Below are 115,343 nucleotides of genomic sequence, written 5' to 3' on the forward strand. Positions count from 1 at the left end.
TCAAGATTTTGATGTTTGGTCAACACTTTTTTTCAAAAAAATTAAAAGAAGTTTTCAATCTGTTTTCATTCTTTTCAATTATTTCGTTTTTAAACTTTTTAAATCCTAATTGTCTATCAAAACAGTTTAATTCCTTATTAAAAATCGAACAATTTGAATCATATTTTTGAAATAGTTCGATTAACTTTTTTACGTACAACATAAAAAAAGAAAGAATCTGTTCGATTATCGACAGATTCTTTCTTTTTTGTTTAAAACATTGGGACACCTTCAATATGATATTTTGACCAAATCGTTTTTAATTCTGCAGGTGCTACCCATGTATAGTCTTTATCCATTTCATTTTTAAGTGCTTGTTCATCCATCTCGAAGACAAACAGCGGAACATTTTCTTTATTGATATGCGCGTTAGTTAATTCTACTAAGCTAATTGAAGTAACGTCCAATTGAACCTCTTCTTTGAACCATTGTAGCATACTAGCTAAACCCGTCATCTCATCAGAAACTTTTGCCATCGCAAACTCAATCGCTTCACCTATTGGATGCATCAAAAATTTTTTACTACCATCGTTTAAGTTCAGTATGATTGTTCCAGCGACTTTTTTGTTAGACACGACATCCACCTCAATTAATTTTTAGATTCACTAACAAAAGAAATTGTAACACACTTTCTGAAAAAATACAGAATTATTTTTCAAGCAATTTATCCATGGCTTCATCAATCCATTCTGGAAGTTCTTTGTCTAAGGTTGCAAAGCCAATTTTTTTATTCTTATCCGTAAAATATTTTTTGCGTCGATGGTTCACTGAATGAACTTTGTCTTCAAGGGTCCGTAAAGATAAGCTAATCTTTTGAGAATATTCATCAACATCAATAACTTGAACGGTTACTTTTTGTCCAACGGTTAAGAGTCCATGGATATTTTTAGTAAAGCCAGCTTGTACTTCCGAAACATGAATCAGTCCTTGTGTTTCTTCGTCTAAAGAAACAAATGCGCCATATGGTTGAAGTCCGGTAATTGTGCCAGAAAGTACCATACCAATTTTGTACTTCATCAAATTTCCTCTTTTCATACGATAAATTTCTTTTTCCGTTTCTACTCATTTAAAATAATAGCATTTTTTCAACGTTTGTGCATTATTTCTTCCCTAGTTGTTAAAACAATTGTTTCATCTTTTAAGCAAAATCTACTATACTATAGGAAGTAAGACTTTATATAGAAGAAAAGGAGTTATCTTATGTTTAATTTTAATGAAACCATTGATCGTCGTCACACGAATTGTGTTAAATGGGACACCGTTGAAACGAGTTACCACGAAAAAGATTTACTACCTTTATGGGTTGCTGATATGGATTTCAAAGTACATCAGCCTATTCTTGATGCCTTGTCACAAGTTATTGAACAAGGCATTCTAGGATATGCAATTGCACCTAATGAACTGTATCAAGCAATTCAAGATTGGCAACGGCAACACCATCAATTAATTGTTGAAAAAGAAGAAATTTTGTTTAATAGTGGCGTGGTTCCCAGTTTGGCCACAGCCGTTCAAGCGTATACAGTACCTGCGGATTCTGTCATGATTTGTGATCCAGTCTACCCCCCTTTTGCAGATGTGGTAAAACAAAATGAGCGTAGACTTGTGCGCCATTCTTTACTAGAAGTTAACGGACATTATGAAGTTGATTTGGTTAAAATGGAACAACAGATAATCGAAGAAAAGGTGAAACTGTTACTTTTTTGTAATCCCCATAATCCTGGTGGGCGTGTTTGGACAAAAGAAGAATTGCTAGCAATTGGCCGTTTATGCCAAAAACACCAAGTAACTGTGGTTAGCGATGAAATTCATCAGGATTTGATTTTCAAACCGCATACCTTCACTTCCTTCACTGTCGCTGATGAAGCATTTAAGGAATTCACAGTTACCTTAACCGCGGCAACGAAAACCTTTAATTTAGCGGGTATTAAAAATTCAATGCTGTTCATTCCTAATGAAAAACTACGGCAATCTTTCGTATCTTTACAAGACAAAAATCATCAAGGCGGTATCAATACTTTTGGCTACGTTGGAACGGCAGCTGCCTATCAAACAGGGGAGGAATGGCTAACGGCGTTACTGGATTATTTAAAAGAAAATATTGATTTTGCCCTTTCCTTTTTCCGTGAAGAGCTGCCTAGCGTTCGTGTAATGGAGCCTGAAGGAACCTATCTTTTATGGTTAGACTTTAGTTCTTATTCGCTAACGGATCGGGAACTTCGCGATACCTTAATTCATAAGGGGAAAGTGGTTCTAAATCCAGGAATTAGTTTTGGTCCCCAAGGTTCTCAACACATGCGTTTAAACTTAGCTTGTTCAAAAGAAACTCTCGAAGAAGGCCTTTTACGTATCAAAAAAGCCTTTAATTAAAAACAGCTGTCCTAGTTTTTAGGACAGCTGTTTTTAATTCTTTCTTTTGCGTTTAGCTAAATAAACTCTGACGAACCAGATACCTGAAAATAGAAGTAAAATTTCTCCAATTATTATTGTATAAAATCCTGGTTCATGAACGATTCCTTGCTGATCTACATACGTAAAAAACGTTCCTATAAATGGGAGTATCACTGCAAACAAAGCCAAGGCCATTGGATATCTGTATTTTTCTAACAAATTTGCTTCCTCTCCTTCTATTCTTTAACTCAGTATCCTATAAAGACTTCATTAAAAGAAGAGATTTGGATGCTTTTAAAAAAAAGTTAGTCGTTTTAAGAAAAAAATAAAGAGTACCAACGAATTTGTCCCTCGTTGGTACTCTCTTTTTCAATTGGTTAAACTTATTCACCAATGATTTCAACTGTGTCCATCACGACGTCAAATGTTGGACGGTCTTGGGCATCCCGTTGGACTCCACCAATTTCATCCACTACATCCATACCATCCACAACATGACCAAAAACAGTATGACGGAAGTCTAACCAAGGTGTTCCGCCTTGTTTGTAAGCTTCAATAATTTCTTCTGGAAAACCAGCGTCTTCTAACTGACTCATCATTTGAGCTGGAACATTTTGATTAGTAACAACAAAGAATTGGCTACCATTTGTGTTAGGACCAGCATTTGCCATTGACAATGCGCCACGCAAATTGAAAACATCCCGAGAAAATTCATCCTCAAATGCTTCTCCATAAATACTTTCGCCGCCCATTCCTGTTCCGGTTGGGTCACCGCCTTGAATCATAAAATCAGGAATCACACGATGGAAAATAACGCCATCATAGTAGCCCTTTTTCGCTAATTCAACAAAATTTTTAACCGTTTTAGGCGCTTGTTCTGGGAATAATTGAACAGTGATGTCGCCTCGGTTTGTTTTAATGACCGCTTTTGGGCCTTTAGCATTTTCTAAATCTAATTGTGGAAATTGTGACATGAGAATGTCCTCCTAGATAATTATTTTATAGTTCCATCATATCGAAAAATGCTGAAAATTGCTATGATCTTTTTCCAATGATTAAAGAATGCTTTGATTCGTTAGCCAAACTTGCTTTTTTCGAAAAGCCGTGCTATTTTGTGAAGTGTTCGCAAAACGATCAATAGTTGTCTCAACCCTAAATGAATTAGGAGGAATTTTCAAATGTCTGATGAAAAAGATATTTATGATTTAACGATTATCGGCGGCGGTCCTGTTGGATTATTTGCCGCTTTTTATGCGGGAATTCGTAAAGCGAAAACGAAAATCATTGATAGCCTGCCGCAATTAGGTGGTCAGCTAACAATGCTGTATCCCGAAAAATATATTTATGATATTCCTGGATTCCCTGCTATTAAAGCCGGTGAGTTAATTGCCAATTTGGAAAAACAGATGCAGCCATTTCAGCACGATGTTTGTTTGGAAGAAGAGGTCACACACCTTGCACAGGAAGCAGATGGACTTCTGCGCTTAGACACAACTAAAGGCACACATTATTCTAAAACGGTTATCTTTGCGATTGGTAACGGTGCTTTCCAACCTCGACGTTTAGCTATCGAAAATGTTGAAGCCTTTGAAGGTGAGTCAATCCATTATTATGTGACTGACATGAAAAAATTCGCTGGCAAAAAAGTTGCGATAGCTGGTGGCGGCGATTCTGCAATTGATTGGGCTTTAATGCTAGAAAACGTTGCAGAAGAAGTATCTATTATCCATCGTCGCCCACAATTTCGCGGCCACGAACATAGCGTGGAACAACTGGAAAAATCTAGTGTTTCTATCAGAACTCCTTATATCATTAGTGATATTTTAAAGGAAAATGAAACGTTCACAGGCATCCAATTAACGGAGACAAAAGGTGACCAAACATTGGATCTCCCTCTGGATGATTTAATTATCAATTATGGCTTCACTTCTTCTTTAACACACCTCAAAGAATGGGGATTAGACGTTTCTAGAAATGCTATTAATGTTCATTCCGATATGTCAACTAACATTCCTGGTGTATACGCTGTAGGGGATATCTGTTCCTATGAGGGAAAAGTGAAATTAATCGCTACAGGCTTTGGTGAGGCACCTACTGCCGTAAATAATGCTTTACATTACTTACGGCCCGATGCTCGACGTCAACCAGTTCATAGTACAAGTTTATTTGAAAACGGTGTACCTAAATAAGGTTAGCGCTGGACTTTAGCAGTTTTTAAGCCAAGGACAAAAATCTAAAACGGATTTTTGTCCTTGGCTTTCTGCTTTACTGAAAAGCCTTTCTTTTTCTCTTTTAAATTTATTTTTGATACAATAAAAAGTGCTAGGAGGAAGAAAGATGAACCAACCAATTATTTATTTAAATGAAGTATTCAACGAAGAACAACTGGAACAAGTGAAAGCTGTGGCACCCAATTATCTAGTTAAAACATCTACCGATCATTTATCCTCTGCTGAAGAAGAGGCAATCGAAATTATGTTAGGCTGGCATAAAGAAATTGGTCCGCGTTTATTAGCCTCTGAGACTAGTCACCTAAAATGGATTCAGCTCATTTCTGCTGGTGCTGATTATATGGATTTTGATAAATTAAGAGAAAAAGGCATTCTGTTGTCTAATGGTAGCGGAATCCATAGTGTTTCTATCTCAGAACATGTTTTAGGCGTTTTATTAGCACATACCCGCGGACTGCAAGAAAGTATCCAACAACAAATGCAACACACATGGAATCAAACAGCCCCTTCCTATCAACAACTTTCTGGGCAAAAAATGTTAATCGTAGGCACTGGACAAATCGGACAACAATTAGCTAAATTTGCTAAAGGTTTAAATCTTCAAGTTTATGGCGTGAATACCTCTGGACATGTGACGGAAGGCTTCATTGAATGCTATTCACAGAAGAATATGAGTAAAATTATCCATGAAATGTCCATTGTTGTGAACATTCTTCCTTTGACTGAAACAACAAAACATTTATACAATCAGGCACTTTTTGAAAAAATGGCTCCTGAAACAATTTTCGTAAATGTTGGTCGCGGCGCCTCAGTAGCAACGAACGATTTGATAACTGCCTTAAACAATAAAACCATTGCTTTTGCTGCCTTAGATGTCTTTGAAGAAGAACCTCTTCCCGAAGATAGCCCTTTATGGGAGATGCAGAATGTTTTATTAACACCTCATATTTCTGGCATGACACCGAAGTTCAAATCAAAATTACTGGCGATTTTTATTCCAAACTTAAATCAATTTGTGACGGATCAGACCCTCGTCAAAAACCAAGTTTCCTTAAAAAAAGGCTATTAACTCAAAAAAGGCCTTCAACCATCTTTCAAGTAATTGCATGGTTGAAGGCTTTTTTTGCTATTTTTTACCAGATAACCTTGAAGTTATCATTTGTCGACGCTTGAATGATTGGATGTTTTTTCAAATATTCTGCAATCAGTTCCGTCATATCAATTTGAATTTCTCGAATAATTTTTTCAGGTTGGAACATTTGATAGTTTCCGCCACCGACTGCTCGGTATTGATTTGTCACGATTTCCAAAACATCTTCTGCTTGCACTGCTTTGCCATGATAATTAAGTTTCGTCACTCTTTCACCAAACGGTCGTCTTAAATCAAGCGTATACTCAATGCCTTCATACATATCATAATTATAGTATTGTGGTTTTGGATCGACATATTTCGGGTTAAAAATTGGTTGGCCTTTTTCTAACACAAAATAAGTAGCGCTTTGTTCTAACGCTTCACGGAGGTCTTGTCCAGTGACACGCAATACAGCCAAGGTATTTGGATAAATGTAGTTGGTAATGATATCGCGCATCGTAATTTGATTATTAAACCCTTTGCCTTCATTGTTAAAAAGTGCAGTCCCTGAAATATCCGTTCCGCTTGAAGCCATTTGGACGTTATTAATAAATTCTATATATGGATGTTCTTTGAGGCGTACGGCATTCGGATTTTGAATCGTCATATCCCCTTCCACATTTCCCACTGGTTGGTCAAGCCACTCTTCTACCTCGTCATGTAACGCTGTTGTCAAAGCTAAAATTTCTGCATCTGGTTGTTCGTTCCCAACAGGATGAATAGCTGCATCACTTCCGATAACGCGATAGCCTTTAGCCATAGGTTCAATTTCTAAAGTAATTTCTCCAACGAAAGCTCCTCGAAAACCTGGTTGAATCACAGGTATTCCATTCAGTTTTGTAGCAATTTCTCGATGTTGGTGACCAGTGACTAAGGCATCAATCCCAGGAACTTTTTCCAATAAATCGTAGCCTTCATTTTCTCCTGTTAGTAATTCCGTGGGTTCCCCTGTTTCTAAATCTTTTTCAAAACCGCCATGGTAAGCGACAACAACTAGGTCCGCTTCTTCCCGCAGTTTTGGCACGTATTCTGCCGCTGTTTCAACGACACTTTTAAACGTTAAATCTTTGACTGTTGCCGGCTGTTCCCAATGAGGAATATATTGAGTCGTCACGCCAAGGATGGCTACTTTAACCCCTTGTTTTTCTATGATGACATACGGCTGACCGAAATAAGGTTGTCCATCTTTACCAAGAATATTGGCAGCTAAAACTGGCTGTTGATAACTGGCAATCGTTTCCTTTAAATAATCTAATCCGTAATTAAATTCGTGGTTACCTAAAATGCTAACATCATAATCCATTTGATTAATGATCTTAGTGATGGCTTCCACTGAATGTGTTTCTGCTTTTCTTACGTAATAACTAAGCGGCGAACCTTGAATAAAATCCCCATTTTCAATTTGAAAAACTGGTCCTTTGGCAGACGCACGTAACTTTTTCAGCATGGTTGCTGCTTTCGCGGTTCCAAAAGGCAAATCCATCTTTTTTTCACTATAACTTGTTGGCATAATATACCCATGCATATCACTTGTTGCTAAAATTTTTATTTGCATTTTGTTTCTCTCCTTCTTCCGCCCAAAAGAACAGGAAGGTTAGAACACGAGCCATAACGACTCAGATCCCAACCTCCCACGTCTGTTTATTTATTGATTATTGGTTCCATGCTTGTTCAAATTGTGACGTTGCATCTTTCAATAATTTTTTCGTGTCTTTATTTGATGAAGCAAAAATACTTTCCATAATTGTCCGCATTTCATTATAGGCTGAATCAGCATTTTCTTCTACTGGGATAGCGAATAAATCTTTTACTGCGTTTTCAAGTTGTGCAGGTACTTTGGTTGTCTTAGAATTTTTGTACTCATCACTGTGTAAAACAGATTCTAGAATTGGCATATAACCTGTTTGTTGTGCCCAGTACAATTGTGAATCAGGCGTTGCTAAGAATTTCATGAATTCAAATGCCGCTGTCCGTTGTTCTGGCGTAGCACTATCGAACATATAAATATCTGTTCCTTGTTGTAAGTTGATTTTTTCAGGACGTGGTGCAACACCATATTCATAGCCACCAGCTTCAGCATCTTTTTGAACAAAACCAGCACCAGCAATACTACCGACAAACATCGCTACCTTTTTGTTTGCAAATGGGCCAGATAAATATTTATCTGAACCAGCTGTGCGGAAGTAACCTGCTTCGATACCGTCACGGTAATAGTCCACGACTTCTTGTGAATCTTTGCTTGTTAAATCTAAGTCTTTATTAAAATCAACGCCTTTGTTTTTCATTCCAATTGCGTAATAGTTATTTAACGAGTCAAAACCAGCACCAACGACTTCTTTGTTGGATTTTTCGTAAATTGTTTTAGAAGCTTCTTTTAATTCCTCTAATGTTTTCGGTACTTCAACACCATATTCTTTCAACAAATCAGCATTATAGAATAACATTTCTGTCGATTTATTAAATGGAATGCCGTATTGTTTGCCGTCGATTTTGGCGCCATCTAACAACACTTCACGAATTGGCTCTGCATCTTTCCAGCCGATTGTGTCATCATCCATATATGGTTTTAAGTCCACTAACATTTCATCTTGTGCAGCATTCCATAACCAGCCTGGGTACGCTTGCGTAATTGTTGGTAAATCTTTTGGTGAAGTTAAAGTCGAATTGATTTTGGCTTGTAAATCAGGGTAAGCAGATTGATTTTGTAATTCCACTTTAATTTTTGGATTTTCTTTCATGAAGTCTTTCGTTAATTTTGTTAACGCTTCTTCTTGAACCCCATTCATTGCATGCCAGAAAGTGATTGTCGTATCTTCCTTCACTTCTTTCACAATATCGTTTGATTCTTTGGCCCCATTACCGTTACCACAAGCCCCCAATGCGAAAATAGCTGCGGTTGCTAACACTGTTGTTGCTAGAGTTTTGAACTTCATTTTTTTCTCTCCCTTAAAAAAATTTATAAAACAATTTGCTCGCCACGTTCTGGCAATATTCTTTCACCATACGGGTTTTCCAGTTTTTCTGGTTTTAACGTATGGATTGGAACCAATACTTGAGGTTCAATCAATGCAATAATTTTATCCAGATCTTCTGGAATTGCATGTCCTGAACAAGCTAAACGGACAAAAGTAATGTCTTTATTAGCCAACAAATCTAAAAACACGCGATACTGTGGATCAAAGTCCCCTAACGGTTGTGCATCACTGTGAATGTATAAACTACCTTCTTGGAGGTTGTCAAACTGGTTCACAACTTGCCACAAATAGTCTGTTTTGTCCTTTAGTAACGTGTCATACGGGATTTCTAACGCTGGATTCAATTCTGGTATTTTACCAGATTCAGCATAATAATAACGAACTTCTATTCCAAATACTTCAAGTAACAACGCAGCCATATTTGCTTCTAAAACGACTGTACGTGGTGACTTTTCAATAATCTTAGCAAAACGTTCCACGTTTGCTGGATAACCATTAAAGGTAATTTGTCGATTCGGGTTTTCTAGTTCTAAACGAACCAAGTGCTGAACAAGATCTTCTTCACTGACAACCGCTATTTGGGCTGGATCTGGTTCACGTTCTGGGAAGCTAATGCTTACGCCTTCCATCATTAATAATTCAGTATGTTTGGCTTTTTCACAAAAAGCTAAAGTCTCTTCACGATTATGGCCATGTAAGCGCAAATCACCTGTGTATGTGATGAAATGGTCAGGCGTGCGAATCAGTAATGCCGAAGCACCGTACGCATCATGATCAACAGGTACGATTTCCACTGAAATTTCGCCAACTTTAATCACATCGTTTTTATTAAGACCAATCATTTCTCGGGTAAAATTCTTTTCTTCAAACGGTGATGGAATCAAAAAATCACCTTTGCGATTTAAACTATTTAGAATCATTTTCGTTTCTTTTAGTGTGTACAACGGAACAGCTGGGTCTAAATAGTTAATCATGCGTGAATGATCTAAATGGGCATGAGATAAGAAAACAGCGGTGTGTTGATACTCTTTGTCTTCTGCACCATGATATTCATAACCTAAACGTGGATCATATAAGTCTTTTAATTCTGGCACTAAACGATTATTAATTAAGGTTTCAATGTGATCATCGGGCAAATCTAATTCTGGTCGAAATTCTGTACCAAAATCAAAGAAGATGTGGGCATCTTTATACGCCACTTCAATCACGGTTCCTCCAATTGTTAAAATGCCACTGTGAAAAGTCACAGTTGTTTTAGCCTTTGATTCCATTTTTTGCAACTCCTCTGATAATTTCTTTTCTGAAAATCAAGTAAATAATTAAAATTGGAATAACCGTTAATGTTGCAGCAGCCATTTGTAAATGTACGTCACTACCGCTCTCTGTCGCAAAGGCCGATAGTCCATTATTCAATAAACGGTATTTTTTCTCGTTCGTCACCAACAATGGCCACAAGAAAGAATTCCAACTAGAAATAAATGTTAAAATCCCTACTGTTACTAACGCTGGTTTTGACATTGGTACTAAAATACGCCAAATATATTCTAAATCACTAGCACCATCAATCTTGGCAGCCTTGTAAAAAGTATCAGGAATACCTTTTAAATAACCGTTTAAATAGTAAATATAAAAAATACTAGTTAAAAATGGAATAATTAAGGCGCTGTAAGTATTTAACAAACCTAATTGCGCAATCGTTTGATAATTGGTAAAAATAATAGATTCATACGGAACCATTAATAACGAAATCATCAAAGCAATGACCACATTTTTAAAACGGAACTTCAAACTCGTTAACGCGAATGAAGCTAAAACGGCGGTGACTACCGTAGCAATCGTTGTAACGCCTGAAACAAAGACTGTGTTCAAGAAATACCGAAGAAAGGGTGCTTTTTGAAAGACCTCTGTGTAGTTTTGCCATTGTGGTTGTTTTGGAAACATGGTTGGCGGCATGCTGGTCGCTTCAGAATAACTCATTAAACCAGCTAAAATCATATAGACAAATGGAAATAACGTAATAACGGCTAAAATGCCTAAGAAAACAAATGCGATAATCGTTAAAACTTTTTTCATTGGCTTATTGCCCCACTTTCTTTAAGAGTTTATTTTGTAAGAAAGTGACCACTAAAATAATCACAAATAAAATCACTGTGGCGGCCATCGCAATTCCGGGACGCCCTGCAATGTGGAATTTGTCATAAATATAGTACACTGCGGTTGTGGCACTATTGGCAATCCCCGCACGACCACCGAATAAAGCATAAACTTGTGTATAAACTTTAAAGGCGCCAATTAAATTGACCGTTAATAAAAAGGCAATGGTCGGGACTAGCTGCGGAAACGTAATACGTCGGAAAATTTCGCCGTCTGAGGCACCAAACATTTTCGCTATTTTAAAGTGTTCTTCATCAATATTTCTCAAACCCGCCAACAAAATAATAATATTAAATGCTAAACTCGTCCAAACCCCAAAAATAATCAATGTTGGCATACTCATTTGAACATTATCTAGCCAGTTGACAGAAGGAATGCCGAAAAAACCTAAGACGTAATTGACAATTCCATAATCGCCATTAAAGAAGTAACGGAAGACAATCCCAATGGCAATCGTACTCGTTACATAAGGCATAAAGAAAATCGTTTCAAAGAAACTCTTATGTTTAACTTTTTCAAAGATAATCCAAGCAATTGCTAGGGAAATTATCAAGGCAATCGGTACCACAGCAAATGCATAGAGCGCTGTATTTTTTAACGCTTTATAGAAGATTGGATCATTCAATACACGTTGATAATTTTCTAAACCAGCGTAGCGTTGGTTAATTAAGGAACCTTTTTGGAAGCTCATCCACAAAGAACGAAACAGCGGATAAACGCTAAACAGTAAAATGATTCCTAATGATGGCAGAAGGAAGAGCCATGCTTTTGGTTGATTTTCTGGATTGTATTTTTTCATTAGTAAACCCGGTCTCCCGCTTCGTTAAAGATAAATACTTTTTTATATGAAAAATCAAAAGATAAAGTGTCTCCTTCTTCAATCGCTTCTTCTACACTTACAATTGATTTCACTTGTTCATTTCCTAATGTAAATCGTAAAATACGTTCTCGACCAATCAATTCCACTAAATCTGTCGTTGTGGTAAAGAGACCTGTTTCAGCTGGTACCACATCTTCTGGACGAGAAGCAAACGTATATTTCCCATCAGTCATTGGCATTTTAAAGCGTGCTTGCTCAAAACGCTCAAGCGGAATTTCAAAACTTTCATGGTACATTTTGCCGTCTTTCACTTCAACAGACAATAAATTAATAATTGGGTTACCTATGAACTGAGCAACAAATAAGTTATTTGGTTCTAAGTAAAGGTTTTGAGGTTCATCATTTTGTTGAATAACCCCTTCGTTTAATAAAATAATTTTATCACTGATTGATAGCGCTTCCTCTTGGTCGTGCGTTACAAAGATTGTTGTAATGCCTACTTCTTTCACCAAGCGGCGGATTTCTTCACGAATTTTCAAACGCAAACGTGCATCCAAGTTACTTAAAGGCTCATCTAATAATAAAACATCTGGTTTTTGAACTAACGCTCGGGTAATCGCAACACGCTGTTGTTGACCACCAGAAAGTGTGCCTGGCTTTTTATGGCTTAACTCTTCAATATTCGTTAGTTTCATATATTCTTCGGCAATAGCTTGTGCCTCTGCCTTGGGAACTTTCTTACTTCCTACTGTCAAAGGAAACATTACGTTTTCTAGAACAGTCATATGTGGATATAAGGCATAGTTTTGAAAAACGAACCCGATGTTCCGATCTTTTGGTGCTGTTTTGACAACCGATTGCTGTCGAAACTGAATATCTCCATCACTTGGATGTAATAAACCTGCAATTAAGTTTAAAATTGTGGATTTCCCACACCCACTTGGTCCTAACAAACAAACCAAGTCCCCTTGCTCAATCGTAAAATTGACCGATTTTAACGCTTCAAACCCATTATCGAATACTTTTTTCAAATCGATAACTTCTATCATGACCCAACCTCCAAAAAAACATTTAATAGCATACCTTTTGATTTTAACATTTATTTCTTGCAACCGCGAGAGCAAAGCTGTTTCATTAAGATAAAAATAGGTAAAGTTAATGTATTTTTTATGTAAAAAATGTTGTTTTTCTGAAAAGCCTATTTACACTTTTTTTAACGCATAACAAAAAAGCAGAGAATTTTTCTCTGCTTTTTTGGTTATTTTTTAGAATCTTTTTCTGATTCCTTTACAATATAAATTGGTCGTTTTTTCGTTTCTAAGAAAATTTTGCCAATATATTTGCCAATAATTCCTAAACATAATAGTTGCAAACCACCTACAAAAAGTACAATACAAACCATTGAAGGCCAGCCGCTTGTTGGATCACCATTAACTAATGTTCGAAAGATAATCACTAACATTGCTAGTGCAGAACCAATACACGAAAAGGCGCCAACGTATGAAGCAATATTCAATGGTGTCTCTGAAAAATTGACAATCCCGTCAATTGAATAACTTAATAGACTCCAGAAAGACCAAGAGGTTTCTCCAGCAATTCGTTCTCGATTTTTAAATTCAATATATTCTGTTTTAAAGCCGACCCAGCTAAAGATCCCTTTTGAAAAACGATTATACTCAGATAACTCTAAAATCGCATCGACCATTTGTCGGGTCATAACACGAAAGTCACGGGCACCATCCACCATTTCTGTCTCAGCAATTCGATTAATGAGTTTATAGAACATCCGAGCAAAAAAGCTACGAATGGGCGGTTCGCCGTCTCTTGTTATGCGTCGTGTGCCAACACAATCTAAATCTGTACTGGTTTCAATCATCTCAATCATTTGAGGTAATAACTCAGGCGGGTCTTGTAAATCAACGTCCATGACTGTCACTAAGTCACCTGTTGCTTCTTTTAAACCAGCGTATAAGCCTGCTTCTTTCCCAAAATTTCGTGAAAAAGAAAGATAACGGACCTTCTCTGGATGTTCGCGATAAAGCTGTCTTAAAACAGCTAACGTATTATCTTTTGAGCCATCATTCACAAATATATATTCTACTGAATGAGATAGTTGCTGGCTAATTTTTTCTACTTCTTCAAAAAACAGCGGAATCGCTGCTTCCTCATTATAACAAGGGACAACAATTGATAGCATTTTATTTCCTCCACACTTCAGTTAATTATCATTATACCATATGATAGCCTTATTAAATAACGATATCCAATTAAGAATAGCTTAATTAAATAGAAAGAACCTGAGAAAAAATCCAAAACGATTTTTTCTCAGGCTGACTAGCGGTTAAACGAAAGCAACAGAAATAGTCCTACGCACTACTTAAGCTTCTTCTGTTTAACACTAAAATTATTTTGTTAAATCTTCTTGGTTTGCTTCAAATTGATAACGCGGTTCATCATTCTTTTCATCATAATCAACAATCAAATCATACCCTTTAAAGAACCAATCATCTGTTTCTTCAATAAAATAGGTAATCCCATCTAGATTCTCTTTAATCATTGGCTCATCTGGCGCTTCTACAGACATCGCAATGGAAAAACCATCATGAACAGGTGTTTTTCCGTAAATTTTTCCGAAAAAACGAATGCCTGTCTCAGGCTGAACCCCGGTTTCTTCTTTAAACCATTGTTGGGCTTTCGGTGTCACTTCTAATTTCATTCTTTGTTCCTCCTTCACATCTCTGTCGCCATTTATTGTAGCACAGCGCAGTGCTTTTAGAGAATAAAGTGCTTAGCCATTCATTTTTTCATCTAATAAATCCACGTCTGCGGTATCACCGATAACTAATAAATTGTCGTTTTCTCGAACAATTTCAGAAGCATCTGGCGAAGCAATTACTTCTGTTTTCGAGCGGCGGATCGCTACCACAGTTAAACCAAATCGTTGACGGAAATTTAATTCTGCTAAGGTTTTATTGTAAAATTTAGGATTGGTGACCCGAACCTCAGCTAATGAAAATTCGCTAGATAATTCAATATAATCTAAAATATTGCGTGAAACAAGTTTGTGAGCAATTCGAATGCCCATATCCCGCTCTGGGTGAACGACCATGTCTGCCCCAATTTTATCTAAGACACGGGCATGATATTCATTGACTGCTTTGGCTAAGACATTGGGAACCCCCATCTCTTTAACCATTAGTGTCACTAAAATACTCGCTTGAATATCTTCACCAATCGCCACCACTACGTGATCAAAATTCCGAATTCCTAAAGAACGCAACGTCATTTCATCTTGGGCGTTAGCCACCACTGCATGCGTTGCAATGTTCATATATTCATTGACACGGTCTTCACTGCTGTCAATGGCCAAAACTTCTTGACCAGCTTCCACCAAAGTTTGGCATATGCTGCCGCCAAAACGTCCTAAACCAATAATTGCAAAATTTTGTTTCATTTCTTCTGACCGCTCCTGTCTGTTCGTTAAAATTAGTATAACAAATCCATAAATAAATTCCTAGAAGGATTTCCTAGAATTTATTTATGGATTTATCTGATATTTATTTGGCTAAACCATGTTGAAAAGCATAAATCGCCGCTTGGGTCCGATCATCCACATCTAGTTTTGCTAAAATGTTTGAAACATGTGTTTTAACTGTTTTCAAAGTGATAAAGAGTTCATCAGCTATTTCCTGATTACTTTTACCTTGTGCAATCAACATTAAAATTTCGTGTTCTCGGTTTGTCAAATCTTCGTGCAACACCGGCTCTTGTTTTTTTGTTAACCGTTCCATCATCTTATGCGTCACTTCAGGTTCCAACACACGCTCTCCGCGATAAGTCGCCCGAATTGCATCAGCAATCTCATGAGCTGTTGATGTTTTTAATAGGTAGCCTGCTGCACCAGCTTCAATCGCCGGATACACTTTTTCATCATCAATAAAACTCGTCACAATAATAATCTTGGCTTCTGGCCAATCTTTCAAGATCGCTTTTGTTGAATCAATGCCGTCCATTTCTTCCATTACCAAATCCATCAAAATAACATCTGGACGTAGTTCCAATGCTTTTTCATAGCCAATCTTACCGTTTTCTGCTTCGCCTACGACTTCTATATCCTCTTGAATAGATAAATATGATGAAACGCCTAAACGGACCATTTCATGGTCATCCACTAGCATTACTTTGATCACTTGCAGTTTCCTCCTTTATGACAGGAACTTTAATTTCAACGCTGGTTCCCTGCCCTTTAAAACTAATAATTTTAACTGTACCGCCCATGCCGACAACACGTTCTCGAATATTATTTAAGCCATAACTACCAGCTTTATTACTTTGTTCCTTCATATCAAAGCCGACACCATCATCAACAATACGCAATAACACGTTTTTATCGACTTGGTGTAAGTATACCTCTAATTCCTTTGCTTTGGCATGTCTTAAGGTATTTGAAAGTAACTCCTGCACAATTCGGAAAAGATGATCCTCAATGCTGCTATTTAAATGAACATCTTCAACATCCCAAATCAATTCAATTTTAATTTTTGTTTGTAGTTCTTTCAGTAATTGTTCAATACCTTTACGCAAACTTTTTCCTTCTAGACTGATAGGACGCAAGTGCAATAGTAACGCGCGCATTTCCGATTGGGAGGCATTAATGATTTCTGCCACCATGGCTAGTTGTTTGCGATATGGTTCAGGGGTTTCTGTTCGTTGTGCTTGTTCATTTAAGGCAGACAACATCATCATGGCTGCAAAAAGTTGTTGACTGACTGAATCATGCAACTCCCGCGCCAAACGATGCCGCTCGTTCTCTAAAATTTCTTCTTTTGTTTGCCCATCCATTAATTGCGGTCGACTGTTTAATAATTGCAATTCTTTAGACATCTCTAATAATTTATTTTTAATCGACCAAATATCTTGTTCGACTTCGGTTAGATAATGGTCTTGATTTTCACTGGTCGTTGGTTTGTTTAAGACTGGACTTTCATAATTACCATTGGCCAATAACCGAAGTTTTTCTTCAATCCGTCCATATTGCCCTTTTTGAACCAATGAAATCAGTAAAAAGGTCAATAAGCCTATTAGTAAGGATATGAGAACAATGTGCACAATTAGTGGTAAATAAAAGACTTTTCTCTGAAGAAGCTCTAATAGCCACCGGTTTTGTTTAATCGAATGAAAATATGAAAACAATGTAATTAAGATAACAATAAAGGTGCTAAGGGACGCATATAATGAAATCATGCGTCTTGAAATCCGATCGGTCATACACGGATCACCTCAACATCTCCTACTAAAGTGTTCGTCATAATTTTCAAACGACGAAGATTGGTATCGTAATCATTGCTGTAAATTTTTAATGATTCGTTTTTCAATTGATATTTTTCTTCTTCAAAACGTACCGTTCCGTAAAACGTTGAATGTTCTAACAAAATAGCTACACCTAACGGTACTAGAATTCGCGTGCGGCCAAAACCTTTACGAATAATAATAATATTGTCTTCTTTCGGTAGTAGCGTATTACCTAAATCAATAATGGTGTCCCCAGAGATTAAATCAATATTGATATCATCCCATTCATAGATATTGTTACCAATGCGTTCATTGGCAAACCAGCGGCGTTTAAATCGTTTGCCATTTTTAGGTTCTTTTGCCGCCGTCTCCACCATAATCATTTGTTTTTTACGCCAAGGTGCTCGCTCAGCTATATCCACGCCTGAAATCTCAAAGCCTTTTAAGCCGATAAAGAGTACGCCAAAAATCAACATAAACCAAACAGCTGTACTGTTCATTGCACCAATGACAATAAAAACAACGCCGAGGACGAATTGAAAGTTGTTAAAATGTGTTTTAGATGCTTTCCTGGAAACGTAGGCCACAAGTAAAACGCCAATTGTTAATAAAACAGCTAATCCAGGATTATGTACAATTTGCCATAACGCCAGAATAAAAAGTAATGCTTCTGCGACGATAAAAAAGCGCCAAGGGTTATTCATAGATTTGCCTCCTCCCTCTGTCATTTATTTTACTCGTTTATTTTATTTAATCATAGTGGTTTGCGCCTCAGGTTACCATAGGACTTTAGCCCTAAATGTCCTAGATTGCGAAAGGACAGGCCTTGGAAGCTGCCTGCCCTACTCAATTATTTAGTTTGCTTCAACTTTTGTAATTTTAACTGTCATGTCGCCACCAGGTGTTGCAATAATCACTTGGTCGCCTAATTGTTTACCAATTAAGGCTTGCGCAATCGGTGAATCGTTAGAAATTTTACCAGAAAATGGATCGGCTTCGGCACTTCCTACGATTGTGTATTCCTCTTCTTCTCCATCAGGCAATTCTTGGAAAGTAACTGTTTTACCGATGGAAACTTCGTCTTGGTCCACGCCATCATTATCGATGATTTCTGCAAAACGAATCATATTTTCTAACGTTGTAATACGTCCTTCAACGAAAGCTTGTTCATCTTTAGCTGATTCATACTCTGAGTTCTCTGAAAGATCCCCAAAGCTACGAGCGATTTTAATACGCTCTACGATTTCTTTACGTTTAATTGTTTTTAATTCTTCTAGCTCTTGTTCTAATTTTTCTTTTCCTTCAAGAGTCATTGGATATACTTTTTCTACCATGTTAATTCTCCTTTTTCGCTTAACGATACGTAGTTCTTGGTTGGTTATTGAAAAAAATTCCGCTTTCAATCCACAAAAGAGTACCACGCTTTTTCTAAATTGTAAATATAATTATTGAATTTTTGTGATTTTGCTAAATTTTATTTATATAAATTTCTAGTTGCTACGCTTTCCCTCTCTTAAACAGATTACTTTTTGAGTATCTAAAAGCTTGGTGAATCATACAAAATTGATTCACCAAGCTCTTTTATGTTTTCATTTTATTCACTACTTGAATTATTGACATACTGATCTACTAATACTTGATGTTCTTCATATGTTTTTGAGAAGTATACTTTTCCTGTAGAAATATCTGCTACAAAGTATAAATAGTCACTTGGTGTCGGATTCAAGACTGCTTTAATTGACTCCTCACTTGGGCTATCTAATGGTCCTGGTCCATAACCAGTATTTTTATACAAGTTATAAGACGAGTCCACTTCCAAGTCAGCATACGTTACAGTTTCTTTATGTTCTCCTAAAGCATACAAAATAGAAATATCTGATTGGATCGGCATATCGGCAGCCAAGCGGTTAAAGAATACTTGCGCAATTTGTTTGCGGTCTGCTTCTTTGACTCCTTCTTTTTCAACCAATGAAGCTAACGTTAAGACTTGCTGATTGGTTAAATTCTTTGCATGAATTGTCGGCGTATATTGTTCCATTACTGTGTTCATTTTAGCAATCATTTGTTCGACAAATTCAGGAAGTGTTGCTTTTTTGTAGTAATCATAAGTTGCCGGGAACAAATAGCCTTCTAAGCGATAACGAACACCTTCTGCAGTTGCAGCACTTTCAAGTAAATCAGGATACTTAGCCTTCATTTGATTGAAGAAGTCCTCGTTTTTCATTAATGCAATGAAATCTGCTTTCTTGAAATCCGTATTTTTTTCAATGGCTTCGCCAATTTTATCTATATCGTAGCCTTCAGGAATCGTTACTTTGCCATCTGCGATTTTAGTTGGTTCTGGCGTGCCTCCTTCTTTTAGCATTTCACCAATTTCATCGAGTGTCATGCTTGGAGACATTTGATAATAGCCCGCTTGAAAATCTGTTAAATTTTTAAATTTTACGTAGTAGTTAAAAACCATTCCGCTTTTAATGACGTTGCTTTCTTCTAAAACCGCAGCAATTTGCTTATTAGAAGATCCTTCTGGGATATGCACTTGAACAAGTTTCTTATTGTTCTTATCTAGTGGTTGTAGCCCAGCGTCTACATATTTATAAAAAGTAAACCCAAAGATTGCCATCATTAAAACCAATACAGAAACTACAATTAACACGATACGACCGACTAAACGATCTTCTTTTTTACGTGTTTGTTTTTTTGTATTTGTTGGCTTTTCGTCTGTTTCAATCGGGGTTGGCTCTTCGACTGTCTGTGTTGTCTTGTCTTTCCCACGTCTTCGAGCAGCTCTAGAACCTGCACGTGTTTGTGTTGTACGGCTCGCTGTTTCTTGTGATTCATCAGATGAAGGTTGGGGAGACCTATCATTTTTTTCAGAGGAATCAGGTTGATCGCCATCATTTCTACCTTTTAAAGACCCAGTTACTTGGTCTCTAAGCGAAGATTTGGGATCTTGGTTATTTTGGTTATCATTAGCCAAAACTAACCCTCCTTACTATTCTATCGTTTATGACTGAAACTATTATACATGAAACCTCTTTAAAATTAAATGTTTTTAATAAAAAGACCGTCATTCCCCGATAAAAAATTCATCATTGACAACGTTTAAAGCCTATGATGGCGCTTTTCTATTGAAACGATAATAAATCTTAAAATCCTCCTAAATTTATCGAAAATCCATTTTCTATTAAGAATTTTGTAGCAAAATATCACCTAAGTCTTTAGGCGATTGTACTAGGAATGTCGCTCCCGCCTCTTGTAATTCTGTTTCTTCACCAAATCCATACAAGACACCTATACTATCTAAGCCATTTTGTTGAGCACCAAGAATGTCATGATTACGATCACCAACCATGATAATCGCTTCTTTGGTTGGGTCTAATTGAGCTTCCGTTAATGCATACTGAATCACATCTGCTTTTTTAGAACGATGACCGTCCATACTCGCTCCATAGATGCCTGTAAAATAACGATCTAAATCAAAATGAGTAATAATCTTTTTAGCAAATTCTTCCGGCTTGGAAGTCGCAATGTATAACTTTGCTCCCGCTTCCTTTAACCTTGTTAACACTTCTGGAATCCCTGGATACACATGGTTTTCAAACATGCCTTTTCTCTGATAATACGCTCGATAATGACCCACGGCTTGTTGCGCTGCTTCAGCTGAAGGCGCCATGTACAAAAACGAATCATATAAAGGCGGCCCTATGAAAGAACGTAACGTCTCCTCGCTAGGAGCTGGCCAGCCTAATTGTTCTGTTGCGTATAAAATAGAACGCATAATGCCGCTACCAGAATCCGTAATTGTGCCATCTAAATCAAATAAAATCGTTTGATACATCTTCACTTCACTACTTTCTAGCATTTTTTGTCTAATTGATTCTTCAAAATAAGATACGCAAAAGAAGCACATTTTTCAGCGCTTCTCTGCCTTTTTATTTATTTTGCTGTAAACGTATCTGGTTTTTTATCTGATTGCTGCATTTCATAGGCAATGGCTTCAACGATTCGGCGGCTAGCTTGACCATCCCCATACGGATTTTGTGCATGCGCCATCGCGTGGTAAGCATCAGAATCAGTCAATAATGTTTTCGCCTCTTGATAGACTACATGTTCGTCTGTACCAACCAATTTCAATGTTCCTGCCGCTACGCCTTCTGGACGTTCCGTTGTATCTCGTAAAACTAAAACTGGCACACCTAAGGAAGGAGCTTCTTCTTGCACACCGCCAGAATCAGTTAAAATTAACGCACTTTTCGCTGCAAAATTTTGAAAATCTTTGACGTCTAATGGTTCAATTAAATGCACACGAGCTAATTCACCTAAGTGTTCCGCTACTATTTCACGGACTTTGGGATTTTTGTGCATAGGGAAAATGACTTCAATTTCTGGATGTTCCATTACAAGTCGACGAACAGCTTTAAACACATTTGCCATTGGCAGGCCTAAATTTTCACGACGATGCATTGTGATTAGTACAATGCGTTGGTCTGTAGGGATTTTTTCCAATAAATCATTTTGATAGTGGGCATCAACGGTGTACGCCATCGCGTCAATCGCTGTATTGCCAGTCACATAAATATGTTCTTCTGGATGATTTTCTTTGATTAAATTGTCCTTACTTTGAGTGGTTGGGGCAAAATAAATATCAGTTAACACGTCTACCAGTTGACGATTCATTTCTTCCGGAAACGGAGAATATTTTTGCCAGGTCCGCAATCCTGCTTCCACATGTCCCACTGGAATCTGTTGATAAAAAGCAGCCAATGCAGCCGCAAATGACGTGGTTGTATCGCCATGAACCAAGACAATATCCGGCTGTTCTGTCACAAGAACCTCAGTTAATAAATTCAAAACACGACTTGTAATATCTGTTAAGGTTTGCCCATCTTTCATGATATTTAAATCATGATTCGGTGTAATTTGAAAATCTTCTAACACTTGATCCAACATTTGTCGATGTTGCGCTGTTACAACTACTACAGAGTCAAATCCTTCACTTTGCTCTTCTAAAACTTTGATTAAGGGCGCCATTTTGATCGCTTCTGGCCGTGTTCCAAAAACCGTCATTACTTTAATTTTCTTCATCATTTTCCTCCTAATTCTATGTTAGTTTCGGGTATTTTTGTTGGCGAAATTCTTCTGCTCGTTGAATATAATGTAAGGCGTTCGTATGATTACTGGCTATTTCTGCTGCCGTTAACGGACGGATAACCTTCGCGGGTCGACCAAATGCTAAAACATTTGGCGGGATAATTTTGCCTTCTGTCACTAAAGAGCCCGCACCAATCAGGCTGTTTTCTCCAATAATAGCGTTATTTAGAATGGTTGAACCCATGCCAATCAAAGCACCATCACCGATTTCACAACCGTGTAACATGCATTGATGGCCCACCGTTACATACTTGCCTACAATTGTCGGGGCATCTTCATCAACATGAATAATCGTGCCATCTTGAATATTACTACCTTCACCAATGGTAATTGTGTTACTGTCACCTCTTAAGACCGACTGAAACCAAATATTACTATCCTTTGCTAGTTGTACGTTTCCATAGACATCTGCACTAGCAGCAATAAAATACTCTTTTTTCAAACTCTGTCACCTCTTTTCATTAAGTATAGACAAGAATTCCTCACTTTCATAGTAAAAAAGACAAGAAAAGAGCGTGGGACAAAAATCACTTTGGATTTTTGCTCCACGCTCAAAAACTGATAAGCGGCGGGAACAAAAGCAACTCCTTCGGAAATAAGCCGGAATTCTCCAAAAATTAAAGAACAATTTTCGGAAATTCCTTCTTATTTCTCGGAGTTAAACGCTTCTGTCCCGACCTCTTTTTATTCCTCATAGTCGCCTTCTTCAGCAAATTGACTATTGTATAGTTTTTCATAGAAGCCACCTTGTTCCAGCAACTCATGATGCGTACCTTTTTCAATGATTTCTCCTTGTTTCATAACAAGAATTAAATCAGCTTCACGAATAGTTGATAGACGGTGGGCAATAACGAAACTCGTTCGTCCTTCCATAACACGATCCATTGCTTTTTGAATTAAGGCTTCCAAGCGTGTATCGACTGAACTAGTCGCCTCATCTAAAATCAAAATTTTCGGATCAGAAATTACCGCTCGGGCAATGGTCAACAATTGTTTTTGACCAAGGGAAACGTTATCTCCCTCAGAATTGATTTCCATTTCATACCCGTCTGGCATTGTCCGAATGAAGTGATCCACATTGGCCGTTTTCGCTGCATCGACAACTTCATAATCCGTGGCATCTAACTTCCCAAAACGAATGTTATCTGCAATGGTACCTTTATACAACCAAGCATCTTGCAATACCATTCCAAATACAGATCGGACATCACTACGGTTCATTTTTTTCGTGTCAATACCATCAATTTTAATGGCGCCTTCTGTTACATCATAAAAACGCATCAGTAAGTTGATTAAGGTTGTTTTCCCAGCGCCAGTTGGTCCCACAATCGCAACCATTTGGCCCGCATCAACTTTAAAGTTCAAATTACGAATTAACGGTTTTTCTGGGTCATAACTAAAGCTGACATTTTCAAATTCAACAGAGCCTAAAATAGGTTCTGGCAAAGGAACATCTTGTTCGTTAAGTTCTTCTTCTGGTTCATCTAGGATTTCAAAAATCCGCATGGTCGAAGCTGAAGCGCTTTGTAAAGCTGCAGACAACTGCGTAATATTCCCCATTGGTTGGCTAATTTGCCAAATATATTGAATAAACGCTTGTAACTGCCCCACTACGATCACACCAGCAACCACATAGTAACTACCAAGGACAGCTACCCCGATATAGGTCCCATAAGCGGTCATTTGAACCAATGGCAACATTAATCCTGAGATAAAGGATGCTTTGAAGCCAAAACCATTTAAACGATGATTGACTTGTTTAAAGCCTTCAAGGGTTTCTTTTTCCCGACCATATAGTTTTAAGACACTGAACCCAGTCATATTTTCTTGAACATAACCATTTAAGTCTCCTAAAGAATTTTGCATTCCTTGGAAATATTTCTGGGAGATTTTAACAATTGTTCTGGAAATAATCAGAGACAACGGAATCATAATCACTGAAAAAATCGCCATCAGCGGATTGATTAAAAACATCATCACTACCGCCATCACAATACCTAAGACTGCCGAAACAATATTGATAAAACTTTGTTGCATCGCATTGCTGACAGCATCCACATCGTTCGTCACCCGTGACAAAATATTTCCTTGTTGGTTCTTATCAAAATAAGAAACTGGCAAACGATTGATTTTTTCTTCAATATCTCGACGTAAATCGCGCATGGATTGTTGAACGACATTCGTCATTAAAAATCCTGACAAAAATTGTGCCACACAATAACCTGTTCCCACAACTAAAATCCAAATTAAACATTGGATTACATAATCAAAGTTGATTGATTCACCGGCCGCAATATTACGGCTAATTTCTGTCGTTGGTAATCCAGTCAAATAAGGCAACGCTGCATTAAAGGCAACGGTTAATATTGTAAATAAAATAACTAAATAAAACGTCAGTCGGTACGGTTTAATATAGCGACCGATTCGTTTCATAGAAGAAAAGGCGTGTTTCATGCTAATTCCTCCTCTGACAATTGAGAAGCCGCAATATCATAGTAAATTGGACAAGTCTCAAGTAATTCACGATGTGTGCCAATTCCGACCACGTCGCCTTCGTTTAAAACAACAATGCGGTCCGCATGCATAATTGTTCCAACACGTTGTGCCACAATTAAAACAGTGGATTCTGTTGTTTCTTTTTTCAGACGCGCTCGTAAATTTGCATCTGTTTGATAATCTAACGCAGAAAAACTATCATCAAATATATAAATTTCCGGATTGCGAATAATCGCCCGTGCGATAGCTAAACGTTGTTTTTGACCACCAGAAAAGTTCGTGCCACCTTCTGAAAGAGGTTCATCATAGCCTTGCGGTTTTTGTGAAACAAATTCTGTTGCTTGAGCAATGTCAATTGCTCGTTCCATTTCTTCTAACGTCGCATCTTCCTTACCGTAGCGAAGATTATCAGCAATTGTACCAGTAAAAAGTAACGCTTTTTGTGGAATATAGCCAATCTTATTGCGTAATGCACTAAGTTTGTACTCTTTTACGTTCACTCCATCGATTAAAATTTCACCTTCTGATACATCATAAAACCGTGGAATCAATTGAATTAATGTTGATTTCCCACTACCTGTGCTCCCAATAAAGGCCACTGTTTCACCAGGTGACGCCTTAAAACTTACATTGCGGATGACTGGGCTTTCCGCATGTCCAGGATAGGCAAAGGTTACATTTTTAAACTCTAGATAGCCTTTAGTATCTGTTTCTGTTACGCCTTCTTCTTCACGAATAGCTGGTTCCATGTCTAAGGCTTCTTGAATCCGCGAAGCCGAAACCGCAGCCCGAGGATACATCATAAAGACACTGGCAAATAACATAAACGAGAACAGCGCATGGAAAATATATTCAATAAAAGCTATTAAATTCCCAACTTCTAAATCCCCGTGGCTGATTTGAACAGTCCCGCTCCAAATGATTAAGACCATCACAATATTAAATAAGAAAAAGAAGCCTGGTTGGGCTGCTGCCATTAAACGAAACAAACTTTTTGAACTTTTAGTGTAAGTTTCATTGACTTTATTAAAACGAGATTCTTCAAATTTTTCATTAACAAATGCGCGTATTACCCGCAATCCAGAAAGATTTTCTCTTAAAATCCCATTGATTCCATCTAAGTTCTTTTGTTGCTTTTTAGATAACGGTTCTGACAAACGAGCAATTCCGACAACTGCTAGCAGCAGAAAAGGCAAGGCACCTAAAACGTACATTCCTAACGACGGACTCGTTCGCATCACCATGTAAAGACTGGCAATAAACATCACTGGCGTCATAAAGCCAAGACGTAAAATATTTCCCATGAAGAGCATAATTTGGTATGCATCATTGGTAGTTCGCGTAATTAAGGAAGAAACCCCAATACTTTCATATTCACTGTGTGAGAAAGTTTGAATCTTTTCAAATAAATCATCACGAATATCACGAACAATGTTTGTTGTAATTCTGGCACCAAAGTACCCTAGCAAAATATTCATTGCGACGCCAATAATCGTAATTACAACCATCCAAATCCCTTGCTGATAAATATAGTCCATATCTCTAGGAATAATTCCTTTGTCAATCATTCGTGCTAAAATGGTCGGCAAGCCTAATTCAATCAAAATAAAACCAAACACACAAATAAAATCAGCAAAAAGTAATTTCTTATAACGCATTGTGTAACGCCACATTAACTTCAATTAATCATCTCCTTCTTATCTTACTTTAAATTTTCTAGTACTCCCACTGTATCAAAAAGAAATCGGTAATACAAGCTGTCTGGCTAGAAAAAACAGCCTTTCTCTTTCTATCCTTTCTCTTTTAGATTTTCTAAAAAATAGATAATTTTAATGATTTACTTATACGATTAAAATTGCTACTTCCTTTTGATTGTGCCATAATTGGGAAAAACTGAAAGGACCCTTTGAATGAAAAAATTATTCTTCATTTTTCTCGGTTCCTGTACGTTTGCTTTAGGCACGTTAGGAATCTTTTTGCCGCTTTTACCCACCACTGGTTTTTATTTATTAACGGCCTTTTTTTGGATGCGTAGTTCAGATAAACTTTATAACAAATTTTTAGCTTCTTCTTATTATCAAAAATATATCCAAGAAGCCTTCTTTGAGAAAAAAATTACTCGTAAAGGTAAATGGAAACTATTTATTTCCATGTTTCTTTTATTTGCCATTCCGTGTTTAATTGTCCGAAATACGTTGATGACTACGACTTTAGCGATTGTTTATTTAGCCCACGTGATTGGCTTAAGTTGGTATTGGCGTCCTAAAAAAAAGGCACTCGAACTTGATCAAGAATAAGGCGAAACAAGAAGTTTGTTTTTTTTAAAAGTCCAGTGAGTGTTTCTATACTTCCTTATCATTCTATGATAAAATAAGCTTAATTGTTGTTATTCACAACACACGGGACGGTTGAAAAAGAACACATAAAATCAAATACCCAGAATGAAGCAAAGTCGAGGCTTCATTTCATCATTAACAGATGTTTTTGATGAGCATTCTTTTTTAGGTGATCAGCACCTCGTTTTGTTGTGTTTAATTTTCTGTCTTAAAATGAAAAAACTATAAATTGCTACTATTAGTAGCTGAAGGAGAAATGAATCGATGATTTACAAAGTATACTATCAAGAAACAAAAATCAGAAACCCAAAAAGAGAAGACACAAAATCTCTTTACATGGAAGCCGATAGCGATGTAATCGTGCGCCAATTAGTTGAAGAAAATACCCCATACAATATTGAATACGTTCAATTATTAGACGAAAAACATCTTGCTTACGAGCAAGAACATGCAGACTTCACTCTAACGGAGTTTTAACATGAAAGTAAACATAAAAAATAACGAAACTGGCGTTTTTGCAATCGGTGGTTTAGGCGAAATTGGAAAAAACACATATGGGGTACAATTCCAAGATGAAATTATCATTATTGATGCTGGGATCAAATTCCCAGAAGATGATTTACTTGGGATTGACTACGTGATTCCAGATTATAGCTACATCGTTCAAAATTTGCATAAAGTCAAAGCACTCGTTATTACCCACGGTCATGAAGACCATATTGGTGGCGTTCCTTATCTTTTACGTCAAGCGAATATCCCAATCTATGCGGGACCACTAGCCTTGGCTTTAATTACCAACAAACTAGATGAACATGGTTTATTGCGAGAAGCGGAATTACACGAAATTAATGAAGATACGGTGATTCGTTTTAGAAAAACAGCGATTAGCTTTTTCCGGACGACTCACAGTATTCCTGATGCCTTGGGCGTTGTGGTTAAAACGCCTTCTGGTAACATTGTCGCAACAGGTGACTTTAAGTTTGACTTTACACCCGTTGGTGAGCCAGCCAACTTACACAGAATGGCAAAATTAGGTGAAGAAGGCGTCCTTTGTCTTCTTTCAGACAGTACCAATGCTGAAATACCCACCTTTACAAAATCCGAAAAAACAATTGGGACCTCTATTTTAAAAATCTTTGAAAAAATTGATGGTCGGATTATCTTTGCCAGTTTTGCTTCAAACATTTTCCGTTTACAACAAGCTGCTGATGCAGCCGTGAAAACCGGTCGCAAAATTGCTGTTTTTGGTCGTAGCATGGAAAATGCCATTGTCAATGGCGAACGCTTAGGCTACATCAAAGTGCCAAAAGGAACGTTTGTCGATGCGGCGGAACTGAATCAATTGCCAGCAAATGAAACAATGATTTTATGTACTGGCTCTCAAGGAGAACCTATGGCCGCGCTTAGTCGGATTGCTAACGGTACACATCGCCAAATTAGTATTCAACCAGGCGATACGGTTGTTTTCTCAAGTTCACCAATTCCTGGAAATACGACAAGCGTTAACCGTTTAATCAACTTATTATCTGAAGCCGGTGCAGAAGTTATCCACGGAAAAATCAATAATATCCATACTTCTGGTCACGGTGGACAAGAAGAGCAAAAATTAATGCTTCGCTTGATGAAGCCTAAATATTTCATGCCTGTTCATGGTGAATTTAGAATGTTAAAAATCCATGCTTCGCTCGCTCAAGATACAGGGGTTCCTGAAGAAAATTGCTTTATCATGGGCAACGGCGATGTCTTAGCTTTAACGGCTGATAGCGCACGCCCTGCTGGTCACTTCAATGCTAATGACGTGTACGTTGATGGAAATGGTGTCGGTGATATCGGGAATGTTGTTTTACGGGATCGTCGTATCTTATCTGAAGAAGGTTTAGTTTTAGCGGTAGCAACGGTTGATATTAAAAATAAAGAAATTATGGCTGGTCCAGACATTCTTTCCCGTGGTTTTGTCTACATGCGCGAGTCTGGTGATATGATTCATGAAGGCCAACGTCTTTTATTCAATGCTCTACGTGAAGCAATGAAAGATAAAAACTGTACCGAAGCAAAATTAGGCGAAGCCATGACGACCGCTTTACAGCCTTTCTTGTTTGAACAAACAGAACGTCATCCAATGATTCTGCCAATGATTATGACTGCCACAGTTAGTGATCAATAAAGCTCTCATTTAATAGAGAAGAAAAATGTTTGTTCATTTTTCTTCTCTATTTTTTCTAACAAAAAAACACCTAACATGCGTTAGGTGTTTTTGGATTATTTTTTATTAGTTTTTTTCTACGTTAACTGCTTGAGGGCCACGGTCTGAATCTTCAACATCAAAAGTCACTGCTTGACCTTCTTCTAAAGTTTTGAAACCATCACCTTGGATAGCTGAGAAGTGTACGAATACGTCGCTTCCGTCTTCGCGTGAGATAAACCCAAAACCTTTTTCTGCGTTAAACCATTTTACTGTTCCTTGTTCCATTCTTTTGTTCCTCCTCGTGCATTTGCACATAAATAGTCGTAACTTTGCTCGCTTCCAATAGAATATTTAAAAAAATTTAAAAAGTCTACATAATTCCAAACAAGATTACCCTTTCATTTTACACGTGATAAAATATTTTTGCAAGAATTGTCCTCATTCTGAAGCAAAAAAATTCTCTTCTCTCAAACTAATGTATCCGCTATCACCAACAATAATATGATCCAACAATTGAATCCCCATCATTTCGCCACATTCTTCCATTCGTTTGGTAAATTGAATATCTTGTGGAGACGGTGTCGGATTGCCAGATGGATGATTATGAGCTAATAGTATGCGAGCAGATGAATATTTAACCGCTTCCCGAAAAATTTCGCGTGGATGAGCAATACTAATAAACAAAACTATATACCTAAATTATTACATTTATACAAATCGATAGACAAAACGAACATACATTCGATATAATTACACTACTAGGAGGACGATATCATGAAAACTAATTATGTAGGAGTAGTTGAAAAAATTAGAATGTTAAGTATGTACCCAAAAATGCTAGTTCGATTCTCATTAGTAACACAGGACGAAACTATAAACTGTATCGTCTCTAAACACGAACTGGCAAATATGTTACTAATGCTACCAGAGCAATCTGAACTCGCTGTCTATGGTCATTTGAATAAACGAAATCAACTTGTCATTGAGAAAATGCTTGTAAGGAAATCTTTGATCAGTGCATAAAAAATAAGCCTCACTCTCATCTGGGAGCGAGGCTTTCGTTATGGACCATACAGGACTCGAACCTGTGACCGAACGGTTATGAGCCGTTTGCTCTAACCAACTGAGCTAATGGTCCTAAAAAGAGCCACCTTGAGGAAGGTGACTCAAGAGAAATTTAAATAAGTGTACTCTTATTTTACACTACCTATAAATATTTTACTATACTTTATTTAACGACTGGGAACATAGCTTCTAGACGATTATACCAAGGAGCGTTTTTGTTCCATTCTTTTTGGCTATAAAACGGAATTGCTTTTCCGTTGTTTTTTTTATATACATCTTCGATAACTTTCATCTCATCCGGATGATACACACGCCGGGTGTTTACACCGTTACAAAACATTACCGTCCAAGCATCTCCATTCCATTCTAGTTTACCTGTTTTTGAATTAATTGGTCTTTCGTATAAACAATACATACTCACTTCTCCACCTTTTATATTATTTTGGTCGTTATTACTTGAATTGCCGTTACCTTCGTTTGGATTGCCCATATATTTTTTTATTTGGCTAATAAAATAGTCTTTTACGGCATTTGTTTCTTTTCCATGCAATTCCCACGAACGGTGAGGACATGCCGTAGGAACGAATTCTTTGTGTAATCTTACAGTATCTCTATTAGGTTGCATACCCCAAAAATTCATATCTTCCGCTACTTGCTTAAATGTCATTTGTTCATTCGCTAAGAAATCAGTATCACTAGCACCCATTGATTGACATACTTCATAGCCAACATAGTTCAAATTACCATCTGGATTTGCTGTGTGCCATGCTGCATTGAATGTATCTTCTACACGTGCAATTGTATTTCGATCAATATAATAATGCGCAAAGCCATTCGCCAGTTGTGTAGGAGACATTACAGCTAAGGCATTGACATACTGTGCAGCGGTCGCGTAAATACTGCCGGCATCATTATGAATGACAACACCTTTTGGCGTCGCATTGGGACGTCTACCAGCAATACCACCACAAACTGATTGATTAATCACTTGTGCCATTTCCATCACTTCCTTTCCAATTATTACTACTTGTTTGTGTGTAAATGCCACTAGCTACGGCTCCAGAAACGACACCAGAGAGCGCCAATTGTTCCCAAGTTCCTATTTCTGGGTATACAAAAGACAAGACTACACCTAATAAAATCCCTACTACACAAGCTGTCAAAGGCAGCCAATCGGATGGAATTAGTTTAGGTTTTTTTATCACTTCCACCACAATAATTACTAATGAACTCATTCCTATTCCAACACCGAAAATTGTATTCATTACTTCATTCATTTAATCCTCTCCTTCATCATCAACAATAGGCAAGTCGCAAACTCTATTGTACATTTTCTCGCCTGTACCATTTCCGCCTAATCCACTATACGCATCCCACAAATACTGTAAATTATTTAATTCTTTCATAGTAATTCTAGGCGGATTACGACTTAAAATCGTTTCATAATTTGAGTAGATTCGATCATGCAAACTAGCGATATTTGCCTTTTGTCGTTTGGCTCCTTGCATCTGCAATTCGCTTATGTCTTTTTGTATTTCACCTTGTTGAGCAATTAAAGTATCAAGTTTTTCATCTCGTTCTTTTAATGCTTTATAATTTTTTCTGATTAGTTTGAATGAAGCTCCTACTAATCCTAGAATACTTACTCCTGTTAGTGCAGTAATAACTCCATTCAATTCGATAAAACTTCTTATTTTATCCACTAACTTCCCTTCTTTTCCTATAAATAAAAACCGTCTAGATTTTGCTAAACGGTTTTTTCAACTTATCAATAAATTTTATTTTGGAAATACATCTTGAGTTACCCACATTCCTGACACGTAAGAACTACCATTCCCTGATTTAACTTGTATTACATTATCTTGATCAATAAACGCTCGTGCATCAGCTGGTTGATTTGCATTACGAGAAAGAGATAGTGGGATAAATGCAGGATTATTTGCAGTTCTTTGAAATCCTTTTGGAACATTTATAGCCCATCTCGTTTCAGTCCCTGCTGGCCAAGTTTGACATGTGAAATTAATTGCAATGAATACTAAATTTCCCATTCTGTATATGCTACCATTGACACCCGTAATATTAATTTTGTCATTACGATCTTCATTAGTTACTGCACGCTCAATTGCACCTGTTAAAACTGGCAACCCCTGTAACTGCAATCCATCAGTAAAGTTTTTTACCCCAGCGATATCTTGATCCGCAGTTTGCGTGACTGCTTGCCCACTTATGGCATCTGCAACATTTTTAGGGCTCATATATTTAGTCGTTGATGTTCCAGCAGATGCTTCGCTATCAGTAGCAAATCCATAATTTTTAACGTTTCCTAAACCGACTTGATTTGCGGTCACGTTATGTGGATTGTCTTGACTTTCTGTATGCGCCTTTAATTGTTCCTCTTTTACAAAGCCACTTTTTGCTAATACATCTTGTACATTAATACTAATTTCTAATTGAATAGCTGAATAGTCAACATCCAGATTAGCAGTTGTCACTCCATTTGATGGATCTGTATAGCTAATTAGATAGATAAGACCCTCGCTAGTAATGAAATTTTTATCCGTTACTTGGACTGATAAATCTTTGTATTCACCAGCATTTTCTTGAATTTGAGTGGTCCATGAGTCCGTTGACTCAATATAAGTGGAAACTTTAATTGTTTTGTTGTTAGGTGAAGTGGCTTTAACACGTTCACTAATAGTAAAAGCCACAAAGCTATCTTTTAATAAAGCCACCGCTTCTTCTTTACTTAATCCTTCAAAATTTTGAGGAATTAATTTTTTTGCAGCTTCCAAAGCGTTAAACAAACCTAACTGTTGTGGGATAACACCATTTTGTGTTGAACCACTGCTTACACCAGAATCGTCACGACTTACTAATTTGTTGTAATCAGATTGAGAAATCTCATTCCATGTATCTTTTGGTTTTTTTAGTACTTTAGCTGTTACATCGGTAAAATATTGATTTGCATTTGTTGCCGTATTACCCGCTGTTTTTCCAGTGAAATCCATAGGTATTTTTACGTTTGTTGTTCCAGAAAGTAACGATACACCTTCAGATTTTGTCATGCGGTCATTAAAGTCAACCTGTAACCGAGTAGCTAACGTAGGTTGAGTGACTCCTTGCGTATCAGTTCGGGCTTGAACAATTTCTGGATTGCTGTCCCCTGCTTCACCTACAAGCTTGTCAAAATCGTTTCGTAACGCATCGAATTCTTGTTTATTGTTATTTGCTGTAGATACCGCTTGATTGGAAGTATTTATAGCAGTTTGAGAATTAGTTAAAGCTTGATTCGCTGTTTCATTCGCTTGATTTCCCGCTTGTTCTGCAATATTTACGGCTTCTTTTCCAGCATCATCTGCAATTTTTTTGGCGTCATTAATCCCTGTTGTTAATTGATCTTGATAGTCCTTTATTTTTTCTACAGAAGCATTTGATTGATCCAAGATAGCATTAATTTTAATTCGACCTTGATTCAGTGTGTCGGTTTCTTTAATTTGCTCGATAGCCATGTTTATCACTTCCTATTCTGCATTAATATATTCAATAGTGGCTTTTTGTAAAATACGATTTCCTATCTTGATGAATGGCGAACTATTATCAATCAGTTCTGCAAAATAATCATCTAACGTTTTACCTGATTCATCATTAATTATAAATTCTTCTTGTTTGCTAATTAATTTTACTGTTAATCTCATTTAAAATTGTCCTCCTAATTGTGATTGTATAAAGACACGACAAATAACTTGCGCTTCAATTCGTGCAAGTTTGTTAGGTATTATCTTGATTGTATGATTACCTCTAGAGATTTTGCCGCCACTAGTTTTCCTAAGGTAATTAACAATGTTTAGTCTTTGTTGGCTAGTATCATGAACTGGAATGGTAGTACCATCTACAACTATATCAACACTAGTTGCGCTACTTGGCGCCTCATAAATCCCCCATTCTAATGGATGGCTATGATCAGGTAAAGTAATTTGGTGTGTATGTGCCGGTATTCTTACTTGATGGCTATGACTAGGAACCGATATACTGTGTGTATGATTTGGTATAGAAATATTAAAATTGTGACTATGGTTAGGTGTATTCACTGTGTGGGAATGTGCCGGTGTAGTCACATTATGAGTATGATTACCTGAGCTCGTCTTTGTGTACCAATCTGTTGATGCAGTCGACATTAGTCTAAATCTCATACCTGACCCCGCATCCATTTCTCGATAAAACGCACTTGATTCAGTGCTACCATTATTAGATGCAACTAGGTGATTATGATCTCCACCTGCTGAACTTGTTTGTGAGCTTTGACCATTTACAGAACTAGATTGAATACTACCTCCACCACCACCTGTGGTGGATCCACTAGAATAGCCTCCTCCAGCTGAACTTGAAACGACACTTCCGCCACCAGCCGAGCTCGTTTGCGTTGAAGCTCCTCCAGCTGAAGTACTTTTAACCGTAGCTCCACCGCCTTTTACAGCTTTGGTATAACCACGATAGCGCTTAGTTTTAAAAGTCAGTTCTACAGTATTTACATGAAATACATCATCATCTAAGAAGAATTCAATTTCTGCTGGGTATGCCTTTTCGCAGTTATCTTGATAACTGTAGTTCAAAATATTCGTTGCACCTTGCGAGTATGTCTCATTTATTTCCTGTTTACGTTTCAAATCAGACATTGTTGTAGTAAAATCGTCAGATAAATTACCAAGCTCTAGCCGAATATCTTGTGGGGCACCGAACACATCCTGTTTTGTCTCTTTTTTAATACGCAAATTTACACTTCCAAAATCATCTGTGTTAATCATAATTACAGTTCCTTGTCTTAACTTATCAATGCTTAAAGGTTCATCTGTTAATTTCAATAAATCAGCCGCAGTCACATCCCAAGAAATTTTAGGTTGTGCCCATTTTTTTAACATGTTGATTGCATTGTCTTTTAAAGCTTGTGGAACTGTGAATCGTTGGTCTACCCAAACATATTCAACTAAACCATGTTCTTTTATAGACTTTGCATCTTCAACATAAGGAATATTTTTATTTACTGATTTAATATTTATCTGATTGACGCCTTCACCAGCGCCTAAAGGATAAACTCGATTAACTAAATTGTTAGGATCTCTTTCAATCTCAAACCCTTGCATGTTATATCCTTCTTGAATACGAGCAACAGGTTCTTTTGGTGGCTTCACTAAAGATAATTCGAATGGATAAACTTTGGTATTCCATTGCCACATGTAGTCTTCATCAAATGCTTGAGGAATACTAAACAAGGCATCAGCGAGACCATTTTCATTTTCCCATGCATAACTAAAATACCGAGTAAATTCACATTTTTTTAAAACCCAGTGTTTTGTCCTTTGTTTATTCAAAAGATAGTTAATAACATCAATTGTTTTTCGATTAACTAGTTCATGATAACCAAAAAGAACCGTGTCTAGCAAAGTACATAGGGCTTCATTTGCCGTATACGTGATTGAATTGTTACTAGCATCTTTACGAACCGTTGAAGGCATAACACGGTATAATCCTATATATTCATTTTCATTATCTGTTAGTTCAACCCATAACATTTCTTGCAAAAATTCATTTTTAGGATCATCCAACGGCATTGAAAATTCTAGATTCCCTATTTGGTTTTCAATTTTTTCATATCCAACATTATAAGCGTTATCTAAAACTGCCGTATATTCTCTTTTTAAATCCATTGCCATCAACATATTTTAGCAACACCTCCTATAAGAAACGATTTGGATATCGAATAGTTAGATTAAAAGTACTATCTTTCGCTTGGATGTATAGTGGCTCATTTGGATAAATATAAAAATCGTTCATAGGACGAATCATTGGCTTCCCATTTTTCGTAATATTAAACTGTTCTGTATCGATTACTATTTCTGACTTATCAAAATCACCGATATCAATAGTATCGCTTCTAGTTTTTATCCACACACCTCTACCAGTACCTTTTATAGTAATAATCGGTTTTACTTTTAACCCTTCGACAGTTGGATATATTTCAATAGGCTTCACTTCTTGACCATTATCTCCCATTAGATAGGAACGGTTTTGAAAAGTAATCATGGTAGAACCCCAATAAGCCCCACCTTCGATAACAATAGGTAAGTCAACAGCCCCTGATCCAGTATTACCCATAAGATAGTTAGCCTGAAACGTTATTTCTGTAGAACCCCACATAACACTAGTAGCATCGCTTCGAGTATATTTATATGGATTATTCAACAAGATTGTAAATGTACCAACGACACGATTCAATCCTTCAGGAACTGCATCAATGTCTGACTTGCTACCTGACCAAAGCATTTCTGGTTCATCATTAAACCAAATCTGTACATCTTTTTCTGTGAACAAAGCAACATTTAGTCTATTAAAAGAATCCCTAAAAGCTTCGTTAGAGTTAGCCTCAACTTTGAATTTAACCGTTAATTCTCTTTCTGGAATACGAGCATAAACATGTCGCATTCCATCACGAATTCCCAACTGGTAGCTTTGTATTTCAGTGGGAGCTAACTCTCTTCCAACAACAGATAATGTTCTATAACCTGGAACTAAATCTTCTAAAAAGGAACCATTAAAATTCATGGCTTCCGAAGGCAAAGAGGCTTTTGTTTGTTGTTCATTTACATCAATAAAGTTGTATAACATTTAGCGCCTCCTTCCTAAAGAAACATTCTTTTTATCTTGTTGATTCTGTAATTCTTTACTCATTGGTTTAGCAATAACCCTTGCAACCTCTGAACTATCGAAAATAACAGGTACCTCTACAGTGAATTTTGAAGATACATCTCCAGCAAATGCTAAGCTTTGTGATCCTCCACTAAATGACAGATTTGAATTTAAATTATCCAGCGCTGGCATGGCTACCTTTTTACTTAGTCGTTGCATAGATTTTTCCACAAAGTTTGAATATTTATCAATACCAACCGCTACTCCTGCTGGAATCATTTTACCTACTTCATCACGCATTACACGTGATGGAGAATGAATATCCATAGCACTTTTCATTGTACTTACAATTTGATCTGCCACACCTCTTGCTGCAGCTAAAGCACTATTAGCATTGGCATTAATGCCATTAGTCAATCCATCAATTGCATTTGCACCAATAGAATTCATTTCTGATGGCAACTTATCCATTGCAGAAATGATTTTATCGACAATAGATTCAACAGCTCTTACTGGATTCATTGCGTTTTGTTCGATACCGTTTGATAATCCAGAGTCAACATCTTCACCAATTGAGTGAAATACACGAGAAGGAGAGTGAGAATCTAAACCTTTTCTGGCACCAGAAACAACATCATCAATCATTTGATTAGATGTTTTCACAGGTAATTGTTTATTAGCTCCAATCCCTTTTTCTAGACCTTGAGGGATAGCTTTACCTATATCAGGGAAATTAGCCTTTTCAACTTCGCCTTTCATATCGGTTCCCATTTGTGGAACAATTCCTTTGGTCATTTCTGCTACTGCGTTTCTACCATTCTCAATTCCTGCTTTAAAGTCTTCAGTAACACTTTTACCCACACTATTAAAATCAGTGCTCTTAATCTGTGTCATTAATGTATCTTTTTGCGTTGGAATTAAGCTTGCTATCTCATCATTAACACCACTTTTACCTAACTGATAGCCTTCTTTCATCGCATTCATGGAAGCCTCGCCAGTATTACGATAAACATCATTCAAACGCTGTAATTGTTCGTCTGAAGAATTAACTAATTCTGCCGCTTGAGCAGCACCTTCAGGCCCCATTTTCCTTAGTTGCTCTAAAAGCCCTTCATCTACTCCTCGCTGTGCTAACGCAGCAATGTTAGTGCTCCATTGACTAACAGCTTCTTGGTTCTTTTGTAGGTTAGCAGCCATCTGATCAACTGAAATAGCCTGCTTTTGCTCAATAACATCAAAGGCGCTACCCACTTTTGTTTCAAGAGAAGTGTATTCAGCACGCATAGCATCCATAGTCTCTTTTGTTTTACCACTTAACGCATTGTAAGAAACCGTCTGTTCTAAAACTCCATTTGCTACAGCTTGGCTTGCACGCTGCATTGATTGTTCATGGGCGTTAGCTGTATTTATAATTTCATTCGTTAATTCCTGTTGAACGCCCTTTAACACTTGCTCTTGCTCGCCCAACTTTTCAATATTTTCACGAGCTTCTTTTGTATTCCCGCCAGATTCTTTTAATGTCTGATTCCATTTTTCTCTAGCGGCATTAATTTCCATCAGCTTCGCTTCATTATCATTTCGTTCTTTTAACATTTGATTAATGTTTTCTTGAGCTTGAGAAGCTTCATCTAAAGCATTATAGGCATCAACTTGTTGTTGAATTGTTCCGGGCATTTCAGATAAAATATTTTTTTGATCGTCATAAACTAAGTTTAAACCTGTCATTTTACCGTTCAATTCCTCAACAATTTCCACCATACGTTTTTTCTCGCTGTTGCTTAATTTTTCTTTAGCAGAGAGCATTTCCATTTCAGAAATCATAGATTGGAATTTTTCTTTAGTATTATCCAATTCAATAGCTTCATCTTTTCGTGATTGGGTATGTTCTTGATTCTTTTTAATCAAGTCATCTGTGGTTTTCATAAGGTTTTCTTGTTCTTTTTTAACTGCCTTAGTTGATTCAGTTTCCTTATTTAACCATTTCCACAAGTTTACCCCTACAGCTACTAGTCCTCCTATTGCAGCTGTTACCCAACCAATAGGGCCCATCAACAATTTCATAGCGGTACTAAAAACAGTTGTAGCTACTGTAGCTAAACTAATTGTTCCCGTCAAAACACCAACGATTGTATTTTGCGCCACTAAAAGACCAGTTTTTATTGCTATTGCTGCAGAATTGGCTTTATCGGCTGCTAAATTTAACATCCATGCTCTTCCGAGTGCTGTTGTAGATAACGTAGCCAGTTTTGATATTCCATTGTATAAACTTATTGCGGTTGTATAAGCTTTGATTGCCAATTCAGATTGTTTTATATAGCCTGTCACTTGCTGAATTACTTTCAACGCTGTAAAGGTGGCAGCAAAACTGGCAATTGTTGGTAGTAATGGTGTTAAAGCTGTACCTATCGAAGTAATAGCTTTTCCGAATAGTTTCATCAATGGGATAGTTGATTGAATCGCTGCATCAATTGCCTTAAAAGTTATATTCACTACATTTTTTAAAGAGTCCAAATTTTCGGCAATATTTTTCCCTGTCACCGCTTTGGATAATTCATCAAACGATTTAATAACTGTAGTTACACCTTTAACGGTGGCTGTTTTGATGTTTGCCCATGATGTTTTGATACCTTTTGAGTTTTTCTTGGCTAAATCCGCAAAACCACCTACGCCTTTGTCCAACTCAATCAAACGATTATTGAACTCATTAAATGTAATATCTCCTTCTTTTAAGGCATCATATAATTGGTTAACTGAGTTTACACCTTGTTCTTTGAAAGACTTAGCAACTTTATCCATCGCAATTGGCATTGTTTCTTGTAATGTTCGCCAAGACTGCATATCAACTTCACCCTTACCGAGCATTTGAATATATTGTTGCATTCCACGAGTTGCATCAGCAGTTGAAGCTCCAGAAGCAAGAAAGGCATCATTTAATGCAATAGCTGTGTCAGTTCCTTTACTCAAGCTACCAGTTGAAATTGATAGTTGTTGCGTATTTGATACGATTTCATCTAACGATGTAGGAAGCCCATCAATCCCATCACTTAACTTAGTCATTGATCTATCTACATCTTCTGTTGAGTAACCTAGAGCCTTCATAACTACAGGATATTTATTCAACGTATCAAAACGGTTAATCGCTCCTTCAACAGAATCCTTAACCATATTTACGGCCGTAGATACTAATTTTACAGCGCCCACGCCTGCCCCAATGCTAAGAATTGACTTACCCAATTGATTCCCTTTAGTGGTGCTTTTATCCAATCCATCACCTAGTTCGCCAGATTGCTTATTTACACCAGCCATAGAGCGTTCAGCGCTACTCATTGTGCTACTAAACGTTCTATCAGTAGCAGTAAGTATTGCTTCGACTGAATATGATTCCATTATTTTCCTCCTTTCCTACTTATTTGCTTTTCTTAATAAATCAATTGCTCCTATATCAACTTTTTCATCAATTAATGATTTACCCAAAATAAGCTTCTCTCGTTCTTCATAATTGAAAAACTTATTGAATTCCTTATAATAAGGTTCAGATTTTTTACCTTTAGTCGCCTTAATTTGGTTATTTAGCCAAGATTGAAGATAGAGGTCTCTTTCATGGTCAAGTCTTTTTAACTGAAACGCCAATAGCCTAACTTCATATTCATACAAAGTCATTCGTTCGATTTCTGATAAATCAGTAATTTCTAGGTAACGAAAACAATTAATAAGAATATTTTCATAAGCTTCAGCTGAGGTTAGTTCCTCTCTTACTTGTTCTCCATCAGAGCTTTCTTGAAATTTCTGACCGTTAACTTTCCCGCATTGCTTTCTTCTAAGTTTTTCAACGTTTCATCAAATAACGCCTCAATATCATCAACAGTTTCAACAAACTCATCTACTTCATCCTTAGAAGGTCTACTTTTTTCCGTAATGGTAGCTGTGTAAAGTACATCAGATAGAACAACGATATTTCCACTTACTAGCTGCGGTAATAATGTTGTTAGTCCCATACCAAGATTCACATCATTACGAACTACCCCATGCTGCTTATCCAATTCACGAATAAACTTGACTCCAAAAATACAGTTATATTTTTTTCCTTTAATTTCGATTTGCATGTCTTTTCCTCCATAAGAAAAGGACAGCCGCTAAGCTGCCCTCTAAATTTATATTTTAAGCTTGATTATTCAATGTTAAGGTGTGTTGAGCTGTTTTCTTACCATCCTCTGTTGTTCCTGTTGTGGTATAAACACCAGCCGGTACCGCTTCTGTCCAAGTAATATTTCCTGTTTCAGAGACAGCAAGACCTTCTGTTTCAGGCGTAATCTTATAGGTTACTTTTTTGTTGGTTGCATTTTCAGGCAAGACAGTTGCTGTGATTTGTCGGCTACCTGCAGTACCCGCATCTGCTGTTGACGTTTTAGGAGAAAACTCTAAGCCAGTTACAGCAATAGACAATGTTTTAAAAGCTGGAATATCTACTCGCTCTGATTCTTTCCCATTAACAACACGAGTTACTTGGTACTCACCAGCCGGCACTGAGGTGTTAGGTTCCATTCCTGTTATAGTTAAAGGTGATGTGCCGGAAACAACTTCGGTTTGGCCTTTATAAATTTTAAAAGTATCCACCATATTTATTTTCCTTTCTTAGCTTAATTCAATAGAAGCCCCATCGACTGTAGGAGTTACACTTCCAACAACAGGGCTATCTACTTTCCCGGATCATCTGTTTCAATAGTCGTATCTTTGAAGATGTATTGAACTACTTCTTCTTGATCAGCAGTTAATGTTGCAAATCCTTTTGCACCTTTACCATTGATACCAAATTCTAATGAAACTTCTACAGTGTCTTCAGCATTAGGTGATTTACCAAATGATGTTAAATATCCTTGGTAATAGGTTGCCTTGTACTTGTCAGCATTATCTCCTGTACCTTTTTCTGCTTTGTTGATTTCCCAGATTTCAATAATATCGTCATTGTCTAAAGCTTCTTCTAGCTGGTCAACATACGGATCACCGACTGATAAAATAGATGTTGCCGAAAAATCAATTTCCAATGACCCTGGGATACGAATCGGACCATCTTTAGTGGCTACGGAGTCGCTATCTTTTGTTTTTGTATTTTCATGCTCTGTCTGGAAAGCTAATTTCCATGCTGCTTCCTCTTTTGATTTTTTTAACACACGGAGCAGTAAAATAATATCAATACCTTTAGCTGCTACTTTTGCTTCATTAGCCATTTATATTCCTTCTCTCTATAGTATTTTGAATTCTAAAGATATCATTGCCCGCTTCAATGGTGTGTTAGTCGAAATGTCATCTACTAACCGAATACCGCTTGATTGGATATTGAGCGACCAATAATAACCTTCCGTTTCAGAAATAGATAGAGCCTCAGCAAAAATTGCTGAAGCCATATCCGATATTTGTTTACGTTTTTTTGCCAATCCCCATACAGATAGATTCAATGTAACCGAACCTTTAATATCAGTTTTGTTGGCTTGTTGCAGTGTCTGAGTATCTTCTAATTCGACAAATGGATAACCTACATCATTCATAGGTTTATAATCGTAGGTTTCATAGCCCAGTGATTGACACTTCTTATACACTTCATCGAAGATTGATTGATCTCTTGTTTTAATCATTTCATCAACCTTTCCAAATCCGTTCTAAATTTCACTTTTTGTTGTTTCAGCGGTGGTAAAAAGAAATCACGTTTCACCATGAATCTTGTTCCATGTATTAAGTATGGTGCGTATTCTGTTCCTGGTCCTGTATGCCCAGAAAAACCATTGTTCGAAAGCCTCATAACGATACTTCTTTTTGTTGCCCCAGTAGGTTTAACAAATTTTTTACCTTCCCAGTGTCCAGTTAACACTTTTCCGGCTTCAGCTTGCATATTGGCGGTTAATTCTGCTGTGTTATTTCTAACAACTTTTTTCACATCATCAAGTTGAGCATTTCTCTTTAGTTTTTTAGAAATTCCAGCTAGTCCATTAATTCTCACTTGATTTCTTGCCATCAATAATCACTTCCTGAACAAGCAAACTATTTCTTAATGCAGGAACTCTACTTGTAATAACTTCCCAAGTTTTACCCTCAAACTCAATGTAATCAAATTCTGGAATAACAAAAAGGGGCTGTGTCCTAATGACCTTAGCCCCTTCTTTAATGCTTCCGAAAATAGTAATAGAACGATCTGTACCAATATCAGTTACATTGACATCAGCAGTTTTTCTAAACGGTTCTTCTTCAATCCATTCACCTGAATTTGGATCATAATGCGATTCTGAAGATTTTTTTACAAAGGTAATTTCATCTAAATATCTCATGAAAATGTAAACCTCCCACGTTTAGGCTTATAAAGTTCTTCTATTTCCTTATTCTTATACTCTTCAATCTCATCTTGATATTCAGAAAAATCAGAGTCTGGAAATGCCATAGATAAACCTTCTTGAGAATAAGATTGCATTCCTTCTTGGCCAATACGATTAAATCGTTTTAAAGTGACTTCATATACAACTGAATCAAAACTTTTTGGTAACTCAGTGACATTCAATATATTTTGAAGCCGATCTTTTGTACGTCTTTCAATGATTTCTAATTTTTCATCAAGACTGCCATTTAATAATTTTTTTACATCATTTGCTATCTCTGACATCAAAACACCACCTAAGTTAGTTCGATTGTCGCCCCATTTGTTGTCGGTGTTACTTTTCCGACAACAGGGCTAGTTACTCCCCCGCAGTTTTTGGTTGAATCTTAGCAAATGCTTCATCTTTGATGACCATGAAACCAATATCCATTGTAGCTCGTAAAGCAACCAATTCTTGTTCGTACAAGTTGACAGGCGTACCGTCTTCATTCGTTAAAGTAGATAATTGAGCTTCTTCTGAAATTTTGAAATTAATGTTAAATGGGATACCATAGCGCAAGTAATCAAAATCACCAGTATAAAGGTTTCCCTTATCCATAGATTTTAGATCTGCTACAGGTAGTCCATCAATAGTATTGCTGACACGATCATAAATAAATTGAGTTGTGTCACCAATTTTTTTACTTGCTTCACGTAACACTGTACGATTCTTACGATTAGAAATGAAAGCATTCGGATCGTATTCACCTTCTCCAAGCAAATCCTCTAATGCTAAAATGTTGTCATATGTCAAGTCGCCCTCAATTACATTACTAGCTGCAATGACAGATTTTTCAATAGATTGAGAGAATGGATTTTCTTTATCAAGGATAGTAGCCGCATCAATTTTCTTATAAAATGCTTCTGCGATTTTTGGTTGCATTTGAGTAAAGAAATCAGACATCTTATAAGTTAAATATTCCCGAGAAACTGGGATAATAACACCAATTTTTTTCGCAGTCATCGTTACGTTTAACCATTTAGGTTTAGACGTTTTAATCTTTTCGCCTTCACCAACCCAGTACGCCCCAGGACCTTCTGCAAAGTATTCGAATTTCTTTTCTTTGCCGTCCATTTCTTCATATTTAGCCAACTGCATTAACTTAGAATTTTCCATCACATCTTTTAAAATTAAAGTGTTGTACTTATCTGGAATTGTTCCATCTTTTTTCTCTAATACAGTGACGTTGTCTGGATTCCATGTTTGAGCAAACATTTGAATATCCATTTTCATTAATTGTTTTTTCTTCATTTATATTTCCTCCTATTTTACAATTCGTTTACTTGCTGCAAGAGCTGCAACTGATTCGGTTTCTTTTTTATCAGTTGAAAATTGTCCACCCTCACCTGGTGTTTTTTGACGAGCATTTTCTTTCTTAATCATTGATACATAGTTCGTAACAATAGCGACAGCTTTTTTTGTAGCTTCTGCATCATCTGAAACAATCAATCCTAGCAAATCATCGTCATGCGGCAAACTAGCCTCTGAAAGCATTTTAGAAGCTTCCTTTGACATGGAAACTAATGCTTGACTACGTTCCAATTCCGCAATTTTTGCTTCTAACTGTTTCTTTTCATGTTCAGCTTTTTCCTGAGCATTCATTTTTGCCAGTTTTTCTGCTTCTGCTTGTTTTTCTTGTTGCTCTTTTTCCCAAGCTTCTTTTGTTTTTGATACTTCAGCAGCGATCATTTTTGCTACTTCATCACGAGAAAACGTTTTTCCATTGCCTTTATCTTTACTATCATCTTCTGGTGGCGTTTGTTCTTGACCTCCGGCCGGTTGGTCCGTATCTCCAGTGCCAGTATCTGGATTATCAGCAAAGAATTGTAAATGCATTGGCAATAATAGTTTTTTTGTTTTCATGATTATCCTCCACGGTTACGCCGCTACCCGATATATTTGATAAGTTACGCCTATCAATCGAAACAGCTTTCTCTTTAGTGCCTGTAAGCAGTAAGAAGGCAATATAAAAAGCCTAACGTTTGTTAGACTCTTCTCTCTTTAAATATTCTTCATAATCAGCATCTAAGTAATCGTAAGGATCGTCATTCATAGAATCACGCCTTTCTGCCGTATTTTTCATAAACTTGTTTTATCTGATTGATATTATCCGTTTGAATTAACATTTGTTCACCATCATCAATAATAATTGAGATAAATTTCGGTTTACCTTCAAGCAATTTCTGAACTGTTTCATCATTAATGAGACAATCTATTTGCTTAAACGCACCAGTTTCATCGTCAACACCTGACCAATAAACTAAAGAATAACTTTTCAACTTGATCCCTCGACTTCTTTTCTTAATTTAGAAATTAGTCTGTTTAGCTTTTCTGTCAATTTACCTTTCTTTTTTGTGCCAAAGTTTGTTTTTCTTTGTTCATGCATTAATAACTTAATTTCGGTATTCATATACATTATTGTCGCTTTATACCCACAATTTGCACATTCAGCATAATGGTGTTCAATATCCTTCGTGATGTTTTCAGATTTTCTAACTAACGGAGTGTATTTATTGCATTGATTGCATTTATATAGATTATCCATTTACAAACCTCTTTCTTTCAGCGACTTTTCATAATCTTCACTAACTTTAGGGACAGTAGAGCATTTGCAATGGGGATGCATGTATGGAGCATTAATGCCTTTTTTCATCTTTAATACTTTATAAGGACTACCCTTAGCTACTCTTTTACATATTTCACAGGCAAATGGTTCAGCAATGTAATCATATTCTTCGATATCGGCATCCAAGTAACTTTGCTTTTGAATATCTGTTTGAATACCAGATATTTCAGTCATCATTAGCCTATTTAGCTTATATCTTATATTTAATTGATTAGGCTTTAAAAATTTAGCCATCTCTTTTGCTACTGCTCTTGGATTTTTACCTTGAGTGATTGCCTGAGTGATTATTTTTTCTAAATCAGCTTTCATTTCAACAAAATTTTGCCAAATGTTATCACTAAACGAAGGGAAGTCACTTGATTTGAATGATGCATTAACAATTTTTCTAACCTTAGACGAATAATTTTCTTTAACGGTTTCGCCTAGTATTCCCGCCTGTCTTAAATATTCATCTTTTGCGGCTTCAGTTAACTGAGAATATCCCCACTTATCTAGCTCATCAAACAACGTGATTAGTTCTAAGCCAATTTGAGACTTTAATAGCTCTAATCTAGACACTCGCATTACCAAGTTATAGATTTTCAATTCTTTATTGGCCTGTGGACTAAAGTCTTTATTTTTAACATACTCCTTCGCTTTTCTCTCAAAGCGTTTTACGTCCATCTTATTAGCCATTTTTCTTGCTTCGCTAATCGTAATCTTTTGGCCATTGGAAAATCTATCCCAGTTAGCTTCAATTTCGGTTTGAATCGCATCAATAGCATTTTGAAGCTGTTGAACAATTTCTTTTTCTCTATTGCGATCTAGCTTCATCTGTTCTTTGATCCAAGATTCTTCACGATTTTTCAAGTAGGACATTCAATCATTCCTCCTCGGTTTCCTTTTCCGATTGTTTAGCTAAAAATTTTGCCTGATTTACTTTCGTTTTGGCTACTTCTTCATCAGTAATATCTAATGGTTTATTTTCATTTTTTACACGTTCTAATTCAGCTTGAACATCATCAACAAACGAAGCTAGACCTAAAATTGTTTCTTGGCTTAACTCAGCTCCAGAGTCAATCAATGTTTTTAATTCTTCTAGAATTGCTTTCGGAAGATTAGGAGTAAAGATAATTCGCAATCCTTTTAAATCGGAGTTATCAATCTCAGAAACATTTGATTTCAGATTAAATAAAAGACGATAGCGCCGCACAAGACTTTTTTTAAATAGTCTTTGCTTTACTGCCGTCATTTGATTGAAACCAAACATTTTATACTTCATTGCTTCTCCTGATTGAACACCAGAAAAATTTGTATCTGTCAAATCTGGAATCATAGATATTTCATGTATTCCTTTCCTCACTCGTTCTTTGTATGCTTCAACGCCGTTTACATCGTATTGTTTATAGATGTAGTTAGCATTCACTGAGGTTTTGTTACCGTTGATATCTGTGCCAGATTCAAGCAAAAGCATGTTCGCTTCTTTTTGCTTAATAGCATCTTCGGTTGATAGACCCGCTGCTTCGATGTCTCCACTAATCACTAACAGCGCATCGTTTAAATCCGTCATGTAATTAGCAGTGTCAGACTGTCCAGCATCATACAAATCGATTTGAGATAAAATATCTTCATACAATCCCATTCTAAAACGATTTGGAGAGAACTCAGTTATCTGAACTTCTTTATAATCATGAGAATCCTCTTTTGGATCACTTAGTTTAATCGTAGCAAGAGTCGTTTCAGCGTAAGTAATGATTTTGTCTTTTGTGTAAATTATCGGTTGAATATACTGTTTGTCTGCATCTATAGTAAATTTAGTTTTAGGATAACGAACAGCAAGTATTGGTCTACGCTTGACCGTTGTATCATAAACAACAAACGTTTCAAAAACATTGCATAGATCAACATAATCAACGTCATCTTCATCTCGATATATGATTTCATAAGCTCGACCGTATTTATCCATATCTAACCACAATTCTCCATTCAATCCATCAATGTCATTATCTTGATTGAAATTATCAATGGCCTCTTGGCTAGCTTTATTATTAATTTGGACTTTTAATGGATTGCCTGTATTGTATCCAACATCAAACGTTGCAAGAACTTTTCCAAAATTATGAGCAGCTCTATGGTCTGCTTTTTCTTTTTCCTTACGTCGACGATTTTTGATGATGTTTGTATTCTTTGCTTTATAATAATCATCCAAAACCTGTAGACGTGGAACTTGGTGTTCATTATGGTGCGCAATCATTTTTGCTAAAACATCAGCATTCTCCAACAATTCATCCGCAGAACTATATCTATAATGAATATTGGATTCTACGCCAAAGCTAACAAAATTTTCATTCACATCACTTGAATAGCTGATGTCCGATCCATGTTCAAATTCATTAACTTTTAGGACTTCTTCATTTTCCATTGCTTTTTCTCCTTTATAATCCTAATTGTTTGATACGCTTAATTTTTTTCTTTGTATCAGATTTCTTGTATGCGTATCCTATTTTTTCTCTTATCGGTAAAAACCCATACTGACTAGCGTTTATAGTATGGTCGTTCTTGTCTTCTGGCTGATCTCCATCATAAGCGTATGTGTTTAACTCATGTATGTGGACATTACAAGTGTCTACGACTAAGTATATAGGGGCTTTTCCATCTGAATTAATCCAACCTAACATTAAATTAATACGATCAATAATCTTCATACGCTTATCAGAACCAACAATTGTATATGCATTAGGTTTAAGTCGTTTCAACTTATTTAGTTCTGTAATAGTAGCTTGATCGGCATTATCAACATAGACCATTCGAGAAAAGCCCCACTTTTTTCTACACCTATCAAGAAATTGAATAAGATTAGCTGCTACGTCACTTGGGGAAAAAGGTATATTTTCGTCTTTATTATTTTTAACTTCTTCTTCGAGTATCACTAATTCTCCAACATCTGTGATTCCTTGAAATATAAACGAAATTGTATCATTCGATTGCGCTGAATAAGATGTATCTACGCCACAAGAAAAATGAACATAGTTCTTACTCATCGCTTTCTGTTCTGTAATCACGTTATTTTTGTATTCGAAATTAGAGAACACAAGGCCTTCCGCTCGACCTCTAATACCTAGAATTTTATTTTTATATAATTTAGTTCCTGTCGGTACAGCAGATATTATTTTCTGTTTCTTTTTTTCAGTTAATCCATAATTATGAGAAAAACCAAAAAACCAGTGAACCCATCCTGCTTTGGGAGACTGGTTCAACTGATCATTAATCTCTCTAGGTGCATCATTTTCATACTCAGGTAATGGCCTAGAATGGTTTATGTACTCATGATAAATTGGTAATTCAGGATCATCTGGATTTAGAGTGGCCATTACATAATCGGCACGCATAAAAATTTCTCGCACATATTCCATGTCTGCGATATTTATTTCATCAATGTACAAACAACCATATTGGCCACCAAGAACCTTTTTCCAACGAGCTTTATTGTCATAACCAAGAACATAGATTATTTTTTCACCGTTAGATGTTTTATATTTTAAATGTGGTAAACTATGATCTTTATTCCCTTTGGAATGGTAGGTTACCAGATCTCCAAATATATCTATAATTCCCAATTCGGATTGTATAATATTTTTTTCGATTGTACCTAAATCTAAACCGCTAATGATGTGCAGTTTCCTATCTGATTCAGCAACTTTAAAAAGAAATTTTACAGCACCTACAGTGGTCTTCCCGGCTGCTGTGGTCCCCTCGAGAAATTCAACATCTGTGTCATATTTCAGAAATCTTTTATACTTAGGTGACAAAACCAACTCAGTCATCTTCATCACCTAATTGCTGTAAGATACTATCAAGTTTATCTGTTCTTACAGTCGCTGAAATCTCCTGTTTATCAGTGAACAGCGCATGACGTTTGCCCAATAGTTCAGCAGCCTTTAGCCTTTCTTTGGCTCCAACATCAATATCAGTTAATCCTTGAGCCCCTTCGCCCAGACCGATTAAGGTTTGCTCTTTTTGAGATCCACGCATTACAGAAGTGAGATATTGCAGAACTTCAGTTCCTGATGCTATAGATAATTCTATCGATCTTTGATCATAAGCATTTTTCAATTCTTCAATAACAGGAGGGATGTGTTCATACTTTTTCATTCCTGTTAATAAGTTAGAAGCAATAGTTCCTGCCGTTTTAGCGCTATACCCTGCTTTTTTTGCAGCCTCTGTTCCATTGATAAAACCATTTGAAACATATGCTAACACGAATTCTTTTTGCTTATTTCGAGTGGATGGCCACTCGCTCATAAGATCTGATGCTAAATCAGCTATTTCATTAATCAACTGGCTTTGCTTTGATTCAGCCATGATATTCACCTTCTTTCAACGCAAAAAGACACCTCGAAAGAGATGTCTTTGTTTTTCGTATTTATTTCACGCTACCATAGTAACATCTTAAATAGGGCATGTTCAAGACAACTTTAAGACATTTGCTAAATCATCCAAGCTATCGATTCCATACAAGAATATAGATAACTCATCCGTCGCTTTCTTGATATCTCGATCAACCGTTCGAAAATCGATAGCATAATAAGAGGCCATCTCTGATTTAGATTTTCTGAAATTACCATCTTCTATATAAACTGATTTTATAATATCGAATCTTCTCTCCGCTGCATCGCCATTACTTCTGCAATAATTATTGTAGGACGAAAACATTAAATCAAAATAATCAAGCATTTCTTTTGTCCGAGCTTTATATTTCATTAATGTATCTAAGTTTAAAGCTTCTGAATCAAATACGCTTATTTCGTAATCTTGAATAGTCGGAACAATGCTATCGCAATGTTTTTTTAACATACGATAATTTTTCAATAGTAAATTTGTATTTCTTAATTTCCAGTCTCTTTTTTCTCTTTTTGTTTCTTTCTTTTTCTTTTCTTGAATTTCAAGAACTTTAGCTGTGATAATCTCAATTTGATGCTTGCTTAGTCCTTCAGCCATTGGCATTACCTCCCACAACCTGTTTATAACTATCTTCTTGAATTTTGATCAATACCGTTAAAAATGCTAATACAACTGGATGATTGTTATAGCGATTTCCTAATTCTCCGATTGACTGTATTAACCAATCCCAATATTTATCTGAAGTGATTGGATACTTTTTAGATATATGGTTAGAATCAGCCATCCATTGTTGAATATCTATAAATACATTGGACCAATTCATTCAATCGCCTCCACTTTGATATAAATCCCTGGAACATCTGCCCAAAACTTTTCAGTGATTAAACTGACAACATAGCTGTCATCTTTCCAGAAATTCAATTTTGTCATACAGTCTTGCAACAGCTTATTACTATTATCTAAGTCGGGTTTTGTATATTTGTACTCACCATTACTATGATTGCCCACAACCGGGAAACACCACTTCACCATCATCCGAACAGGCACCTCAAATTTTTCGTTCGGTACATGTTTCGATAAGTGGGCCATCAACTTAGCACGTGCCTTTTTCAAATCGTCTGGCTCATAAAATACTGGCTTGTTTTTCACCACATGGACTTTCTTCTGCTGATGGGTAGTTTCTGGCGGAATTATATTTAGAAAAAATTCAATCATAATATCATCCTATTCTGCAATTTGATATACTCCTTTTAAAGGAGGTGAATTATTATGCCAGAAATCAAGGTAACATTCGCTGATGGTTCTACTGAAGTATTCCACGAAGACCAAACGTTTACTTCAATTGTAAAATTAAAAGATAAAGATAATGATGTTTTTTATCCATCTTTATCAGCTAATTACTCATTATGGAGACACCATCACAACCATTTGACTCCTAGCTTTGTTGAGTTATTGGCTAACTCTGAGTATTTTTATGATATGGAGAAACCTGATATCATATATTCTTCAAACTCTATTGTTAAATTTGAACTTTTATAATCTATCTGACACAGTTAGTTTAGCAACTAATTGTGTCAATTTCTTTTTCAAACAATTCTATGCTTCTTAATACAACTTCAATATAAATCGCATCATTATTTTCCCACTTTGCACCTTTCAATCTTTTGTTGAGTTCAACTTTAACTTCCCCAAAGTTATCACATTCATTTTTTATATCATTCAACATGCTTTTCGCAGCTTCATCTACCTGCTTGTGTATAATTTCAAGCTTTTCATTCTCAACCATAATAATCCTCATTTCTTGTTATTTTATTTTGGTATAGTCCAATATTTTTCATTCTGTCTATTCTATTTTTTGTCTTGCTGTATTCTTTTGTCTACTCTATCCCTTGAAAAGGGAGAGTAGACAAGAATAGCAGACAGCGGTGTATCAACGTTTTTAAGGTTGTCGTACCTTGTCGGAGCTTTTTAGCTTGTTAACGGACGCTGTTTTTGTCGTACCTTGTCGGAGCTAAATAGGTTCGACAATTTCAGTGTTGTCATTTTTTTTAAGATATCCGCCTTCAACTTTAAACTTTTCGTGTTTTTTAACACGAGTATAAACAGAATTTCTCGCTATATCTAAATACTCAGCTACTTCACTAACTTCTACTGGTCCACCATCCATAGATAATGCACTGAACGCTGTTTCTAGTTCTTGCTTAGATTTTTCACTTCTCGATTGATTAGACTTACTAACACCTTTTTTCCAGTTTTCTTTTGGATTGTCTTCTAGCGAAATATCTTTCAATGAATCATCGAGGACATGAATAGGATATTTGAACCATGCATTGATAGGATCAAACTTAGGGAATTCCCGCAGCGTGCCATCAATTCTCCAAGCCGTGCATTGTCGAGCTGCACGAACTGCCTTTTGTCTTTCTAATTCAACTTCCTGTAAAATAGCTTGAGATTTAATTGCACTCATTAAGTGCATTCCCATTTGTTTTGTACTAAACACATCATCTTGGCTAATAGCGTTATATGATGGATTATATTTTCTTATTGCTTGTTCATAAGTCTGACAAATCGCTTCATTCTCTAAAGCCATATACCTATCTTCTGTAATAGGTAACTCGATTAAATCTAAAATCGCATCAGGATCTCTGGCAAATACTCCGCTACCACTTGAACGATCAATTGAATTTTTACCTCCTTGCGATCCTTTTGAATGATGATGGCAATAGATTACTGCACAATCTAATTCCGTAGCTATTTTATCGAACTGGTTGGTAAACTTAGCCATTTCATGGGCGCTATTTTCATCACCAGTCAGAACTTTATAGATTGGATCAATAATCACAGCCATGTAATTAGATTTCTGTGCACGTCTAATCAACTTAGGCGCCAATTTATCCATTGGACTTGTCTTTCCACGTAAATTCCATATATCAATATTTGATACATTGGAGTGGCCCTGACCTAATTTTTCATAGATATCAACAAAACGAACTTTTGCGGACCGTTCATCTAACTCAAGATTTACATATAATACCTTTCCCTTTTCGCAATCAAAACCGAACCATTGGCGACCCTCAGCAATTGCAATAGCTAATTGTATCAACGAAAAAGATTTTCCGGCTTTTGATGGACCAGCTATAAGCATCTTATGGCCTTGTCTTAGCATGCCTTTAATTAGTTCTGGTGCTAATTCAATTGGCTTTGCGAACAAATCTTCTAGGCTTTCTGGATCAGGCAAATCATCATTAACGCTTTCAATCCATTCTTTCCACTCGTCCCAAGTAGATTTCCCTAAATTGGTATCGATGATAAATTGTTTTTTGTCTCCACGCAGTACCCCAGGCATTCTGCTTAAACGAGAAGGATTTCTATTTTGATTATCATTCGTTAACCCATTCTTTTTGCAGACATCATATAAGTAATCAACACGCTTTCTATATTCAGCGTAGTTATCTGCATCTACTCGAACGATAGCATGTATTGATTTCTTTCCGCTATACAGCATGGCAGCAATAGGAAGCTCTAGTTCTCGCATGATAGCATTTTGTTGTTCAAGCCCCATATTGTCAGACTCTACTAATGCATATCTAAATTCTGTTACATTGTCATTTTTTACGCCTTTTCCATCCATAGGATTAAAACGAATCCAAGCCCCAGCTTCTTCATTATAGTCTCCTAGTACTGCTCCAATGTCATCCCCGCAATGGGTCAATTCTTCGATTAACTGACCGGCAGTTCTGTCATATGCACCTTTGTTAGAAGGCTTCCACTTTCCATCTTCGTCTTGCCACGACTGGACATTGTAAGCCACTGTTTCAGACGGTTCAAACAATGTTTCTAAATAGCGAATAATTTCTTTCGCTGGCTCCCACTTCTTAGGTTCCTGAATTTCTTTTCCTTCAATCCAATTTCGGTCAATAATAACCAGGTCATCTTTTTGTAAAGTATCATTCCAATCCAGCTCATGGCCACCATCTCCTGATTTGAATGGCGAAGTCCATCCATTTTCTTTGGCCAACTGTGTAATTGTAGCACCCGTAATTGGTGAAGAGGTTCCTTGAAAAGACTCCCATTTTTTAAAACATTCTCCTGAATGATATCGGCTATCTGATTGACTCCATTGATCCCAATCGACAGCTGTGTACCCTTCTTGTTTTAGCGCCATTCCAACATTGACCCACTCCTGGTAACCAAGAGAAGCTGGGTCAATGTATTCTAGTAACTCAATTAAATCTAACTTGTTCTCCATTTATATGTTCAGCTCTCTTTTTTAATTTTGTTGTTTAATTCGACCGTTATCGGTCTACCGTATTTTAAAATTTTCCATTCGCCATTATAGTGTTTGTTATAAAAATCTGCATTACGTTTAGCATCTGATAATGTGTAAAAGGTTCTTCTCAGGTATTCAACATAAACGCCATCGACTTGTCGCCCTAAAATATAAACTTCTGGATAACTTAGCATTGCTTATCCTCCCTTAAGTACATTTCTGAGCTGACGTATGCTTCTATTAGTTTGACGGTAAACTAATATCACTAAGTTTCTATCAACGCATTTCAAGTCAACATATTCAAAAACATCATCTGGGTTGTTTCTGTTTAAATCTTCAAAAAATCTAGTAATGTGAACATCGTAAGGTTGAGTATTGAATTCTTTAAATTTGATCATTTATTATTCTTCCAATGCCCATCCCATTAATTTACTCATTTCAAATACTACATTTCGTCTTACTCCAGTTGAAACATCTAGATAATTAAATTTTAAAACATCCCATTCTAAATCAGTTGTAACTGTTTCAACATGCCTAACATCTTCAAACTTCATTGTTTCACCAGTCGGTAGCCATATGATCAAACTTTTTGATTTTTCCATTTATTATCCCTCCACCTTCACAGCAAACGGCCAGTAACGTTCATCAATTGCTTTGATTTCTTGTTCAGTGAATTTTACTAAATCTTCAAAACCTTCATTTTCGATGCATTCCCACACTTCGATCCAAATAAAATCTTCACCAGTGGTAGTTTTACAGTCCCCCTTGATTAAAAATCTATCAAAACCAAAACTCACATAATACAATTGCTCTTTCTCGACTTCGTAGCCGTTGACTAAACTTAATACAGTTTCATAGTCAACAGACATAAGCCAGTCTTTAACAGGGCATTCTCTCATGAGCGAGTTGATACCTAAATACTTCTGATGTACTAAGAACGCTATTTTATCGTAATGTTTGCCGTCTTCTATAAAATTCGCAACAAACTTCGGAACAAACTTCGGAACAACAACTTTTTTCGGTTCGTCAAGTTGTTTTACTGCAATCAAACAGGCACGAACTGCTTGATCATATCCTTCGTTGTACTTTTCGATGAATGAATCACCTTCTAAACCTTCTAAAATACCAATCAATTCTTGTTTATTCATCGCTGCTCCTCCTATGGATATACATTTATTGCTTTGCCATAACAAGTAGAATCACATGCTTGATAAGTTAATTGCCACTTATCATTCATATCAATTTTTTTACCGCATTCTACACACCTGACATTCCCATCTTCGCTATATCCGTTTTTAATTAGCCACTTTTTGAATTGCTTATTTTTTTGGCGTTTATTCAACAAGATTCCTCCACTTCGTTAAATCCGCAAACTAATGAGTTCATGTTCCAAATGCCACCGCCTTCAAGTGCAACTTTTCTTTTATCTTTCTCAGGAAATTCAAGAATCAATCCTTTTCCTAATACTGATTTCACTACTAAGAATTGATTAGTATATTCGGGAATTGCTGTACCAATATACTTCACTTTGTCACCTTGTTTAATATCCATCAATAATCCTCCTACAACTGTTCATGTGTATCATAACCGCATTTTTTACAGTGTCCTGCCATTTCTATGTCAGTGGGATATGGTCCAGTCTGATATGCGTAAACACTCCAGTCGTGATCACATGTTTCTGGATTTATCACTTGAACCTCATCCTTGAATAACCGATATTGATTCCCTTCATCATACACATGGTAGATTTCACCATTATTTGACACACTGTCCACTTCCACTGCTTTATTTTTGTTTTTATCAATTACTTTCATTCCACTTCCTCCAATCTAATAGCTAACGTCCTTCTTCATGACGCGCATAATATACTTTATTAAATACTTCTTTCGGAGTTTCTTTGTAGTAGGAGTTATAGTCCGTAGGATTATTATTCCAAGCTGGAGCATGCGTCCATTCGATAATTGATCCTACCCCTGGCATGTTAGAGTTACAAATACACTTGATGTGGTTGGCATTTACAAACTCAACATTCCCATCCATCGCTGTAAGTTCAATAAACATCACTCTTCCTCCTGTTCAATAGCCCATCGGCTAAATGCTTGTAAGACTTGAGCTAATTCATCATCATTTAAATCACCATATGCATAAGCTACTTGCTTATACTTCATTTTTCCACCAGTAGTTGATAAAAACCCCATAATTTCGATAACTGTACGTAATCCGTTTAATTTGCATGATTCTTTCAACCAATCCAGCACAGTCTGCTGATTTTCGTTGAGTTCTGTAATACATATTATCGTTTTTAGCTCTCTTAACTCGTCCTCTGCTTCATAAGCCAATTTATCTGATTCCCAATAATTATGCCAAATACTTAATACTTCGTTTTTATCTACTAGTTCTTGTTTACTCATTCTGTTCCCTCCAATAGCAATTCCAACGTTCTTTTATTGACATCTGTTTGTTTTTTTCGCTAGTAATATACCGAAACAACACAACAGCACGTCTTATGACGATTCTTAATGCTTTAAAAAATTTTGGAATCATCTTCTTCACTCACTTTCTAAAATAGTGACAGCTGTTCTGGTTCAGTAAATGAACTGCTTGTTTTATTTTCCAGAAGTTCCATTACTTCTTTTAGTATTTCTAATGTGTTTTGCGTTTCTTTTTCTTTTGCTCTATTCAAAGCGTAAAACGGTGTAAACCATACATCTGTTGCAGGTTCATTACTCAGTGCATTTTTTCTTTCAAATATCGTATCTATTCCTAACAAAGAACACTGTACATATGCCATTGAAAGTACATTTCCGTCGATGTCACCACACAACGCTCTCAAACTTCTTTGATAGTTATAGCCTTTTTCTCGCATAATATTAGCTAAAGCAATTAGAGTAACACCGCCACCAATGCAAGGATCATAAAAAATAACTGGCTGTCCATTTTTCAATTGTTCATCCTTTTCATTAAAATTCATTTCTGCCATTAAACGAGCTACATTGTATGGTGTGAAGAATTGCCCTGCATCTTTATTAGCAATTTCCAAAGCCATATACAATTCGCCTAGTATATCAGTTGTGGTCTCTTCTAAAGCTTCAACTAGCAAAGCGAATAATTCATGGAACTTTTCTTGTTCTTCTTCAGTGTATTTCTCTTGAATAGACTTATACAATTTTTCTCTTTCTTCAAAATGTACTTTGTCAAAAACATTAGAAATACTGCATGCTGACATTTTGGTAAAATCGAAAAACACATCGTACATACTTCTTTTTCCGCAAAGGTCCTTCATGACTTTAACCATTTTCTTTTGGTAACTATTCATCATTTCAAAGGAGTAAAGAATTCTTTGTGGTCGACCAAACCTCCACTCCCTTCTGGTTAATTTTTCAATCTTTCAATTTTTCTACGCACACCATCACGGTTTACTCTCTCAACATCCAGCATTTGATATAATGATATTTCTGAAAGACCAGTGTATTCCGATAGCATATTAATCGACTGGGTAGTAACATAACTACCATTTTCATATAAACGATATCTTGCCATTGCCCTGTTTCTTATTCTGGTTTTCGACTTATGAATGCCTTCTTGTGAAGGCTTACGTAGCTTTTTTACCTCTTCAACAAGTGTAGGATTATTTTCCCAATCAGGAATGTTTTCTACTATATAAACTAACCGTTCAATTTGTTTGTTTTTAAACGGCATGCGTACCACCTTATTGATATGTTTTTGGATTAATACCAATTGGTAATCTCCATCCATTTGCAGCAATGCGATTAATCATTTTACTTGCACCATCAAAGGACCATGTACCGACATTCTTAAATCCACGTTGTTCCAATAATCTGATTTGCTTAGGTGTTGCCAACCCAGCTTCTTTTCTTTTTTGTAATCGATCAAGTATTAGACTAGCTTTACCAGCGTTATCAATTGCATCTGGTAATATTCCTAATTTTTCTAATGCTGAAACTTGTTGACTTGAAGGCGGCCCCATTTCCCATCCAAAACTAGGAACATAACCAGTTAAATCTTCCGCTTGGATAGACATTTCAAATTGAAGAGGATCAACTAATTTTCGTTTACGCTTACGCATTTCTTCAAGCTGCTTTGCTAATGCTTCTTCTCTTTCTGCAATAACATCTTTTTCTGCTTGAACTTCAGCTTCTTCAATATCCATAGCGAAACCTTGGGCACCTGCTTCTTCAATATTTTCAGTCATTTTTTTAGCTACTTCATCACTATTTGCTATCAAATGCGCTGGATGGCATAGCTCATGTCTTTCTGTATGCCATAAAAAATCTAAAAGCAATAATTCTTCCTTTCCAGGAAATAAACGTGTGCCACGTCCTATCATTTGAGAATATAAGGATCGAACTTTTGTTGGTCTTAAAACGACTACACAATCCACCGAAGGACAATCCCAGCCTTCTGTTAGTAACATTGAGTTACAGAGTACGTTATATTTATCATTGTCGAAATCTTCTAAAATTTCTTGACGATCCTTTGAATCTCCATTTACTTCTGCAGCTCTAAAACCTTTACTATTTAAAATATCTCTAAATTTCTTGGAAGTTTTAACTAATGGTAAAAAAACAACTGTTTTCCTGTTTATGCAGTGTTTAACCATTTCTTCAGCAATTTGTTCCAAGTATGGATCTAATGCCGTTCCTAAATCTTTAGTAGAGAAATCGCCAGTTTGCTGTTTTACACCTGATAAATCTAATTTTAAAGGAATAGTTAGGGCCTTTATTGGTGATAAATAGCCTTCTTTAATGGCTTGTACTAGCGAATATTCATAAGCTAAACTTTCAAAATAAGAACCTAAATTTCTCATGTCTCCACGATCTGGCGTTGCGGTTACACCTAACACATTCGATTTGTCAAAATGTTTTAATACTCGTTGATACCCTTCACTGATACAGTGGTGAGCTTCATCAACTACTATAGTGTCAAAATAATCTGTTGGAAACTTACTTAAACGTTTTTCTCGTTGCATGGTTTGCACAGAACCAACAACTACTCTTAAAAAACTGCCTAGACTAGTCTGTTCTGCTTTTTCAGTTGCTGTTTTTAGCCCTGTTGACTTTTCTAATTTGTCAGAGGCTTGATCTAATAATTCACCACGATGAGCAAGGACGAGCACACGCTCGCCTGCCCTTACGCGGTCTTCAATTATTTTGCTAAATACTATCGTTTTACCACAGCCTGTAGGCAAAACTAATAATGTTTTCTTTTTGTTATTCTGCCATTCATTTTGAACAGCAGAACGTGCTTCCTCTTGATATGGTCTGAGCTTCATTACCGTCACCTTCTATGCAAGGATCGTAATACGACTAGAATCAATTTCTTCAGATAGTTCATTTTTTAGATACTCTCGAATATTTGTAATTGCTTGATTTCTCCATGCCCCACCATCTGCTTCAAAGATTGCACAACGAGGGCCATCTTTCATACGGAAAATAAATTGACTTTCAGGTTGTTCGACTTCTAAAAATGTTCGATACGGTGCAAGTTCTACAGGGTTTGGAACACGAACATCTGCTTTTGAAGCCACACCTTGGTTAATAGTGACTGCTTGGCTAACACCGTCATCTCCTGTAGTTTTTACATTTTCTTCAGCAATATTGCCAACAACTTTTAAAAGAATGCCACGGTCCTTGTTATTGACAAATTTTGACTGCAAAGCAATATTGAAGGTTTCAGTATCCATGAAACAATCAAAATTGAAAGTCGGGATAATCGCTTGAGCAACAGCTAATGTTTCACGTTCTCCATTTACTTCAAGCAAACCTTTTACTGAAACTGTCGCTTCATTTTTAATATGCACAATTAGTTTTTTTGATTCTCTCTCTAAATTTGCTTTAATATAATTCACTAATCCACTTAGTGTATTAATTCTTAGCGGTTCCTCTGCAGTGTAGACACGAGGTAAAATTTCTTTTCCTTGTCCTGCAGCATCTACTAAAATCCAACGTTCGTCATTATCAAAATTAATCAATCGATTTTCTGGTTGGATTCCTTGTTCCATTAAATATTGAATTGCTTCTTTAGTCATTGTCATTTAATTATCCTCTTTTCTCTTGTAAGTCTATGATTTGTTTTTGTTTTGCTTCTTCTTTTTCAATGACATCAATTGGTTCACCAATATCTGTTTTTGGTTCTCCTGTTTCTGGATCCATATACGTTTGACCAGGGACTGAAGATTGAAGCTCGTGCGCCTCAATCTGTCCCGTATTTAAATCTTTTCCTGTTAATACTGTTGTATTCACTCCATCAACTGGTGCTAACTTCAAGCTAAAGTCACTTGTCATTGAAACTACTTGACGATTTTCATCTGGTTTAAATTCTAACTTGATGGTGATTGCTCGCTTAGCAACTGGAGAAGTATTCGGATCATGAATATTTTCAAACAACTTTTTTAATTCACCATCTAATTTTTCTTGAATTGCTCCATTAGCTAATTTGGATAAATTTAATTCGATTTCTTTGCTCATAGTATTTTCCTCCTAAAATGCTCCTGGTTGATATCCGTGAGTTGGCTGTTGAGCTGGATGTGGTGCCTGTGGTGCTTGCCAATTGTTTTGTTGTGGCATTCCTGGTTGAGTTCCTTGAATTGGCTGTTGTAACTGTTTAACAATCTCAGGCATTTCTTTTGTTTGATAGTAGCTGTCGTCACTTGGATAGAAACGATCTACATCGTTGTATGTGTTGTTATTATATGAACGATGTTTAATTTTCACTGCACCTTTTGATCCAGGAACTAAAGTCCAATTCATTTGTAATGGCTCTCCTTTTTTCTTTTGGCCAATTGAAGCAAAGAAAGCGGACAATAACCCTTCTGTAGAAGTATGCAAATATAAATTATTGAAGACGATGGCTGTCCCTTGAGCTGTTTGGATTTTCAATTCTAATTTAGCCATATTACAAGCTGGAAGTTTTGCATCCCCACTTCTAGGTGTATAACGAGATCTTTCGAATTTAACTACTTCAAAAATATAATCTCCTGGCTCTAACAATAAGCCTCCATCATTATCTTGTTGGATAGTATCGTCCCATCCTAATTCACGTTCTTGTTGAAATTGTTGTGTCATCATTTTTTCCTCCTAGTTTACTTTTTGTTTTCTAATTTCTTGAATCATCGCAAACACATCTGGCCAAGCTGCAACCAATACGCCATCAATGTAACCAAGATCATAATTCTGAATTGGGGTACCTGTTGGATAATAACCTTTAGACTCTGTAGCTGCCATAATTTCTTCTGGTAAAACGTTGTTAGCTTTCATTAAATCGACTAAGTTTTGCGGAATACCTGTATAGTCAACCGATGAATCGTTAATAGATTGTACTTGTGGTTCTGACTGTAATTCTTGATGATTCTCTTGTACTTGCGGTTCCATTACTGGTTGTTGCACTGGCAAGGGATTCTTGGGCGCAAAAATATGTGCTAATCCAGCAAAGCTCATGTCCATTTCATCGGGTAAACTAAAACGATTCTTAGCATCCCAAGCTGGATGATGTGTCGTATAAATAACTCGTTTTCCACCTTGGCCTTTAAACTTACTTCCTTTATCATCCGCAGCAATAGATAAAGTTTTGTAATTACAAAATAAAACCATGTCTCCCCATTCTTTAGTTATTGAGGCTGTTTTAGCTGTCGTCTTATTACCTAATTTTAATTCCCAACGATCATAAGCACCCATTTCATCTGGCTGTTCAAACTTAACAATTTTTGCATGAGCTGTAAGAACAACGTTAATTCCTAGTTCCGTTAAATCTGATAGCTTGTTTAAGAAACGCCCAAATTCTTCTTCTAATTTTATAAAGCCCTCTCCATAACCAAATTGGGTAATACTTGTTTTATTTGCACTGCTAGTTATAAACTCAATACACAACCGTTCTGCCCAGTCTGCTGTATCTATAACTAATGTTTTACATGGCATAGTTTGCTTAACAAATTCAATCTGTTGCATCAACATACTCCAACTAGTTGGTTTATCCATTCGGGCAACGTTCATATTATTAGTACTTCCTTCAGTATCAATAAATAATGGATCTGGGAATTCGGCTGCCAAAGTGGATTTTCCAATTCCTTCGGGTCCATAAATTACTGATTTTTGTGCTTTCGCAATTACTCCACGTGTAATGTTCATAAATTAGAATGCTCCTTTCGTCCATGTTGGTTGTACTTGTTGAAGGGGGGTTCCGCCCTCAACTAATTTATTTTCAGTTACATATCCATCTTCAATAATGATGCTACATTCTTCCCCAGTAGACACTCTGGTAGCAATGGCTTGTAATCCTTCTTGTTGCAGCCACTGACTAAATTCATTAAGTGTAATCATATCCATCTGTTCCAATTTATCTAACAAAACAAAGCCACATTGAGGTTTTAGTTTGCGTACGATTGCAGTTGATACTTTTAATTGATCTGAACCACTCATGTTGTCCCACTGCTGTCCTTTATAAACCAACTCACCTTCTTTTACTGATAATTCAGGTAGTGGCAGGTCAGCATTTTCTAATAACTTCATACGCTCTTCACGTATAAGATCAATTGCATCAGATAGTTCTTTGTACTGATTTAAATAGTCTTCAGCTTCCTGTTCAGCTTTTTCTTTATCAAGATTCGCTCGAACTTTACGATTGATTTCGTCAATATTTTGAATATTTTGTTCTAATTCAGTAGTTGATTGATCTTGCAAATCTTGAGCGGACATTTTCGCTGTTGCTAAATCACTTTTTGTGATTTTGAGCTTTTCTTCCATTTGCGCTAACTGTTGACGCACTCTTTCAACTTCCTGCGTTTCATAATCAAACTGTGTTTGTAGGCGTTGAACATTTTCTCTCTTTTTTTGATTCTCACCATTCTTAGCTAGCACAGTTTGCTGTTGTTGAATTAAATCAAAAGTTGATACTAATTCCTTTGGTGCATCAGCATAATGAATTTGTTCTTCAGCGAACTTTTTCTTTTGATCTGCAATACGACCAACTTGATAGCGTTCGTTATATATTTCTTGTTCTTTTCGATCTAGCAACATTAATTGATCACCAATACCAATAATCTGTAATAAAGTGGCCGCCTTTTCTTTGCTTGTTGATTCCATGAATTTAGGTAAATCAATGGCTAATTCTTCTACAAAGCTATTGAGCAATTGTTGTCCGCCTTTTTGACCACTTGGATCAATCACTTTCAATGTGCTATTTTTACCAGTTCGTTCAACGACTAACCCATTGTTCATGGTAATTCTAAGATTAGGAGGATTTACTGAACCTTCTCGATATGCCTTAGATGGTTTATACTTATTTCCTCCTAAAGCCCATGCGATGGCATCTAATACGCTTGTCTTACCTTGGTTATTATTTCCCCCGACAATTGTTAACCCGTTTTGTGTTGGCTCAATTTGAACGGCTTTAACACGTTTAACATTTTCTATTTCTAATTTATTTATTTTTACTGCCATTAGACTACACCAACTTCCACAGCTAGTTTACGATAAAATTTCGACACCATATTTTCTAACTCTAGTTCAGTAAATTGTTGTTTTAACCAAGTATTTTTTCTACTAGCAAACCATTTTTTATCTTTAAAGCTTAGATACTGTGCCTCACCATCACTTGTTTCTAAATAAGGTAACGGGATTTCATAAAGCTTTTCTTTTTTGACTGTGTAACCGTCTAAAATAGCTCGTGTGTATAGTTCTTTGTTTCTGAGTACCTCTGTTGTCCATATAGGATAAACCTCGCGTTCATCTTGTATTCGTTTGTGCGTAATAGGCTCTTCTAACCAATGACTCCACCCCATCTTGTTAATTTGCCATACACACCATTCTTTCCAACGGTCATCTCTATAATCTCTATAATCGCTACAAGCAGTTTTAGCTTTCTGAACCCACTCGTCAAACTCTCTAGAAACCTCAATTAAATCCTCTGGTTCACCTGTCCACTCAATTAAATAAGTAATCCCATCTTGTGTACGGGTTTCAAAATTTCCATACGTTAAGCATTTAGATTCTTCAACAGCACAAAGTACTGTGTTTTCTTTATAGACTTTCCATGAATTAAATGCCGTTAGTTTACTACCAGAAACCCAGTTATACCCTTGGACTTCCAAAAACGCCATTAAGCTATCATATGCCTCTTTCGTTTTTACGTGATAATATTTTTTAATTTTAAATCCCTACTTTCCGTGTTATTATTTACTTGTATAATTTTTGTTTAGTGCCTGACTTCGTCTGCAAACGAGGTAGGCTCTTTTTTTCAATTTCATTCATCGTTTAACATCCCACTTCGTTTAACATTTTTTGATAAATTATTTCATAACGATCCAATTCTTTTTGAAAATGTTTTAACGTATGGATATCTTGTTTCATTGGGTGTTTAGCACTTTCATGGCGTACTGTGTCTTGCAATGATTCAACCTTTTCTCGCACGGTTTCACGCACTAAGAAAGCCTCATTTTCATTCAACATCTTTTTCTTTCCTTTCAATCGATTTTTCATATAAATCCCACTGGACTTCTGTATCATTTGCAAACCATGTAAGACTTGCGCTACCAGCTATAGCCACTAACCACCCAACAGGAGTACTTAGTGCTAATATTGCGCCAACTATAGCTAACCCTATGAAAGCGCCTAGTAAGCGTGATTTATACAACTCTTTCATCACAACCGCCTCCTGTAAGCAACGCTGGCAAACAATGCTATGACACCAAACATTCCGGCTTGAATAAAATGACCAGTAAATATGTCAACTAATGCTATTAGACTAAATACTGTCGTGGTTATTATCGTTAAAGCTCTCATAGACGTTGCCCCTTATTCTCTAACTCCATTTCCCTTAAGAATTCTAATTCACTTTGAAATTGCTCCATTTCCCTACTGGTCAACATGTCAGCTTTTTTTAAGGCTTCACGATCTTCTTGAATAGCCCTTCTATCATTTTGAATCCACTTTAGAATTTGTTTTTGTTGTCTTTCGCTATACCCCATAATCAGACAACCTTCGTGATATTCGCTCGTTCTGCATCTGCAATTCGTCTATTATTGATAATGTCTAGCACACGTTTTTGGCTTTCAATAGGTGGTGATACTGGCGGATCATACATTCCTGTTTTTGGATTAACAAAAATTTCTGTACCATCAGCTAAAAATGATCGTACTTTTATTTCTTTTGGCAAATAGAACACATCCTTTCAATTGAATACCTGTTACGTTAGCTGCTTATTTTTAAATGTTAATATGATAGATTTTTTCTTCTCCTCCAAATGTACGAAATTTTCGTATTCGTTACCTAAAAAAATATCATCATATTTAACAGCAAATGCATCCATATATTTTTTTAGCAAACTGTCTTTTATATTTGATGAATCTTTTTCCATATTTTGAATAGTTCTAGAAGTTACTTTAAACAGGTCAGCCAACTCCTCTTGTGTTAATCCGTATTCAATCCTTAATTCTTTCAATGTTTTCATAAATTATACCTCCCTTCTATGCAATAACTATAATACGATTTTTTCGTATTGTCAACAACAAAATTCGATTTTTTCGTATTTTTCTATTTACATTCTTACTATCTTTTCGTATAATATGAAATATAAGGAGGTGTAATCTTGGAAGACAAACAACGTAACTTTATAATAGCAACTAATATAAAGAAGTATCTTAAAGAAAGTAATATCACACAAAAAAAATTAGCTGAAGAAATAGGAATATCACCATCAACTATGAGCGATTATATGAATCTTAGATCAAATCCTTCCCATGGTGTAATCCAAAGAATAGCTGATTATTTTAAAATTAAAAAAAGTGATATAGATACAACTTATAAAGAAAACAGTGACCCTTCGTCTATAGAGTCTATCTATAGTATTTTAGAACCAGAAAGACAAAAAATTGTATATGATACTGCGAAAGAACAATTAGCACAACAAAATAAATCTTCTAATAATGTGGTTAACATTAACAAGAAAAAATACGATACATTAGCTGCGCATTCACCAGATCCTGATAAAATATTTACTGATGAAGAGAAACTTAAAATTAATCAATTTCTAGATAAAGTGGATGCTGATTATGATAGAAAGCAAAAAGAATGTAAACATCTTTTTGATGATGAATCAGATGATAAAGAATAATTTTCAGGAGTATTTTATGAACGAATATGAACTGTTGGTGTCAGAGGTACAGAAAAAAGCACCAGTTATTGAAACAGATTTGTTTCAAAATACTGGATGCTATGGGTTGTACCGTGATGGTAGAATTTATATTGAAAAGTCGTTGAGTCTAGTTGAAAAAAGAAATGTGCTAGCTGAAGAGCTAGGCCATCACGATACTTCATTTGGTGACATATTAAACCAAGATTGTTTAGAAAATCGTAAACAAGAACTAAAAGCTAGACAATATGCTTTAGAACAATTAGTCACTTTGGATGATCTAATTAAGTGTTCAGAATCAGGATTCAGTAATCATTACACGTGTGCTGAATTTTTAGGGGTAGACGTTGAAACGCTAAAAAATATAATCGCCTATTATCGTCAAAAATTTGGTGATACCCATTTTTATAAAGGAAGAATTTTTGAGTTTAATGATTTGTCAGTCATGATTTTAAATACAAATTTACAATAAAAAAGCCCCGTGCTACAACACGGAACTCTTTCCTCATTTATGAGAATTATTCAATAAATACATTATATCAGAAATGGGGAGTTTTAAAAATGAAAAAAATTATTTTGGGTAGTTTAGCTATCGGAGCATTAACTTTTTTATCAGCATGTAATAATTCTTCTGAAAATACAAAACTAAATAATACTATATCTAGCTTAAAAACAGAGAATTATAAATTAAAAGAGTCTTTAAATAAGGAAAATACAACTTTTGAAACAAGTAGCTCTTCAAAAGTTATTTCTTCCGAAAAAGGAAACTCAGAATTGACACCGTCAATAAAAATTAATGATATGAACTTACAAAATGATAAATTGAAATTATCAATTACTGGAGTTGATTTTTTAGGAAATCTATCTAGTTCAAGAAAATCAGAAGGTCTAGTGGTTCTTTACTTTACTATGGAAAATAAAGGAACAGATAAAATCGATCCCCTTCTAACTGTTAGTGATTACTTAGAAATTACTGAAGAGGATAACGTATCAGATGATGAACTATCCCCTAGTTTTGATTTATTCAATTACAAAGAATTTGAACAATTAGATAAGCAATCTAGATTAAATATAAAAACTGGATCTAAAATAGATGGGGCCGTAGATTATCCAATCAGTGATGTTTCAAAGACTATAAATATCAAACTAATCAAAGATAGATTTGAATCTGCAAAAGATGACAATTTAGTTGGTTCTAAATCAATAAGTCCTGCAGAAATAAAAAAAAGTATAGATAAGAATTCTAGTGTTCTTCCAAAATAAAAACGTATAGAAAGGATACTAACATGAAAGTAGGAATGCGTAAACCAAGTATAAAAAAATCAATAAGTGCTCGTACTACTGGAAAAGCTAAACGTAAGCTAAAAAAAGCAGTAATTCCTGGTTATGGGCAAAAAGGAACTGGTTTCATTAAGAACCCCAAAAAAGCTATATATAATAAAGTATATAATAAAACAACTTTTAGCTTTTGGGATTTGTTCAAGTAAAAGGAATAGCCTTAGGGCTTTTCTTTTTCAAAAAGTGAGAACATACATTCGAAAGGAACTATACTATGAATAAATATGATGTTGAAAAAAGACTATGCGATGAACTAAATATCGAATATATAAATTTAAACCTTCGCACTGGACCTAGCTATATATTTACCGAAGAAGAATATCAGGAATTGAAATCCGACTATGCCAAATTGTTTTTACAGTTAGAAAATATTGATGAAAACAACTAGTATTTATATTGAAAGGAGCAATTTTATATGAAACGTGCAGCATTGTATATACGTGTATCCACAATGGAACAAGCCAAGGAAGGATACAGCATTCCCGCACAAACAGATAAACTAAAAGCTTTTGCAAAAGCAAAAGATATGGCAGTTACAAAAGTATATACTGATCCAGGGTTTTCAGGAGCAAAAATGGAGCGCCCTGCATTACAAGAAATGATATCTGATATTCAAAATAAAAAAATTGATGTGGTTCTAGTCTACAAATTAGATAGGCTTTCACGTTCACAAAAGAATACATTGTATTTAATTGAAGATGTATTTCTAAAAAATAATGTAGACTTTATCAGCATGCAAGAAAGCTTTGACACATCAACACCTTTTGGCCGTGCGACGATAGGAATGCTATCCGTTTTTGCACAATTAGAGCGAGACACAATTACAGAAAGAATGCACATGGGAAGAACAGAACGTGCAAAACAAGGATACTATCACGGAAGTGGCATTGTTCCCTTAGGTTACGATTATGTGGATGGAGAATTAATTATCAATGATTACGAGGCGCAAATTATTCAAGAAATCTATGATTTATATGTGAACCAAGGTAAAGGGCAGCAATATATAACAAAACGTATGGTTGCAAAATACCCAGATAAGGTAAAAACATTAACCATAGTAAAATATGCCTTAACCAATCCATTATATATTGGCAAAATAAGTTGGGACGGCAAAGTGTATGATGGCCATCACACACCTATAATTGATAAATCTATATACGATAAAGCTCAAGAAATTATTGCCAGAAAGGCTCAAAAGGGTGGCGAACAGCATGGAAATCAATTAGGACTTTTATTAGGGATTACTTATTGTGGTAAATGCGGAGCTAAAGTATTTCGTTATGTATCAGGAGGCAAAAAATATCGATATAATTATTATATGTGTAGATCCGTAAAGAAAATGCTACCTTCGTTAGTAAAAGATTGGAACTGCAAACAACCTAGTCTCAGACAAGAAGTAGTTGAAAAGAAAGTAATAGATTCACTTAAATCATTGGACTTCAAAAAAATCGAACGTGAATTAAAACAAGTTGAAAATAAAACAAAATCAAAAATCACCACTATTAACAACCAAATTTCCAAGAAGCATAACGAAAAACAAAAAATTCTAGATTTGTATCAATATGGTACATTTGATGTCACAATGCTTAATGAACGTATGAAGAAAATTGATAATGAAATAAATGCGTTAACTGCCAATATAGCAAACTTAGAAGGTACCAAAAGTGAGTCATTAATTAATAAGCTTGAAACGTTAAAAACTTTTAATTGGGAAACTGAAACTACAGAAAATAAAATCCTTATCATCAAAGAGTTTGTTGAACGTATAGAACTATTTGATGATGAGGTAATTATTAAATATAAATTTTAGGTACATAGTGTTATTTACACTTTGATTCAGTGATCCTTTGAAAATCGTTTTCTGTTGGATAATGTCATTCTTGGTATTCAAGTAAATACAAATTAAATGTTCTTGTTGCAGCCCCTTCATCTCTTGGAGTAATCGTTGAGCGACTTGTTGACTGGACGTAACTTTGCCAAATTTGATTTGACTACTTTGATAAATTCGACACCCCAATTCAATGGCCGCACGTAATTCAATGGCTTTCACTTGGCCAATGCCTCTAATAGCCATTAACTCGTTCAATGTGGCTTGCTGCAAATAAGAAAGTTGCTTAAACTGTTTTAACAGCGTTGCAGCAACAGTCATCACGTCAGCTTCTTTTGAGCCAGTTCGTAACAGAATCGCCAACAACTCTTGATTCGATAATGCTTTTTCTCCTATCGCCAAGAGCCGTTCTCGTGGTAAACAATCACTCGGCATCTCACGAATAAACAGATCCGATACTTGCATAAAAAAACCTCCTTTGCTAGTCATTAATAAACTACGCAAAGGAGTGTTGTTTTTATTATTTTAAATAATGTGGCGCTTGATGTAAACTCTCCAAGACATGCAATGTTTTCTCTTGGATAACTTCAGTTGGTTGCAATAAATCAGGTACCATGATCACTGGAATGCCCGCACTATGAGCCGCACTTACCCCATGAAATGAGTCTTCGAAAATCAAGGTTTTCGGGGCTTCTGTTCCTAAAAGTTGACGAGCTTTTTGAAAAATTTCTGGGTCCGGTTTTGCTCGTTTAACATCCTCTGCTGAAACAATTCCTACAAAACGATCCTGAATCCCAGCATGGCTTAATAACATTTCAATTGCTGGACGGACGTTACTTGAAGCAACTAATCGAGGAATTTTTTGATCATCTAAAAAGTCGAGGAATTCCACCACCCCTGGTTTTAAAGGGACGTTACCAGATCGAAACTCTTGCAGGGTATCATCATAAGAACGGCGGATAAATTCTTCCACTGTGTCGTGACCATAGGATGCATAAATACGTCGGTAATTCTCTTGTACTTCTTCATCGGAAATCCCAACATAGTCTAAATAGACTTCTTTACTATATGGTAACCCCATTGCATCTGCTACTTTTTGAGTAGATGTATAGTAAATCAACTCCGTATCAAAAAGCAACCCATCCATATCAAAAATTACGCCATCAAATTTCTTCATCATTTCCTCCTATAGTTAAAAGTAATTCTCTTACTTGAGAAACAAAATATAATGAACCTGTTACTAATAATAAATCATCTGTCGACATTTTTTCTAAAATTTCGCCTAAGCCAAATTGCCATAAAGACACAATTTCTGTTAAATCGTCTTCATATTTTTCCATTTCTGTAAGTGCAATAGCTTTAGGATAATCGAAGCTAGTTAAGTAAAGATGCGCATTCGGTACTTGCTTTAAGTCCTGAATCATCTCATCCACATCTTTAGTTGCTAAAGCTGAAAATAAAATATGAATCGTGTGTTGTGGAAACTCTTTGCGCAAGTTTTCAACTAAGCGTTTTACTGCATGATCATTGTGGGCACCATCTAAAACAATCAACGGTTCATCACTAAGACGTTCCATTCGAGCTGGCCATTGCGCTTTAGCTAACCCTTGAGTAATGTCTCGTTCTTTAAACGGCAAATGTTGTAGTTGGCAATACTTGTCAAATAATTGAATAGCTACCGCCGCGTTTTCTACTTGGTGACGCCCCAACAAGGGAACTTTAATTTTTGTCAGTTTGCCCATTTCTCCATAGAAATTAAATACTTCCCCCCATTGTGTATCAGGATGTAGATATTCCACTTGATACTCTTTGCCAAAACGAAAAATTGGACTCTGTTTTTCTTGTGCGACTTTTTCAATGACTGCTAGCGCATCAGCACAAATATTGCCTGTTACTACTGGGACTTTTTCTTTAATAATACCCGCTTTTTGATAGGCAATTTCAGCAATTGTTTCACCTAAAATTTCTGTGTGATCCTTCCCAATTGTCGTAATTCCCGTCAATAATGGCTTCACGACATTGGTGCTATCAAGTAATCCACCTAAGCCAACTTCAACAACTGCGATATCCACTTGTTCATTCACGAAATAGTCCAAGGCCATTCCTGTCAATGTTTCGAATTCTGTAATTCCAGCCACTTCAGTGATCTGGTCTAATTCTTTAATGATTGGTTGATACTTTTCCACATAGGTAATCAATTGTTCGTCTGAAATTGGTTGACCATTTATCGCAATTCTTTCATTAAATGATTCAATATAAGGAGAGGTAAAGGTTCCGACTTTCAAGCCCATTTCTTCTAATAGACAGCGTAAATATGTCACGGTTGAGCCTTTACCATTGGTTCCTGCGATATGAATCGTTGGCACTTTGTTTTCTGGATGATCAATTTTTTCTAATAACGCATTAATCCGATCCAAACCAGGTCTTGAACCAAAGGGTAACCGGCTATGAATCCATTCAATGGCTTCTTCTATTGTTAATTGCATCTTGTCCAACTCCTTGTCTTCTTCTACATTATAACTAAGTTAGGTGACTTTTTCACTAATAACCAATTGAAACTTTTTCTTGAAAACTTTTTGCATTTTTCATAATTTTGCGTTATTAGCGGATACATTAATGAACTTATGGTAAACTAACATTCTGGATGGTTCGTTCCAGCCAGCCAATTAAAAACTATTTTTAGAGCGTTCAACACGCTTATTCATGATTTTTTTATAAAGGTGGACTTATTTTGATGAAAAACAAATCGAAGCTTTTATGGTTAGGAAGTTTTTTCTTGCCGTTTTTACTTCTGTTGCTTGTATGGATGACATTACAACTTGCGCCTTTTGGTGACAACAACTTATTAGTTAGTGATTTAGGCACACAATACATGCCTTTCTTGAGTTTTTTAAAACGCTCTTTTCACGAGGGAATAACTACATTCTACTCTTTTTCCAACGAGATTGGTGAATCGATTGTTCCTTTGGCAGCCTATTACTTACTGAGCCCTTTTAATGTGTTGGCTTTCTTTTTTCCTTATGAACAATTACCTATAGCAATTTTATGGATTATTACCTTAAAACTTGCCTTGATGGGCACTACGATGTTTAGCTATTTAAAATACACCTATCAAAAAGTTGATGGCACCACGTTACTTTTTTCAACGTCCTATAGTTTCTGTGGCTTTGTCACCGTCTATAGCCAAAACTTTATGTGGTTGGATGCACTGATTCTATTCCCGCTTATCTTATTGGGACTCCAACGTTTATGGGATCAACGCAAATGGGGCTTATACAGTATAACCCTGTTTTTAGCGATTGTGACGAATTACTACATGGGTTATATGATTTGTCTCTTTGCTGTTTTGTACAGTATCTATTGGTTCTTTAAAAAGAATACCCAAGCCCATGCTATTCGGCAATTTTTTAAACAAAGTCCGTTATTCATCCTCGTTTCTTTTTTAACAGGAACTGCAACTAGCTTTTTATTATTACCTGCAGCAGAAGGGATGCTCTATACAAAAAAAGCAGATTTTGATGTCTCGACGTTCTTTTTAACGCCTAAGTTCAACACTTCGTTTTTCTCGCAATTAGGCTTAGGTTCTATTAATTATGAGTTGCGTTTAGACCATTTACCAACCGTTTTTGCTGGATTATTTGTGACACTCCTCTGTGTTGCCTATTTTCAAACGAAACAAATTGCGTTAAAAGAAAGAATAGCTTCAGCAATTCTTTTATTCATTCTCTTTTTAAGCTTTTGGTTAGAAGCCTTTAATACTGTCTGGCACATGTTTCAAAGCCCAGCTGGGTTCCCTTACCGAAATGTCTTTATCTTTAGCTTTTTATTGATTGTCTTTGCCTATGAAGTTTGGCTTAAAAAAGTGACCATTCCTTGGACCGCACCTATTATTTTTAGTCTGCTGTTAGTCATTGGCTACGGATCTTTGTATTATGGTCCACAAAAGAATCTCTTAATTTCGATCAATTATTTATGGCTAAGTTTACTTTTTATTTGGTTGATTTTCTTTTGCTTGCGTTTAGCACACAAAAAGGCCTTAAGAAACTATGTAGTCGTTGCTTTATTCTTACTGGTCAGCACAGAATTAACAACGAATTTCTGGATTTCTTTTAAACACATGCCCTTTGGTAGCCAAGCAACATTTGCCCAAGATTACCGAAAACACAGCCAATTAATCGATGAAAAAATGGCCTCAGCACCAGAACTTTATCGCATGAAACAAGTCATTCCTTCCAAAGAAACAGGGTTCCGTGAAATCAATAACGGCTACAATAATCCTTTACTTTATGGCTATGCTGGCGTTTCTAGCTATACTTCGACTTTAACTGCCACTACCCAAGACACATTAAGTGCGCTAGGTTTATATCGAAAAAATGATCGCCGGATTGCTTATGTGGATAATTCACAATTAACCAATTTACTTTTAAATGTGAAATATGACTTTTTACCAATTGAAAAACCTACGAGTGAAAAATTGCTAAAAACAGTTGGTTCCACGAAAATCATGGAAAATGATGAAGCGATCGGTATGGGCTTTTTGGCGCCAACCGCATTAACCAAGTTAAAATTAGCAAAAAATAATCCTTTAGATGCCCAAGAAGAACTCCTGCAAACGCTCGTGCCGACGGATAAACCTTACTTTAAAACAGCTTCGTTGATAAATGAACCTCATCATACCAACGAAACAATTGAAGCAACCTTTAAAGTGAATAGCACTGGTGACTTGCATCTTTATATTCCGAATTTAAAATGGAAAAAAGTTACAAAATTGAAGGTAAACCAACAAGTTATCTCGACGCCGATTTATATTGCAACCAATCAACTGTTCAATTTAGGGCATTTTGAAAAAGGAACTACCGTGACCCTGTCACTAACTGCTGAACAAGTGGTTGATTTAACCAATTGGCAACTTCAAACTTTAGACCAAACAGCCTTTAATCGTGCGGTTGACAAATTACGCCAACAAGCTCTTCACGTGAATGCAACTAAAAAAGGCCATTTAAATGGCGCACTGAATGTACCTGGAAATGATACTCAGTTACTGTATACGTCCATTCCTTATGACCAAGATTGGCAAGTCAAATCGTCGCTACAAAAAGAACCATTAAAAACACAACGCATTCTAGGTGGCTTTTTAGCTGTTGAAGTCCCAGCTGGCAAACAGCAGTTAACCTTTGCCTATCATCCAAGAATGATTTATCTCGGCACTGCCGTCAGCGGAACGATTTTACTGGGAACGGCTGGTTATCTTGGCTTTAAAAAATACCGTCGAAAACGTCAGGAGGCCACTCATGACTAATCAGAAAAAATTTTTAAATGGACTCATTCGGTGGTTACCCCTAGTTGGACTGGTGCTTTTCTTCGGCTTAATTTTATGGGGATATTCCAGAGGAATTTTTCATTCTGTTGCTTCCTTGCAAGCTTTTATTAAACAGTTTGGTAACTATGCGGTTCTGTGTTTCGTTCTTTTACAAATCGTCCAAGTGATTATCCCTATTCTACCTGGAGGAATCTCTTCTGTTGCAGGAATGTTGATGTTTGGCAATTTGCAAGGCCTTTTGTATAGCTATCTTGGGTTGATCATTGGTGAGTTTATTGGCTTTTTACTGGTTCGTTACTATGGACGTAACTTTGTAAAAATAATCCTTTCTCCCAATAAATACAAAAAATTTGAAGAGATTTTGGACAAAAATGAACACAATGTCAAAAAGCTCTTAATCTTTACTATGTTAGTCCCCTTCGCTCCAGATGATATTGTTTGTTTAGTGGCGGGAATTACAGATATTTCTTTAAAAGAATTCATGAAAATTGTTCTTTTATTGAAATTCTGGTCTGTGGCTACTTACAGCTACTTAATGTTGTATTTGTTTCAATTATTTGGCAAATTATAACAAAAAGACAACAAAACCAACGTTTGGTTTTGTTGTCTTTTCTTTTTTAGATTGAACGTAATTGGGCAATCCGTTCTTTGACAGCCTCTTGTTTTTCAAGGTAGTCTTTTTCTTTTGCACGTTCTGCTTCCACGACCTCATCTGGTGCGTTTGACACAAAACGTTCATTTGAAAGCTTGCCTTGCACACGTTTGACTTCTTTTGTCCATTTGTCTAATTCTTTTTCTAAGCGAGCAATTTCTTCTTCAATATTAATCAAACCAGCTAATGGTAGGAATAGTTCTGCGCCTGTTAAAACAGCGGACATGGCTAATTCTGGCGCTTCTATTTCACGACTGATGACTAATTCCTCTGGGTTACAGAAGCGTTCCAAGTAGCTAGTATTAGCTGTTAAAAATTCTTCTACTTCTGTATCGTTTGTTTTAATTAACAAAGTAATTGGTTTAGAAAGTGGTGTATTCACTTCTGCTCGAATATTCCGAACCGAACGAATAACTTCTTTCAGAACTTCCATTCCTCGAGCTGCTGCTTCATCGTTAAATTCTTCATGAACAACTGGGTACTCTGCCACAACCAATGACTCACCTTGATGCGGAATTTTTTCCCAAATTTCTTCTGTTACAAACGGCATAATTGGATGCAATAAGCGTAAGATTTGATCCAATGTGTACACCAAGATGCTCCGTGTTGTTTGTTTAGCTGCTTCATTTTCTCCGTAAAGAATTTCTTTACTCATTTCAATATACCAATCACAGAAATCATCCCAGATGAAGTTGTATAATTGGCGACCTGCTTCACCGAATTCAAAACGATCAAATAATTCTGTCACACGGGCGACTGTTTCGTTTAAGCGCGTTAAAATCCAACGATCAGCGACAGTCTTTTCACCACTAAAGTCAATATCTGCAGCAGTCATACCTTCTACATTCATGATAACGAAGCGACTTGCATTCCAAATCTTATTGATAAAGTTCCAAGAAGCATCCATTTTTTCATAACTAAAACGAACATCTTGACCTGGAGCTGAACCATTTGATAAGAACCAACGTAACGCATCTGCGCCATATTTTTCGATGACATCCATTGGATCAATCCCATTCCCCAATGATTTACTCATTTTGCGTCCTTGCTCATCACGAATTAAGCCGTGAATTAAGACATTTTGGAAGGGACGTTCGCCTGTAAACTCTAAGCTTTGGAAAATCATACGACTTACCCAAAAGGCAATAATATCATAGCCAGTAACTAATGTGCTTGTTGGGAAGTAACGTTGATAATCTTCGCTTGCTTCGTCCGGCCAACCCATCGTTGAAAATGGCCATAATGCAGAACTAAACCATGTATCTAAGACATCACTATCTTGAACCCAGTTTTCACTGTCGGCTGGTGCTTCCATCCCAACATACATCTCGCCCGTTTCTTTGTGATACCAAGCAGGAATTTGATGGCCCCACCATAATTGTCGCGAAATAACCCAGTCATGAATATTTTCCATCCAACGTAAAAATGTTTGATTGAAGCGTGGTGGATAAAATTCAACAGCGTCTTCTGTTTTTTGATTTTCTATTGCTTTTTCAGCTAATGGTCCCATTTTTACAAACCATTGGGTCGATAAACGAGGTTCCACGACAACGCCTGTTCGTTCTGAATGGCCCACGCTGTGATTCATTGTTTCGATCTTAATTAAGCGACCTAATTCTTTCAAGTCAGAGACAATCGCTTTACGTGCAGCAAAACGATCCATTCCTTCATATTTTCCAGCCAGTTCATTCATCGTGCCGTCTTCGTTCATAACATTTACTCGAGGTAAGTCATGACGATTACCGACTTCAAAGTCATTTGGATCATGAGCAGGTGTGATTTTTACAACCCCTGTTCCAAATTCCATATCTACATAGTCATCTGCAATAATTGGAATTTCTTTATCGACTAATGGCAAGACAACTGTCTTACCAATAAGTTCTTGATACCGTTCATCTTCTGGATGGACCGCAATCGCCGTATCTCCCAACATTGTTTCAGGACGCGTTGTCGCAATTTCAACAACGCCAGAACCATCTGATAATGGGTAGCTCATGTGGTAAAAAGCTCCTTCAATATCTTTATGGATTACTTCGATATCAGACAATGCTGTTTTCGCTTTTGGATCCCAGTTAATGATATATTCACCACGGTAAATCAAATCTTTCTCGTAAAGAGAGACAAACACTTTACGAACGGCCTCAGATAGCCCTTCATCTAAAGTAAAACGTTCACGGCTGTAATCTAAAGAAAGGCCCATTTTTGCCCACTGTTCACGAATGTGAGAAGCATATTCTTCTTTCCATTCCCACACTTGATCAACAAATTTTTCACGACCTAAGTCGTAACGTGAAATTCCTTGTTGTGCTAGTTTCTCTTCTACTTTTGCTTGCGTGGCAATTCCGGCATGGTCCATTCCTGGTAGCCATAACGTATCAAAGCCTTGCATTCTTTTTTGGCGGATAATCATATCTTGTAATGTTGTATCCCAAGCATGCCCTAAGTGTAGTTTTCCTGTTACATTGGGTGGTGGAATAACAATTGAATAGGGCTTCGCTTTTTTGTCGCCACTTGGTTTAAATAAATCTTGATCTAGCCATTTTTGATAACGGCCAGCTTCGATTTCTGTCGGTTGATATTTCGTTGGTAAGTTTTTTTCTTCTGACATTTTTTCCCCTTCTTTCTTAAAATACGCGATTTGGAGCGGTAATTATTTTACAAATGAGTTTTTTTGGGCTAAACACTAAAATACGCCCTAAAATACTTTCGTATTTTAGGGCGTAGATTCATCTTATTTACGCGGTACCACCTAAATTGCATTTGAATTGAATTCATTCAAATGCCACTCATTCGTGAGATAACGTTCACGAAACGAATCGTTCTACTAACGTACTGTGTTCAAACCATTGACTCACAAGCTACCTTCTCACTGGTTGTGTAAAAGTCTTGCACCTGAACGACTTTTTCTCTAAAACGACGCCAATGATACTCCTCTTGTTCGCTGTCTTTGCTTCATTCTACAATGAAGCGCAAGCAAAGTCAATTTGTAATCTAGAGGGATTACACTTTTTTTGCAGCTTCTAACGCTTGTTGATAATCGGGTTCCGACGAAACTTCTGAGACGATTTCTTCATAAACTAACGTTCCTTCTGGGTCAATCACAAAAATAGCACGTGCTAAACGGCCCATTTCTGGAATATACAAACCATAAGCTGCACCAAATGAGTCTTCAGTATCATGAAGCATTTCCATTTCGACACCTTCAGCGGCACACCAATTTGCTTGTTCTTCAACTGTGTTATTGGAAATCGTGATAATCTGAACACCGTCTAATTTCGCCGCTTCTTGATTGAAACGTTTCGTTTGCAGTGAACAAACACGTGTGTCGATATCAGGAACCACACTAATTAAAACCGTTTTACCTTTATAATCTGCCAAGTTGATTTCTTGGTTGTTTAAATTTTTCAAAGAAAAGACGGGAGCTTTTGTGCCAACTTTAGGCTGCTCACCTGTCAATTCTAATACGTGCCCTTTTCTTGTAACATTCATTCTGAAATCCTCCTTTTCCACTTTCAATAATAAGTATAGTAGAGGATTTTTATGAAGACAATTTTATTGCTTTGGGCTATTTGCTAGTGAAAAAGTTTCATTAAAATAAATCAGTGTTTGCAGTTCCGTAGTTAAATCAATATACTGCACACTAACGTTGGCTGGCACACTGACACGGTCTGGCGCAAAATTTAAAATCGCAGTCACACCCGCTTGTACAATTTTGTCGATGGCTTTTTGGGCATGGTGACTTGGTACTGTAGAAATGGCTACCGTGACCCCTTCTTGTCGAACGAATGCTTCTAACTCAGACATATCATGAACTAATAATCCATTAATCGTGGTGCCAACTAAAGCTGAATCATTATCAAAAGCACAGACAATATTCAAATTCTCGTTGCGTCTAAAATTATTTTTTAATAATGCCTTGCCTAAATTGCCACAACCAATCAGAGCAATTCTTTTTTCTTCTTGCGTATTTAAAATATTACTAAATACCTCAATTAAATACGGCACATCGTAACCATAACCGCTTCGGCCCAGTTCACCAACGTGGGAAAAATCACGCCGAATCGTTGCAGAAGGAATCTGGATCATTTCACTAAACTCTCGTGATTTAATGCGTTTAACACCAGAATCCCCTAACATTTTTAAATAACGTAAATAAACCGGCAAACGTTTTGCCGTTGCTTTAGGCATTTTTTTCTCCATCCTCTGTCCTCCTTGTTACCTACTTCACATATTCAGTTTATCACGGTTCCCCTCTCCGAGCAACTTGTTTGTGAAATAAGTACAAAATAAATACAGTGACGGTCGCTTAGACGTCACTGTATTTATTGCTTATAGGAAATCTGCAAATTCGTCTTCTTGTTTATCTTTCGCTGTTTCTGCTGAAATCTCTGTAATTTTGAGTCCTTCTAAGGCCCGAGCCATTAAACCTTCCAAGTCTAAGCGCGCTTCATAATCTTGCGCTTTATCCAAACGAGGTCGTGTTTTCGGTTGCGGTGGCGCAAAAATTGTACAACAATCTTCGAAGGGTTGGATGGCTAATTCAAACGTGTCAATTTTTTCGGCAATTTCGATAATTTCTGTCTTATCCATTGAAACAACGGGTCGAATTATCGGTGTTGAGGTAACCTCATTAATTGCTACCATACTTTGAAGTGTTTGCGAAGCTACTTGTCCTAACGATTCACCATTAATAATGACTAAACCTTTCCGCATTTCACGAATTGCATCTGTTAAGCGTAACATTAAACGTCGTGTAATGGTCATTAAGTAGCCTTGGGGAACAACTCGTTTTATTTCTTCTTGAATTTCTGTAAAGGGCACTTCAATAAATTGAATAGTTCCTACATAAGGGACTAATTTTTCAGCTAAATCTTTAGCCTTTTGTAACGCTTGTTCACTTGTATAAGGCGGACTAGCAAAATGGACAGCTTCCACTTCCACGCCACGTTTCATAGCTAAATAACCAGCAACTGGTGAATCAATGCCTCCTGACAACATCAACATACCACGACCACTGGTGCCCACTGGCAATCCACCCGCACCGCGAATCGTTTCATAAGATAAATACGCCGCATCTTTACGAATTTCAATTCTTAAGTTAATATCAGGCTTTTTCATTTGTACTTGAATTTCCGGAATGGCTTCAATAACAGCCCCACCTAATTCTTGATTCAAGCCATTTGAATCAAGTTCAAATGAATGGTCCGAGCGTTTAGCAGTAATTTTAAACGTCTTACCTGGCGTATAAACTTCCCGAACAACCTCTTGAACCATTGCACGAATCGCTGGCATTTCTTTTTCAATACGAATACTTGGCGAAAAATTTTGAATCCCAAACACTTTACTTAGTTTCGGAATCACTTCTTCACTATCTTCCCCATTTAATAAAATATGCATTCTATCTCTATCTGCATGGATTTTCAATGCTGGAAAATCAGCTAACGCACGTTTCACATTTTGTGCTAACTGCATGATAAACGTTTTACGATTTTTTCCTTTAGTTGATAATTCGCCATAGCGAACCATAATTTCTGTATACTTCACTCAATTAATTCCTCTCTGTTCCTGTATCCTCACAGGTCAATGTCTTTGCAAATTATACATCAAATAAGGGGCGTTTTTCTAGTGCTTAGTCGAAAAAAATAGTTGATTCATAAGTTCATTGTCTTATGAATCAACTATTTGATAACTTTCTCTCTTGCTTATTGCGCATTCAGGATCCACATGAATCCGACAAAAACAAAGAACAAGCCATACATAATTGGCGAAACTTCTTTCCCGCGTTTTGCCGCAATCATTGTAATTGGATAGTATTCCATTTAAAATAATTATCTTCTATGTTTTCTCTACTATAAACTTTGCATTTAATAAACTAAAGTTTCATAACTATTTATTTTGTTTAAAGCTTTTTCTATCACTTCATTTTCTTTAATTCTTTTTCACTACTCTAAAAAATAGAAGATCAAAAATCGTAAAAAGATTTTTAGTCTTCTATTTTATGATTCTTGCCCCTTATATCCTACTCCTTTTTATTCACTTAGTCGTAAAGCGTCCTAAGTAATCCACGTTATAATCAAAGTTAATTCCAGGAACGAAATCAAAAGAGCCTTTACTGCTCCATTGCCAAGCAGCTGTGTCTGTGTGTAGTAAGTTATTGGCAATTGGGTTCTCTGGCCATTCTGCCACCCAACTATTTTCTTTACCTAAAACGTCATATTCCATCCAATTATTATTGAACCAACTAGCGCTAGAATAATGGACAACGTTTTTGAAGCCACGTTTTGCTAATTGATCTCTAAAGTAGACAGAAACTTTTGTGGCATCCGCGTTAATCATTGGCGTGGTTTCTGCATCATTAACCATGACGCTATTTTGGGATAGCCCTAATTCTTCTGCGTAATCCGCATAGTAATTGGCTTGATCAATTGCTTCTTGTTGATTTTCAAACCAAGAAAAATGATACGTTGAAACAGTTAGACCTGCTTTTTTGGCATTGGTAATTTGACTAGGGGCTAACGGGTTTTTGTAGGTTGTTCCTTCAGTTAATTTGACTACTACGCCTTTAATTCCCATGTTTTTCATCTTTTGAAATTGTTCTACAGAAATCTCTCCATTGTGAGAGGAAATATCGATAAAATCCACTCTCGGAGGTGTTTCACTGAGACTACGTTTACTTCTTAGCAAGGGTTGATTGACAGGGTCATTTTGAGCAAAACTTCCTAATTCATAGTTACTCGTCACGATATTTTTTGCTTCTGCTGGAACACTCGTTATAAGACCTCCAAAAGTTAGTCCTATTCCTAAAATAAATAACTTAGCTGAACTTTTCATTTAACCATTCCCTTCTTTTTCTGTTACATAATTGTCTTCTAAAACAATTTTATGATTTTCATAACATTTATAAATTATTTTGCACTTAATAGAACTCTTTCAGAGCCTGTGTTTGTCTTAACATTGATATCATAAACTAATGTTCCGTCTTTTTTTTCTAATCGCCAATCCAATACTCGTGGAGAAATTCCTCCTACCTTATTTTTAGCTTCTTCTAGAACTTTTTTTGTAGATTTAGTCCCTTCAAGCTCTTTTGCATTAAATGGTTCTTTATTATTCTCTCCACCGCTAGTAATGCTTTCTTTTTTTACTTTTTCGTTTTGTGGATTTATATATATTTTTTCAGTCTTGTTAACAAACATATACTCATATTCTTTAGAGCTTTCACCAATGTCAAAGTTAATAGACAGAATTTCTGAATTATTCGTATTTTTTTGGTAAATATTTGCTGCGTCTTCAACAGTTACCTTATAGTTTGTGTTTGTTACCTCATCCTTACCCAGACCACAGGCAGTAAAAGTAACGATTCCTCCTAGCATTGCTACGACAAAAAAGATTCTTTTTAAATTCAATACAGTCAGCTCCTAACCTATATTATCATGATATTATATCCAAAAATGGTAATTAGTTTTATTAAAATTTGATACTTTATAATTTGTAGTAATTTCTCAAACTATAATTGTCAATCATCATTGTAACTTCTTCTTTTGTCTTAGGATTCACTTCTTTTAATTCTTTCGCTAATTCCTCGAAATTTTTTATAGTTCTATAAGACATCTTAGTGAATATAAGGAATGGATCTATCTCTTGTTTTACACGATTCCGATATTTGGATGCTGTAGTAGTAGATATTCGTCCATTAGACATTTTTTCAATAGAATAAGACGAGATCATTGGATTCCTGAGTAATTCAATAATATCTTTTTTCATACACATACTTTTTTAGTCCTTTCTTTAATAATCTAATTGGAAGTTTATATAAAATAAATTTTATTTATCTATTTTAAATATTTTCCATTTACTGGTGCCTGATAGACAAGATCACATACATCCAGAAGAGAAAATAAATTTCATATTTTTATAGTCACTTATTATTTAAGTTACTAATAATCAATACTCATTTTCAAAAATAGTCATCATGATTTTCGCAATGTGCCTTAATCCCGATGAAAATAATTGCTATCATCGAAACAAATTTTAATGATAGTATGAATAACAACCTAAGTTCTCCTTTATCTATTTATCTTTCAACATGTTTTATATCAACTTTCCTTAATTTCAAGTACTTAATCTTATTAAAATATATTCAAGGTGCACTTGTCTATTGAACAATATGACGTTCTGCTAACAAAAATGAAAGATTGTCTCTAAGTCCATACTAATAGTTTTGCTACAATATTTTGAAATGAACTATTCCGTGATACTATAATTTCAGTAGAAAGCGGAAATACATGAAGTACATCTTTTATTGTTTTTCTCAAAAGTATTACCAATTTAGTTTAAGAATAATAACATATAAAATTCAGGAATTAACGACTAAAGACACTCACTCATAGGTTTCTTTATATGAGTGAACAAATTTTAATTCTGAACTGTTCCTATTGGCGAAGTAGAAAAGAAAGAATGGCAAATAAGATAATATGTGCAGGGTAAAAATAATAGAAGAAACTTTTTAACCCCTTTCCTTTTTCTCCGTTATATAAAATAATAGGAATTGCTGAGAAGAACATCATCCATTGATAGTTACTAGAAAATAAATCTGAAAAACCGTTTGCTGCTGCTGAAATAAAAGACACAATTCCTAATGATAAAACCTGAAAGTGTTTTTTTCCATGAAATATATAGAACAATACTCCTAATATTACCATCAAAAACCCACCTTCTGTAACAAATAAAGATGGTAAAAATAAGGTGTATAGTTGTAAACTAATCATCTTTATCGTACTCATTTCACCTATTGTAAATATAAATGAAATTAATCCTATTAAGATAGGAATGATGAACCAAAAGAAACTTGCAACAAATTTTCTTTCTTTAAGATATGCAATAGATTGCATATAAACTGTTCCTAAAAATAATGTACTAAAAACATTATTTGCTATAATTTCTCCATTAACCACAAAGTATTGATTCAATACTAGATTTATTAAATTCATTCCCCAAAAGCCGACGAGTAATCGCAACATATATTTTTTTCGATTACTCGTATGAACAAAGCCTTCAGAACTTTCAAATAAAAAAATAGGGGCGGTAATTCTTCCAATCCAATGGAACCATAATGGAACTCCTAAAAAATTGAAAAATTCTGCTAAGTGATCAATTACCATTGTAATCAATCCGATAATCTTTAATTGAAATCCTGTTAAATACTTCTTCATGTTTACAAGCCTCACTATCAGTTTCTCAAGTCTATCAAGAAGTTGAAATTCTAACTTCTTGATAGCTTCTTTATTTACATTTATTTCAAAAATATATCTTTGTTCTCGATCGTATATATTATTCGTTTAAATGATCCTTGTTTCTACACCAAGTCGCCATTAACACTTTATCCAGGTACATCTAATAGTGTCCAATGTAATGTCGATTCATAATTACCTGTTTTATTTTCTGGTGGAATAGACAAGGTTATTCCTTTTGTTTCCAACTTATTTTTCCAACGACCTTTACCTTTTGTTTTCGTTCCATGCATTAAAATACTCGCTTTTCCATTTGCTTCTAATTGACAGTCATATTGATTAGGCTCCTCTGTTTCTAAATCAGATTCTAGTTTTCCCTTCGGAATAAACAAGCTCACTCCTTTCAAAATACTATTACTATTTTCTTTATCTAGAAACGGAGATAGTTCAACTTGTAATTGCCAATCTTTTCCTTCGATTGAAGGAGTTTCTACTTCTATTATTGGATTTTCTTTCTTATTAACTACTGATTTATTTGTTGATGCAAGAATATGGTCTTCAAAGTCAAAAAAAGGTACCTCTTTTATTGTAAAAGCTTCTTTTTTCACAGTTACTGTAAATTCAGAATCTATATCTTTCACTTTTCCTCTATGAGTATACTTCATTTTATGAATACCTGGTTTAGAGGTATCAATACTTGCGCCATTTTTAATAATTCGCGGGTCTTCCCAAGGAACAGAATGTCCGTCTTCGTCTGTCGCACTAACAAAGTTTTCTTTAGGATCCCATCGTTCCCCTACGTATTTTTCACTATCTTTTGTCTTGATGCTTGATTTATCTTCTTTTACTCTTACTTTAGCTTTAGAACGTATTACATTTCCATTCCTAGTAATCCTATATTCAATTTCATTAATACCGGGTTTGGATACATCAACAGTACCAGTACACGTAATACGTGAATCTCCCCAATAAACAGGATTTCCAGCTTCGTCTGTCGCACTAACAAAGTTTTCTTTAGGATCCCATCGTTCCCCTACGTATTTTTCACTATCTTTTGTCTTGATGCTTGATTTATCTTCTTTTACTCTTACTTTAGCTGTAGAACGTATTACATTTTCATTCCTAGTAATCCTATATTCAATTTCATTAATACCGGGTTTGGATACATCAACAGTACCAGTACACGTAATACGTGAATCTCCCCAATAAACAGGATTTCCATTTTCGTCTGTTGCACTAACAAAGTTATCCTTAGGATTCCATAGATCCCCCGCATATATTTCGCTATCTTTTGCCTCGATGCTTGGTTTTACCTTTATATAAATCGCGCTTCTAATATCAGTATAGCTAAAATAATAGAGGATCTGATATGAACCTACAGTGTTTGGATCAAAGCTATAGGTATTTACAGCAATCTGTGAATTTCCCCAATAAAGAGGATTTCCAGCTTCGTCTGTTGCACTAACAAAGTTATCCTTAGGATTCCATAGATCCCCCGCATATATTTCGCTATCTTTTGCCTTGATACTTCTTTTATCCTCTTTTTTATTAAGAAATTCATTAGTTGGTGTGTTTGCTGTTTCCGCAAAGGCTATCCGTTCCTGATTGATAAAGGAAGTCAGGGAAATCAGTATTATATAGAAGTAATATATCCTTTTTTTCATACAATCAATGTCTACCTCACTTTCGATTTATCTTACACAATAAGTAGATAATAATTCCTACAGTAAAAATAAGCACTAAAGCTAAAACATAAATTACATAGTCATTTTTATTAGTTTGATCTTTTATATTGACTGCTTCTTCATTATATTTTTTTACGTTGTCTTCTATTTCAAAATCTTTATTAAACAACCACTTGTGACCTACCTTATCAACTGCATTTAATTTCAATCTATATTTACCTGGTTGGAATGCTTGATTATCCCATGAAATTGGAAAGTCATAGTTTGAATTTGGAGCCATTGATTGGTTGTTTTTAACCGTTTTATGAAGGACTTCCGCACCATTTTCTTTATAAACTTCAGCGGTAACAGTCATATCTGTAATCATTGTTGCAGTAATATTTTGAAGATTCGCAAACAATGTTGTACGATAATTATCTAAACCAGGCTCAACTGTGTTTAGTTTTAATTCTGGCGTTACTTTTTGCTCTGTTTCTGTCAGCTGTAACCCGATGACATAAGAATAGTCATTTTTGATTTGAACTTTCTGATTCGTAGAAGCTTCTTTGTCTTTCTTATGAATATGGAAACCACCTAAAAGAATTCCCTCAAATTTGCGTTCAGGCATTGTGATAGTATACAGTACTTCTTTCTTTTCTTTACTATTCAACTTTACGGTTTGGTCACCTGTGATAAGTTCTTTTAAATCGTACGCTAAACTGCTATCTTTTTTTTCTTTTGTTCCTTTATAATCAATAACACCGTTGTCATTCGTTTGTGCTGACTCATAATTCACTTCTAGTTCAATTGGATTTTCTGAATGATTTTCAAAGGTAATGCTGATTGTTTGCTTTTGTTTAGGTTTCATGAATAAATCGAAATACGTATGTTCATTGTTTCGCTGATTTTCTGGCAAGTTTGCCTTGACACTATATGCCATATCCGCTGCATAGGCTCCATCGGACGGTAATATTGCGATAAAACAAATGATACAGAGCGAATAGATGATTTTTCTCATAAGTTATTCCTCCTATGTTTTCTTCTCATTGATAGAATAGTAGCATTTAGAAAAAATGCTGACATACCCACTATAAATAATAGCCCACTTATTTTTGAACCTGCACTAGGCAAAAGTGTTTTTGAACTTCTATCTAAAGCCATTTTCTCAGAATCTTTTCTTTTCGACTGTTCTTGCTTTTCTGAGCTTTCTATAAACGTGATTGTAACTTGACTTTCAGCATTTGATTTTTGTTGTGCATCGGTAGCGTACACATTTTCTTTGACTAAAAACACGCTTAACATAAATAAGAGTATAGATAATTTTTTCAAGTTGATTCACCTCTTACTAATTTTATATGATGTATGTAATTACTCTCTAAAGCCAATAACTAGTTATTGGCTTTAGAAAACCTACTTGATATTAGGCAGGCGCGTCGGTTAACTCCCAACGGATAACGCTTGAGTAACTTTGTTTAGCTTTCGCTGATCCAGCAGGGACTTTTAATCGGACATTTGCATTATTATCTTTTGTTCCAGAAAATACATCTAGCCAAGTCCCCATACCTTGATCCGTTTCTGCTTTCATAATTACTTGCAAATCCTTGTTTAAATTAACATCATATCCTTGAGGTTTTTCAGATACGTTTCCACTTGTTGATTTGATGGTCCCGTTTTTTAAAGAAAGTTCTGCTCCTTTTAACGTTTTTGTCTTATCTTCATTATTAAACTCATCAATAGAGGCTTTTAGTGTCCAGCCAGCTCCAGTAGCTCGCCGGTCGGTTACCTGTACATAAGGATGTTCTGTCTTTGCATTATAAACGGCTTCTTTCTCTTTAATTTCCTGTTCTCCAAACTCAATGTTAGAAACATGGTCTATTGTAAGTGGTCCAGTGTTTCCTGTACCAGGTACTTCTGGGTCTGGATTTGGTTTTTCCGGATCAGTGGGATCTACTGGGGGTGTCGGTTCAGTAGTTTCACCTGCAACTGTCTTTACTGTACTTTTTGATTCTGCTTCACTTTTCGTTTCCGCGTGTGTGATCTGAACGCTAACAAAAAGCGAAGTAATAAGTAAACTAGTTCCTAAAAATAGTTTTTTCATACGTATATTTCTCCTCCTGTTTTGTTTGTCTTTTAAAAGTGCTAAATGGTTTTCACTCTTTCTTTGTATGGACAAGAATTATCCTCAAAATAACTTGTCTGTCATAGCATAGTTGTTCGCTACACATAATGACTTTTTCGTGTGTAACTTACTTTATTCCTCCTTTACTTTAATAAGATAACCAAACACATATGTCAGTTTGTACTTGCTTCAAAAATAAAAATAGGGGGAATTTTCTTATACATCTACTATGGATAGAGTAATATTTTGTGCTTACACACTGGACATATATGTTTGGTATACACCTATTTATCCTTATGAGATACAGTATTTAATGATAGTAACTGCCTAAAATCATAGTGTTGACTTATTATTTACTTGGTATATGAATCTTTATCCTTTATCAAACAGTTGCCTAAATAAATAGATGATTATGTGTACACTGATATCTCACAAAAAAAATAGCATCTTTTTTCACTAAAGTCTTATCTTGTTTTTTTAATTTTGTTACTTTTTGGATAAAAACCTATCTGATAGTCTAAGTCGAAAGACTAGTCTTCTGTGATAACTAGTAAGGTTTAACTGTATATTGATACACAAAAAAACCTCAAATTTATTAATTGAGGTTTCGCTTAAATTTATTTAGTATTTAAAATGCTGTTAACATATTCAACGATGGAAGAACACCAAGTATGAGGATCTAAAGCATGACGAATTAAAAAATAAGTTTTTTCTTTAAATGAGGTCGAAGGGGTATCAGAAATAATAATATCTGCCAATTCATAACTTTCTACTATTTCTAAAATTTTTATACTATATCTGTGTTTTAATGCATTCACAACAATCATTCTGTCTTCTGAATGATGTTGGAATTCAACATATATTTTTAGGGGCTGTTCCACAGCTAACTTCACATAACTAGTAACTAAAGGAATTAGGCTATATTTTAATTTTACGTATGACGTTTCATTTTGATAACGATAAAAATATTTATCAAATAATACTTCAACACGCCTATCAACAACCCCTTTAAATTCTACAGTATGTCTCTCAAACATAAACTGGTACAATCCTAAATGATGAACAACAACTAACCTTTTACATAACGTATACAGCAGTTCATAGTAACAATCTTGAGATATCGAAAAGTTTTGTTTTAGATCCTCTAGAAAATACATACACGTTTGTATAATTTCATTTTCTTCAAGTGTCGTATAATTCTTGCCAACTAGAATTTTCTGACTTCTATCACGTAATTCTTGTATGAAATAATGAACCATGAATAAGAAATGAATGTTTCGATCATCATTTAATACGTCGACAGTTTGATTTATATAAAATGGAAATTCACCATCGTTATCCATCAGTTCACCTATTTCAATAATATTTTTAGATAGGCAAAGTAAGGGGGCCTTAACGTGAGAGGTTATTTTATAGATTGCTAAAAGATTCAAAATTTTATCTCTATTACAGTCGCTAAGTAGCTCTAAGCTATCTAAAATTTTTGGGGGTTGGTAAGATAACAGCGCTTCTTTTTCACTGTCTTGAAATACCCAATCATTTCCATGGGAAACCAACATGACTAATAAATAGTGAAAAATTATTTTAGAAGATTCACTCCCCTCAATATAAAGATCAGATTTATTAACTTTCACTAATTTTAAATCTGTTTCTAAGTAATAGAAAAAATTTTTCAATCTTTTTATTATTTTATAAGTATAAGAATCACTATAGAACAAGTGATCAGCTAATTCTTGCAAACAAAAATAGCGTTGCTCTAATACGAATAGCAATGCTTTGTAAACACTTGAAGAAAGTAAATATTTTTTTCTTAACTGCATAAGCAACATTGTATAAGTTGCTTCATTTATTTCAGAATTAAATGAAACAAACTTATCTTTAACTACTATTATATTGTTAACCTTATCAAAGAAGTGAAGGCTTTTGACTTCTTCATCCAATACTTTTAGGACTCTCTTTAATTCATTTTTAGAAACTTGGCAGAGATTTTCTAACTCATTCATTTGTTTGCCTCTAGGATACAGATTATAAACTACAACCAAGCTCTTTAATTGCGTTTGGCTTAATACAAGATTTTTTAATTTATCTAGTTTCATATAAATTCTCCTTCTTATCAGCTATATTTTGAGTTGTATATACCAAAAATAAGATTCCAATAAAGATAGGATTCAAATACGAAGTAGGAAATCAACAAAATTTTAGAACATCAACCACTATACTTGAAGCGTAGCCCTAATACAATAGATAAAAAGATTTAAACATCTATCAATTTTGTAAGATATTTAATACAGCCTAATATTATACATACTAAAAATACACGATTGAACAAACATTCAGGGTGTATGTTTGTTCAATCGTATACGGATGATTTACAGGTAATATTCTTTGATAAATTAAATGAAACACTCTTAATTACGAAAGTATTTTTTGTATTTTATTCTGCTCCTATACAGAGACTTGATTCTCTATATTATCTGAAATTCAACGTAATTTTCTATGTTATCAGATAGAATTTCTATTAATGTTTGTCGGTAAAAACACTTAACATATTTCAAGTTTTTTTAATAGTAATTGATTTCCATAGATTACATTGTCTCCAATTAAAAAAAGCAACAACTGCTAACACAAGAGCTAACAATCATTGCTTTTTGAACTTATTTACTATACGAAAAAAGACATTAAAAACCAGTATTCTCAATACATTTCAATAGAAATTACTACCTAAAACCATAATTTCTGTATATTTCACTCAATTAATTCCTCTCTGTTCCTGTATCTTCACAGGTCAATGTCTTTGCAAATTATACATCAAATAAGGGGCGTTTTTCTAGTGCTTAGTCGAAAAAAAATAGTTGATTCATAAGTTCATTGTCTTATGAATCAACTATTTGATAACTTTCTCTCTTGCTTATTGCGCATTCAGGATCCACATGAATCCGACAAAAACAAAGAACAAGCCATACATAATTGGCGAAACTTCTTTCCCGCGTTTTGCCGCAATCATTGTAATTGGATAGAAGATAAAGCCTAAGGCAATCCCATCTGAAATGCTATATGTCAATGGCATTCCTAACAAGATTAAGAAGGAAGGGATTGCAATTTCCATTTCGTTCCATTTAATTTTGCTTAAGGATTGTGCCATCAAAACACCAACAATAATCAACGCTGGTGCTGTAACTTGCGAAGTGACAACTGCTAACAAAGGAGAAAATAGCAAGCTGAAAATAAATAAAATCCCGGTTGTAATAGCTGTGATTCCTGAACGACCACCCACAGCAATCCCCGCAGATGATTCGACATATGCGCCAACTGGCGATGTCCCTAGTAGAGAACCAGCTAACATCGCTGTTGAATCAGCGGCTAAAGCTTTCCCCACACGCGGCATTTTATTGTCCTTCATAAAACCTGCTTGATTGGCTAAGCCCACCAACGTACCAGCCGTATCAAAGAATGTTACTAATAGGAACGTTAAAACCACGACCCACATTTGAATCGTATTGATATCTTTCACATGTCCTAACGCCACTAAAAATGTTGGTTCTAAACTTGGCGCGCTTGAAATAATCTTATCAGGCATTGGAATAACGCCTGTCGCTAAACCAACAATCGTTGAAATCGCCATTCCAATAAAAATACCACCCGGCACTCGACGAACTAACAAAATTGCAGTTACGACTAAGCCGACAATGGTGACCCACGTTGAACCAACATTCAAAGGTCCTAAGCCAACGAGTGTCGCATCATTTGCCACAATTAAGCCACCTTGGCTTAAACCAAGAAAAGCAATAAACAACCCGATCCCACCTGAAATGGCAAATTTCAAGTCTGCAGGAATTGCATCAATAATTAGCTCGCGTAATTTAAAAATTGTAATTAAAATAAATATCAATGAAGCCACAAAAACGCCTGCTAATGTCGTTTGCCAAGGAATCCCCATACCAACAGAGACTGAATAAGCAAAGAATGCATTAATTCCTAAAGCTGGTGCTGTCGCAATCGGATATTTCGCCAACACACCCATTAAAATACAACCTAAGGCACTCGCTAAAGCGGTGGCAGTAAAAACAGCGCCTTCGTCCATGCCAGAAGCACCAAGTACGGTTGGATTAACGAACAAAATATACGCCATTGAGATAAATGTGGTGAAACCAGCTAACATTTCTCGTTTCATATTCGTATTCAATTGTTCAAGTTCAAAATATGAACTTATTTTTTCTTTCATGTTCCGTCCTCCTAAAATCTAAACATCTTACAATGTTCGTAAAATATTCAATTTATTAATGAAACAACGTGTTTAATCATATAATAAACCAACAAATAAGTAAATATCAAATTCTAAATTCTGTAAAAAACGAACAATCACGATTTAAAAAAAGTATTCCTTTCTAGGAATACTTTTTAAATTAAATCGTTTGTGTGGTCGGGCGAACAACCATTTCACTGATTGACATACGATCTGGCGTGTCTATGGCAAAGACCACCGCTTGCGCAATGTCTTCCGCCTTTAAGCCCCAACTTAACTGTTCTAGATGTAACGTTTCAGCTACTACTCGATTAGAAATTGTTTGATAAAGTTCTGTTTGTACAGCACCTGGTGAAATAATCGTTGATTTAATGTTATTCTCTCTTTGTTCTTGTCGCAATCCTTCCATAATTGCTCGAACAGCAAACTTTGTTCCACAGTAGACAGCCGAATCTGGATAAACGACATGTCCTGCCACAGAATCAGTAGCAATAATCTGCCCTGATTTTTGTTCAACCATAATTGGAAGAACTGCCGCAATGCCATTTAAAACACCCATAATATTAATATCTAGCATTTGACGCCATTCTCCTTTTGGTGCTTCAATAAGAGGCGCCGTTGGCATAACTCCTGCATTGTTAAAAAGAACATCAATTCGTCCATATTTTTCCATTGTAAGCTTGATTACACGCTGAACTTCCTCTTCTTTCGTTACATCTGCTTGTTGCACGAGAATCGTTGCTTCAGGAAGTTCTTTTTTTATAGCAATTAAACGTTCTTGTCGACGTGCTGCAATGACTAACTTCGCTCCTTTTTTGGCAAGTAAACGGGCTGTTGCCTCACCGATGCCACTGGAAGCGCCCATGATAACAATAACTTTTTCTGATAATGATTTCATTATATTTCCTCCTTATCTTCCTGAATCCAACGAATAATTTTAGCTGGTGTTCCTGCAACAATAGCGTTAGCTGGCACATCTTTAGTTACAGTCGCATTAGCTGCTACGATAGCATTTTCACCAATCGTAATACCTGGTAAAACAGTGACACCCGCGCCTAACCACGCAAATTTTTTAATGGTAATTGGTGCTAGCAATACACCTCGCCGTTTCATTGGCAGTTCCGGATGATTGACACTTAAGAGATTAACGCGCGGACCAATTAAAACATTGTCTTCAATTATAATGCCCCCTAAATCAACAAACATAGCTGCCCGATTAATAAAAATATTTTTACCAAAATGTATATTGCGTCCAAAATCTGTATAAAAAGGCAATAAAATCGTAACGGTTTCGTCAATTTTGTCTTGGATAATCGTGGCAAGAAGATTCCTTACTTCATTATGTGTGTAGGCTTGTTGATTTAACTCTATTAAATAGCGACTATTTTCCTCTTGAATCTGATGAATAAGTTGAAATAGTGGTTCATCTTTATCAATGCTACCTGTTGCAATTAGTTCTTGGAGATTTTTTGTAAGCATTCCTAATCGCCTCCTTTTGCTAAATTTATCGTAATACGTGACAACTCCTCTGTCTAATACTTATAATAAATAGATAAGTATGCGTTTTAGTTATAGGAGGGAAAGTAATGGAATTACGAGTGATTCACTATTTCTTAGCAGTGGTCCAAGAAAAAACGATTAGTGGCGCAGCCAAACAATTGCATGTATCACAACCAACATTATCTAAGCAATTAAAAGAATTAGAGGAAGAATTAGGCGTGACATTATTTATACGAGGAAATCGACAAATACAATTAACACCTGAAGGAGAATATTTAGCTAAACAAGGGCAAGATATTTTAAGCTTAGCGAATAAAACAGTCACCAACTTGTCGCAAAATGAATTCATTAATGGCGAAATCACGATTGGTGGCGGCGAAACAAAAGCTATGTCTTTTTTAGCGAATGCACTACAACAAATAACAAGCCAGCACTCAGCTGATATTCACCTTCATTTATACAGCGGGAATGCAGATGATGTAATAGAACGGCTAGACAAAGGATTATTAGATTTTGGTTTAATTATTGAGCCTGCACCTAAACAAAAATATAGCTATTTAACATTACCAGTTGTAGATACATGGGGCTTAATTACTGCAAAGGACCATCCCTTAGCCACTAAAAATGTTATTACTGCAGCCGATTTAAAAGAAGAACCTTTATTTATTTCTCGACAAGCACAAGTTCCGAGCCAACTCTCTGATTGGCTCGAAGCAAGTCTAGATCAGTTCCGAATCGTTGGGACCTACAACTTACTTTACAACGCTTCACTGATGGTAGAAGCTGGGCTAGGTAGCGCCCTAAGCATTGATGGTATTCTAGAAACAAAGCAAACAAATTTACGTTTTATCCCGCTATATCCTGCTTTAACAGCCAAAATTAGTTTAATTTGGCGCAAAAATACGGTTCTTTCCACAGCTGCTGCATTATTTTTAGAACAAATAAAAAAAAGTATTCAACGCCCTGAATAATAGGTCGTTGAATACTTTTTTAAATCATCACTGTGATCGTAGCTGCTGCCAAAATCAAAACTAAGCCGATAATCGTTACGGTCATTTCCTTGGCTGTTTTCTTTTGACCTAAGAACCAAATACCTGTCAACGTTGCAAGCACAACTGATGTTTGGGATAGAATAAAGCCCGTTGCCAAGCCGTTCATATCTGGCTGCGCTGAAATTAAATAAGTTAACGCTGCAAAGGCGAAGAAAAAGCCTGAAAAAATTTGTTTGTAAGAAACGGATTCTATAAATGGGGATGTTTCCCCACCCTTAATAGTGACAACTGCTGAATAAATAACTGCCACAATTACCATGCCTATTGCTTGTGGTAAAAAGGCATGCATGCCATCAATTGCCGTCGCTTGTGGTGCTGCAGAGTACGCCCAATAGCCGATTTCACCAACAGCTAATAGAAGAACTGCTTTTTTCATAATCCCAGCACTCTCAGCGGATTCCGTTTCCGACCAGACCGTCATTTTGGCACCAATCATGATTAACACTAAGGCAAATGCGCCTAACAATTTGGCTGTCGCACCTGGCCAGTTTCCTAAGAAAAAGACACCCCAGAGAGAAGCACCTAAAAGTTGGAACGCGGTCGTTACTGGCATGGCACGGGATGAACCAATCATAGTGAAGCATTTAAATGTAATGATTTGCGCACAGGCCCAACCGACACCAGATAAAATTGAAAAGAATAAATCCATGCCCGTTGGAAAAGCTAAACCATTAATCATTGAAAAAATAGCGGCAAAAATTAATGTTCCTAAACTGGTACCGAGAATTTGATTCACTGGACGACCACCAATTTTGGAAGCGATTGTTGGGAAAAGCCCCCAACCTAGAAGCGGTCCTAAACCGATTAATAATGCAGTCGCATTCATCTCTATTTCCCCTCTCTCGTTTAAAAGACAACGTTACTTTCTAATAAAATATTTGCGTAAGGGGTCATTTCCCCTGTCCGAATAAATGCATGGCAGTTGTTTAATTCTTGTTTCATTTCTGTATGAGGAATAAAACTGATGGGAGTTTCTGGTAAACGAGTTTCAATTGCTGCCAACATGTCAGGATTTTCTGTTTTAATTTCTTCTGCTAAATAAATCCGTTGAACTGCCAATTCCTCAAGAACATTGTTTAAAACTTCCATAAAACTAGGGACACCATTAGTAACTGCTAAATCAATTTTTTCTGTAGTTCGAGGCACAGGCATGCCTGCATCACCAATACTTAATTTATCAAAATGACCCATTTGTGCGATGACGCGGGAAATATCTGAATTAATAACTTTTGTTTTTTTCATGTCGCTCGCTCCTTTTTATTTGTCTGCCAATTCGTGTTGATAAGGAATCGAAGGTTGGGCTCCAAAACGTTGAACAGTCAGCGAGGATGCCTTGTTTCCATAACGAATAGCTTCTTCCAAATTGCTAAAGTCTTTCTCTAATATACTACTTAATGCGCCAATAAAAGTATCGCCAGCAGCCGTTGTATCAACCGCTTTCACTTTAAAAGCAGGCACAATACCACTTCGTCCATTGACGTCATAAAAGGCGCCTTTACTACCTACTGTAATAATTACTGCTTCAATCCCTAATTGATGAAGTGCTTCTGCGGCTTTACGCATACTCGCTTCATCTGTGATTTTAATGCCTGTTAAAATTTCGGTTTCTGTTTCATTTGGTACAATCATATCTGTAACGTTTAGTAATTCTTCAGGAACTTGTTCTAACGCAGGTGCGGGATTTAAAATCGTTTTGACGCCTGCTTTTTTAGCAATTTTAAACGCTGCAATCGTACTATCAATCGCACTTTCAAATTGGGCAATCACAAAATCACTTTTTTCAATAATTTCTTGATGTTCCTGGACTTGTTTTGGCGTAAAGGCGTTATTGGCTCCCGCGTAAATCATAATGCTATTTTCACCAGCGTTATCTACCATAATAAAGGCTTGGCCAGTAGCTGTTTTCTCTAAAGTGGTGACCCCAGTTAAATTAATTTCATCTTGACTCATTAAATCTGTCATCATAGCTCCAGCGCCATCATTTCCCACAGCACCAATAAAATATGTTTCTGCGCCTGAACGTTTCGCTGCGACTGCTTGGTTTGCTCCTTTACCACCACCCGCTGTAAAATGTTCAATGGCGTGAATTGTTTCGCCTGGTTTTGGCATTTCTTTGACTCTTAATGTTGTGTCTAAATTGATACTTCCGATAATTGTAACCGCGTTCATTTTCATCCACCTCAATAAAATTTATTTTTTCATTCCAATTAAAACGTTTTAGTAAAACGTTTTAATTCCACAACAAAAATATAGCACACCTTGAAAGCTATTTCAAGGGTGCTGTCGAAAATCGTTCAATCAGTTGGACAGGCAAGGTTTGCTCCTCCCAATCTTTTGCAGGCTGATGGATTCTTTCCAATAATAAAGTCGCCGTAGTTTGCCCCAATTGAAAAACAGGTTGAGCAATTGTTGTTAGCGGCGGCGAAACATACTCGCACATATCAACATTGTCATAACCAATAATACTATAATCCTCAGGAATTTTTTTGCCCGCTTCTGCTAATCCTCGATATAAACCAAAAGCAATTTCATCATTGATAGCAAAAATTCCGGTGCTCTCTGTTTTTAAAATTTCGGGGACAGCTTGGTAGCCGCCGGTTTTTGATAATTCTGTTTCGATCAACTGGATCTTTTCCGTATAAACAGAACAAAAACCTTTTAACCGTTGCTGAATATTGACTGGCGCATGTGGTGGCATTACCACGACGACCTGTTCATGTCGTTGCTCTTGTAAATGCTTTGCTGCTAGTTGCCCACCTCTATAATCGTCTGTCAAAACAGCGTCGCTAAAGCCTTCTGCTTTTTTTTGGTCAAGTACAATAAACGGAATCTTTTTCGCACGTAGCGTTTCATTAATCGTTTGATTGGAAATTTCAGAACTTGCAATCACAAAGCCATCGACACTGCGACGAATCAACTCTGTTAAATATTCATGTTCTCTTGTAACATCTTGGTCCGCATTGCATAACATCAGTATAAAATTTTCTTTGTATAAAACACTTTCAATTCCTCGAATCAATTGCGCAAAAAATGGGTTGGTAATATCAGGTACGATTACGCCAATTGTCTTACTTTTTTTCATCACCATACGTTGCGCAAAATAGTCGGGTTGATAGTTTAATCGCTCTTTTGCAGCCAATACTTTTTCGACCGTTTTCCCACTAAACCGTGCCCCATTCCCGTTTAAAATTTGTGAAACGGTAGTAATGGAGACACCTGAGTCATTGGCAACATCTTTAATTGTAACCTTTTTATTTGTCATCCTACTTCTCTCCTTGCCGTGAACGCGCCCATTCACCGGACCTCTTAATCTCATTTAATTTACTACAATCATTTACTTTACGCAACCACAAATAAATACGTACATTCGTTTAAACCGTCCTTTCATCCCTTCAACAAATTTCGTTGTTCTACTTTTAAAATGTTATACTGTAGAAAAAATGATTTACTTTTTGCTGAATGGAGGGCCTTAATTGAAAAAGAAATCGATTGGTTTGTTGTTAGCTAGCGCATATTTGTTTCACGCACGTTCTCGTCAAAAATCCTTAAAAGCCTGTCTTTTTGAAGATTCTTTACGTCTTTCCCAAATTGCTCGCCTTGAACGAAATCCGAAAGTCACCAAGGCTTTTTATCATTGGCAACGATCATTAAATGAACAAGTAACTTTGCCAAAACATTTACGTCATCTTTTTCCTCTTCAAGAAATGACTCAATTTCCTACGATGTATCGCATGTCAAACTCCGTTATTGCGCCTACCAAGAAAGCTGTACTGTACCTGCATGGTGGGGGCTTTACATTGAATCTCGCCTATAGCCAATTAGACTTTAGTTATAAACTAATTGAAGATCTCTCTTTTGCAACAGATTATTTTATCCCTGTATATCCATTAGCACCAAATAAGTCTTTTGCTGATATTTATAATCATTGCTATGCTGCTTACCAAGAAATTTTACAGCATTATGATCCCGAAGATGTTATTTTATTAGGTGATTCTGCTGGTGGCACATTGGTTTTAAACGTATTGCAGAATTTAGCCATCGATTTCCCTGAACGATTACCCAAAGCTGCTGTTTTAATTTCTCCTTGGCTAGATGGACATTTAGACATTCCCGTTGCCAAAAGTTATCAAAAAAAGGACAAAATGATTGGCATGAACTATTTACAATTAATTGCCCAAGAGATTGATGACACGGCCAATCACGCCACGCTTTCTTTAAATTGCTTGTCCTTTGATTATCAAAAATTTCCGCCACTTTTTTTCGTGGGCGGCACACATGAAGTTTTTTGCCCTTCCTATCACCAATTTTTAAAACAATTAGGGCCACGACCACAAGATACTTGCCGATTGGTGCCTGGCATGCAACACGTTTTCGCAATGAAACAATACTTGCCAGAAGGACGACAAGCGCGGAAACAAATTGCACAATTTATCCAAGAACAATGGTAAAAGGCAAATGGGACAGAAGTCGTTTTGACTTCTGTCCCACTTGCCTTTTTGTAGAAGAAAACACTTAGTTTTCTTCGGCGACTTTTTTCTCCCGCATAGTCAAAACAGCGCTAGCCAAAAGAACAACCACTACAAAAGCAATGATTCCTCCTACTAAAAGACTCGGACCTGCCTCACCTAATTTGCCTAAAAATAGGCCTGGGATTAAATAATCTGTATCCGCAAACGTTGAGGATGCTAACTGTAGATCACCCAAGACTGGTAAAATAAATAACGGTAACCAACTAATTAATAAGCCATTAAACGCAGCCCCTAAAATCGCTCCCCGACGTCCCCCTGTGGAATTTCCAAAAACGCCTGCCGCGGCACCACAGAAAAAGTGCCCAACAACGCCTGGTATAATCACGGTGGTATTCAGACCAACCATCGCTAACATTGAAATAGTTCCCACAATAAAGCTCACAAAGAACCCAATCAAGACAGCATTTGGCGCATAAGGAAAGATAATGGGAACATCAAGTGCTGGTTTAGAATTAGGTACCAATTTTTTAGCAATCCCTTGAAAGGCCGGTACAATTTCTCCTAAAACCATCCGCACACCCTGTAAAACCACTACGAAACCAGCCGTAAAGGTTCCTGCTTGAATTAATGAAAAGATGATCGCATTTTCGCCATTGCTTAACTCATGCTCGACATAGCCTGTCCCAGCCAGCAAAGCCAAAATCACATAGACAATCGACATCAAAATCATAATTGAGATGGTTGAGTCTCTTAAAAAACCAAAACTTTTAGGAATTTTAATATCTTCCGTTGACTTTTCTTTATTCCCAAAGACTTTTCCAATAAAGCCACTTGCCGCATAGCCGATATTCCCTGTATGACCCATTGCCACTTTATCATTTCCAGTAATTTGTTTCATAAAGGGCTGACAAAGAGCAGGTGTCACTGTTAATAAAGTTCCTTCAAATAAACCACCTAAAAGAATCATTGGCAAACTAACGCTAAAACCGGCCCCCACTAAAATAACGGCTGTCAAACACGAAACGTACATCATCGCTTGACCTGTCAAAAAGATATATTTAAAACGTGTAAAACGCGCCAACAGAATATTAACAACCATGCCCACCAACATAATCAGAGCAGTTGGTGTCCCATATTGTTGCAAGGCAATCGCTACAACTGCTTCATTACTAGGTACCACGCCTTGTGTATTTAATGCGGTTTGGAACATCTCCGCAAAGGGCGTTAATGAGTTCGCCAATAGCCCTGCGCCACCAATTAAAACTAAGAAGCCGACGAATGTTTTCAACGTTCCTTGAACAACATCAGAAAATTTCTTTTTCTGTAAAACTAATCCCAACAAAGCAATTAATGAAACCAGAATCGCTGGCTGGCTAACAATTGAAACAAATAAATTCAATAAAGTTTCCATGTTTTTCCTCCTTCTTATTGATGTGCAATGCCATTGTCATCTAAAACTTTCAAGACTTTCTCCTTCGTTTCATCGTAATCAATAATCGCATTTAAAGGAATGATTTTTTCATCAGGAATTGACCCTAAAGCATCTTGCAATGTTTTTTCGACAAAGAAGTAATCAGCCATATCGCCACTGGCACTCCCGACATCTGTGTGATCAATTTGAAAATTATCTGTATCAACACCGACTTCCTCTAAAATTTGTTGGATATTCATTTGCACCATAAAACTTGTTCCTAAACCACTTTGACAAACTGTAAAAATCTTCATCTTATTTCTCTCCTTCTTGGATAATTGATAGTATTTCTGGAACGGTTTCAGCCGCCACTAAGCGATGTAATGATTCTTTTTTTGATAGAATTTTTGTCAGACTAGATAAGGCCCGTAAATGTGTTTCGTTATCTGAAGCAGCTAAACAAATAAAAAGGTGAATTTCATGCTTAGGACCTTCTAATAAATCGACACTTTTTTGGATTTTTAGTAATGACATACCTAACTGATTAACGCCATCTTCTGGTCGCGCATGAGGCAATGCTACGTCTGGACAGATATGGATAAATGGCCCAAACGATTCGACTTTTTGAATCATCGCATCAATGTACTTTTCCGTAATACTGCCATTTTTTAATAACGGCTTGGCAGCTTCTGTAATTCCCGCTCGCCAGTCTGCAACTTCAGGCAGGACTTGGACTGTTTCTGTTGTTAATAATTCCGATAACATTGGACGCAGATCCTCCTCTTTTTCTAAAATTTTGTTCATTTTACGGTGCAAGACACGATATAACTGCGCTTCTGTGACTCCTTTTTTTAAGGAAATATAAGGTTTTAACGCATCTAAAATATCTTTAACATCTGGCATGGAAATACCTGGCAATAGCCAATCTGATTGGACTTGATGCATCAATTGATTTTTCTCCAAAGAGCTCATAATGGGCTTGGTAAGATAAACCTTTTTGGCTGTTTCAATAGGGACCGTTGAGAAAATGATGTCATAGCTTTTTTCAGATACATTCTCTATTTCCCTCACCGCATTTGTTTCTTTAAATTCAATCATTGGAAATAGCCGACGCAATTCCGATTGCAAAATCAACGAAGAACTGATGCCACTAGGACAAACAATTAGCGCTTTTAGCTTTTCTTGCCGTTGCTCATTTTTTTGGCCGAAAATTTCTCCACCAAATAATATGGTGAAAAAACCGATTTCCTCTGGCGGGATTGAACGTTTCGTTAATTTTTCTAAAGGAGCTAACGCTTGTTCACAAAGATGATAAAGCGACCGGTACGATTGTCGAATATCCTTGATTAAAACATTCGGCAAGTAAAAGCCATAGTTAATCCGAAAATAAGCAGGAACCAGATGATAATACACATTCATGAGCAATTCACGAGGCTGCTCAAATTGAACGACGGCCAATAATTCCATTTTCCGAATAATTTCACCAGAAATATCTAATAAAAACTCTAACTTCGTATCTCGCAATTCTCCTTGCAAGGCTGTCATTAAACAAATCGTGAAAAAAAGACTCTCAGTTTCTACATTCGCCACTGGCCCAACTAAATCACTTAAAATACGACGACTGACGGGATAAGCGCGTAAGGACTGAATTAACTGGTTCTCAGGCCAGACGACTGTTCCATATTTGCCTAATCTTTTTTGAGAAAAAGCAAGAAAGTAACTAATTTCATCCAATCTGCTGGGTACTAGTTGAAGCTGCGCTTCCTGGACGGCTAATTGAATGCCGTCACGCATTTTTGCGTATTGGCTCATTTGATGCTGACTGAGCCAGCAAAATAAAGCAAAGGTGCCCGACTTTTGTTGTAAGAGGCGGGCAAGCCAATTTTTCCCGAAACGACGAATCCGAAATTCATCTCCTTCTAGGTAAAACCCTCGTTTTCGTTCGTAGGATAAAGCAATGTTTTCAGTTGCTAGTTGGTGTCGGACTTTTTTGATATCCGCTAAAATAGTGCCTTTCGAAACGTCTAAAAAATTTTGGTAATGATAAACTGATAGTTCTTCGATCTCTGAATAAGTGAGTAAAAAAATGAGTGCTTGTCTTTCTGCTTCGCTATAGATCACTTGACGTTGTTGAAAAAGTTGCTTCCCCCATTCATTTGCGGAAAGACTTGGAATGCTGACAGTATTCTGTTGAACTTCTCCGCCTATTGCCGAAAGTTGCGTCACTAATTCTCGTTGCGAAAGATCGGTTATTTGTTGAGCCAAAGAGAGCGCAATTTTTTGCCCTGCATACTCGTCAAGGAGATAACTTATTTTATAATTCACAGCCTGTGTCCTCCTCCTGTAATCATCATATAATGGTAGCGCTTTATTTTCTATCTAAGTTGGGTACAAATGTCTACTGTACTTTTTTGATAAATTGTACCGTTCTTTATTTTAAAGTTAACAAAAACCCGTTGCAAGTTTCTTAAAAACTTACAACGGGTTTTCTTTATGTTAATTGTGTTTGTAATGCGATATTCAGTAAAATAGCCACCGCTACCCAGCCGCCACACATCACCAGAAGCAGCCAACTAAACATTGATTGTTTTACTAAAGACTGCTTGGGCTTTGCTTGATGAACAAAATTCATGCTACTTACTAAGAATAGTAAAAATAAAGCAAAACAAAGGACGGCCAAGCCGGCACAAATCCAAATCCACATCGTAATCCCCATCAATACGCCTCCTTTTCAAATTGATTTTATTTATAGAAACGGCAATCTATTTTTCTTTTTTCCTTTTTTTATTCAAATAATAGAAACTTATTATTACTATGAGCAGACAGACAATACCAAGACTGTAAAGCCACCTGCTATTTCGTTCACCTGTCCTTGGTAAGGACATCTGGGCATTAGTGGGATTTGTTTTGGCAGTATTTTTCTTAGGCATCTCTTCTTGGCGTTGTGCCGTTTTTTTATCTTTGTTAGTAATTGGCTGTTCTGTTGACTTAGTGATATCTTCTGTTTCTAGCGGTTCCTTCCCACCATAAAACGTCACACCAATATTCGTTTGTCCCGCTTCTTCTGCAAAGCTCTCAGAAGAAGCGGTCAGACTCGCGTTGGCGATGATTAAAAGCATTCCTAATATCACCAGAAGTGACCCTTTACTTCTCGCTGTCATCATCGCGCACTCCTTGTCTATTTTTCAAGGCTGCCTGTTTTTCTTGTTGTAAATAGGCTTGTTGTTTCAGTGTTGCTTTCTGTTGCGTAAAACGCCAAATAGCTAGAATTAGACTCACAATTGTTGCAGCTAACAAGCCATAAAAAGCTTGATTCCACCAAGTCGGTAGGACCAATTTCACTACTGCTTCTTTATTTAATTTTTTGGCTTCTTGACTACTGATGGTAAATTCTTGCTTAAACGGCCACACTTGTTGTTCATCTTCTTTCAAGACCGCTTTTCCTTCAAAAATATAGGTTCCTGGACGAACATCTTCTTTCCCGAAATCTAAATGGAAGTTCATCGTCGAATTTGGCGCAAAACGAACACTTGGTAAAATCCGTTTGGCATATTCTTTCGTTTCGCCTTTTTTCGTTACTTTTCCTTCTAAACGTACTTCAGGAAAAATAGCGGATGTCGGATTCTGAATAACCGCTTGGACCGATTTATTTCCTAAAGCAATGGTCGGAACTAATTTAACTAATTGAAGAGTCTCTGCTAGATACATCGGTGTATCTTCTGACATTCGTAAAGCAATTGCTACATTAAATCCATATCGACTGGTTAAACCCGTTGATTTTCCTTTTTCTTCCTTTTCATCTTCTGCAAGCGAAGCATAAACACCACCCAAAACTAATCCTTGGAAACCATTCGCTGGAATTTCGACAGTCATTTTGGCTGTTACGGTTTTCTTAGCGGGAACTTTTACATGTTCCTCAGGTAATTTAATTAATGTTGTCAAGGGTACTTTTAAACTTGAATCTGGTTTTTTCTCGAAATCATTGTACACAATTAAACCATTGTCATTCGTCACAGCATTCGCCAAATTTAAATCAATCGTCAATTCTTCATCTGTTTTATTAATTAAAGATAATTCGACTTCTTGTTTCTGTCCTGGTTTTACAATGAGATCGTAGTAGGATTGCGTATTTTTCGCTTGATTCTCAGGAATATTGGGTTTAACTGTAAATTTTGTATTCATGTTGTCATCCGCTTCTTCTGCTTGTACAGCAGAAGGGATGCTTAATGCCATCACACAAATAAAAACTGTGACGATTAGCCAGCGCATTGTCTTCATTATTTGTTCCTCCTATGTATCGAAAAGGAGCCGTGCACCACTGCGCAGCTCCTTTTCTAGTAATGCAGTATTCTCGTTAGTAACTTTTTATGGCGCAGCCACTAATGTCCAAGTTACGTTACCTGTATACGCACCATTTGTAATTTGTGAACTAGGTGTTGTAATGTTTAATTTTACATTTGATAATTCAGAATCCCATGTACCTTGACCTTTACCAACTGCAGCTGTAGCAATTGATACAGCTGCTCCACCTACTGGAATAGTTGTTCCAGCAAATTCAGGACTTCCTGGATCTGCTGCAAAGGCAGCCACATCACGTGAGTATGTTTTTGCTGTTTCATCGTATTTAGCTACTGCTCCTGTTTGCGCAAAGGTAATTGAACCTTCTAAAGTAGCAGTACCATTTTTCATTTCAGCAACGCCTGCAGTAACTGACCAACCCGCTTGTGTTCCACGAACATCCCCGACCGCATAACGTTTTGTTTGTGTACCATTTGCATCTAATGAAATCGCTGATAAATCAGAACTAACTTCTGTCGAAGCAAATTTGAATTCTGTTGGAACATATAACAAATCAAAGTTAGTATTCGTACCTGGTTCTGGTTCTTGGGTACTTCCATCTTCTCCATCACCATTACCACCTGGTAATGAACCACTCGTCATTTCTACGTTTGCTGGTGTTGTACCAGTCGTTGTTGCATGTGCTGCTGCAGGAGCGATGCTTGCCCCTAAAATTGCCGTTCCTGCAAATAAAGTTACCAATGTTTTTTTCTTCATTTTACTCTCTCCTTTATATCTTGGTTAATTAATGAATAAAAAAGTGAAAAACTTTTCTATCTCAGTAGAACGTAAACTAAGTATAGCGAAAAAAAGACTGCTTGTGATTTCAAATTTTAAACACCTCATGCAAAAAAAATGAATTTACTATAACAGCAAGGTTCCAACGACTTTTTGTGTCTTTGAAAACGTAATTTTCAAAAAATATATTGTTTTTTTTCACATATAAAGTAGTAATTTTATAAAAAAACAGCGAGAAAACGTCAAAACATTAGTAACAAACACTAACATTTTGACGTTTTCTCGCATTTATTAAATCGAAATTTCCTCAATATTTTTAAAAAAAATAGTGAAAACTAAAATTATATCGTTTTCATAGACAAAACGTACATTTTTTCTTACGAAAATTGATAATCACTCGCTGACTATTCTCTAATCAAAGCTTGCGTTGTACAGCGGAAGGAACCACCTAACATTCTAGAAACATGGTAATCAATTGCCTCAACTTTGATACCTTTTGCTTCTATTTGAGGAATTAAAGTTGTAAACGATTGGTCCGTTATATAAGTTTCTTCGTTAAGCGGTAGACCATTTGTCACTAAATACGCTGCTTCTTGCAAAGTAACGTGAATTTTTTCCCAGTTGGCTAATTGCGCAGGAAGTCCATCCAAAAAGGCCTCTTCACAAACAATCATCAAGCCTTCTCTCAACAAGCTTAACGCACAATCTAAGTGGAGAATATGCGGATGTAACCGAACCGGCACCACTTCATAACCAAAATGACCAATCATATTGGCTAACCACTGAATTCCTGCTAGGTTACTTGCCAAGCCAGAGTAGCCCACAAAAATTGTTTTTCCTAGAACTAAAACATCGCCGCCTTCAATAAAGGGACCTGCTTCACTTAAAGCCCCTTCAGAAATGTCAGGTTGTGGCGCAGCAAAATAATAGCCTTCTGCTTCTTGTGTCCACTGCTGAATAATCGGACGAATTGGTAAAATTTCTTGTCGACGGTGTTGAAATCTTAAGTTTCCTTCTATTAAGAGATTGCCAATTGTAAAAAAAGGGTCTCTTGAAAAGAAGTTACTATATCCTACGCCCAATTCCTTGCCATGTTCTTTTTCATAGGTTGTCAATAAACGCGGACGAAATACTTCTACGCCATAAGATTCTAATACTCCTTGCATGACTTCTTTTTCTTTTTCCCAGCGTACCTGAAGTTCTGGCGCAAAGTCTGCTAAATCACGGCCTTCATTATTCTGTGTTAAACGGGCATTTTCCTCTGTTAAAAAAGTCGTATCCGCTTCATCAAATTTATCTGGTAAACAAAATTGCGATTGTGCTAAAACAACTGAACGCAACGGTGCAAATTCACTTTCAACATGCATTTTTTTCATTATTTGACCTCACTTTTATCTGGTTACCTTCATTATAACAGAGATAAAATTTTTATGCCTTCAATGAAGAAAAAGCAGAGCTTCTATACGCTCTGCTTTTTCTTCATTTTGTTATTTACCAATACCTTTATCTTTAATCTCAGCTTTTTGCCCGGTGCCATCTACTAAGCCAAAAATAATCTTCGCTTGGTCTGTATTATCAATTTGTCCTGAAAAAGCTTCTGCTTGTGGGCCATAAGCATAGACATTTACATCTTCTCCTGTGTGTCCGCCTGTAGTCCAACCAGTATTCGAACGTTCATCAAAAATCTTTCTTAATGCCTGAGCAATTTTTTCAACATCTTTTGACTCCGCCGCTGTTTTCATTGCTTTCAATTCAGCCTCACTTAATTGAAAATCAATATACTCAGTCACTGTTTTTTCCACATTACCATTTTTAATGATTTCTTCTGCCATGAAATCAGGCGTGCGTTTTGCCGCATGTAATGGCTCCGTCAACCAATTGTATTGATCTCCTTTACCTAAAGACAAGCCACCAGTAGAATGATCTGCAGTTGTAACCACCAATGTTTCACCATCTTTTTTGGCAAAATCGATAGCCTTTTCAAACGCCGCTTCGAAATCTTGCATTTCGCTCATCGCGCCAACAATATCATTGCTATGCCCGGCCCAATCAATTTGGCTACCTTCAACCATTAAAAAGAAGCCTTTTTCATTTTTATCTAAACGTTGAAGAGCCGCTTCTGTCATATCAGCTAATGAAGGAACTTCTTCCGTTCGGTCAATCATTTTAGGTAGTCCACCTGGTGCAAACAAGCCTAAAATTTTGTCGTCTTGGTTCTCATTTAACGACTTTTTGTCTGTGACATGACCATAACCCGCTTGGGAAAATTCTTTGACTAAATCACGATCTTTCCGCGCAAATAATTCGGAGCCACCGCCAAGTAACACATCGACTTTGTGTTGTCCGTCGATTTGATCATCAAAATAGTCATCGGCGATTTCTGCCATATTTTTGCGTGAAACATTATGGGCGCCATATGCAGCAGGGGTTGCATGTGTTATTTCAGATGTTGCTACAAGCCCCGTTGATTTCCCCACTTTTTTCGCACGTTCTAGCACTGTTTCTGTTTTGGACTTGTCATTATCGAGTGCAATAGCATTATTGTAGGTTTTCACTCCAGCAGCCATCGCTGTCGCTGCGGACGCTGAATCAGTGACATTCTCTTCTTCATCTTCTGGATAAGTGGCTTGCTGTCCGACTAAATAGGTATCAAAAGCTGTTTGGGGAACACGCTTGTCTGAGTGATTGGCTTTAAAATAGCGATAGCCCGTTGTATACGGATTCCCCATGCCATCTCCAATCATAAAAATAACATTTTTTACTGGTGCTTTTTCGGATTCAGCTGCCTTCGCTTCAGCAACCTCTGTTTGTTTTTCGCCGCTTTTCTGTTCAGATAAATTTGTACAACCCGCTAATGTTGTGAATGTTAATAAGGTAACCCCTAGCAAAGCTCTTTTCTTCATTTCCTTGTTTCCTCCTTCATATCTCTACCCATACATTGACTATAACAAGTCTTAGTTGATTTCTGATAAATAACAAGTAAACAAAGTGTTAAGTTGTTGTATTGCTTCTGTTAAGTTCCTTATTTTTCGCGTCTTGCTGCTCTTTTTTCGGCTTCTTTGCGTAATTGTTTCTGCGCTTTTTTTGAGCCGCGTTCAATATCTTTGAGTTTCTTTCGTTCATGGAAATCTGTAAATAAACTTTCTAAATCATAGTCTTGCGGATATAGATCTTGTGCTTTCGCTTGTAATTTCAACCGTCTTCGTGGTACATTTTCAATTTTATCATTCACAAATACTTGGATTTCTTGTTCACCCTCATCTGTAAAAACCAACCCAATTTGTTGTGTTTCTGTCAATAGGACACGATCACCTTTTTGATAACGGTCTGTTTCTTCTACAAACGTGGTAAAGGTCGTTTCTTTTGCTTTCAGGGGTTTAAATAGACTTCGATTAGTAGGGTATTCTTTCCGCTGAATATAATGGGCCGCCTTTTCAATGAGCTGTGACTCCATCTTCATTTTATGTGCAATCCAAAGCGCCTGACTATCGCCTACTTCACCAATTTTCAATTGATATTTTGGCGTTAATGTTTCACGATCGAAGGTCATTGCGGCGGGCACAAAATCATCATGCTCTTGGGCAAAACGTTTAATTTCACCATAGTGGGTCGTTGCAACTACCAAGGCACCCTTTTGATACATCGTTTCCATGATAGCAATCGCTAAGCCAGCTCCTTCGTTCGGCTCGGTGCCACTGCCAATTTCATCTAATAAAACAAGCGTGTGTCGTTTAACATTACGCAACATTTCCGCAATATTTTTCATGTGCCCAGAAAAAGTGCTTAACGCATTTTCCAGATTTTGCTGATCACCAATATCGACAAAAATTTCATCTAATACTGGAATCTCTGTGCCCACTTGTGCTGGAATTTGCAACCCAAATTGTGTCATGACAGTCAATAAGCCAACTGTTTTCAAGACAACCGTTTTACCACCAGCATTGGCACCTGTAATGACAAGTCCTCGATACTCTGCTCCTAAAGAAAACGTCAATGGTACTGCGTGTTCTAATAAAAGAGGGTGTTTTCCTTGAACAATGCGCAAGCGTTCTTCTTTGTTGACTTTTGGCGTGATCCCACCTATTTCGCGACTATACTTTCCTCGTGCAAAAATAATATCTAAGGTGGTCATTGTATCGACGGCTTGATCGACTAGTCGTTCTTGCTCATTAATTAACCCTGTTAGTTCTGCCAAAATTTGATATTCTTCCGCTGTTTCTTCCGCTTTTAAGAGTGTCAGTTGTTCATTTAATTTACTAATTGCTACAGGTTCAATAAAGACCGTTTGTCCTTTATTGGATTGTTCAATGATTGTGCCTGAAACCTTATTTTTATAGCTAGCTTTGATTGGTACCGTGTAATGTTCCCCTTTTTTCACCATCATATTTTCTTGAATATACAGTTGATTATTTTTATTGCGTAAAAATTTGGTGACTTTTGTTTCAATTTCTTGTTGGCATTCATTGATTTGACGACGGATTTTCCGAAGTTGTCGAGAAGCATCGGTGGCAACTTTTTGGTTATGGATTTTCGTATAAATTTGTTCTTCGATTGCTCTGAAATCAGCTAAGTGCTGACTGTAACTAAATAAACGCGGCGTTTGGTATTGATTTTTTTCAAAAAACTTCTGGATTCGCTGACTACTTCTTAAAAAGTCAGCGACCTCAATCAATTCGTTTGGTGTAAGGATTAAGCCTTTTTTCACTTGTTGAAGCAAGCGGGTAATTTGACTCAAGCCCATGAAAGGGACGTGTTGTCCGCTATCAATAATTAAGCGGGCCTCGGTTGTTTCCGTTAAGCGGGACTGCACTGTTTCTAAACGTGTTGCAGGGACCATTTTCGCCAACCGTTCTTTACTATACTCGCCAATCGCACGTGTTTGAACTTCTTTAAGAATTGTTGTAAATTGTAATTTTTGAATGGTTTCATGATTCATTTGTTTTTTCTTCCTTTCTATCACGAAAAGAATACCTGGCGCCTTTAAATAAAAACCAGTTTCTATAGAAAAAAGAGGACAGCGTTCTACCGCTGTCCTCTTTATCATTGGATAAAGGTTACTAAAGAAACCTCTTTTAAAGGAGGTATTTAGTAATTGAGATGACTGACAGGTATCACTTTCTAAGCACACCAAATAAACCTTGCTTGGTTCACTGGTTATTCAACTTATCAATTAGATACCTACGACACTCACCAAAATACCCCACATTCATTTGTTGGTTTTTATTTATTCTCCACTTGAGAGTAGCAAATCTGGCGAAGAAAGTCAACTAAATAAAAAAATATGTATAGATACAAAATACCGCTCATCAATATGGCATTTATAATTTATCCAAAGTTTGTTGTTGCTCTTTCAATACTTCTGTGATTTTTTTACCAAATTGTCCTTTTAAGGAACCTTCCAAGGTTTGCTCAGTTGAAGAGACTGTTTTTTTAGCACTTTCAATTGCGACTTTTCCTTCTTTTTGTGCCTTTTGCTGATTCGTATAAGCCTTTTGTGCGTTCACCCTTCCAATTGTTTGAACACGAATTTTTTCTAAACTTTTTTGTAATTCTTTAAACAATTTTTCTACTATTTCTTCCAAATCGAACGCTCCTTACTAATTTTTGAGATTGCGAAGATCTTGGCGATATTGCTGCTCTAATTCGTCTTGCTGCCGCATGAGTTGTTTTTTCTCTTTGGCAATTTCTTCATTATATTCATATTCTAGGTGCATAATCGCTTGTTTTGCCTGAGCAAACACTTCACTGTCAACTTCAGCTTTCTGAACGATTCGTTGTAGCTTTGATAACGTCTCCTCAATTAACTGCTCACCTTTACGTTGATAGTTTTTCAAATAATTCTCCGCATCTTCTAATTGCCAACGTTCTCGTTGATAAGCAGCGATAATTTGTTCTTCTTTCATTTTTTCTCCTTTTACGTCCCTAGTTGTCGGGCTAAGGCTCGATCTCTTTGGACCAATTCTTGAATTTTTTGTTTAATTTCTTGAGCTAACTGCTGAAATTTTTCAGCCATCATTCGAATCTGATTAATTTTTTCTTGGAAAAATTCCGTTGGTTCACCAACTATTTTTTGCTGCGTTGCACCTGCTGTGGCTAAACACTCTCTCATCTCACCATCGGAGAGAATCGCTGTTTGGCTGTAGGCTTCTTTCAAGGTATTCTGCCATAATTCCTCGGCTTCTTGAATGGCTCGTTGGTAAATATTCATCATATTGGTCATGGCATTTTGAAACGCTGTACGTCCTGTGTCCACCGCTAATAGAGCCTGCTGGTCTTCTAAATAAATTCGCTCATTAACAGAAAGGCCGCCACCGCTGGCTGTTAAGCGACTTTTTAATTGAGTTAATCTTGTAACTTGTGCCGTGTAGTGTCGCATGATTTGCGCCCCTTGCTGACGCATATAGCCTTCTAAATTCCCAGATTTTTCTGGAATTTTCAGCTGACCTGTTTTTTCATCAAACGACCAGCTATCTAATGCATGGCTTTTGCCTTCGACCCAAATAATCGTGCCAAAATCATCGCTATTACCCCAGTGTGAATTAAAGTCATTCCACTTTGTCACATCATCATTCTTTTGTCGATAATTCAAAAACAAATGCGGATTTTCTTCCATAAAATTCGCTTCTGCTTTGGTTAAAGAACCATATTGAAACCAACCGCTAAAAACCGTTGTAGCAATTTGAAAATGAGCGCCAACTTTCAGCATATATGCAGATTGTGAGTAACCAGTCAACTGAGTAATTGTCCAGTCTGGATGCGTTTCAAGCAAAGTTCCAACATACTTAAGTGCTTCATCTGCTTGTGGCGAACCATTTGGCGCTAGGCCTTTAGCCGCAGCTTTCAAGTCGTTCTCATCAGAAGGGTAAGTTCCTGCTGCGACAACTGTCACTTGCGAAACGTCCGGTTGTCCTTTCACAATTGGTGCAACAGCCATGGCTTGGAAACTATGGGTGCCGTTTTTGATGGAGAGGACTTTGAAATTTTGACCATTGCTAACTACAAATTCATTTCTTTCAAACTCTTTTAAATTTTTAGTAGCCTTATCTGTATATTTAACTTTACTTTCTTTATAGCTCGGATCTACTAAATATACTTCATAATTTAGATACCGTAGTTCTTCTTCAGTTCTCATTTATAATAACCTTTCATCCTTATTAGAAAAAATAATTTTTACTTCATCTTCAGTTTTTCCTTTTCCCAAGACGGGAATTTCCGTACTTCCTACATACGAACGATATTCCTTTTCATTTGGAGACATACTAACCCCAATCTCAGAAGAAACGCCATAACTCGTTGTTATTGTCACGTCTACCCTTGTAAAACCAGCCAAAGAATTTTCTACATAGTCTTCCGAAAACTCAATCTCAACTACATTCGCAAAAGTATTCTTAATTTGCTTCGCCGTCATCGTTTCCATTTGAATTAACTCTCGTTCTTTTCTCCGTTCCACTCTTTCTCGATAACCAAACACGCTCACTCCTCCTATTAGCAAAATGATTCCACTTACAATTAGCCACCATTTTTTCTTCAACACTTCACCTCTTTTTCGCTATCTTCATAACTTCCTTTCTGTTCTATCCGAAAAAATAACCCTTACTTCATTTTCAGTTTTTCCTTCTTTAAATTCGATACCTCCCGCATAAGACTCTAATAGATTACCTTTGTTATACAATGACATACTAAGCCCAATCTCAACTACATCTGCAAAAGTATTCTTAATCTGCTTCGCCGTCATCGTTTCCATTTGAATTAACTCTCGTTCTTTTCTCCGTTCCACACTTTCTCGATAACCAAACACGCTCACTCCTCCTGTCAGCAAAATGATTCCGCTTACAATTATCCGCCATTTTTTCTTCAACACTTCACCTCTTCTTATTCCGTTCCTTAATAATAGCTTACCATAGATTATAAAAAAATGTGAAGATAAACTAAATATTTTTTAGTTATTATAATTATTTAGCGTATTGATTGTATCAGTAAAAAACAAGAAAGGAATGATTCGCTTCCTCTCTTGCTTCTTCTCATTAAACTAATGTGTTTTTCATCATGGTTAGTAACGTTTTCACGTCTTCTGTTCTAGTGTCCCCTGTTTCTTGATCGATAATTGAGCTGTAGACATGAGGAATGATTTTTTTAACGCCGGCATCCACCGCAATTTGAACAATTTCTTCAAAGTTTTCTAAATCAATGCCCCCTGTTGGCTCTAAATAAAAGTCATACTTGGCACAAGCTGCTGCTACTGCTTGGTATTCTTCTTTGTGAGCCAAGCCTTTCATCGGGAAATATTTAATGGAACTGCCTCCCATGTCTTTCAACAATTTGATGGCGGTTTCGATAGGTACTTCCGCCGCTGGCGCACCCGAGCTTAACGGACCTGTCGCAATGTTAACATAGCCAACTTTGCCTGTGGGTGAAACCAAGCCATTAATTACTGTTTCGTCTTGACGAAGTAAGGCCCGCGAAGCGCCGACACCTGTGAAGACTTGGTTCACGTGTTGCGGTTGTAAAACTTCTGATAAGCGAGCCACCATTTGACTTTGATTTGGATCACCAGCTCCTAAGCCGACAGATAAAGCGTTGTTGGTTGCTGCTTGGTATTTTTTCATATCGTCAATGGCTGCTTCATCGGTTTCATAGTTTTTTGAAAGGACACCTAACACAACATGCCCTTCTGC

Annotated in this window: 132 protein-coding genes, 1 tRNA gene, 2 pseudogenes and 1 other annotated feature (1 of these 136 running past the window's edge); of the genes and pseudogenes, 18 read left to right on the forward strand and 117 right to left on the reverse strand. The window is 36.4% G+C overall.

Features of this window, described 5'->3' with window-relative positions:
* Nucleotides 1-19 precede the first annotated feature (19 nt).
* From AB3I34_RS11240 to AB3I34_RS11250, 3 genes are all read right to left on the reverse strand, one after another.
* The gene (locus AB3I34_RS11240; RefSeq protein ID WP_025189424.1) at nt 20-268 is read right to left on the reverse strand and encodes a hypothetical protein; all 249 of its coding nucleotides are present in this window, start codon (nt 266-268) and stop codon (nt 20-22) included.
* Nucleotides 252-623, reverse strand: coding sequence for a hypothetical protein (locus AB3I34_RS11245; RefSeq protein WP_002385270.1), 372 nt, complete (start codon nt 621-623; stop codon nt 252-254). The genes AB3I34_RS11240 and AB3I34_RS11245 overlap by 17 nt, the downstream gene beginning before the upstream one ends.
* Before the next feature lie 64 nt (nt 624-687).
* The gene (locus AB3I34_RS11250) at nt 688-1,056 is read right to left on the reverse strand and encodes a CvfD/Ygs/GSP13 family RNA-binding post-transcriptional regulator (RefSeq protein WP_002365178.1); all 369 of its coding nucleotides are present in this window, start codon (nt 1,054-1,056) and stop codon (nt 688-690) included.
* 183 nt (nt 1,057-1,239) lie between these two features.
* Between AB3I34_RS11250 and AB3I34_RS11255 the strand changes: the two genes are divergently transcribed.
* The gene (locus AB3I34_RS11255) at nt 1,240-2,406 is read left to right on the forward strand and encodes a MalY/PatB family protein (RefSeq protein ID WP_010712797.1); all 1,167 of its coding nucleotides are present in this window, start codon (nt 1,240-1,242) and stop codon (nt 2,404-2,406) included.
* A gap of 33 nt (nt 2,407-2,439) precedes the next feature.
* Here the strand turns inward: AB3I34_RS11255 and AB3I34_RS11260 are convergent, their stop codons facing one another.
* Both AB3I34_RS11260 and AB3I34_RS11265 read right to left on the reverse strand, forming a co-directional pair.
* Nucleotides 2,440-2,646: a DUF3955 domain-containing protein gene (locus AB3I34_RS11260; RefSeq protein WP_002355151.1), complete on the reverse strand. Its 207-nt coding sequence runs from the start codon at nt 2,644-2,646 to the stop codon at nt 2,440-2,442.
* A gap of 164 nt (nt 2,647-2,810) precedes the next feature.
* Nucleotides 2,811-3,401, reverse strand: coding sequence for a peptidylprolyl isomerase (locus AB3I34_RS11265; protein WP_002355150.1), 591 nt, complete (start codon nt 3,399-3,401; stop codon nt 2,811-2,813).
* 204 nt (nt 3,402-3,605) lie between these two features.
* Here AB3I34_RS11265 and AB3I34_RS11270 point away from each other — a divergent pair, with 204 nt between their 5' ends.
* Complete coding sequence (locus AB3I34_RS11270; protein WP_002368301.1) at nt 3,606-4,616, forward strand: NAD(P)/FAD-dependent oxidoreductase; 1,011 nt, start codon at nt 3,606-3,608, stop codon at nt 4,614-4,616.
* A 148-nt stretch (nt 4,617-4,764) separates the two neighbouring features.
* Nucleotides 4,765-5,727, forward strand: coding sequence for a phosphoglycerate dehydrogenase (locus tag AB3I34_RS11275; RefSeq protein WP_002380857.1), 963 nt, complete (start codon nt 4,765-4,767; stop codon nt 5,725-5,727).
* Nucleotides 5,728-5,791: 64 nt separating this feature from the next.
* On the opposite strand, the gene AB3I34_RS11280 is transcribed toward AB3I34_RS11275, so the two are convergent.
* The 19 genes from AB3I34_RS11280 to efrA all read right to left on the reverse strand — a co-directional run bounded on the left by AB3I34_RS11280 (nt 5,792) and on the right by efrA (nt 26,363).
* Nucleotides 5,792-7,345, reverse strand: a complete 1,554-nt coding sequence (locus tag AB3I34_RS11280; RefSeq protein ID WP_010826688.1) for a bifunctional UDP-sugar hydrolase/5'-nucleotidase — start codon at nt 7,343-7,345, stop codon at nt 5,792-5,794.
* Between the two features lie 97 nt (nt 7,346-7,442).
* Nucleotides 7,443-8,723, reverse strand: a complete 1,281-nt coding sequence (locus AB3I34_RS11285) for an extracellular solute-binding protein (protein ID WP_002359172.1) — start codon at nt 8,721-8,723, stop codon at nt 7,443-7,445.
* Nucleotides 8,724-8,746: 23 nt separating this feature from the next.
* Complete coding sequence (locus AB3I34_RS11290) at nt 8,747-10,036, reverse strand: MBL fold metallo-hydrolase (protein ID WP_002367311.1); 1,290 nt, start codon at nt 10,034-10,036, stop codon at nt 8,747-8,749.
* Nucleotides 10,020-10,838, reverse strand: a complete 819-nt coding sequence (locus tag AB3I34_RS11295) for a carbohydrate ABC transporter permease (RefSeq protein WP_002355144.1) — start codon at nt 10,836-10,838, stop codon at nt 10,020-10,022. The genes AB3I34_RS11290 and AB3I34_RS11295 overlap by 17 nt, the downstream gene beginning before the upstream one ends.
* Before the next feature lie 4 nt (nt 10,839-10,842).
* The gene (locus AB3I34_RS11300) at nt 10,843-11,718 is read right to left on the reverse strand and encodes a carbohydrate ABC transporter permease (protein WP_002355143.1); all 876 of its coding nucleotides are present in this window, start codon (nt 11,716-11,718) and stop codon (nt 10,843-10,845) included.
* A complete protein-coding gene (locus tag AB3I34_RS11305; RefSeq protein WP_002396511.1) occupies nt 11,718-12,851 on the reverse strand; it encodes an ABC transporter ATP-binding protein in 1,134 nt (377 codons plus the stop codon). Before AB3I34_RS11305 ends, AB3I34_RS11300 begins: the two co-directional genes overlap by 1 nt.
* Nucleotides 12,852-12,997: 146 nt before the next feature.
* The gene (locus AB3I34_RS11310) at nt 12,998-13,936 is read right to left on the reverse strand and encodes a glycosyltransferase family 2 protein (protein WP_002373102.1); all 939 of its coding nucleotides are present in this window, start codon (nt 13,934-13,936) and stop codon (nt 12,998-13,000) included.
* A 207-nt stretch (nt 13,937-14,143) separates the two neighbouring features.
* The gene (locus AB3I34_RS11315; RefSeq protein WP_002355140.1) at nt 14,144-14,473 is read right to left on the reverse strand and encodes a HesB/YadR/YfhF family protein; all 330 of its coding nucleotides are present in this window, start codon (nt 14,471-14,473) and stop codon (nt 14,144-14,146) included.
* 54 nt (nt 14,474-14,527) lie between these two features.
* Entirely contained in the window at nt 14,528-15,193 is a 666-nt protein-coding gene (locus AB3I34_RS11320) for a TrkA family potassium uptake protein (protein WP_002355139.1), read from the reverse strand.
* Between the two features lie 103 nt (nt 15,194-15,296).
* Nucleotides 15,297-15,929 carry a response regulator transcription factor gene (locus AB3I34_RS11325; protein WP_002355137.1) on the reverse strand — a complete coding sequence of 211 codons (633 nt, stop codon included), beginning with the start codon at nt 15,927-15,929 and terminating at the stop codon, nt 15,297-15,299.
* Nucleotides 15,904-17,007, reverse strand: coding sequence for a sensor histidine kinase (locus AB3I34_RS11330; protein WP_010712799.1), 1,104 nt, complete (start codon nt 17,005-17,007; stop codon nt 15,904-15,906). The genes AB3I34_RS11325 and AB3I34_RS11330 overlap by 26 nt, the downstream gene beginning before the upstream one ends.
* Nucleotides 17,004-17,735, reverse strand: a complete 732-nt coding sequence (gene liaF, locus AB3I34_RS11335; RefSeq protein ID WP_002381168.1) for a cell wall-active antibiotics response protein LiaF — start codon at nt 17,733-17,735, stop codon at nt 17,004-17,006. Before liaF ends, AB3I34_RS11330 begins: the two co-directional genes overlap by 4 nt.
* 150 nt (nt 17,736-17,885) lie before the next feature.
* Nucleotides 17,886-18,365, reverse strand: a complete 480-nt coding sequence (gene greA / locus AB3I34_RS11340; protein ID WP_002355133.1) for a transcription elongation factor GreA — start codon at nt 18,363-18,365, stop codon at nt 17,886-17,888.
* Between the two features lie 260 nt (nt 18,366-18,625).
* Nucleotides 18,626-20,011: an endolytic transglycosylase MltG gene (gene mltG / locus AB3I34_RS11345; protein WP_002375722.1), complete on the reverse strand. Its 1,386-nt coding sequence runs from the start codon at nt 20,009-20,011 to the stop codon at nt 18,626-18,628.
* A 207-nt stretch (nt 20,012-20,218) separates the two neighbouring features.
* Entirely contained in the window at nt 20,219-20,896 is a 678-nt protein-coding gene (locus AB3I34_RS11350) for an HAD family hydrolase (protein ID WP_025189425.1), read from the reverse strand.
* A 74-nt stretch (nt 20,897-20,970) separates the two neighbouring features.
* A complete protein-coding gene (gene wecB, locus AB3I34_RS11355) occupies nt 20,971-22,122 on the reverse strand; it encodes a non-hydrolyzing UDP-N-acetylglucosamine 2-epimerase (RefSeq protein ID WP_025189426.1) in 1,152 nt (383 codons plus the stop codon).
* Between the two features lie 13 nt (nt 22,123-22,135).
* Nucleotides 22,136-22,627 (reverse strand): gamma carbonic anhydrase family protein, encoded by a 492-nt coding sequence (locus AB3I34_RS11360; protein WP_010709902.1) that lies wholly within the window; start codon nt 22,625-22,627, stop codon nt 22,136-22,138.
* A 242-nt stretch (nt 22,628-22,869) separates the two neighbouring features.
* Complete coding sequence (efrB, locus tag AB3I34_RS11365; protein WP_002373098.1) at nt 22,870-24,639, reverse strand: multidrug efflux ABC transporter subunit EfrB; 1,770 nt, start codon at nt 24,637-24,639, stop codon at nt 22,870-22,872.
* Nucleotides 24,636-26,363: a multidrug efflux ABC transporter subunit EfrA gene (gene efrA, locus AB3I34_RS11370; protein ID WP_010712802.1), complete on the reverse strand. Its 1,728-nt coding sequence runs from the start codon at nt 26,361-26,363 to the stop codon at nt 24,636-24,638. The genes efrB and efrA overlap by 4 nt, the downstream gene beginning before the upstream one ends.
* A 228-nt stretch (nt 26,364-26,591) precedes the next feature.
* On the opposite strand from efrA, the gene AB3I34_RS11375 reads away from it, so the two are divergent.
* From AB3I34_RS11375 to AB3I34_RS11385, 3 genes are all read left to right on the forward strand, one after another.
* On the forward strand, nt 26,592-26,978 hold the full coding sequence (locus AB3I34_RS11375; RefSeq protein ID WP_002355126.1) for a YbaN family protein: 387 nt from the start codon (nt 26,592-26,594) through the stop codon (nt 26,976-26,978).
* Between the two features lie 303 nt (nt 26,979-27,281).
* Nucleotides 27,282-27,494, forward strand: coding sequence for a DNA-directed RNA polymerase subunit epsilon (locus AB3I34_RS11380; RefSeq protein ID WP_002355123.1), 213 nt, complete (start codon nt 27,282-27,284; stop codon nt 27,492-27,494).
* 1 nt (nt 27,495) lies between these two features.
* Nucleotides 27,496-29,181 carry a ribonuclease J gene (locus AB3I34_RS11385; protein ID WP_002355122.1) on the forward strand — a complete coding sequence of 562 codons (1,686 nt, stop codon included), beginning with the start codon at nt 27,496-27,498 and terminating at the stop codon, nt 29,179-29,181.
* A 105-nt stretch (nt 29,182-29,286) separates the two neighbouring features.
* Here the strand turns inward: AB3I34_RS11385 and AB3I34_RS11390 are convergent, their stop codons facing one another.
* A complete protein-coding gene (locus AB3I34_RS11390) occupies nt 29,287-29,487 on the reverse strand; it encodes a cold-shock protein (RefSeq protein ID WP_002355121.1) in 201 nt (66 codons plus the stop codon).
* A 153-nt stretch (nt 29,488-29,640) separates the two neighbouring features.
* Nucleotides 29,641-29,877, reverse strand: a pseudogene (locus AB3I34_RS11395) (JAB domain-containing protein); the annotation flags it as partial.
* A gap of 99 nt (nt 29,878-29,976) precedes the next feature.
* Between AB3I34_RS11395 and AB3I34_RS11400 the strand changes: the two are divergent.
* Nucleotides 29,977-30,225 carry a hypothetical protein gene (locus AB3I34_RS11400; RefSeq protein ID WP_160248942.1) on the forward strand — a complete coding sequence of 83 codons (249 nt, stop codon included), beginning with the start codon at nt 29,977-29,979 and terminating at the stop codon, nt 30,223-30,225.
* Between the two features lie 41 nt (nt 30,226-30,266).
* Here AB3I34_RS11400 and AB3I34_RS11405 read toward each other — a convergent pair.
* The 28 genes from AB3I34_RS11405 to AB3I34_RS11540 form a co-directional block, all read right to left on the reverse strand.
* A tRNA-Ile gene (locus AB3I34_RS11405) sits at nt 30,267-30,340 on the reverse strand.
* 90 nt (nt 30,341-30,430) lie between these two features.
* Nucleotides 30,431-31,264, reverse strand: coding sequence for an N-acetylmuramoyl-L-alanine amidase (locus tag AB3I34_RS11410; protein ID WP_160248977.1), 834 nt, complete (start codon nt 31,262-31,264; stop codon nt 30,431-30,433).
* On the reverse strand, nt 31,248-31,544 hold the full coding sequence (locus tag AB3I34_RS11415) for a holin (RefSeq protein WP_160248943.1): 297 nt from the start codon (nt 31,542-31,544) through the stop codon (nt 31,248-31,250). Before AB3I34_RS11415 ends, AB3I34_RS11410 begins: the two co-directional genes overlap by 17 nt.
* Complete coding sequence (locus AB3I34_RS11420) at nt 31,545-31,970, reverse strand: hypothetical protein (RefSeq protein ID WP_160248944.1); 426 nt, start codon at nt 31,968-31,970, stop codon at nt 31,545-31,547. It abuts the gene before it with no gap.
* Nucleotides 31,971-32,045: 75 nt separating this feature from the next.
* Complete coding sequence (locus AB3I34_RS11425; protein ID WP_160248945.1) at nt 32,046-33,776, reverse strand: hypothetical protein; 1,731 nt, start codon at nt 33,774-33,776, stop codon at nt 32,046-32,048.
* A gap of 12 nt (nt 33,777-33,788) precedes the next feature.
* A complete protein-coding gene (locus tag AB3I34_RS11430; protein ID WP_002369077.1) occupies nt 33,789-33,962 on the reverse strand; it encodes a hypothetical protein in 174 nt (57 codons plus the stop codon).
* Nucleotides 33,963-35,981: a phage tail protein gene (locus AB3I34_RS11435; RefSeq protein ID WP_160248946.1), complete on the reverse strand. Its 2,019-nt coding sequence runs from the start codon at nt 35,979-35,981 to the stop codon at nt 33,963-33,965.
* Between the two features lie 16 nt (nt 35,982-35,997).
* Nucleotides 35,998-36,927 carry a distal tail protein Dit gene (locus AB3I34_RS11440; protein ID WP_010716667.1) on the reverse strand — a complete coding sequence of 310 codons (930 nt, stop codon included), beginning with the start codon at nt 36,925-36,927 and terminating at the stop codon, nt 35,998-36,000.
* The gene (locus AB3I34_RS11445; protein WP_160248947.1) at nt 36,928-40,335 is read right to left on the reverse strand and encodes a tape measure protein; all 3,408 of its coding nucleotides are present in this window, start codon (nt 40,333-40,335) and stop codon (nt 36,928-36,930) included.
* 15 nt (nt 40,336-40,350) lie between these two features.
* Entirely contained in the window at nt 40,351-40,578 is a 228-nt protein-coding gene (locus AB3I34_RS11450) for a hypothetical protein (protein ID WP_230300167.1), read from the reverse strand.
* Nucleotides 40,579-40,700: 122 nt separating this feature from the next.
* Entirely contained in the window at nt 40,701-41,051 is a 351-nt protein-coding gene (locus tag AB3I34_RS11455) for a tail assembly chaperone (RefSeq protein WP_002389853.1), read from the reverse strand.
* 55 nt (nt 41,052-41,106) lie between these two features.
* Nucleotides 41,107-41,565 carry a phage tail protein gene (locus tag AB3I34_RS11460; RefSeq protein WP_160248948.1) on the reverse strand — a complete coding sequence of 153 codons (459 nt, stop codon included), beginning with the start codon at nt 41,563-41,565 and terminating at the stop codon, nt 41,107-41,109.
* Between the two features lie 77 nt (nt 41,566-41,642).
* Nucleotides 41,643-42,173, reverse strand: a complete 531-nt coding sequence (locus tag AB3I34_RS11465) for a phage major tail protein, TP901-1 family (protein WP_160248949.1) — start codon at nt 42,171-42,173, stop codon at nt 41,643-41,645.
* Nucleotides 42,174-42,188: 15 nt separating this feature from the next.
* Complete coding sequence (locus AB3I34_RS11470; protein WP_160248950.1) at nt 42,189-42,578, reverse strand: phage capsid protein; 390 nt, start codon at nt 42,576-42,578, stop codon at nt 42,189-42,191.
* A complete protein-coding gene (locus AB3I34_RS11475; RefSeq protein WP_160248951.1) occupies nt 42,575-42,955 on the reverse strand; it encodes an HK97-gp10 family putative phage morphogenesis protein in 381 nt (126 codons plus the stop codon). Before AB3I34_RS11475 ends, AB3I34_RS11470 begins: the two co-directional genes overlap by 4 nt.
* Nucleotides 42,930-43,265: a hypothetical protein gene (locus tag AB3I34_RS11480; RefSeq protein WP_160248952.1), complete on the reverse strand. Its 336-nt coding sequence runs from the start codon at nt 43,263-43,265 to the stop codon at nt 42,930-42,932. Before AB3I34_RS11480 ends, AB3I34_RS11475 begins: the two co-directional genes overlap by 26 nt.
* Nucleotides 43,262-43,594 carry a phage head-tail connector protein gene (locus AB3I34_RS11485; protein WP_002373068.1) on the reverse strand — a complete coding sequence of 111 codons (333 nt, stop codon included), beginning with the start codon at nt 43,592-43,594 and terminating at the stop codon, nt 43,262-43,264. The genes AB3I34_RS11480 and AB3I34_RS11485 overlap by 4 nt, the downstream gene beginning before the upstream one ends.
* 73 nt (nt 43,595-43,667) lie before the next feature.
* Complete coding sequence (locus AB3I34_RS11490) at nt 43,668-44,600, reverse strand: phage major capsid protein (protein ID WP_160248953.1); 933 nt, start codon at nt 44,598-44,600, stop codon at nt 43,668-43,670.
* Between the two features lie 12 nt (nt 44,601-44,612).
* Entirely contained in the window at nt 44,613-45,212 is a 600-nt protein-coding gene (locus AB3I34_RS11495; protein WP_002402382.1) for a DUF4355 domain-containing protein, read from the reverse strand.
* Nucleotides 45,213-45,406: 194 nt separating this feature from the next.
* Nucleotides 45,407-45,628, reverse strand: a complete 222-nt coding sequence (locus AB3I34_RS11500) for a hypothetical protein (RefSeq protein WP_002373063.1) — start codon at nt 45,626-45,628, stop codon at nt 45,407-45,409.
* Nucleotides 45,625-45,894 (reverse strand): hypothetical protein, encoded by a 270-nt coding sequence (locus AB3I34_RS11505; protein WP_002381653.1) that lies wholly within the window; start codon nt 45,892-45,894, stop codon nt 45,625-45,627. The genes AB3I34_RS11500 and AB3I34_RS11505 overlap by 4 nt, the downstream gene beginning before the upstream one ends.
* Nucleotides 45,895-46,833, reverse strand: coding sequence for a minor capsid protein (locus tag AB3I34_RS11510; protein ID WP_226013802.1), 939 nt, complete (start codon nt 46,831-46,833; stop codon nt 45,895-45,897). It lies immediately after the preceding gene.
* A 4-nt stretch (nt 46,834-46,837) separates the two neighbouring features.
* Nucleotides 46,838-48,376 (reverse strand): phage portal protein, encoded by a 1,539-nt coding sequence (locus AB3I34_RS11515; protein ID WP_160248955.1) that lies wholly within the window; start codon nt 48,374-48,376, stop codon nt 46,838-46,840.
* A gap of 13 nt (nt 48,377-48,389) precedes the next feature.
* Nucleotides 48,390-49,784, reverse strand: a complete 1,395-nt coding sequence (locus AB3I34_RS11520) for a terminase family protein (RefSeq protein WP_160248956.1) — start codon at nt 49,782-49,784, stop codon at nt 48,390-48,392.
* Nucleotides 49,771-50,316, reverse strand: a complete 546-nt coding sequence (locus AB3I34_RS11525) for a terminase small subunit (protein WP_160248957.1) — start codon at nt 50,314-50,316, stop codon at nt 49,771-49,773. The genes AB3I34_RS11520 and AB3I34_RS11525 overlap by 14 nt, the downstream gene beginning before the upstream one ends.
* A 102-nt stretch (nt 50,317-50,418) precedes the next feature.
* Complete coding sequence (locus AB3I34_RS11530; RefSeq protein ID WP_002402375.1) at nt 50,419-50,952, reverse strand: hypothetical protein; 534 nt, start codon at nt 50,950-50,952, stop codon at nt 50,419-50,421.
* On the reverse strand, nt 50,945-51,178 hold the full coding sequence (locus AB3I34_RS11535) for a hypothetical protein (RefSeq protein WP_002407392.1): 234 nt from the start codon (nt 51,176-51,178) through the stop codon (nt 50,945-50,947). The genes AB3I34_RS11530 and AB3I34_RS11535 overlap by 8 nt, the downstream gene beginning before the upstream one ends.
* Entirely contained in the window at nt 51,175-51,570 is a 396-nt protein-coding gene (locus AB3I34_RS11540) for a RusA family crossover junction endodeoxyribonuclease (RefSeq protein WP_010711143.1), read from the reverse strand. The genes AB3I34_RS11535 and AB3I34_RS11540 overlap by 4 nt, the downstream gene beginning before the upstream one ends.
* A gap of 54 nt (nt 51,571-51,624) precedes the next feature.
* Here AB3I34_RS11540 and AB3I34_RS11545 point away from each other — a divergent pair, with 54 nt between their 5' ends.
* On the forward strand, nt 51,625-51,894 hold the full coding sequence (locus tag AB3I34_RS11545) for a hypothetical protein (protein WP_160248958.1): 270 nt from the start codon (nt 51,625-51,627) through the stop codon (nt 51,892-51,894).
* 19 nt (nt 51,895-51,913) lie between these two features.
* Here the strand turns inward: AB3I34_RS11545 and AB3I34_RS11550 are convergent, their stop codons facing one another.
* From AB3I34_RS11550 to AB3I34_RS11670, 25 genes are all read right to left on the reverse strand, one after another.
* Nucleotides 51,914-52,141: a hypothetical protein gene (locus tag AB3I34_RS11550; RefSeq protein ID WP_160248959.1), complete on the reverse strand. Its 228-nt coding sequence runs from the start codon at nt 52,139-52,141 to the stop codon at nt 51,914-51,916.
* A gap of 225 nt (nt 52,142-52,366) precedes the next feature.
* Complete coding sequence (locus AB3I34_RS11555; RefSeq protein WP_160248960.1) at nt 52,367-54,604, reverse strand: AAA family ATPase; 2,238 nt, start codon at nt 54,602-54,604, stop codon at nt 52,367-52,369.
* A gap of 8 nt (nt 54,605-54,612) precedes the next feature.
* Nucleotides 54,613-54,819 (reverse strand): hypothetical protein, encoded by a 207-nt coding sequence (locus AB3I34_RS11560; protein WP_160248961.1) that lies wholly within the window; start codon nt 54,817-54,819, stop codon nt 54,613-54,615.
* 3 nt (nt 54,820-54,822) lie between these two features.
* On the reverse strand, nt 54,823-55,023 hold the full coding sequence (locus AB3I34_RS11565; RefSeq protein ID WP_002407417.1) for a hypothetical protein: 201 nt from the start codon (nt 55,021-55,023) through the stop codon (nt 54,823-54,825).
* Between the two features lie 3 nt (nt 55,024-55,026).
* The gene (locus AB3I34_RS11570; RefSeq protein WP_010707152.1) at nt 55,027-55,227 is read right to left on the reverse strand and encodes a hypothetical protein; all 201 of its coding nucleotides are present in this window, start codon (nt 55,225-55,227) and stop codon (nt 55,027-55,029) included.
* 3 nt (nt 55,228-55,230) lie between these two features.
* Nucleotides 55,231-55,773: a DUF1642 domain-containing protein gene (locus tag AB3I34_RS11575; protein WP_368027848.1), complete on the reverse strand. Its 543-nt coding sequence runs from the start codon at nt 55,771-55,773 to the stop codon at nt 55,231-55,233.
* 11 nt (nt 55,774-55,784) lie between these two features.
* The gene (locus tag AB3I34_RS11580) at nt 55,785-55,967 is read right to left on the reverse strand and encodes a hypothetical protein (RefSeq protein ID WP_025188970.1); all 183 of its coding nucleotides are present in this window, start codon (nt 55,965-55,967) and stop codon (nt 55,785-55,787) included.
* Nucleotides 55,964-56,176 carry a hypothetical protein gene (locus tag AB3I34_RS11585; RefSeq protein WP_085443636.1) on the reverse strand — a complete coding sequence of 71 codons (213 nt, stop codon included), beginning with the start codon at nt 56,174-56,176 and terminating at the stop codon, nt 55,964-55,966. Before AB3I34_RS11585 ends, AB3I34_RS11580 begins: the two co-directional genes overlap by 4 nt.
* Before the next feature lie 11 nt (nt 56,177-56,187).
* Nucleotides 56,188-56,439, reverse strand: a complete 252-nt coding sequence (locus AB3I34_RS11590) for a hypothetical protein (RefSeq protein WP_265611944.1) — start codon at nt 56,437-56,439, stop codon at nt 56,188-56,190.
* 22 nt (nt 56,440-56,461) lie between these two features.
* Nucleotides 56,462-56,686 (reverse strand): hypothetical protein, encoded by a 225-nt coding sequence (locus AB3I34_RS11595; protein WP_116495242.1) that lies wholly within the window; start codon nt 56,684-56,686, stop codon nt 56,462-56,464.
* A complete protein-coding gene (locus AB3I34_RS11600; protein ID WP_338370412.1) occupies nt 56,686-57,036 on the reverse strand; it encodes a hypothetical protein in 351 nt (116 codons plus the stop codon). The genes AB3I34_RS11595 and AB3I34_RS11600 overlap by 1 nt, the downstream gene beginning before the upstream one ends.
* A gap of 149 nt (nt 57,037-57,185) precedes the next feature.
* Complete coding sequence (locus AB3I34_RS11605) at nt 57,186-57,881, reverse strand: N-6 DNA methylase (protein ID WP_368027849.1); 696 nt, start codon at nt 57,879-57,881, stop codon at nt 57,186-57,188.
* A 116-nt stretch (nt 57,882-57,997) separates the two neighbouring features.
* Nucleotides 57,998-58,363, reverse strand: a complete 366-nt coding sequence (locus AB3I34_RS11610; protein ID WP_368027850.1) for a hypothetical protein — start codon at nt 58,361-58,363, stop codon at nt 57,998-58,000.
* Nucleotides 58,335-59,918, reverse strand: a complete 1,584-nt coding sequence (locus AB3I34_RS11615) for a DEAD/DEAH box helicase (protein ID WP_368027851.1) — start codon at nt 59,916-59,918, stop codon at nt 58,335-58,337. The genes AB3I34_RS11610 and AB3I34_RS11615 overlap by 29 nt, the downstream gene beginning before the upstream one ends.
* 12 nt (nt 59,919-59,930) lie before the next feature.
* Entirely contained in the window at nt 59,931-60,680 is a 750-nt protein-coding gene (locus AB3I34_RS11620) for a hypothetical protein (RefSeq protein WP_160248964.1), read from the reverse strand.
* Between the two features lie 4 nt (nt 60,681-60,684).
* Nucleotides 60,685-61,113: a hypothetical protein gene (locus AB3I34_RS11625; protein ID WP_002373001.1), complete on the reverse strand. Its 429-nt coding sequence runs from the start codon at nt 61,111-61,113 to the stop codon at nt 60,685-60,687.
* 12 nt (nt 61,114-61,125) lie between these two features.
* A complete protein-coding gene (locus AB3I34_RS11630) occupies nt 61,126-61,710 on the reverse strand; it encodes a hypothetical protein (protein WP_160248978.1) in 585 nt (194 codons plus the stop codon).
* 12 nt (nt 61,711-61,722) lie between these two features.
* Nucleotides 61,723-62,769, reverse strand: coding sequence for an ATP-binding protein (locus AB3I34_RS11635; RefSeq protein ID WP_002407126.1), 1,047 nt, complete (start codon nt 62,767-62,769; stop codon nt 61,723-61,725).
* A gap of 3 nt (nt 62,770-62,772) precedes the next feature.
* Nucleotides 62,773-64,080, reverse strand: coding sequence for an AAA family ATPase (locus tag AB3I34_RS11640; protein ID WP_160248965.1), 1,308 nt, complete (start codon nt 64,078-64,080; stop codon nt 62,773-62,775).
* Nucleotides 64,080-64,787, reverse strand: coding sequence for a DUF1642 domain-containing protein (locus AB3I34_RS11645; protein WP_160248979.1), 708 nt, complete (start codon nt 64,785-64,787; stop codon nt 64,080-64,082). The genes AB3I34_RS11640 and AB3I34_RS11645 overlap by 1 nt, the downstream gene beginning before the upstream one ends.
* Nucleotides 64,788-64,893: 106 nt before the next feature.
* Nucleotides 64,894-65,118 (reverse strand): hypothetical protein, encoded by a 225-nt coding sequence (locus tag AB3I34_RS11650; RefSeq protein WP_226013813.1) that lies wholly within the window; start codon nt 65,116-65,118, stop codon nt 64,894-64,896.
* Nucleotides 65,078-65,281 carry a hypothetical protein gene (locus AB3I34_RS11655; protein WP_002402348.1) on the reverse strand — a complete coding sequence of 68 codons (204 nt, stop codon included), beginning with the start codon at nt 65,279-65,281 and terminating at the stop codon, nt 65,078-65,080. The genes AB3I34_RS11650 and AB3I34_RS11655 overlap by 41 nt, the downstream gene beginning before the upstream one ends.
* Nucleotides 65,282-65,417: 136 nt before the next feature.
* Complete coding sequence (locus tag AB3I34_RS11660; protein WP_160248966.1) at nt 65,418-65,606, reverse strand: hypothetical protein; 189 nt, start codon at nt 65,604-65,606, stop codon at nt 65,418-65,420.
* A 2-nt stretch (nt 65,607-65,608) separates the two neighbouring features.
* Nucleotides 65,609-65,803: a hypothetical protein gene (locus tag AB3I34_RS11665; protein WP_104874195.1), complete on the reverse strand. Its 195-nt coding sequence runs from the start codon at nt 65,801-65,803 to the stop codon at nt 65,609-65,611.
* 21 nt (nt 65,804-65,824) lie between these two features.
* Nucleotides 65,825-66,088, reverse strand: a complete 264-nt coding sequence (locus tag AB3I34_RS11670) for a helix-turn-helix transcriptional regulator (RefSeq protein ID WP_142428036.1) — start codon at nt 66,086-66,088, stop codon at nt 65,825-65,827.
* Nucleotides 66,089-66,226: 138 nt separating this feature from the next.
* On the opposite strand from AB3I34_RS11670, the gene AB3I34_RS11675 reads away from it, so the two are divergent.
* The 6 genes from AB3I34_RS11675 to AB3I34_RS11700 all read left to right on the forward strand — a co-directional run bounded on the left by AB3I34_RS11675 (nt 66,227) and on the right by AB3I34_RS11700 (nt 69,917).
* Nucleotides 66,227-66,751: a helix-turn-helix transcriptional regulator gene (locus AB3I34_RS11675; RefSeq protein WP_160248967.1), complete on the forward strand. Its 525-nt coding sequence runs from the start codon at nt 66,227-66,229 to the stop codon at nt 66,749-66,751.
* Nucleotides 66,726-67,241 carry an ImmA/IrrE family metallo-endopeptidase gene (locus AB3I34_RS11680; RefSeq protein ID WP_160248980.1) on the forward strand — a complete coding sequence of 172 codons (516 nt, stop codon included), beginning with the start codon at nt 66,726-66,728 and terminating at the stop codon, nt 67,239-67,241. Before AB3I34_RS11675 ends, AB3I34_RS11680 begins: the two co-directional genes overlap by 26 nt.
* An 89-nt stretch (nt 67,242-67,330) precedes the next feature.
* Complete coding sequence (locus tag AB3I34_RS11685) at nt 67,331-68,032, forward strand: DUF5067 domain-containing protein (RefSeq protein ID WP_160248968.1); 702 nt, start codon at nt 67,331-67,333, stop codon at nt 68,030-68,032.
* Nucleotides 68,033-68,055: 23 nt separating this feature from the next.
* Nucleotides 68,056-68,256 (forward strand): hypothetical protein, encoded by a 201-nt coding sequence (locus tag AB3I34_RS11690; RefSeq protein WP_160248969.1) that lies wholly within the window; start codon nt 68,056-68,058, stop codon nt 68,254-68,256.
* Between the two features lie 65 nt (nt 68,257-68,321).
* The gene (locus AB3I34_RS11695) at nt 68,322-68,495 is read left to right on the forward strand and encodes a hypothetical protein (RefSeq protein WP_002402338.1); all 174 of its coding nucleotides are present in this window, start codon (nt 68,322-68,324) and stop codon (nt 68,493-68,495) included.
* A gap of 27 nt (nt 68,496-68,522) precedes the next feature.
* Nucleotides 68,523-69,917, forward strand: coding sequence for a recombinase family protein (locus AB3I34_RS11700; RefSeq protein WP_160248970.1), 1,395 nt, complete (start codon nt 68,523-68,525; stop codon nt 69,915-69,917).
* Nucleotides 69,918-69,932: 15 nt separating this feature from the next.
* Here the strand turns inward: AB3I34_RS11700 and AB3I34_RS11705 are convergent.
* The 3 genes and pseudogenes from AB3I34_RS11705 to AB3I34_RS11715 form a co-directional block, all read right to left on the reverse strand.
* Nucleotides 69,933-70,400 (reverse strand): annotated as a pseudogene (locus AB3I34_RS11705) (UPF0758 domain-containing protein); the annotation flags it as partial.
* Between the two features lie 55 nt (nt 70,401-70,455).
* On the reverse strand, nt 70,456-71,115 hold the full coding sequence (locus AB3I34_RS11710; protein ID WP_002385286.1) for an HAD family phosphatase: 660 nt from the start codon (nt 71,113-71,115) through the stop codon (nt 70,456-70,458).
* Complete coding sequence (locus tag AB3I34_RS11715; RefSeq protein WP_002355117.1) at nt 71,099-72,421, reverse strand: folylpolyglutamate synthase/dihydrofolate synthase family protein; 1,323 nt, start codon at nt 72,419-72,421, stop codon at nt 71,099-71,101. Before AB3I34_RS11715 ends, AB3I34_RS11710 begins: the two co-directional genes overlap by 17 nt.
* Before the next feature lie 248 nt (nt 72,422-72,669).
* Here AB3I34_RS11715 and AB3I34_RS11720 point away from each other — a divergent pair, with 248 nt between their 5' ends.
* Together AB3I34_RS11720 and AB3I34_RS11725 are read left to right on the forward strand one after the other, a co-directional pair.
* The gene (locus AB3I34_RS11720; RefSeq protein ID WP_010712803.1) at nt 72,670-75,234 is read left to right on the forward strand and encodes a YfhO family protein; all 2,565 of its coding nucleotides are present in this window, start codon (nt 72,670-72,672) and stop codon (nt 75,232-75,234) included.
* Nucleotides 75,227-75,826 (forward strand): TVP38/TMEM64 family protein, encoded by a 600-nt coding sequence (locus tag AB3I34_RS11725; protein WP_010712804.1) that lies wholly within the window; start codon nt 75,227-75,229, stop codon nt 75,824-75,826. The genes AB3I34_RS11720 and AB3I34_RS11725 overlap by 8 nt, the downstream gene beginning before the upstream one ends.
* Before the next feature lie 46 nt (nt 75,827-75,872).
* Here the strand turns inward: AB3I34_RS11725 and AB3I34_RS11730 are convergent, their stop codons facing one another.
* The 15 genes from AB3I34_RS11730 to AB3I34_RS11800 form a co-directional block, all read right to left on the reverse strand.
* A complete protein-coding gene (locus AB3I34_RS11730; protein ID WP_002375712.1) occupies nt 75,873-78,515 on the reverse strand; it encodes a valine--tRNA ligase in 2,643 nt (880 codons plus the stop codon).
* Between the two features lie 103 nt (nt 78,516-78,618).
* Nucleotides 78,619-78,858: a binding site (T-box leader), on the reverse strand.
* Between the two features lie 49 nt (nt 78,859-78,907).
* Nucleotides 78,908-79,396 carry a thiol peroxidase gene (tpx, locus tag AB3I34_RS11735; RefSeq protein WP_002355111.1) on the reverse strand — a complete coding sequence of 163 codons (489 nt, stop codon included), beginning with the start codon at nt 79,394-79,396 and terminating at the stop codon, nt 78,908-78,910.
* Nucleotides 79,397-79,459: 63 nt separating this feature from the next.
* Complete coding sequence (locus AB3I34_RS11740; protein ID WP_002365189.1) at nt 79,460-80,107, reverse strand: redox-sensing transcriptional repressor Rex; 648 nt, start codon at nt 80,105-80,107, stop codon at nt 79,460-79,462.
* A 129-nt stretch (nt 80,108-80,236) separates the two neighbouring features.
* On the reverse strand, nt 80,237-81,451 hold the full coding sequence (thiI, locus tag AB3I34_RS11745; protein WP_002359156.1) for a tRNA uracil 4-sulfurtransferase ThiI: 1,215 nt from the start codon (nt 81,449-81,451) through the stop codon (nt 80,237-80,239).
* Nucleotides 81,452-81,940: 489 nt separating this feature from the next.
* Nucleotides 81,941-82,738 carry a GH25 family lysozyme gene (locus AB3I34_RS11750; protein ID WP_085444084.1) on the reverse strand — a complete coding sequence of 266 codons (798 nt, stop codon included), beginning with the start codon at nt 82,736-82,738 and terminating at the stop codon, nt 81,941-81,943.
* 74 nt (nt 82,739-82,812) lie between these two features.
* Nucleotides 82,813-83,310, reverse strand: a complete 498-nt coding sequence (locus AB3I34_RS11755; RefSeq protein ID WP_227280422.1) for a PepSY domain-containing protein — start codon at nt 83,308-83,310, stop codon at nt 82,813-82,815.
* A gap of 1,026 nt (nt 83,311-84,336) precedes the next feature.
* Nucleotides 84,337-85,116: a TraX family protein gene (locus AB3I34_RS11760; protein WP_085444082.1), complete on the reverse strand. Its 780-nt coding sequence runs from the start codon at nt 85,114-85,116 to the stop codon at nt 84,337-84,339.
* 167 nt (nt 85,117-85,283) lie between these two features.
* Nucleotides 85,284-86,798 carry a bacterial Ig-like domain-containing protein gene (locus AB3I34_RS11765; protein WP_174091539.1) on the reverse strand — a complete coding sequence of 505 codons (1,515 nt, stop codon included), beginning with the start codon at nt 86,796-86,798 and terminating at the stop codon, nt 85,284-85,286.
* 16 nt (nt 86,799-86,814) lie between these two features.
* A complete protein-coding gene (locus tag AB3I34_RS11770; RefSeq protein WP_085444080.1) occupies nt 86,815-87,816 on the reverse strand; it encodes a DUF916 and DUF3324 domain-containing protein in 1,002 nt (333 codons plus the stop codon).
* The gene (locus AB3I34_RS11775; protein ID WP_228759708.1) at nt 87,813-88,127 is read right to left on the reverse strand and encodes a peptidase; all 315 of its coding nucleotides are present in this window, start codon (nt 88,125-88,127) and stop codon (nt 87,813-87,815) included. The genes AB3I34_RS11770 and AB3I34_RS11775 overlap by 4 nt, the downstream gene beginning before the upstream one ends.
* 91 nt (nt 88,128-88,218) lie before the next feature.
* Nucleotides 88,219-88,896 (reverse strand): WxL domain-containing protein, encoded by a 678-nt coding sequence (locus AB3I34_RS11780; protein WP_085444079.1) that lies wholly within the window; start codon nt 88,894-88,896, stop codon nt 88,219-88,221.
* Between the two features lie 638 nt (nt 88,897-89,534).
* Nucleotides 89,535-91,013, reverse strand: a complete 1,479-nt coding sequence (locus AB3I34_RS11785; protein ID WP_085444078.1) for a helix-turn-helix domain-containing protein — start codon at nt 91,011-91,013, stop codon at nt 89,535-89,537.
* 812 nt (nt 91,014-91,825) lie between these two features.
* A complete protein-coding gene (locus AB3I34_RS11790; RefSeq protein ID WP_002355107.1) occupies nt 91,826-93,139 on the reverse strand; it encodes an NCS2 family permease in 1,314 nt (437 codons plus the stop codon).
* A 181-nt stretch (nt 93,140-93,320) separates the two neighbouring features.
* The gene (locus AB3I34_RS11795) at nt 93,321-94,058 is read right to left on the reverse strand and encodes an SDR family oxidoreductase (RefSeq protein ID WP_010712830.1); all 738 of its coding nucleotides are present in this window, start codon (nt 94,056-94,058) and stop codon (nt 93,321-93,323) included.
* Nucleotides 94,058-94,639: a DapH/DapD/GlmU-related protein gene (locus AB3I34_RS11800; RefSeq protein ID WP_002355105.1), complete on the reverse strand. Its 582-nt coding sequence runs from the start codon at nt 94,637-94,639 to the stop codon at nt 94,058-94,060. The genes AB3I34_RS11795 and AB3I34_RS11800 overlap by 1 nt, the downstream gene beginning before the upstream one ends.
* Before the next feature lie 107 nt (nt 94,640-94,746).
* On the opposite strand from AB3I34_RS11800, the gene AB3I34_RS11805 reads away from it, so the two are divergent.
* Nucleotides 94,747-95,631 carry a LysR family transcriptional regulator gene (locus AB3I34_RS11805; RefSeq protein WP_010712831.1) on the forward strand — a complete coding sequence of 295 codons (885 nt, stop codon included), beginning with the start codon at nt 94,747-94,749 and terminating at the stop codon, nt 95,629-95,631.
* Nucleotides 95,632-95,650: 19 nt separating this feature from the next.
* Here AB3I34_RS11805 and AB3I34_RS11810 read toward each other — a convergent pair whose 3' ends face one another.
* The 4 genes from AB3I34_RS11810 to AB3I34_RS11825 all read right to left on the reverse strand — a co-directional run bounded on the left by AB3I34_RS11810 (nt 95,651) and on the right by AB3I34_RS11825 (nt 98,974).
* Nucleotides 95,651-96,538, reverse strand: coding sequence for a ribose/proton symporter RbsU (locus tag AB3I34_RS11810; protein ID WP_010712832.1), 888 nt, complete (start codon nt 96,536-96,538; stop codon nt 95,651-95,653).
* Between the two features lie 20 nt (nt 96,539-96,558).
* Nucleotides 96,559-96,954, reverse strand: coding sequence for a D-ribose pyranase (rbsD, locus tag AB3I34_RS11815; RefSeq protein ID WP_002359153.1), 396 nt, complete (start codon nt 96,952-96,954; stop codon nt 96,559-96,561).
* Between the two features lie 15 nt (nt 96,955-96,969).
* A complete protein-coding gene (gene rbsK, locus AB3I34_RS11820) occupies nt 96,970-97,887 on the reverse strand; it encodes a ribokinase (RefSeq protein WP_002381157.1) in 918 nt (305 codons plus the stop codon).
* A 91-nt stretch (nt 97,888-97,978) separates the two neighbouring features.
* Entirely contained in the window at nt 97,979-98,974 is a 996-nt protein-coding gene (locus tag AB3I34_RS11825; RefSeq protein ID WP_085444077.1) for a ribose utilization transcriptional repressor RbsR, read from the reverse strand.
* A gap of 211 nt (nt 98,975-99,185) precedes the next feature.
* Here AB3I34_RS11825 and AB3I34_RS11830 point away from each other — a divergent pair, with 211 nt between their 5' ends.
* Nucleotides 99,186-100,160: an alpha/beta hydrolase gene (locus tag AB3I34_RS11830; RefSeq protein ID WP_010777946.1), complete on the forward strand. Its 975-nt coding sequence runs from the start codon at nt 99,186-99,188 to the stop codon at nt 100,158-100,160.
* A 64-nt stretch (nt 100,161-100,224) separates the two neighbouring features.
* On the opposite strand, the gene AB3I34_RS11835 is transcribed toward AB3I34_RS11830, so the two are convergent.
* The 16 genes from AB3I34_RS11835 to AB3I34_RS11910 all read right to left on the reverse strand — a co-directional run.
* Nucleotides 100,225-101,592 carry a PTS ascorbate transporter subunit IIC gene (locus AB3I34_RS11835; protein ID WP_002355097.1) on the reverse strand — a complete coding sequence of 456 codons (1,368 nt, stop codon included), beginning with the start codon at nt 101,590-101,592 and terminating at the stop codon, nt 100,225-100,227.
* Between the two features lie 14 nt (nt 101,593-101,606).
* The gene (locus AB3I34_RS11840; protein ID WP_002355095.1) at nt 101,607-101,906 is read right to left on the reverse strand and encodes a PTS sugar transporter subunit IIB; all 300 of its coding nucleotides are present in this window, start codon (nt 101,904-101,906) and stop codon (nt 101,607-101,609) included.
* 1 nt (nt 101,907) lies between these two features.
* A complete protein-coding gene (locus AB3I34_RS11845) occupies nt 101,908-103,917 on the reverse strand; it encodes a transcription antiterminator (protein WP_368027852.1) in 2,010 nt (669 codons plus the stop codon).
* 166 nt (nt 103,918-104,083) lie between these two features.
* Nucleotides 104,084-104,308, reverse strand: coding sequence for a hypothetical protein (locus tag AB3I34_RS11850; RefSeq protein WP_002375698.1), 225 nt, complete (start codon nt 104,306-104,308; stop codon nt 104,084-104,086).
* Nucleotides 104,309-104,354: 46 nt separating this feature from the next.
* Nucleotides 104,355-104,756, reverse strand: coding sequence for an LPXTG cell wall anchor domain-containing protein (locus tag AB3I34_RS11855; protein ID WP_010712835.1), 402 nt, complete (start codon nt 104,754-104,756; stop codon nt 104,355-104,357).
* Nucleotides 104,737-105,870: a DUF916 and DUF3324 domain-containing protein gene (locus AB3I34_RS11860; RefSeq protein ID WP_002397621.1), complete on the reverse strand. Its 1,134-nt coding sequence runs from the start codon at nt 105,868-105,870 to the stop codon at nt 104,737-104,739. Before AB3I34_RS11860 ends, AB3I34_RS11855 begins: the two co-directional genes overlap by 20 nt.
* Before the next feature lie 87 nt (nt 105,871-105,957).
* Entirely contained in the window at nt 105,958-106,647 is a 690-nt protein-coding gene (locus AB3I34_RS11865) for a WxL domain-containing protein (protein WP_002355089.1), read from the reverse strand.
* Between the two features lie 425 nt (nt 106,648-107,072).
* Nucleotides 107,073-108,044 carry a dimethylarginine dimethylaminohydrolase family protein gene (locus AB3I34_RS11870; protein ID WP_081115996.1) on the reverse strand — a complete coding sequence of 324 codons (972 nt, stop codon included), beginning with the start codon at nt 108,042-108,044 and terminating at the stop codon, nt 107,073-107,075.
* Between the two features lie 111 nt (nt 108,045-108,155).
* Nucleotides 108,156-109,571, reverse strand: coding sequence for an alkaline phosphatase (locus AB3I34_RS11875; RefSeq protein ID WP_085444076.1), 1,416 nt, complete (start codon nt 109,569-109,571; stop codon nt 108,156-108,158).
* Between the two features lie 119 nt (nt 109,572-109,690).
* Nucleotides 109,691-111,712: a mannonate oxidoreductase gene (locus AB3I34_RS11880; RefSeq protein ID WP_025189431.1), complete on the reverse strand. Its 2,022-nt coding sequence runs from the start codon at nt 111,710-111,712 to the stop codon at nt 109,691-109,693.
* A 274-nt stretch (nt 111,713-111,986) separates the two neighbouring features.
* Entirely contained in the window at nt 111,987-112,250 is a 264-nt protein-coding gene (locus AB3I34_RS11885; protein WP_002408975.1) for a hypothetical protein, read from the reverse strand.
* Between the two features lie 15 nt (nt 112,251-112,265).
* Nucleotides 112,266-112,571 carry a hypothetical protein gene (locus AB3I34_RS11890; RefSeq protein ID WP_010712840.1) on the reverse strand — a complete coding sequence of 102 codons (306 nt, stop codon included), beginning with the start codon at nt 112,569-112,571 and terminating at the stop codon, nt 112,266-112,268.
* A gap of 11 nt (nt 112,572-112,582) precedes the next feature.
* A complete protein-coding gene (locus tag AB3I34_RS11895) occupies nt 112,583-113,800 on the reverse strand; it encodes a hypothetical protein (protein WP_010712841.1) in 1,218 nt (405 codons plus the stop codon).
* Entirely contained in the window at nt 113,801-114,202 is a 402-nt protein-coding gene (locus AB3I34_RS11900; RefSeq protein ID WP_229204856.1) for a hypothetical protein, read from the reverse strand.
* A gap of 21 nt (nt 114,203-114,223) precedes the next feature.
* Nucleotides 114,224-114,529, reverse strand: a complete 306-nt coding sequence (locus AB3I34_RS11905; protein WP_229204857.1) for a hypothetical protein — start codon at nt 114,527-114,529, stop codon at nt 114,224-114,226.
* A 163-nt stretch (nt 114,530-114,692) separates the two neighbouring features.
* On the reverse strand, nt 114,693-115,343 hold the 3' portion of the coding sequence (locus AB3I34_RS11910; protein WP_010712844.1) for a KDGP aldolase family protein. 90 nt of this gene lie beyond the right edge of the window; only the last 651 of its 741 coding nucleotides appear in the window; its start codon lies off the right edge, out of view; its stop codon occupies nt 114,693-114,695.

It is taken from the genome of Enterococcus sp. C102(2024) (assembly GCF_040888205.1).
Classification (GTDB): domain Bacteria; phylum Bacillota; class Bacilli; order Lactobacillales; family Enterococcaceae; genus Enterococcus; species Enterococcus faecalis.

Coding starts and splice junctions, on each gene's coding strand:
- AB3I34_RS11250 (WP_002365178.1), bottom strand. CDS start 1,056: ATGAAGTACAAAATTGGTATGGTACTTTCTGGCACAATTACCGGACTT.
- AB3I34_RS11255 (WP_010712797.1), top strand. CDS start 1,240: ATGTTTAATTTTAATGAAACCATTGATCGTCGTCACACGAATTGTGTT.
- AB3I34_RS11265 (WP_002355150.1), bottom strand. CDS start 3,401: ATGTCACAATTTCCACAATTAGATTTAGAAAATGCTAAAGGCCCAAAA.
- AB3I34_RS11270 (WP_002368301.1), top strand. CDS start 3,606: ATGTCTGATGAAAAAGATATTTATGATTTAACGATTATCGGCGGCGGT.
- AB3I34_RS11275 (WP_002380857.1), top strand. CDS start 4,765: ATGAACCAACCAATTATTTATTTAAATGAAGTATTCAACGAAGAACAA.
- AB3I34_RS11280 (WP_010826688.1), bottom strand. CDS start 7,345: ATGCAAATAAAAATTTTAGCAACAAGTGATATGCATGGGTATATTATG.
- AB3I34_RS11285 (WP_002359172.1), bottom strand. CDS start 8,723: ATGAAGTTCAAAACTCTAGCAACAACAGTGTTAGCAACCGCAGCTATT.
- AB3I34_RS11290 (WP_002367311.1), bottom strand. CDS start 10,036: ATGGAATCAAAGGCTAAAACAACTGTGACTTTTCACAGTGGCATTTTA.
- AB3I34_RS11295 (WP_002355144.1), bottom strand. CDS start 10,838: ATGAAAAAAGTTTTAACGATTATCGCATTTGTTTTCTTAGGCATTTTA.
- AB3I34_RS11300 (WP_002355143.1), bottom strand. CDS start 11,718: ATGAAAAAATACAATCCAGAAAATCAACCAAAAGCATGGCTCTTCCTT.
- AB3I34_RS11310 (WP_002373102.1), bottom strand. CDS start 13,936: ATGCTATCAATTGTTGTCCCTTGTTATAATGAGGAAGCAGCGATTCCG.
- AB3I34_RS11320 (WP_002355139.1), bottom strand. CDS start 15,193: ATGAAACAAAATTTTGCAATTATTGGTTTAGGACGTTTTGGCGGCAGC.
- AB3I34_RS11330 (WP_010712799.1), bottom strand. CDS start 17,007: ATGACCGATCGGATTTCAAGACGCATGATTTCATTATATGCGTCCCTT.
- liaF (WP_002381168.1), bottom strand. CDS start 17,735: ATGAATAACCCTTGGCGCTTTTTTATCGTCGCAGAAGCATTACTTTTT.
- greA (WP_002355133.1), bottom strand. CDS start 18,365: ATGGTAGAAAAAGTATATCCAATGACTCTTGAAGGAAAAGAAAAATTA.
- AB3I34_RS11350 (WP_025189425.1), bottom strand. CDS start 20,896: ATGCTAGAAAGTAGTGAAGTGAAGATGTATCAAACGATTTTATTTGAT.
- wecB (WP_025189426.1), bottom strand. CDS start 22,122: ATGATGAAGAAAATTAAAGTAATGACGGTTTTTGGAACACGGCCAGAA.
- efrB (WP_002373098.1), bottom strand. CDS start 24,639: ATGAAACACGCCTTTTCTTCTATGAAACGAATCGGTCGCTATATTAAA.
- AB3I34_RS11375 (WP_002355126.1), top strand. CDS start 26,592: ATGAAAAAATTATTCTTCATTTTTCTCGGTTCCTGTACGTTTGCTTTA.
- AB3I34_RS11380 (WP_002355123.1), top strand. CDS start 27,282: ATGATTTACAAAGTATACTATCAAGAAACAAAAATCAGAAACCCAAAA.
- AB3I34_RS11385 (WP_002355122.1), top strand. CDS start 27,496: ATGAAAGTAAACATAAAAAATAACGAAACTGGCGTTTTTGCAATCGGT.
- AB3I34_RS11390 (WP_002355121.1), bottom strand. CDS start 29,487: ATGGAACAAGGAACAGTAAAATGGTTTAACGCAGAAAAAGGTTTTGGG.
- AB3I34_RS11400 (WP_160248942.1), top strand. CDS start 29,977: ATGAAAACTAATTATGTAGGAGTAGTTGAAAAAATTAGAATGTTAAGT.
- AB3I34_RS11410 (WP_160248977.1), bottom strand. CDS start 31,264: ATGGCACAAGTGATTAATCAATCAGTTTGTGGTGGTATTGCTGGTAGA.
- AB3I34_RS11415 (WP_160248943.1), bottom strand. CDS start 31,544: ATGAATGAAGTAATGAATACAATTTTCGGTGTTGGAATAGGAATGAGT.
- AB3I34_RS11425 (WP_160248945.1), bottom strand. CDS start 33,776: ATGGCTATCGAGCAAATTAAAGAAACCGACACACTGAATCAAGGTCGA.
- AB3I34_RS11430 (WP_002369077.1), bottom strand. CDS start 33,962: ATGAGATTAACAGTAAAATTAATTAGCAAACAAGAAGAATTTATAATT.
- AB3I34_RS11435 (WP_160248946.1), bottom strand. CDS start 35,981: ATGTTGATGGCAATGGATTTAAAAAGAGAATATACGGCAGTTTTAGAT.
- AB3I34_RS11440 (WP_010716667.1), bottom strand. CDS start 36,927: ATGTTATACAACTTTATTGATGTAAATGAACAACAAACAAAAGCCTCT.
- AB3I34_RS11445 (WP_160248947.1), bottom strand. CDS start 40,335: ATGGAATCATATTCAGTCGAAGCAATACTTACTGCTACTGATAGAACG.
- AB3I34_RS11455 (WP_002389853.1), bottom strand. CDS start 41,051: ATGCAAATCGAAATTAAAGGAAAAAAATATAACTGTATTTTTGGAGTC.
- AB3I34_RS11460 (WP_160248948.1), bottom strand. CDS start 41,565: ATGGTGGATACTTTTAAAATTTATAAAGGCCAAACCGAAGTTGTTTCC.
- AB3I34_RS11465 (WP_160248949.1), bottom strand. CDS start 42,173: ATGGCTAATGAAGCAAAAGTAGCAGCTAAAGGTATTGATATTATTTTA.
- AB3I34_RS11470 (WP_160248950.1), bottom strand. CDS start 42,578: ATGATTAAAACAAGAGATCAATCAATCTTCGATGAAGTGTATAAGAAG.
- AB3I34_RS11475 (WP_160248951.1), bottom strand. CDS start 42,955: ATGGCAAGAAATCAAGTGAGAATTAATGGACTAGCTGGAATTTCTAAA.
- AB3I34_RS11480 (WP_160248952.1), bottom strand. CDS start 43,265: ATGAGATATTTAGATGAAATTACCTTTGTAAAAAAATCTTCAGAATCG.
- AB3I34_RS11485 (WP_002373068.1), bottom strand. CDS start 43,594: ATGTCAGAGATAGCAAATGATGTAAAAAAATTATTAAATGGCAGTCTT.
- AB3I34_RS11490 (WP_160248953.1), bottom strand. CDS start 44,600: ATGAAGAAAAAACAATTAATGAAAATGGATATTCAAATGTTTGCTCAA.
- AB3I34_RS11495 (WP_002402382.1), bottom strand. CDS start 45,212: ATGAAAACAAAAAAACTATTATTGCCAATGCATTTACAATTCTTTGCT.
- AB3I34_RS11505 (WP_002381653.1), bottom strand. CDS start 45,894: ATGGATAATCTATATAAATGCAATCAATGCAATAAATACACTCCGTTA.
- AB3I34_RS11510 (WP_226013802.1), bottom strand. CDS start 46,833: ATGTCCTACTTGAAAAATCGTGAAGAATCTTGGATCAAAGAACAGATG.
- AB3I34_RS11515 (WP_160248955.1), bottom strand. CDS start 48,376: ATGGAAAATGAAGAAGTCCTAAAAGTTAATGAATTTGAACATGGATCG.
- AB3I34_RS11520 (WP_160248956.1), bottom strand. CDS start 49,784: ATGAAGATGACTGAGTTGGTTTTGTCACCTAAGTATAAAAGATTTCTG.
- AB3I34_RS11525 (WP_160248957.1), bottom strand. CDS start 50,316: ATGGCTGAATCAAAGCAAAGCCAGTTGATTAATGAAATAGCTGATTTA.
- AB3I34_RS11530 (WP_002402375.1), bottom strand. CDS start 50,952: ATGGCTGAAGGACTAAGCAAGCATCAAATTGAGATTATCACAGCTAAA.
- AB3I34_RS11535 (WP_002407392.1), bottom strand. CDS start 51,178: ATGAATTGGTCCAATGTATTTATAGATATTCAACAATGGATGGCTGAT.
- AB3I34_RS11540 (WP_010711143.1), bottom strand. CDS start 51,570: ATGATTGAATTTTTTCTAAATATAATTCCGCCAGAAACTACCCATCAG.
- AB3I34_RS11545 (WP_160248958.1), top strand. CDS start 51,625: ATGCCAGAAATCAAGGTAACATTCGCTGATGGTTCTACTGAAGTATTC.
- AB3I34_RS11550 (WP_160248959.1), bottom strand. CDS start 52,141: ATGGTTGAGAATGAAAAGCTTGAAATTATACACAAGCAGGTAGATGAA.
- AB3I34_RS11555 (WP_160248960.1), bottom strand. CDS start 54,604: ATGGAGAACAAGTTAGATTTAATTGAGTTACTAGAATACATTGACCCA.
- AB3I34_RS11560 (WP_160248961.1), bottom strand. CDS start 54,819: ATGCTAAGTTATCCAGAAGTTTATATTTTAGGGCGACAAGTCGATGGC.
- AB3I34_RS11565 (WP_002407417.1), bottom strand. CDS start 55,023: ATGATCAAATTTAAAGAATTCAATACTCAACCTTACGATGTTCACATT.
- AB3I34_RS11570 (WP_010707152.1), bottom strand. CDS start 55,227: ATGGAAAAATCAAAAAGTTTGATCATATGGCTACCGACTGGTGAAACA.
- AB3I34_RS11575 (WP_368027848.1), bottom strand. CDS start 55,773: ATGAATAAACAAGAATTGATTGGTATTTTAGAAGGTTTAGAAGGTGAT.
- AB3I34_RS11585 (WP_085443636.1), bottom strand. CDS start 56,176: ATGGATATTAAACAAGGTGACAAAGTGAAGTATATTGGTACAGCAATT.
- AB3I34_RS11590 (WP_265611944.1), bottom strand. CDS start 56,439: ATGAAAGTAATTGATAAAAACAAAAATAAAGCAGTGGAAGTGGACAGT.
- AB3I34_RS11595 (WP_116495242.1), bottom strand. CDS start 56,686: ATGTTTATTGAACTTACAGCGATGGATGGGAATGTTGAGTTTGTAAAT.
- AB3I34_RS11600 (WP_338370412.1), bottom strand. CDS start 57,036: ATGAGTAAACAAGAACTAGTAGATAAAAACGAAGTATTAAGTATTTGG.
- AB3I34_RS11605 (WP_368027849.1), bottom strand. CDS start 57,881: ATGTACGATGTGTTTTTCGATTTTACCAAAATGTCAGCATGCAGTATT.
- AB3I34_RS11615 (WP_368027851.1), bottom strand. CDS start 59,918: ATGAAGCTCAGACCATATCAAGAGGAAGCACGTTCTGCTGTTCAAAAT.
- AB3I34_RS11620 (WP_160248964.1), bottom strand. CDS start 60,680: ATGACAATGACTAAAGAAGCAATTCAATATTTAATGGAACAAGGAATC.
- AB3I34_RS11625 (WP_002373001.1), bottom strand. CDS start 61,113: ATGAGCAAAGAAATCGAATTAAATTTATCCAAATTAGCTAATGGAGCA.
- AB3I34_RS11630 (WP_160248978.1), bottom strand. CDS start 61,710: ATGACACAACAATTTCAACAAGAACGTGAATTAGGATGGGACGATACT.
- AB3I34_RS11635 (WP_002407126.1), bottom strand. CDS start 62,769: ATGAACATTACACGTGGAGTAATTGCGAAAGCACAAAAATCAGTAATT.
- AB3I34_RS11640 (WP_160248965.1), bottom strand. CDS start 64,080: ATGGCAGTAAAAATAAATAAATTAGAAATAGAAAATGTTAAACGTGTT.
- AB3I34_RS11650 (WP_226013813.1), bottom strand. CDS start 65,118: ATGAAAAATCGATTGAAAGGAAAGAAAAAGATGTTGAATGAAAATGAG.
- AB3I34_RS11655 (WP_002402348.1), bottom strand. CDS start 65,281: ATGAAAGAGTTGTATAAATCACGCTTACTAGGCGCTTTCATAGGGTTA.
- AB3I34_RS11660 (WP_160248966.1), bottom strand. CDS start 65,606: ATGGGGTATAGCGAAAGACAACAAAAACAAATTCTAAAGTGGATTCAA.
- AB3I34_RS11670 (WP_142428036.1), bottom strand. CDS start 66,088: ATGAAAACATTGAAAGAATTAAGGATTGAATACGGATTAACACAAGAG.
- AB3I34_RS11680 (WP_160248980.1), top strand. CDS start 66,726: ATGATGAATCAGATGATAAAGAATAATTTTCAGGAGTATTTTATGAAC.
- AB3I34_RS11685 (WP_160248968.1), top strand. CDS start 67,331: ATGAAAAAAATTATTTTGGGTAGTTTAGCTATCGGAGCATTAACTTTT.
- AB3I34_RS11690 (WP_160248969.1), top strand. CDS start 68,056: ATGAAAGTAGGAATGCGTAAACCAAGTATAAAAAAATCAATAAGTGCT.
- AB3I34_RS11695 (WP_002402338.1), top strand. CDS start 68,322: ATGAATAAATATGATGTTGAAAAAAGACTATGCGATGAACTAAATATC.
- AB3I34_RS11700 (WP_160248970.1), top strand. CDS start 68,523: ATGAAACGTGCAGCATTGTATATACGTGTATCCACAATGGAACAAGCC.
- AB3I34_RS11710 (WP_002385286.1), bottom strand. CDS start 71,115: ATGATGAAGAAATTTGATGGCGTAATTTTTGATATGGATGGGTTGCTT.
- AB3I34_RS11715 (WP_002355117.1), bottom strand. CDS start 72,421: ATGCAATTAACAATAGAAGAAGCCATTGAATGGATTCATAGCCGGTTA.
- AB3I34_RS11720 (WP_010712803.1), top strand. CDS start 72,670: ATGAAAAACAAATCGAAGCTTTTATGGTTAGGAAGTTTTTTCTTGCCG.
- AB3I34_RS11725 (WP_010712804.1), top strand. CDS start 75,227: ATGACTAATCAGAAAAAATTTTTAAATGGACTCATTCGGTGGTTACCC.
- AB3I34_RS11730 (WP_002375712.1), bottom strand. CDS start 78,515: ATGTCAGAAGAAAAAAACTTACCAACGAAATATCAACCGACAGAAATC.
- tpx (WP_002355111.1), bottom strand. CDS start 79,396: ATGAATGTTACAAGAAAAGGGCACGTATTAGAATTGACAGGTGAGCAG.
- AB3I34_RS11740 (WP_002365189.1), bottom strand. CDS start 80,107: ATGGAGAAAAAAATGCCTAAAGCAACGGCAAAACGTTTGCCGGTTTAT.
- AB3I34_RS11750 (WP_085444084.1), bottom strand. CDS start 82,738: ATGAAAAGTTCAGCTAAGTTATTTATTTTAGGAATAGGACTAACTTTT.
- AB3I34_RS11760 (WP_085444082.1), bottom strand. CDS start 85,116: ATGAAGAAGTATTTAACAGGATTTCAATTAAAGATTATCGGATTGATT.
- AB3I34_RS11765 (WP_174091539.1), bottom strand. CDS start 86,798: ATGAAAAAAAGGATATATTACTTCTATATAATACTGATTTCCCTGACT.
- AB3I34_RS11770 (WP_085444080.1), bottom strand. CDS start 87,816: ATGAGAAAAATCATCTATTCGCTCTGTATCATTTGTTTTATCGCAATA.
- AB3I34_RS11780 (WP_085444079.1), bottom strand. CDS start 88,896: ATGAAAAAACTATTTTTAGGAACTAGTTTACTTATTACTTCGCTTTTT.
- AB3I34_RS11785 (WP_085444078.1), bottom strand. CDS start 91,013: ATGAAACTAGATAAATTAAAAAATCTTGTATTAAGCCAAACGCAATTA.
- AB3I34_RS11790 (WP_002355107.1), bottom strand. CDS start 93,139: ATGAAAGAAAAAATAAGTTCATATTTTGAACTTGAACAATTGAATACG.
- AB3I34_RS11795 (WP_010712830.1), bottom strand. CDS start 94,058: ATGAAATCATTATCAGAAAAAGTTATTGTTATCATGGGCGCTTCCAGT.
- AB3I34_RS11800 (WP_002355105.1), bottom strand. CDS start 94,639: ATGCTTACAAAAAATCTCCAAGAACTAATTGCAACAGGTAGCATTGAT.
- AB3I34_RS11805 (WP_010712831.1), top strand. CDS start 94,747: ATGGAATTACGAGTGATTCACTATTTCTTAGCAGTGGTCCAAGAAAAA.
- AB3I34_RS11810 (WP_010712832.1), bottom strand. CDS start 96,538: ATGAATGCGACTGCATTATTAATCGGTTTAGGACCGCTTCTAGGTTGG.
- rbsD (WP_002359153.1), bottom strand. CDS start 96,954: ATGAAAAAAACAAAAGTTATTAATTCAGATATTTCCCGCGTCATCGCA.
- rbsK (WP_002381157.1), bottom strand. CDS start 97,887: ATGAAAATGAACGCGGTTACAATTATCGGAAGTATCAATTTAGACACA.
- AB3I34_RS11825 (WP_085444077.1), bottom strand. CDS start 98,974: ATGACAAATAAAAAGGTTACAATTAAAGATGTTGCCAATGACTCAGGT.
- AB3I34_RS11835 (WP_002355097.1), bottom strand. CDS start 101,592: ATGGAAACTTTATTGAATTTATTTGTTTCAATTGTTAGCCAGCCAGCG.
- AB3I34_RS11840 (WP_002355095.1), bottom strand. CDS start 101,906: ATGAAGATTTTTACAGTTTGTCAAAGTGGTTTAGGAACAAGTTTTATG.
- AB3I34_RS11850 (WP_002375698.1), bottom strand. CDS start 104,308: ATGGGGATTACGATGTGGATTTGGATTTGTGCCGGCTTGGCCGTCCTT.
- AB3I34_RS11855 (WP_010712835.1), bottom strand. CDS start 104,756: ATGATGACAGCGAGAAGTAAAGGGTCACTTCTGGTGATATTAGGAATG.
- AB3I34_RS11860 (WP_002397621.1), bottom strand. CDS start 105,870: ATGAAGACAATGCGCTGGCTAATCGTCACAGTTTTTATTTGTGTGATG.
- AB3I34_RS11865 (WP_002355089.1), bottom strand. CDS start 106,647: ATGAAGAAAAAAACATTGGTAACTTTATTTGCAGGAACGGCAATTTTA.
- AB3I34_RS11870 (WP_081115996.1), bottom strand. CDS start 108,044: ATGAAAAAAATGCATGTTGAAAGTGAATTTGCACCGTTGCGTTCAGTT.
- AB3I34_RS11875 (WP_085444076.1), bottom strand. CDS start 109,571: ATGAAGAAAAGAGCTTTGCTAGGGGTTACCTTATTAACATTCACAACA.
- AB3I34_RS11880 (WP_025189431.1), bottom strand. CDS start 111,712: ATGATAAAGAGGACAGCGGTAGAACGCTGTCCTCTTTTTTCTATAGAA.
- AB3I34_RS11890 (WP_010712840.1), bottom strand. CDS start 112,571: ATGAAAGAAGAACAAATTATCGCTGCTTATCAACGAGAACGTTGGCAA.
- AB3I34_RS11895 (WP_010712841.1), bottom strand. CDS start 113,800: ATGAGAACTGAAGAAGAACTACGGTATCTAAATTATGAAGTATATTTA.